Source organism: Paraburkholderia sp. A1RI_3L (assembly GCF_048957895.1).
GTDB classification, from domain to species: Bacteria; Pseudomonadota; Gammaproteobacteria; order Burkholderiales; family Burkholderiaceae; genus Paraburkholderia; species Paraburkholderia kururiensis.
Genome location: NZ_JARCHA010000006.1, coordinates 170,043 through 282,881, shown reverse-complemented (window position 1 = coordinate 282,881; position 112,839 = coordinate 170,043). Strand labels below are relative to the sequence as shown.

General features: G+C 66.6%; 96 protein-coding genes, 1 other RNA gene, 4 pseudogenes and 1 riboswitch (2 of these 102 running past the window's edge). Of the genes and pseudogenes, 48 read left to right on the top strand and 53 right to left on the bottom strand.

The genetic code is table 11. From position 1 onward, the window contains the following. The 9 genes from PXJ20_RS18635 to PXJ20_RS18595 all read right to left on the bottom strand — a co-directional run. Positions 1–402, bottom strand: the 5' end (the start) of a protein-coding gene (locus tag PXJ20_RS18635) for a transporter substrate-binding domain-containing protein (RefSeq protein WP_421030495.1). The gene continues 504 nt to the left of window position 1, outside the view; the window shows 402 of its 906 coding nt (coding positions 1–402); its start codon is at positions 400–402; the stop codon falls past the left edge of the window. A 440-nt stretch (positions 403–842) separates the two neighbouring features. Then, a complete protein-coding gene (locus PXJ20_RS18630) occupies positions 843–1,757 on the bottom strand; it encodes an urease accessory protein UreD (protein ID WP_421030496.1) in 915 nt (304 codons plus the stop codon). 303 nt (positions 1,758–2,060) lie between these two features. Then, the gene (urtE, locus tag PXJ20_RS18625) at positions 2,061–2,753 is read right to left on the bottom strand and encodes an urea ABC transporter ATP-binding subunit UrtE (RefSeq protein ID WP_017773126.1); all 693 of its coding nucleotides are present in this window, start codon (positions 2,751–2,753) and stop codon (positions 2,061–2,063) included. A gap of 99 nt (positions 2,754–2,852) precedes the next feature. After that, positions 2,853–3,716: an urea ABC transporter ATP-binding protein UrtD gene (gene urtD / locus PXJ20_RS18620; RefSeq protein WP_421030497.1), complete on the bottom strand. Its 864-nt coding sequence runs from the start codon at positions 3,714–3,716 to the stop codon at positions 2,853–2,855. Continuing rightward, on the bottom strand, positions 3,713–4,954 hold the full coding sequence (gene urtC, locus PXJ20_RS18615) for an urea ABC transporter permease subunit UrtC (RefSeq protein ID WP_421030498.1): 1,242 nt from the start codon (positions 4,952–4,954) through the stop codon (positions 3,713–3,715). Before urtC ends, urtD begins: the two co-directional genes overlap by 4 nt. Before the next feature lies 1 nt (position 4,955). Then, the gene (gene urtB / locus PXJ20_RS18610) at positions 4,956–6,701 is read right to left on the bottom strand and encodes an urea ABC transporter permease subunit UrtB (RefSeq protein WP_421030499.1); all 1,746 of its coding nucleotides are present in this window, start codon (positions 6,699–6,701) and stop codon (positions 4,956–4,958) included. Between the two features lie 7 nt (positions 6,702–6,708). Further along, positions 6,709–8,007, bottom strand: a complete 1,299-nt coding sequence (urtA, locus tag PXJ20_RS18605) for an urea ABC transporter substrate-binding protein (protein WP_026121114.1) — start codon at positions 8,005–8,007, stop codon at positions 6,709–6,711. A 681-nt stretch (positions 8,008–8,688) separates the two neighbouring features. After that, the gene (locus tag PXJ20_RS18600) at positions 8,689–9,012 is read right to left on the bottom strand and encodes a rhodanese-like domain-containing protein (protein ID WP_017773132.1); all 324 of its coding nucleotides are present in this window, start codon (positions 9,010–9,012) and stop codon (positions 8,689–8,691) included. A gap of 61 nt (positions 9,013–9,073) precedes the next feature. Next, positions 9,074–9,727 carry a protein-L-isoaspartate O-methyltransferase family protein gene (locus PXJ20_RS18595; protein WP_017773133.1) on the bottom strand — a complete coding sequence of 218 codons (654 nt, stop codon included), beginning with the start codon at positions 9,725–9,727 and terminating at the stop codon, positions 9,074–9,076. A 263-nt stretch (positions 9,728–9,990) separates the two neighbouring features. On the opposite strand from PXJ20_RS18595, the gene PXJ20_RS18590 reads away from it, so the two are divergent. From PXJ20_RS18590 to PXJ20_RS18580, 3 genes and pseudogenes are all read left to right on the top strand, one after another. Beyond that, positions 9,991–11,055, top strand: coding sequence for a LacI family DNA-binding transcriptional regulator (locus tag PXJ20_RS18590; protein WP_421030500.1), 1,065 nt, complete (start codon positions 9,991–9,993; stop codon positions 11,053–11,055). A 115-nt stretch (positions 11,056–11,170) separates the two neighbouring features. Then, a complete protein-coding gene (locus tag PXJ20_RS18585; protein ID WP_421030501.1) occupies positions 11,171–12,679 on the top strand; it encodes a sugar ABC transporter ATP-binding protein in 1,509 nt (502 codons plus the stop codon). Continuing rightward, positions 12,660–13,689 (top strand): annotated as a pseudogene (locus PXJ20_RS18580) (ABC transporter permease). The gene PXJ20_RS18585 and the pseudogene PXJ20_RS18580 overlap by 20 nt, the downstream one beginning before the upstream one ends. Positions 13,690–13,726: 37 nt before the next feature. Here the strand turns inward: PXJ20_RS18580 and PXJ20_RS18575 are convergent. Further along, complete coding sequence (locus PXJ20_RS18575; RefSeq protein ID WP_421030502.1) at positions 13,727–13,903, bottom strand: hypothetical protein; 177 nt, start codon at positions 13,901–13,903, stop codon at positions 13,727–13,729. Here PXJ20_RS18575 and PXJ20_RS18570 point away from each other — a divergent pair. The 3 genes from PXJ20_RS18570 to PXJ20_RS18560 all read left to right on the top strand — a co-directional run bounded on the left by PXJ20_RS18570 (position 13,902) and on the right by PXJ20_RS18560 (position 17,346). Next, the gene (locus PXJ20_RS18570; RefSeq protein ID WP_421030503.1) at positions 13,902–14,879 is read left to right on the top strand and encodes a substrate-binding domain-containing protein; all 978 of its coding nucleotides are present in this window, start codon (positions 13,902–13,904) and stop codon (positions 14,877–14,879) included. The genes PXJ20_RS18575 and PXJ20_RS18570 overlap by 2 nt on opposite strands. A gap of 152 nt (positions 14,880–15,031) precedes the next feature. Next, positions 15,032–16,081, top strand: coding sequence for a sugar phosphate isomerase/epimerase family protein (locus PXJ20_RS18565; RefSeq protein WP_126877794.1), 1,050 nt, complete (start codon positions 15,032–15,034; stop codon positions 16,079–16,081). A gap of 107 nt (positions 16,082–16,188) precedes the next feature. Continuing rightward, on the top strand, positions 16,189–17,346 hold the full coding sequence (locus PXJ20_RS18560; RefSeq protein WP_421030504.1) for a Gfo/Idh/MocA family protein: 1,158 nt from the start codon (positions 16,189–16,191) through the stop codon (positions 17,344–17,346). Here PXJ20_RS18560 and PXJ20_RS18555 read toward each other — a convergent pair. From PXJ20_RS18555 to PXJ20_RS18545, 3 genes are all read right to left on the bottom strand, one after another. Further along, positions 17,327–17,590 carry a hypothetical protein gene (locus PXJ20_RS18555; RefSeq protein WP_017773140.1) on the bottom strand — a complete coding sequence of 88 codons (264 nt, stop codon included), beginning with the start codon at positions 17,588–17,590 and terminating at the stop codon, positions 17,327–17,329. The two genes, PXJ20_RS18560 and PXJ20_RS18555, sit on opposite strands and share 20 nt — an antisense overlap. Before the next feature lie 60 nt (positions 17,591–17,650). Continuing rightward, a complete protein-coding gene (locus PXJ20_RS18550) occupies positions 17,651–18,829 on the bottom strand; it encodes an ABC transporter substrate-binding protein (RefSeq protein ID WP_017773141.1) in 1,179 nt (392 codons plus the stop codon). A 146-nt stretch (positions 18,830–18,975) separates the two neighbouring features. Continuing rightward, positions 18,976–19,917 (bottom strand): CysB family HTH-type transcriptional regulator, encoded by a 942-nt coding sequence (locus PXJ20_RS18545; RefSeq protein ID WP_017773142.1) that lies wholly within the window; start codon positions 19,915–19,917, stop codon positions 18,976–18,978. Between the two features lie 229 nt (positions 19,918–20,146). Here PXJ20_RS18545 and PXJ20_RS18540 point away from each other — a divergent pair, with 229 nt between their 5' ends. The 6 genes from PXJ20_RS18540 to cobA all read left to right on the top strand — a co-directional run bounded on the left by PXJ20_RS18540 (position 20,147) and on the right by cobA (position 26,437). Then, on the top strand, positions 20,147–21,826 hold the full coding sequence (locus PXJ20_RS18540) for a nitrite/sulfite reductase (protein ID WP_421030505.1): 1,680 nt from the start codon (positions 20,147–20,149) through the stop codon (positions 21,824–21,826). Positions 21,827–21,857: 31 nt separating this feature from the next. Then, positions 21,858–22,409, top strand: coding sequence for a DUF934 domain-containing protein (locus PXJ20_RS18535; RefSeq protein WP_421030506.1), 552 nt, complete (start codon positions 21,858–21,860; stop codon positions 22,407–22,409). Continuing rightward, positions 22,406–23,185 carry a phosphoadenylyl-sulfate reductase gene (locus PXJ20_RS18530; RefSeq protein ID WP_421030507.1) on the top strand — a complete coding sequence of 260 codons (780 nt, stop codon included), beginning with the start codon at positions 22,406–22,408 and terminating at the stop codon, positions 23,183–23,185. The genes PXJ20_RS18535 and PXJ20_RS18530 overlap by 4 nt, the downstream gene beginning before the upstream one ends. Positions 23,186–23,263: 78 nt before the next feature. Next, positions 23,264–24,226: a sulfate adenylyltransferase subunit CysD gene (cysD, locus tag PXJ20_RS18525; protein ID WP_026121116.1), complete on the top strand. Its 963-nt coding sequence runs from the start codon at positions 23,264–23,266 to the stop codon at positions 24,224–24,226. 19 nt (positions 24,227–24,245) lie between these two features. Further along, positions 24,246–25,565, top strand: a complete 1,320-nt coding sequence (locus PXJ20_RS18520) for a sulfate adenylyltransferase subunit 1 (protein WP_017773147.1) — start codon at positions 24,246–24,248, stop codon at positions 25,563–25,565. Between the two features lie 80 nt (positions 25,566–25,645). Further along, a complete protein-coding gene (gene cobA, locus PXJ20_RS18515) occupies positions 25,646–26,437 on the top strand; it encodes a uroporphyrinogen-III C-methyltransferase (RefSeq protein ID WP_421030508.1) in 792 nt (263 codons plus the stop codon). Between the two features lie 3 nt (positions 26,438–26,440). Here the strand turns inward: cobA and PXJ20_RS18510 are convergent, their stop codons facing one another. From PXJ20_RS18510 to lptF, 3 genes are all read right to left on the bottom strand, one after another. Beyond that, positions 26,441–26,836: a sirohydrochlorin chelatase gene (locus PXJ20_RS18510; protein ID WP_199543423.1), complete on the bottom strand. Its 396-nt coding sequence runs from the start codon at positions 26,834–26,836 to the stop codon at positions 26,441–26,443. 79 nt (positions 26,837–26,915) lie between these two features. Beyond that, positions 26,916–28,064: an LPS export ABC transporter permease LptG gene (lptG, locus tag PXJ20_RS18505; RefSeq protein WP_017773150.1), complete on the bottom strand. Its 1,149-nt coding sequence runs from the start codon at positions 28,062–28,064 to the stop codon at positions 26,916–26,918. Between the two features lie 3 nt (positions 28,065–28,067). After that, positions 28,068–29,174 (bottom strand): LPS export ABC transporter permease LptF, encoded by a 1,107-nt coding sequence (lptF, locus tag PXJ20_RS18500; protein WP_017773151.1) that lies wholly within the window; start codon positions 29,172–29,174, stop codon positions 28,068–28,070. Positions 29,175–29,308: 134 nt separating this feature from the next. Here lptF and PXJ20_RS18495 point away from each other — a divergent pair, with 134 nt between their 5' ends. The 3 genes from PXJ20_RS18495 (at position 29,309) to PXJ20_RS18485 (ending at position 31,940) form a co-directional block, all read left to right on the top strand. Further along, a complete protein-coding gene (locus PXJ20_RS18495; RefSeq protein ID WP_026121117.1) occupies positions 29,309–30,820 on the top strand; it encodes a leucyl aminopeptidase in 1,512 nt (503 codons plus the stop codon). Positions 30,821–30,890: 70 nt separating this feature from the next. Then, entirely contained in the window at positions 30,891–31,307 is a 417-nt protein-coding gene (locus tag PXJ20_RS18490; RefSeq protein ID WP_421030509.1) for a DNA polymerase III subunit chi, read from the top strand. A gap of 87 nt (positions 31,308–31,394) precedes the next feature. After that, a complete protein-coding gene (locus PXJ20_RS18485) occupies positions 31,395–31,940 on the top strand; it encodes a DUF2486 family protein (RefSeq protein WP_421030510.1) in 546 nt (181 codons plus the stop codon). A 120-nt stretch (positions 31,941–32,060) separates the two neighbouring features. On the opposite strand, the gene PXJ20_RS18480 is transcribed toward PXJ20_RS18485, so the two are convergent. Further along, positions 32,061–32,405, bottom strand: coding sequence for a c-type cytochrome (locus tag PXJ20_RS18480; protein ID WP_017773155.1), 345 nt, complete (start codon positions 32,403–32,405; stop codon positions 32,061–32,063). 186 nt (positions 32,406–32,591) lie between these two features. Further along, on the bottom strand, positions 32,592–34,265 hold the full coding sequence (gene ilvD, locus PXJ20_RS18475) for a dihydroxy-acid dehydratase (RefSeq protein ID WP_421030511.1): 1,674 nt from the start codon (positions 34,263–34,265) through the stop codon (positions 32,592–32,594). A 144-nt stretch (positions 34,266–34,409) separates the two neighbouring features. Between ilvD and PXJ20_RS18470 the strand changes: the two genes are divergently transcribed. Continuing rightward, complete coding sequence (locus PXJ20_RS18470; RefSeq protein WP_026121118.1) at positions 34,410–35,360, top strand: LysR family transcriptional regulator; 951 nt, start codon at positions 34,410–34,412, stop codon at positions 35,358–35,360. Positions 35,361–35,496: 136 nt separating this feature from the next. Next, a complete protein-coding gene (gene lgt, locus PXJ20_RS18465; protein ID WP_421030512.1) occupies positions 35,497–36,402 on the top strand; it encodes a prolipoprotein diacylglyceryl transferase in 906 nt (301 codons plus the stop codon). Between the two features lie 98 nt (positions 36,403–36,500). Here the strand turns inward: lgt and PXJ20_RS18460 are convergent, their stop codons facing one another. The 5 genes from PXJ20_RS18460 to PXJ20_RS18440 all read right to left on the bottom strand — a co-directional run bounded on the left by PXJ20_RS18460 (position 36,501) and on the right by PXJ20_RS18440 (position 39,054). Further along, a complete protein-coding gene (locus tag PXJ20_RS18460; RefSeq protein WP_017773159.1) occupies positions 36,501–37,229 on the bottom strand; it encodes an SIMPL domain-containing protein in 729 nt (242 codons plus the stop codon). Positions 37,230–37,466: 237 nt separating this feature from the next. Next, entirely contained in the window at positions 37,467–37,925 is a 459-nt protein-coding gene (locus tag PXJ20_RS18455; protein WP_017773160.1) for an EVE domain-containing protein, read from the bottom strand. Between the two features lie 117 nt (positions 37,926–38,042). Further along, a non-coding RNA gene (ssrS, locus tag PXJ20_RS18450) (6S RNA) lies at positions 38,043–38,224 on the bottom strand. 126 nt (positions 38,225–38,350) lie between these two features. Then, on the bottom strand, positions 38,351–38,665 hold the full coding sequence (locus tag PXJ20_RS18445) for a cell division protein ZapA (RefSeq protein WP_017773161.1): 315 nt from the start codon (positions 38,663–38,665) through the stop codon (positions 38,351–38,353). Then, positions 38,662–39,054 (bottom strand): ATPase, encoded by a 393-nt coding sequence (locus PXJ20_RS18440; protein WP_126877807.1) that lies wholly within the window; start codon positions 39,052–39,054, stop codon positions 38,662–38,664. The genes PXJ20_RS18445 and PXJ20_RS18440 overlap by 4 nt, the downstream gene beginning before the upstream one ends. 347 nt (positions 39,055–39,401) lie before the next feature. After that, positions 39,402–39,681: riboswitch (cobalamin riboswitch) on the top strand. A 123-nt stretch (positions 39,682–39,804) separates the two neighbouring features. On the opposite strand from PXJ20_RS18440, the gene PXJ20_RS18435 reads away from it, so the two are divergent. The 6 genes from PXJ20_RS18435 (at position 39,805) to PXJ20_RS18410 (ending at position 46,452) form a co-directional block, all read left to right on the top strand. Beyond that, a complete protein-coding gene (locus PXJ20_RS18435; RefSeq protein WP_421030513.1) occupies positions 39,805–41,793 on the top strand; it encodes a TonB-dependent receptor domain-containing protein in 1,989 nt (662 codons plus the stop codon). A 9-nt stretch (positions 41,794–41,802) separates the two neighbouring features. Then, the gene (locus PXJ20_RS18430) at positions 41,803–42,840 is read left to right on the top strand and encodes a FecCD family ABC transporter permease (protein WP_421030514.1); all 1,038 of its coding nucleotides are present in this window, start codon (positions 41,803–41,805) and stop codon (positions 42,838–42,840) included. Further along, the gene (locus PXJ20_RS18425; protein WP_421030515.1) at positions 42,837–43,649 is read left to right on the top strand and encodes an ABC transporter ATP-binding protein; all 813 of its coding nucleotides are present in this window, start codon (positions 42,837–42,839) and stop codon (positions 43,647–43,649) included. The genes PXJ20_RS18430 and PXJ20_RS18425 overlap by 4 nt, the downstream gene beginning before the upstream one ends. A 180-nt stretch (positions 43,650–43,829) precedes the next feature. After that, a complete protein-coding gene (cobT, locus tag PXJ20_RS18420; protein ID WP_421030516.1) occupies positions 43,830–44,885 on the top strand; it encodes a nicotinate-nucleotide--dimethylbenzimidazole phosphoribosyltransferase in 1,056 nt (351 codons plus the stop codon). 122 nt (positions 44,886–45,007) lie between these two features. Then, positions 45,008–45,823, top strand: a complete 816-nt coding sequence (locus PXJ20_RS18415) for an adenosylcobinamide-GDP ribazoletransferase (protein WP_421030517.1) — start codon at positions 45,008–45,010, stop codon at positions 45,821–45,823. After that, positions 45,808–46,452, top strand: a complete 645-nt coding sequence (locus PXJ20_RS18410) for a histidine phosphatase family protein (RefSeq protein ID WP_421030518.1) — start codon at positions 45,808–45,810, stop codon at positions 46,450–46,452. Before PXJ20_RS18415 ends, PXJ20_RS18410 begins: the two co-directional genes overlap by 16 nt. Before the next feature lie 86 nt (positions 46,453–46,538). Here PXJ20_RS18410 and PXJ20_RS18405 read toward each other — a convergent pair whose 3' ends face one another. From PXJ20_RS18405 to cobU, 4 genes are read right to left on the bottom strand one after another with little or no spacing between them, the layout of a single operon-like run. Continuing rightward, positions 46,539–47,513 carry a cobalamin-binding protein gene (locus tag PXJ20_RS18405; RefSeq protein WP_421030519.1) on the bottom strand — a complete coding sequence of 325 codons (975 nt, stop codon included), beginning with the start codon at positions 47,511–47,513 and terminating at the stop codon, positions 46,539–46,541. A gap of 32 nt (positions 47,514–47,545) precedes the next feature. Continuing rightward, positions 47,546–48,667 (bottom strand): threonine-phosphate decarboxylase, encoded by a 1,122-nt coding sequence (locus PXJ20_RS18400; protein WP_421030520.1) that lies wholly within the window; start codon positions 48,665–48,667, stop codon positions 47,546–47,548. Between the two features lie 7 nt (positions 48,668–48,674). After that, positions 48,675–49,628, bottom strand: a complete 954-nt coding sequence (gene cbiB, locus PXJ20_RS18395; RefSeq protein WP_421030521.1) for an adenosylcobinamide-phosphate synthase CbiB — start codon at positions 49,626–49,628, stop codon at positions 48,675–48,677. Further along, positions 49,625–50,167, bottom strand: coding sequence for a bifunctional adenosylcobinamide kinase/adenosylcobinamide-phosphate guanylyltransferase (gene cobU / locus PXJ20_RS18390; protein ID WP_421030522.1), 543 nt, complete (start codon positions 50,165–50,167; stop codon positions 49,625–49,627). Before cobU ends, cbiB begins: the two co-directional genes overlap by 4 nt. A 150-nt stretch (positions 50,168–50,317) precedes the next feature. Here cobU and PXJ20_RS18385 point away from each other — a divergent pair, with 150 nt between their 5' ends. Beyond that, the gene (locus PXJ20_RS18385; RefSeq protein WP_421030523.1) at positions 50,318–51,847 is read left to right on the top strand and encodes a cobyric acid synthase; all 1,530 of its coding nucleotides are present in this window, start codon (positions 50,318–50,320) and stop codon (positions 51,845–51,847) included. Positions 51,848–51,964: 117 nt separating this feature from the next. Further along, a complete protein-coding gene (locus PXJ20_RS18380) occupies positions 51,965–52,387 on the top strand; it encodes a DoxX family protein (protein WP_017773174.1) in 423 nt (140 codons plus the stop codon). Between the two features lie 163 nt (positions 52,388–52,550). Here the strand turns inward: PXJ20_RS18380 and PXJ20_RS18375 are convergent, their stop codons facing one another. Continuing rightward, the gene (locus PXJ20_RS18375) at positions 52,551–52,970 is read right to left on the bottom strand and encodes a PaaI family thioesterase (RefSeq protein WP_017773175.1); all 420 of its coding nucleotides are present in this window, start codon (positions 52,968–52,970) and stop codon (positions 52,551–52,553) included. Between the two features lie 249 nt (positions 52,971–53,219). Between PXJ20_RS18375 and PXJ20_RS18370 the strand changes: the two genes are divergently transcribed. Continuing rightward, positions 53,220–53,852 carry a ParA family protein gene (locus PXJ20_RS18370; protein ID WP_421030524.1) on the top strand — a complete coding sequence of 211 codons (633 nt, stop codon included), beginning with the start codon at positions 53,220–53,222 and terminating at the stop codon, positions 53,850–53,852. Between the two features lie 70 nt (positions 53,853–53,922). Here the strand turns inward: PXJ20_RS18370 and panD are convergent, their stop codons facing one another. The 4 genes from panD to PXJ20_RS18350 form a co-directional block, all read right to left on the bottom strand. After that, complete coding sequence (gene panD, locus PXJ20_RS18365; RefSeq protein WP_017773177.1) at positions 53,923–54,309, bottom strand: aspartate 1-decarboxylase; 387 nt, start codon at positions 54,307–54,309, stop codon at positions 53,923–53,925. Between the two features lie 28 nt (positions 54,310–54,337). Continuing rightward, positions 54,338–55,171 (bottom strand): pantoate--beta-alanine ligase, encoded by an 834-nt coding sequence (panC, locus tag PXJ20_RS18360; RefSeq protein WP_413213295.1) that lies wholly within the window; start codon positions 55,169–55,171, stop codon positions 54,338–54,340. Between the two features lie 270 nt (positions 55,172–55,441). Further along, positions 55,442–56,305 (bottom strand): segregation and condensation protein A, encoded by an 864-nt coding sequence (locus PXJ20_RS18355; protein ID WP_017773179.1) that lies wholly within the window; start codon positions 56,303–56,305, stop codon positions 55,442–55,444. Beyond that, positions 56,305–56,490 carry a DUF3460 family protein gene (locus PXJ20_RS18350; RefSeq protein ID WP_421030525.1) on the bottom strand — a complete coding sequence of 62 codons (186 nt, stop codon included), beginning with the start codon at positions 56,488–56,490 and terminating at the stop codon, positions 56,305–56,307. The genes PXJ20_RS18355 and PXJ20_RS18350 overlap by 1 nt, the downstream gene beginning before the upstream one ends. 336 nt (positions 56,491–56,826) lie before the next feature. On the opposite strand from PXJ20_RS18350, the gene PXJ20_RS18345 reads away from it, so the two are divergent. Together PXJ20_RS18345 and PXJ20_RS18340 are read left to right on the top strand one after the other, a co-directional pair. Continuing rightward, positions 56,827–58,611 carry an autotransporter assembly complex protein TamA gene (locus PXJ20_RS18345; protein ID WP_421030526.1) on the top strand — a complete coding sequence of 595 codons (1,785 nt, stop codon included), beginning with the start codon at positions 56,827–56,829 and terminating at the stop codon, positions 58,609–58,611. A 95-nt stretch (positions 58,612–58,706) separates the two neighbouring features. Further along, positions 58,707–63,032, top strand: coding sequence for a translocation/assembly module TamB domain-containing protein (locus PXJ20_RS18340; RefSeq protein ID WP_421030527.1), 4,326 nt, complete (start codon positions 58,707–58,709; stop codon positions 63,030–63,032). 15 nt (positions 63,033–63,047) lie between these two features. On the opposite strand, the gene metG is transcribed toward PXJ20_RS18340, so the two are convergent. Beyond that, the gene (metG, locus tag PXJ20_RS18335; protein ID WP_421030528.1) at positions 63,048–65,225 is read right to left on the bottom strand and encodes a methionine--tRNA ligase; all 2,178 of its coding nucleotides are present in this window, start codon (positions 65,223–65,225) and stop codon (positions 63,048–63,050) included. Positions 65,226–65,794: 569 nt separating this feature from the next. Further along, a complete protein-coding gene (locus PXJ20_RS18330; protein ID WP_020480654.1) occupies positions 65,795–66,445 on the bottom strand; it encodes an OmpA family protein in 651 nt (216 codons plus the stop codon). Positions 66,446–66,770: 325 nt separating this feature from the next. On the opposite strand from PXJ20_RS18330, the gene apbC reads away from it, so the two are divergent. From apbC to PXJ20_RS18305, 5 genes are all read left to right on the top strand, one after another. Continuing rightward, positions 66,771–67,859 (top strand): iron-sulfur cluster carrier protein ApbC, encoded by a 1,089-nt coding sequence (apbC, locus tag PXJ20_RS18325; protein ID WP_421030529.1) that lies wholly within the window; start codon positions 66,771–66,773, stop codon positions 67,857–67,859. Between the two features lie 189 nt (positions 67,860–68,048). Then, positions 68,049–68,585 (top strand): superoxide dismutase family protein, encoded by a 537-nt coding sequence (locus tag PXJ20_RS18320; protein ID WP_017773187.1) that lies wholly within the window; start codon positions 68,049–68,051, stop codon positions 68,583–68,585. Between the two features lie 320 nt (positions 68,586–68,905). After that, positions 68,906–69,475 carry a dCTP deaminase gene (dcd, locus tag PXJ20_RS18315; protein WP_017773188.1) on the top strand — a complete coding sequence of 190 codons (570 nt, stop codon included), beginning with the start codon at positions 68,906–68,908 and terminating at the stop codon, positions 69,473–69,475. Between the two features lie 81 nt (positions 69,476–69,556). After that, on the top strand, positions 69,557–71,836 hold the full coding sequence (locus PXJ20_RS18310) for an arginine/lysine/ornithine decarboxylase (protein ID WP_126877824.1): 2,280 nt from the start codon (positions 69,557–69,559) through the stop codon (positions 71,834–71,836). Then, complete coding sequence (locus PXJ20_RS18305; RefSeq protein ID WP_413213299.1) at positions 71,836–72,639, top strand: lysozyme inhibitor LprI family protein; 804 nt, start codon at positions 71,836–71,838, stop codon at positions 72,637–72,639. Before PXJ20_RS18310 ends, PXJ20_RS18305 begins: the two co-directional genes overlap by 1 nt. A gap of 156 nt (positions 72,640–72,795) precedes the next feature. Here PXJ20_RS18305 and argH read toward each other — a convergent pair whose 3' ends face one another. Both argH and PXJ20_RS18295 read right to left on the bottom strand, forming a co-directional pair. After that, on the bottom strand, positions 72,796–74,205 hold the full coding sequence (gene argH, locus PXJ20_RS18300; protein ID WP_421030530.1) for an argininosuccinate lyase: 1,410 nt from the start codon (positions 74,203–74,205) through the stop codon (positions 72,796–72,798). Positions 74,206–74,362: 157 nt separating this feature from the next. Continuing rightward, a complete protein-coding gene (locus PXJ20_RS18295) occupies positions 74,363–75,205 on the bottom strand; it encodes a helix-turn-helix transcriptional regulator (protein WP_421030531.1) in 843 nt (280 codons plus the stop codon). 219 nt (positions 75,206–75,424) lie between these two features. Here PXJ20_RS18295 and PXJ20_RS18290 point away from each other — a divergent pair, with 219 nt between their 5' ends. Further along, positions 75,425–76,186: a class I SAM-dependent methyltransferase gene (locus PXJ20_RS18290; RefSeq protein ID WP_199543496.1), complete on the top strand. Its 762-nt coding sequence runs from the start codon at positions 75,425–75,427 to the stop codon at positions 76,184–76,186. 111 nt (positions 76,187–76,297) lie between these two features. Here PXJ20_RS18290 and ppc read toward each other — a convergent pair whose 3' ends face one another. Beyond that, a complete protein-coding gene (gene ppc / locus PXJ20_RS18285) occupies positions 76,298–79,333 on the bottom strand; it encodes a phosphoenolpyruvate carboxylase (RefSeq protein WP_421030532.1) in 3,036 nt (1,011 codons plus the stop codon). Between the two features lie 378 nt (positions 79,334–79,711). Here ppc and hemC point away from each other — a divergent pair, with 378 nt between their 5' ends. From hemC to PXJ20_RS18270, 3 genes are all read left to right on the top strand, one after another. Next, entirely contained in the window at positions 79,712–80,758 is a 1,047-nt protein-coding gene (gene hemC, locus PXJ20_RS18280; protein WP_413213303.1) for a hydroxymethylbilane synthase, read from the top strand. 92 nt (positions 80,759–80,850) lie between these two features. After that, positions 80,851–82,932 carry a fused uroporphyrinogen-III synthase HemD/membrane protein HemX gene (gene hemDX, locus PXJ20_RS18275; protein ID WP_421030533.1) on the top strand — a complete coding sequence of 694 codons (2,082 nt, stop codon included), beginning with the start codon at positions 80,851–80,853 and terminating at the stop codon, positions 82,930–82,932. A 2-nt stretch (positions 82,933–82,934) separates the two neighbouring features. Beyond that, positions 82,935–84,125 (top strand): heme biosynthesis protein HemY, encoded by a 1,191-nt coding sequence (locus PXJ20_RS18270; protein ID WP_126877831.1) that lies wholly within the window; start codon positions 82,935–82,937, stop codon positions 84,123–84,125. A gap of 66 nt (positions 84,126–84,191) precedes the next feature. Here the strand turns inward: PXJ20_RS18270 and PXJ20_RS18265 are convergent, their stop codons facing one another. The 3 genes from PXJ20_RS18265 to PXJ20_RS18255 all read right to left on the bottom strand — a co-directional run bounded on the left by PXJ20_RS18265 (position 84,192) and on the right by PXJ20_RS18255 (position 87,935). After that, positions 84,192–85,511 (bottom strand): MFS transporter, encoded by a 1,320-nt coding sequence (locus PXJ20_RS18265; RefSeq protein ID WP_421030534.1) that lies wholly within the window; start codon positions 85,509–85,511, stop codon positions 84,192–84,194. Between the two features lie 109 nt (positions 85,512–85,620). Further along, positions 85,621–86,379 (bottom strand): SDR family oxidoreductase, encoded by a 759-nt coding sequence (locus PXJ20_RS18260; protein WP_017773200.1) that lies wholly within the window; start codon positions 86,377–86,379, stop codon positions 85,621–85,623. A 116-nt stretch (positions 86,380–86,495) separates the two neighbouring features. Continuing rightward, complete coding sequence (locus PXJ20_RS18255; RefSeq protein WP_421030535.1) at positions 86,496–87,935, bottom strand: aldehyde dehydrogenase family protein; 1,440 nt, start codon at positions 87,933–87,935, stop codon at positions 86,496–86,498. Between the two features lie 266 nt (positions 87,936–88,201). On the opposite strand from PXJ20_RS18255, the gene ppa reads away from it, so the two are divergent. Continuing rightward, the gene (ppa, locus tag PXJ20_RS18250; protein WP_421030536.1) at positions 88,202–88,729 is read left to right on the top strand and encodes an inorganic diphosphatase; all 528 of its coding nucleotides are present in this window, start codon (positions 88,202–88,204) and stop codon (positions 88,727–88,729) included. 88 nt (positions 88,730–88,817) lie between these two features. On the opposite strand, the pseudogene PXJ20_RS18245 reads toward ppa, so the two are convergent. Further along, positions 88,818–89,237: pseudogene (locus PXJ20_RS18245) on the bottom strand (GIY-YIG nuclease family protein); the annotation flags it as partial. Positions 89,238–89,311: 74 nt separating this feature from the next. After that, complete coding sequence (locus PXJ20_RS18240; RefSeq protein ID WP_421030537.1) at positions 89,312–90,502, bottom strand: GNAT family N-acetyltransferase; 1,191 nt, start codon at positions 90,500–90,502, stop codon at positions 89,312–89,314. 110 nt (positions 90,503–90,612) lie between these two features. Here PXJ20_RS18240 and PXJ20_RS18235 point away from each other — a divergent pair, with 110 nt between their 5' ends. Then, entirely contained in the window at positions 90,613–92,340 is a 1,728-nt protein-coding gene (locus PXJ20_RS18235) for an NAD+ synthase (protein WP_413213373.1), read from the top strand. 72 nt (positions 92,341–92,412) lie between these two features. Further along, positions 92,413–92,751, top strand: a complete 339-nt coding sequence (gene glnK, locus PXJ20_RS18230) for a P-II family nitrogen regulator (RefSeq protein ID WP_017773206.1) — start codon at positions 92,413–92,415, stop codon at positions 92,749–92,751. A gap of 158 nt (positions 92,752–92,909) precedes the next feature. Here the strand turns inward: glnK and PXJ20_RS18225 are convergent, their stop codons facing one another. The 6 genes from PXJ20_RS18225 to PXJ20_RS18200 all read right to left on the bottom strand — a co-directional run bounded on the left by PXJ20_RS18225 (position 92,910) and on the right by PXJ20_RS18200 (position 98,922). After that, entirely contained in the window at positions 92,910–94,022 is a 1,113-nt protein-coding gene (locus tag PXJ20_RS18225; RefSeq protein WP_126877838.1) for a porin, read from the bottom strand. A gap of 646 nt (positions 94,023–94,668) precedes the next feature. After that, positions 94,669–95,457, bottom strand: coding sequence for an ABC transporter ATP-binding protein (locus PXJ20_RS18220; protein ID WP_017773208.1), 789 nt, complete (start codon positions 95,455–95,457; stop codon positions 94,669–94,671). Between the two features lie 24 nt (positions 95,458–95,481). Further along, the gene (locus PXJ20_RS18215; RefSeq protein WP_017773209.1) at positions 95,482–96,195 is read right to left on the bottom strand and encodes an ABC transporter permease; all 714 of its coding nucleotides are present in this window, start codon (positions 96,193–96,195) and stop codon (positions 95,482–95,484) included. Between the two features lie 9 nt (positions 96,196–96,204). Next, positions 96,205–96,894, bottom strand: a complete 690-nt coding sequence (locus tag PXJ20_RS18210) for an ABC transporter permease (RefSeq protein WP_421030538.1) — start codon at positions 96,892–96,894, stop codon at positions 96,205–96,207. 167 nt (positions 96,895–97,061) lie between these two features. Continuing rightward, complete coding sequence (locus PXJ20_RS18205) at positions 97,062–97,841, bottom strand: ABC transporter substrate-binding protein (protein WP_421030539.1); 780 nt, start codon at positions 97,839–97,841, stop codon at positions 97,062–97,064. 541 nt (positions 97,842–98,382) lie between these two features. Then, the gene (locus PXJ20_RS18200) at positions 98,383–98,922 is read right to left on the bottom strand and encodes a periplasmic heavy metal sensor (protein WP_017773212.1); all 540 of its coding nucleotides are present in this window, start codon (positions 98,920–98,922) and stop codon (positions 98,383–98,385) included. Positions 98,923–99,145: 223 nt separating this feature from the next. Between PXJ20_RS18200 and PXJ20_RS18195 the strand changes: the two genes are divergently transcribed. Next, positions 99,146–99,877, top strand: a complete 732-nt coding sequence (locus PXJ20_RS18195) for a response regulator (protein ID WP_017773213.1) — start codon at positions 99,146–99,148, stop codon at positions 99,875–99,877. After that, a complete protein-coding gene (locus PXJ20_RS18190) occupies positions 99,861–101,186 on the top strand; it encodes an ATP-binding protein (protein WP_421030540.1) in 1,326 nt (441 codons plus the stop codon). The genes PXJ20_RS18195 and PXJ20_RS18190 overlap by 17 nt, the downstream gene beginning before the upstream one ends. A gap of 129 nt (positions 101,187–101,315) precedes the next feature. On the opposite strand, the gene PXJ20_RS18185 is transcribed toward PXJ20_RS18190, so the two are convergent. Continuing rightward, complete coding sequence (locus tag PXJ20_RS18185) at positions 101,316–101,582, bottom strand: hypothetical protein (protein ID WP_017773215.1); 267 nt, start codon at positions 101,580–101,582, stop codon at positions 101,316–101,318. 208 nt (positions 101,583–101,790) lie between these two features. Then, complete coding sequence (locus tag PXJ20_RS18180) at positions 101,791–103,479, bottom strand: diguanylate cyclase (RefSeq protein WP_421030541.1); 1,689 nt, start codon at positions 103,477–103,479, stop codon at positions 101,791–101,793. An 862-nt stretch (positions 103,480–104,341) separates the two neighbouring features. Here PXJ20_RS18180 and PXJ20_RS18175 point away from each other — a divergent pair. Then, positions 104,342–105,528 (top strand): annotated as a pseudogene (locus PXJ20_RS18175) (ABC transporter permease); the annotation flags it as partial. A 65-nt stretch (positions 105,529–105,593) separates the two neighbouring features. Further along, a pseudogene (locus PXJ20_RS18170) lies at positions 105,594–106,908 on the top strand (AAA-associated domain-containing protein). A 200-nt stretch (positions 106,909–107,108) separates the two neighbouring features. Here the strand turns inward: PXJ20_RS18170 and PXJ20_RS18165 are convergent. The 3 genes from PXJ20_RS18165 to PXJ20_RS18155 all read right to left on the bottom strand — a co-directional run bounded on the left by PXJ20_RS18165 (position 107,109) and on the right by PXJ20_RS18155 (position 109,553). Beyond that, on the bottom strand, positions 107,109–107,693 hold the full coding sequence (locus PXJ20_RS18165; RefSeq protein WP_421030544.1) for a hypothetical protein: 585 nt from the start codon (positions 107,691–107,693) through the stop codon (positions 107,109–107,111). Then, the gene (locus PXJ20_RS18160) at positions 107,690–108,256 is read right to left on the bottom strand and encodes a hypothetical protein (protein WP_421030545.1); all 567 of its coding nucleotides are present in this window, start codon (positions 108,254–108,256) and stop codon (positions 107,690–107,692) included. The genes PXJ20_RS18165 and PXJ20_RS18160 overlap by 4 nt, the downstream gene beginning before the upstream one ends. A 256-nt stretch (positions 108,257–108,512) precedes the next feature. Beyond that, entirely contained in the window at positions 108,513–109,553 is a 1,041-nt protein-coding gene (locus tag PXJ20_RS18155) for a sigma-54 interaction domain-containing protein (protein WP_126878441.1), read from the bottom strand. Positions 109,554–110,046: 493 nt separating this feature from the next. On the opposite strand from PXJ20_RS18155, the gene PXJ20_RS18150 reads away from it, so the two are divergent. The 4 genes from PXJ20_RS18150 to PXJ20_RS18135 all read left to right on the top strand — a co-directional run. Further along, entirely contained in the window at positions 110,047–110,364 is a 318-nt protein-coding gene (locus tag PXJ20_RS18150; RefSeq protein WP_126878442.1) for a DUF883 family protein, read from the top strand. An 84-nt stretch (positions 110,365–110,448) separates the two neighbouring features. Continuing rightward, positions 110,449–110,724 (top strand): hypothetical protein, encoded by a 276-nt coding sequence (locus tag PXJ20_RS18145; RefSeq protein WP_421030546.1) that lies wholly within the window; start codon positions 110,449–110,451, stop codon positions 110,722–110,724. Positions 110,725–111,068: 344 nt separating this feature from the next. Continuing rightward, the gene (locus PXJ20_RS18140) at positions 111,069–112,472 is read left to right on the top strand and encodes a sigma-54-dependent transcriptional regulator (RefSeq protein WP_413213381.1); all 1,404 of its coding nucleotides are present in this window, start codon (positions 111,069–111,071) and stop codon (positions 112,470–112,472) included. 22 nt (positions 112,473–112,494) lie between these two features. After that, positions 112,495–112,839 carry the 5' portion of a hypothetical protein gene (locus PXJ20_RS18135; protein ID WP_421030547.1) on the top strand. The gene runs 12 nt beyond the window's last position, so 345 of the gene's 357 nt are visible here — the first part of the coding sequence; it begins with the start codon at positions 112,495–112,497; its stop codon lies off the right edge, out of view.

The window sequence follows — 112,839 nt, the reverse complement described above, 5'->3', positions numbered from 1 at the left end:
GCCCGTCTGCAGATACGGAATGCGGTTCGCGCTGTTCACGGGCACGAGTTGCAGCTTCACGTTCATGGCTTTCGCGAGCAGGGCGGCCGTGTCGATGTCGTAGCCCTGCGGTTGCATGTCGGGCCCGACCGAGCCGAACGGCGGGTAGTCCTCCGGCACGGCGACTTTCAGCACGCCGGCCTTGGCGATGCTGTCGAGCGCATCGGCGTGAGCGGCTTGCGGCGCGAGCGCGATCAGCGCGGTGAGCGGCGCGGCCAGCGCGGCGGCGAGCGCGGCGCGGCGCAGGGGACGAAACGCGCGGGCTGCGTGACGAGTGGCAGGAGCGATGGAAAAAGACGTGGCAAGAGAGGTGGAAAGCGCGGCGGCAAAGCGGGTGGCAAGACGGGCGGCGAGGTGATTCATGAGCGGGAGGTCTCCAGCGGGGCAACGTGTGGTTTCTTTTCGCCGCGTGCCGTGGTGGGCGACCGGTTCAGCACAGGCACGCGAACGTGATGCGATGGCGCGGACCACCCAGGCAGCGGGCGCGGCGAGGCACGATCAAGAGCAAGGGGTATGCCAAACGTGTTGCGGCGGTGCCTGCGCAGATCGATACGCAGCTCTGTGCACCGCTATGGCGCGCGTTGGGCGAGGCGATGTTCGAACGTGGTGCGTAGGCGGTGCCATGAACGCGGGCCGCGCGGCGAACCCATGCGCCAGCGAGTGCTGCGCGGAATGCGGCGATATGTGCGACGTCGAGTGCTACGTCGAGTGCGGCCGACTGGTACTGACAACGAGTGTGCCCGTGAACGCGACCGTAAAACACGGCCATCGAACACGGCTATCGAGTGCGGCCCGAACGGACGCTACGTCGTCCAGAGCCGCAGCGGCCTGGCCTCTACGCCATGCACGAGAGGCCGCAGTTGCATCCAGCAGTCGATCAGCGCGTGCTGAAGCGTTTCCATCGATCGCGCCACCGCCCGCACCACCAGCACGCCAGGACAGATGCACGATGCGCCGGCGCGCAACGCGTCGTCGAAGGGAAGCCGGGCGGTCAGCGACTCCGCGAGCGTGTCGTCGCATGCGGGCCCCACGGCCCACAGCGTTCCGTAAGCCGGGTAGCCGGCAAGGCCCTGCGGCGCATCGCGCAGCGCGTCATCCGCAGTGAGCCGGGCGCGCTCGAACCACAGAAGCGGGTCTTGCGCCGGTTGAGCGGACGGTGCTGCCGCGGCACTGCGCGCCACGATGCGCGAAACGGCCTGCAACGAGCCCTGCGACCAGCGCTCGCCCGCAGCCTGGCGGCCCAACTGCGTGGCGTCCCAGCCGATGGCGGTGGCGCCGCTCGCGAGCGTCAGCGTGAAGTCGAGTTCCGCGTGCGCGTGGTCGAACACAAGGTTGTTCTGCGGCAGCCAGTCGAGCTTCGCATGCGCGCCCACGTCGATTGCGATGCGCTGGCGCGCGCGGCGTCCGTTCGACTTGTACCACTTGGTCGCGCCCGGCGTGGTCAGCACGGCGTGTGTGCCGGCGTCGAGCGTGATGCCGATGTCGAGCGTGTCGCCGCCCGCAATGCCCGCCGGCGGATGCACGATCACGGCGTGGCAGATCGCATCGCCTTCGGGATAAAGCGGACGCTGCACGCGCAGCGGGCCTTCATGCAACCGATGCGTGAGCGCCGTGCGCGCACCCTGCCGCGCGAAGCCGAGTTCGAGGCGCGCCTGCCATTCGCGGCGACTCGCGGCGGATGGCTGCGCAAGCGCGATGTGATCTTCGTGAAGCGACATGCGTGGAATGCGTGGATGCTTGGATGCGTGGAGGTGCGTAGGTTGCGTGCCCGATTGTGCGCCGGGATGCGATGTGCTGCGATGTGCTGCGATGTGCAGTTCGGTTCGATGCACCGCTCGTGGCTGGCGGCCGATCACGTCCCGTCGTGACACCGCGAGCCGTGGCTGGCGCAACGGTGGCCGAGCATAGCACGCAGCCGCTCCGGCTTTGCTCGCATCGGCGCGTGCCCGTCGCAGGCAAAGCGCGATGCGGATCCAGACCCGGACCCGGCTTCAGACTGGATTCAGCGTCCGCCCGCAGGCCTAAACCGCGATCATCGCCCGCACCCCGTCCGCATCCATGTTCGCGCCTTCGCCGCCCGCCACGATCTCGCCGCGGCTCATCACCCAGTAGTGGTCCGCAATGGCCTTCGCGAAGTCGTAGTACTGCTCGACGAGCAGCACCGTCATGCGCATCTCTTCCACGAGGTGGCGCAGCGTGCGTCCGATGTCCTGGATGATCGATGGCTGAATGCCTTCGGTGGGCTCGTCGAGAATCAGCAGTTGCGGCTCGCTCATCAGCGCGCGGCCAATCGCGAGTTGCTGCTGCTGGCCGCCCGACAGGTCGCCGCCGCGGCGCGCGCGCATGTCCTTCAGCACGGGAAAGAGTTCGTAGATGCTGTCCGGAATCTTTTTCGGCGCCTTCTTGCTGGCCGCGCCGATCAGCAGGTTTTCCTCGACGGTGAGCCGCGGAAAGATGTCGCGCCCTTGCGGCACGTAGGCGATGCCCTGCGCCACGCGCGCATGCGGCGGCAGCTTCGTGATGGCTTGCTCGCGCCATTCGATGGTGCCGCTGCGAGGCTGCACCACGCCCATCAGGCAGCGCAGCAGCGTGGTCTTGCCCACGCCGTTGCGGCCCAGCAGCACCGTGAGCTTGCCTTCGGGCACGGTGAGGTTCACGTCGCGCAGGATGTGGCTGCCGCCGTAATACTGGTTGAGGGTCTGGACTTTCAGCATGGGCTCGATGGTTGCTCGATGGTTGCTTGACGGTGGCTTGATCGTCTCTGTGCGGACCGTGCGGGTGGAGGTGAACGAGATTGGCGAAGGTCGGTGCCTCTAGCGCCCCAGGTACGACTCGATCACGGTTTCGTCGCGCTTCACTTCGTCGAGCGTGCCCTGCGCGAGCACGCGGCCTTCGGCCATCACCGTCACACGGCCTTTGTCGCCGGCCAGTGCGGCGACGAACTCCATGTCGTGCTCGACCACCATCATCGAGCAACTGCCGCGCAGGCGGTTCAGCAGCGCGGCGAGTTCCATGGTTTCGTCGTCGGTCATGCCTGCCGCGGGTTCGTCGAGCAGCAGCAGCGCGGGCTGTTGCATCAGCAGCATGCCGATTTCGAGCCGCTGTTTCTGGCCGTGCGAAAGCTCGCCCGCGAGCCGCATGGCCTCGTTTTCGAGCCGGATCACTTCCAGCGTTTCTTCGATGCGTGCCTGCGCCGCGCGGTTGAGCCGCGCGCGCAGCGACGCCCACCAGCGCTTGTCCGTCTTCATCGCCAGTTCGAGGTTTTCCCACACGGGGTGCTGCTCGAACACCGTGGGCTTCTGGAACTTGCGGCCAATGCCCGAACGCGCGATGGCGGGTTCGTTCAGGCGCGTGAGGTCGATGGTCTGGCCGAGGAACACCTTGCCCGCGTCGGGGCGCGTCTTGCCCGTGATGACGTCCATCATCGTGGTCTTGCCCGCGCCGTTCGGGCCAATCACGCAGCGCAGCTCGCCCGCGTCGATGGAAAGCGAGAGCGCGTTGAGCGCGCGAAAGCCGTCGAAGCTCACCGTCACGTCTTCGAGATAGAGGATCGTGCCGTGCGAGACGTCGATTTCGCCGGGCGTGACGGCGTGGCCCAAGCCAGCCTCGCCCGAGAGCGTGAGCACGTCGTGTTCGTCCGGGTGGGTGAGGTCGGGCGTCATGGCGTTCTCGTTCATTTGCGCACCCTCCGAGCGGCCATGTCGATGAGCCCCATGATGCCGTTGGGCAGCAAGAGCGGCACCAGCACGAAGATCGCGCCGAGGAAGAACAGCCAGTACTCCGCGAACCACGCCGTGAAGACCGTCTTCGCGCCGTTCACGGCGAAGGCGCCGATGATGGGCCCGATCAGCGTGCCGCGTCCGCCCACCGCGACCCAGATCGCCATTTCGATGGAATTGCCCGGCGACATCTCGCTCGGGTTGATGATGCCCACCTGCGGCACGTAAAGCGCACCGGCAATGCCGCACAGCACGGCCGAGAAGGTCCACACGAAGAGCTTGTAGCCGAGCGGGTTGTAGCCGAGAAACATGAGGCGCGTTTCGCCGTCGCGTACGGCGGTCACCACGCGCCCCAGCTTCGAGGTGACGATGGCGCGCGCCGCGATGAACGCGAGCACGAGCGCGGCGAACGTCATCAGGAAGAGCGCGGTGCGCGTGCCCGCATGCGTGATCGGGAAACCGGCGATGCGCTTGAAGTCCGTAAAGCCGTTGTTGCCGCCGAAGCCCGTTTCGTTGCGATAGAAGAGCAGCATCGCGGCGAAGGTCATGGCCTGCGTGATGATGGAGAGATACACGCCCTTCACGCGCGAGCGGAACGTGAAGAAGCCGAACACCCAGGCCACCACGGCGGGCACGAGCACCATGAGCAGCAGCGCATACGCGAGATGCTGCGTGCCCTGCCAATACCAGGGCAGCGCGTGCCAGTCGAGAAACACCATGAAGTCGGGCAGGTCGCTGCCGTACTTGCCGTCGCGGCCGATGGCGCGCATCAGGTACATGCCGATGGCGTAGCCGCCCAGCGCGAAGAAGAGCCCGTGGCCGAGGCTCAGAATGCCGCAGTAGCCCCAGACCAGATCGAGCGCGAGCGCCGCGATGGCATAGCACATGAGCTTGCCCACGAGCGTCATCGCGTAGGCGGAGAGGTGCAGGGCGCTGGTTTCGGGAATGACGAGCGCGCTCACAGGCACGCCGATGCCCACGGCGAGAATCAGCGCGATGAGCGCAAGCCACGCGCCGCGCGAAAGCAGCGCGGGGCGCGGCGGAAGACCGAGCGCGAAACCTTGCTGAAGGGCGCGCTGGGCGCCTGCGCCTGCGCCTGCGCCTGCCGTGGCCGTTGCGAGACCTGTGCCGGCGGTGCCGGAAGTGACCCCCGTAGTGGCCCCCGAAGTGGCATTCGAAGAAGAGGCGAGCGTCATGTCACGCCTCCGCGCTGCGGCCCTTGAGGGCAAAGAGCCCCTGCGGACGCTTCTGGATGAAGAGCACGATCAGCACGAGCACCGCGATCTTCGCGAGCACCGCGCCCCAGAACGGCTCGATCGTCTTGCTCACGAGGCCAAGGCCGAAGCCGCCGATCACCGTGCCCGCCAGCTGGCCCACGCCGCCCAGCACCACGGCCATGAACGAATCGATGATGTAGCTCTGCCCGAGGTCCGGCCCCACGTTGCCGATCTGCGAGAGCGCGCAGCCGCCCAGTCCCGCGATGCCCGCGCCGAACGCGAACGCATACGAGTCCACGCGCGCCGTCTTCACGCCCACGCACGCCGCCATGCGGCGGTTCTGCGTGACGGCACGCACGAAGAGGCCGAGGCGCGTCTTCGTGAGCACGGCCCACGCAATGGCCACCACGATCAGCGAGAACGCGAGAATCGCGAGGCGGTTGTACGGCAGGATCAGGTTCTGCATGACCGTGACGCCGCCGCTCATCCATGAAGGATTGGCGACCTGCACGTTCTGCGCGCCGAACAGCGTGCGCGTGGCCTGGATCAGGATCAGGCTGACGCCGAACGTGGTGAGCAGCGTTTCCAGCGGACGGCCGTACAGATGCCGCAGCACGAGCCGCTCGAGCACGAGCCCGACAACCGCCGCCGAGACGAACGAGGCCGGCACGGCCGCAAGCGGATACCAGTCGAACGCGGCGGCCGCGTGGCTCTGGAAGAAGCTCTGCACGACGTAAGTGGTGTACGCGCCGATCATCAGAAACTCGCCGTGCGCCATGTTGATGACGCCGATCAGCCCGTACGTGATCGCAAGGCCGAGCGCCGCGAGCAGCAGCACGCTGCCGAGCGAAAGCCCCGCGAACACGGTGCCCGCAATTTCGCTGCGGCGCTGGATGGCGTCGAGCGCATCGATGCCCTGTTGCGCGGCGGCGCGCACCTTCGCGTCGCTTTCCACGAAGCTGCCGTCGGGCTTTTTCGCGACGAGCGGGCGCAGCAGTTCGTACATGTCGAGATCGTGGCGTGCCGCGACGAGCTGCACGGCATCGAGGCGCTTTGCCGGGTCGCTGTCGTGCAGGGCGGTCATGGCCCAGAGCGTATCGAGGCGTTTCTTGAGCTGCGGGTCGGTTTCCTTCGCGCGGGCCGCGTCGATCATCGGCTTCATCGCGGGGTCGGGGTTTTGCAGCAGCGCGGCAATCGCGGCGCGGCGCGTTTCGAGGTCGGGCGCGGCCAGTTGCAGCCCCGATACGGCGCCCGCCACCTTCGAGCGCAGCAGGTTGTTCAGCGTGATGGGCTGGGCGTCGCTGGCTTCTACGGCTTTACCCGTCACCGCGTCGTGCAACGTGTCGCCTTCCTGGACCAGCACCTCACCTGAATCCGTGGCGAGCACGCTGTCTTCGGCAAGCGCTTTGAGCAGCGCGAGCGAGGGCGCGTCGTGCGCCGCGATCAGTTTGTCGATGGCGGCGGACTTCGCGTCGAAGTCGTCGGCTGCAAGCGGTGCGACGTCTTCGTTCGTCAGCGCAAACGCGCGCACGGGCACGAGCGCCGACGCCGCGGCGAACAGCAGGCACAGCGCGAGCGCCGTGCCGCTGCCCTTGCGCGCCACGCGCACGACGTGCGCCGCGCGGCCCACGTGCGGCACATGTGCGACACGTGCCACATGTGCCGCGCGCGCCACGTATTGCGCAAGCGAAGACGCCGCGCGCATCGCGATTGCAATGGCCGTCATTGCAGCGTCAGGCCACGCGCCGGCGGCGCAGGAACTCGGGAATCGAGCTCACCACGTCCGGCTTGCCCTGATTGCCCGCGATGTACGGGCTCCACGGCTGCGCGCGAATCGCGGTCTTCGTTTTCCAGACCACGTTGAACTGGCCGTCCGCGCGAACCTCGCCGATCATCACGGGCTTGTGCAGGTGATGGTTGCCGTCCATCTCCAGCACGAAGCCCGACGGTGCGTTGAACTTCTGGCCGATCATCGCCACGCGCACCTTGTCGACGTCGGTGCTCTTCGCTTTCTCCACGGCCTGCTTCCACATGTGGATGCCGACGAAGGTGGCTTCCATCGGGTCGTTCGTCACGCGTTTCGTGCCGCCGGGCAGGTTCTGCGACTTCACCCACTCGGCCCACTGCGCCTTGAACTTCGTGTTGACCGGGTTCTTCACCGACATGAAGTAGTTCCACGCCGCGAGGTTGCCCACGAGCGGTTTGGTGTCGATGCCGCGCAGTTCTTCTTCGCCCACCGAGAACGCGACCACGGGCACGTCCGTCGCCTTCAGCCCCTGGTTGCCGAGTTCCTTGTAGAACGGCACGTTCGAGTCGCCGTTCACCGTCGAGATCACGCAGGTCTTGCCGCCCTGCGCGAAGGTCTTGATGTTCGCGACGATGGTCTGATAGTCGCTGTGGCCGAACGGCGTGTAGACCTCCTGAATGTCGGCGTCCTGCACGCCCTTCGAGTGCAGGAACGCGCGCAGGATCTTGTTGGTGGTGCGCGGGTAGACGTAGTCGGTGCCGAGCAGGAAGAAGCGCTTCGCGCCGCCGCCTTCGGCGCTCATCAGGTACTCGGTGGCGGGAATGGCCTGCTGGTTCGGCGCCGCGCCCGTATAGAACACGTTGCGCGACATCTCTTCGCCCTCGTACTGCACGGGGTAGAAGAGCAGGCCGTTGAGTTCCTCGAACACGGGCAGCACGGATTTGCGCGACACCGAAGTCCAGCAGCCGAACACCACGGCCACCTTGTCCTGCGTGATCAGTTGACGGGCCTTTTCGGCGAAGAGCGGCCAGTTCGATGCCGGGTCCACCACGACGGGTTCGAGCTTGCGGCCCATCACGCCGCCGGACGCGTTGATCTCGGCGATCGTCATGAGCGCGGTGTCTTTGAGCGAGGTCTCCGAGATCGCCATCGTGCCGGACAGCGAATGCAGAATGCCTACCTTGATCGGGCCGCTGCCCGTGTCCGCCTTCGCGAACGGTACGCGTGCCGCCAGCGCGAGTGCGCTCGACATGGTGCCCAGCTTCAACAGACTGCGTCGCTTCATGTGGTTCCCCTTGCCAATGGATGGGTGTGAATTCGGAGGTCGGCCCTCGGAGGCGAAACGCAGGCCATGACGGCGCCGGCGGTTTCGCGCGTTGGTTATCTGCGTTATCTGCTTGTCTGGCGGGAGGTGTTACTGCAAGGCATATGCCAACGCGGTGCTGTCAGCACGAGATCCGCATGAACGCACGTAGCGGCGCGGTTGGATCGCAATGCGCGCAGCGCGCGGGCGAGCGATGCTGGTGCATGCGCGGGCATCGAGGAGCGCGATGCATCGTCGCGGTGCGCGATGTGACGAAAGGGCGGGAAGGCGTGGTGGTCGGCGCGTCGAAGCGGATCGCGAAGGGCGCTATGCGTGCCCGACGATGGAATGCCGAAGCGCAGCGTGCGTGCACTGCAAGCGCTTGCAGTGCACGCACGCTGCGCCGTTGTGCACCCGCTTCGGGCGAGGGCTATGACCGCGAGAGACCGCGCGTGCGTTCGAGGGATTCGTGCGCGGCTATGAGCGCGGCGTGCTTGCCACGTTCTCGCTGTCGCGCATCGTGAAGCGGCGTGGATCGGTGAGACCTGCGGCACGATGGCCGGGTCCATCAGGAAAACGAAGCAGGAAGGAAAGAAGCCGGAGAGGGTTGTCGCCGCCCGTGGCGGGCGGCGGCAGAGAGCAGTGCCAGAAGGGCGCCCAGTCTCAGTAAGTGGGCACCGAAGGGTCCACCTGGCGCGACCAGGCGTCGATGCCGCCTTGCAGGTTGAAGACTTTCGTGAAGCCGCGCGACTCGAGGAACATCGCGACCTGGGCGCTGCGTGCGCCGTGGTGGCACACGCAGACAATCTGCGCTTCGTCGTCCAGTTCCTCGCTGCGCGCGGGAATCTCGCGCATCGGGATCGACACGGCGCCGGCGATCTGCGCTGTCTGGATTTCCCACGGCTCGCGCACGTCGAGCAGCACGGGCGCGGGGCGGGCGGAGTCGGCCAGCCATTCGGCGAGCGCGGGGGCGGTCAGGTTTTGCATGATGGCGTGTCGTCCGTTGTCGGCAGTTCGTTGTCGTCGGTTTGCAGGTGGGCAAACCGGCTCAGAACTTGAATCGCGGCGGCTGGACGGCGTTGTGCAGCGGCTCGATGTACGTTTCGAACACGTCGGCAATGCGGTACTGCTTCTCGTCGACGCGCGTAATGATCTGTGCCTTCATCACCGGCGCCACGCCGACGAATGCCGCGAGCCGGCCGCCGATCTTCAGTTGCTCCAGCATTTCCTGCGGCAGCACGGGCAGGCCGCCCGACACGCAGATCACGTCGTAGGGCGCCGCCGCCGGCCAGCCGCGCGCGCCGTCGCCCGTCGCGACTTCCGCGTTCAGCACGCCGTTCGCGGCCAGGTTCGTACGCGCGAGTTCGGCCAGTTCCGGCTTGATGTCTACCGTCAGCACGTGCTGGGCGCGATGCGCGAGCAGCGCCGCCATGTAGCCCGAGCCCGCGCCGATTTCCAGCACGCTTTCGTGCTTCTTCACCGCCAGTTCCTGCAGCACGCGCGCTTCCACGCGCGGGGCCAGCATGTGCTCGCCGCCGGGCAGGGGAATTTCGAGGTCCGCGAAGGCGATGTTCACGTAAGCCGCGGGGACGAAGTTTTCACGCTTGACGACGGAGAGCAGGTTCAGCACGTCCTGGTCCAGCACATCCCAGGGGCGAATCTGCTGCTCGATCATGTTGAAACGCGCTTGTTCGATGTTCATGATGGTTCGGCGATGAGGTTCGGGTACAGCCAGGGGAAAAGTGTTGGACCACGCGCGCGTGGCCCATTTTTAAACTTGCGGAACGGCGGGATTGTACCAAACCGCGCTTTCTTCCCGGGCTGAAGCGGGCGCCGTGGGTCGGTGTTTGTCCCTATGCGAAAGGGCTTGCGCTCGGGCGCACGGGCGACCAAAAATGTAATCGATTACATTTTCCGCGACGTTTTCACGCAGCATCAGTCGCCCCCCGTGCCACGCCCTTGCCCATGTCAGGACGACTCCAACCAGACGCGGCCCCAGCCGCGACCGAGCCGAACGAACCGAAAGGCACGCCCGAGCCCGCGCTTTCGATTGCCGGGGTGGCCGAGCGCGCAGGGGTGTCGGTGGCCACGGTCTCGCGCGTGCTCAATGGTCACGCGAACGTGCGGGCCGCCACCCGCGAGCGCGTGATGGCCGCGGTGGAAAGCTGCGGCTATCGCGTCAACGAACTCGCGCGCAATCTGCGAACCGCCGAGAGCCGGCTGCTGCTCACCATGGTCCCCGACTTCGGCAATCCGTTTTACGCGGAGATCGTGCGCGGCATCGACAGCGTGGCGCGTCAGCATGGCTACTTCATGCTGCTGTGTGACACCGGCGCGGACCCGGGCCGCGAGCGAAGCTACTTCGACCTGTTGCGCCGCCGACGCGCCGACGGCGCCATCTGCCTCGATCCGGCCACGGTCCAGCAGGCGCTCGCGGACGAATCGGTCTCGCTGCCCTGGGTGGCGTGCTGCGAGTTCGATGCCCGCGTGGGCGTGCCCTACGTCGGCATCGACAACTACCGCGCCGCGGGCGATGCCGTGCGGCATCTGCTGGCGCGCGGCCACACGAAGATCGCGCTCATCAATTCCGACGAGCACTACCTGTATGCGCAGCAGCGCGAGCGCGGCTATCTGGATGCGCTCGCCGACGCCGGACTCACGCCGCGCGACGCCTGGCGCGTGAACCTGAACTGCCTCGATTACGAAGCGGGCGCCCGTGCCGCCGCGGCGCTCGCGCAACTGGACGATCCGCCTACGGCGATCTTCGCGGTCTCGGACACGCTCGCCATCGGCGTGCTCAACGGACTGCGCAGCGTGGGCCGGCGCGTGCCCGCCGACATCGCCGTGGTCGGCTTCGACGACATCACGCTGGCCGCGCAGGTGGACCCGCCGCTCACCACCATCGCGCAGCCTATGCGCGAGCTGGGCGAGACGGCGGCGCGGCTGCTGCTCAAACGGCTTGCCGAGCCGCAGACGAGCGTGCCCGGCGTGCTGCTGCCGCATCGGCTCGTGGTGCGGCAAAGCGCTTGAGGGCACGTAGCGGCATGTAGTAGCCCGTAGCGGGATGTAGCGGCACATAGAGGTGCCTGGGGGCACATAAGCGGCAGAGAGCGGCTGAAGCCGCGACTGACGGAGACCCGACGACATGAGCGTCGCAGTGCGATTCGACGATGTCCGCAAAGACTTCGGCCCTGTGCGTGTGCTGCACGGCGTGAGCTTCGAGCTTGCGCCCGCGCGCATTCACGGCCTGCTGGGCGAAAACGGCGCGGGCAAGTCGACGCTCATGAAGATTCTCGCGGGCTACGAGACGGCGACCTCGGGCGACATCCAGGTGGACGGCACACCGTGTCGCTTCGCCGGCTCGCGCGACGCCGAAGCCGCGGGCATCGTCTTGATCCACCAGGAGTTCAATCTCGCCGAGCATCTCTCGATTGCGCAGAACATGTATCTGGGGCACGAGAAGCGGCAGCGCGGCATGGGCGGCTGGCTGCTCGACGACGCAGCCATGCGCGCCGAGGCGCGTCACTACCTCGCGCAGGTGGGCCTCGAGCGCGACCCCGACACGAAAGTGCGCGACCTGATCGTCGCCGAAAAGCAGCTGGTGGAAATTGCCAAGGCGCTGTCGCGGCGGGCGCGCCTGCTCATCATGGACGAGCCCACGGCCACGCTCACGCCCGCCGAAACCGAGCGCCTCTTCGCGTTGATGGCGAAGCTCAAGGCGGAGGGCGTCACACTCGTCTACATCTCGCACAAGCTGGACGAAGTGCAGCGCGTGACCGACGACGTCACCGTGATGCGCGACGGCCGCTTCGTCGCACGCGCGGCCACGGCCGAACTATCGCGGCAACAGATGGCGAACCTCATGGTGGGCCGCGACGTATCGGACATGTTCCCGGCGCGCGCGCCCGTTGCCGACAACGCGCCCGTGGCGCTGAAGGTGGAGGGCCTCGTCGTGCCCGGCTGGGTGGGCGCCCAGGGCGGGCTTGCCTTCGAAGTGCGCGCGGGCGAAGTGCTCGGCTTTGCGGGGCTGGTGGGCGCAGGACGCACCGAGGCCTTCGAAGCGATCGTCGGTTTGCGGGCGCGCACGGCCGGCACGATCGAAATGACGGGCCGGCGCGTGACGCTGAAGAACCCGCGCGACGCCATGCGCCACGGCCTCACGTACCTGAGCGAGGACCGCAAGGGCAAGGGTCTGCACGTGGACCTGAACCTGCAGGACAACCTCACGCTGATGACGCTGGAGCGCTACGCGCATCCGCTGCTCGACCTGAAGGCTGGGCGCGATGCGCTCGAAAAGGCCGTGCGCGATTTCGGCATCCGCACCGGCGATCTGGCGAGCCGCGCCCGCATGCTCTCGGGCGGCAATCAGCAGAAGCTCGCGCTTGCCAAGTTCCTACAACCGGACCCGCGCGTAATCGTGCTCGACGAGCCCACGCGCGGCGTCGACGTGGGCGCAAAGCGCGACATCTATTTCCTGATTCACCGGCTCGCCGCCGAAGGCCGCGCCGTGATCGTGATCTCGTCCGAACTGATCGAGCTGATCGGGCTCTGCCATCGCGTGGCCGTGATGCGCGCGGGGCAGCTCGTCGCCACGCTCGGCATTGGACACCTGACCGAAGAGGAGCTGATCGCCCATGCAACCGGTACACACTGAAGCGCCGGATTCGCGCCGGGCGCGGCTTTCGTGGCGGCTCGCGCGGCGGGCCACGGGGCTTGGGCCCATCGTGGGGCTCGTCGCGCTCTGCGTGCTCGGCACGCTGCTCAACCGCGACTTCGCCACCGTCGACAACCTCATGAACGTGCTCACGCGCACGTCGTTCATCGGCATCATCGCGGTGGGCATGACGTTCGTGATCATCTCGGGCGGCATCGATCTTTCGGTGGGGTCGATGGCCGCGCTCATCGCGGGCGTCATGATCTGGGTAATGAACGCGCTTGCCACAGGCGCCGCGGGTGCCGTGGCGCACGGGCTGCCGCCGCTCGTCATCGTGCTGGCGGGCATCGTGCTCGCGCTCGTGCTGGGCGCCGCGTTCGGCTGCGCGCACGGCCTGCTCATTACGAAGGGGCGCATCGAACCGTTCATCGTGACGCTCGGCACGCTCGGCATCTTTCGCGCGGTGCTCACGTGGCTTGCGGACGGCGGTGCGCTCACGCTCGACAACACGCTCTCCGATCTGTACGGCCCCGTCTATTACGCGAGCCTCTTCGGCGTGCCGGTGCCGGTCTGGGTGTTTCTCGCCATGGCCGCGGGCGGCGCGTTGATTCTCAACCGCACCGCGTTCGGCAGACACGTGCAGGCCATCGGCTCCAACGAACAGGTGGCTCGCTATGCGGCCATTCGCGTGGATACCGTGAAGATCGTGACGTATGCGCTGCTCGGCGTATGCGTGGGCGTGGCGACGGTGCTCTACGTGCCGCGCCTCGGCTCCGCCACGCCCACCACGGGGCTGCTGTGGGAACTCGAAGCAATTGCCTCCGTGGTGGTGGGCGGCACCGCGCTCAAGGGCGGCGAAGGCCGCGTGCTGGGCACCGTGATCGGCGCGGTGCTGCTCTCGGTGATCGCGAACATTCTCTCTCACCAGCATCATCAGCGTGTATCTGAACGCGGCGGTGCAGGGCGTGGTGATCATCGTCGTTGCGTTCCTGCAGCGCGGGCGGCGGTGAACGTGTGTGCCCAGGCAGCACTCATTCGGTAGCACCTTCAGGGGCACCTTCCAGCGGCACGATTCGGCAGCATCTTCAGCAGCACCTTCAGCAGCACCTTCAGCAACACCTTCAGCAGCACGATTCGGCAGTCTGATTCAGGAGGCAGCACAGGCAACAGTCGATCGACAACAACGGGCATACGCAGGCCCGCACAATCAGGAGACACGACCATGAAGCAGGTTATTCGAGCAATGCGAGGCCTCACCGCCGCCGTGCTGGCAGTGACGGTGGCGGCGGCGCTGGGCACGAGCAGCGCGCACGCCGACGAGAAGGTGACGCTGGGCGTCGCCATTCCCACAGCGGACCACGGCTTTACCGGCGGCATCGTGTGGTGGGCGAACAAGGCAAAGGCGGACATCGAGAAGGCGCATCCCGATCTCAAGATCATCGTGAAGACGGCAGCCAACGCGCCCGAGCAGGCCAATCAGTTGCAGGATCTCGTCACGGTCAACCATATCAACGCGCTCGTGATCTTCCCGTATGAGTCGGCGTCGCTCACGCAGCCTGTGGCTCAGGTGAAGAAGAAGGGCGTCTACGTCACGGTGGTGGATCGCGGACTCACGGACACCAGCGCGCAAGACGCCTACGTGGCCGGCGACAACACCGCGTTCGGCCGCATTCCCGCCGAGTATCTGGCGAAGGCGCTTAACGGCAAGGGCGACATCGTCGCGCTGCGCGGCATTCCCACCACGCTCGACAACGAACGCTGGACCGCCTTCACGTCGGTGCTGAAGAACTATCCGGGCATTCGCATCCTGGATGCGAAGTACGCGAACTGGAACCGCGACGACGCGTTCAAGGTGACGCAGGACTACCTCACGCGCTTCAAGCACATCGACGCCATCTGGGCCGCGGACGACGACATGGCCGTGGGCGTGCTGAAGGCCATCGATCAGGCGAAGCGCACCGACGTCAAGATCGTGTTCGGCGGCGCGGGATCGAAGGGCATGGTGAAGAACGTGATGGACGGCGCACCGCTCATCAAGGCCGACGTCTCGTATTCGCCCAAGTTCATCTACGACGCGATCAAGCTCACGGCCGAGGCGCGCCTGAAGGGCGAGCGGCTGCAAGCCACCACGATCATTCCTTCGGTGCTCATCACGAAGGAGAACGCGCACGACTTTTACTTCCCCGACTCGCCGTTCTAAGGCACAGGGCCGCCGCGCGAAGCGGTTCGCGCGGCCCGCGCTTTGGTCTTTATCCCGTTTCAGGCGATATACAGCCGACATACAGGCGAAATACAGGCGAAATACAGGCGACGTACAGGCGAAATACGACGGAGCACCAAGGAGTTCGCACGATGAAAACCATCAAGGGTCCGGCGATCTTTCTCGCGCAGTTCACCGGCGACGAGGCGCCCTTCGACAGTCTCGCGAATCTGGCCGCGTGGGCCGCGGGGCTCGGCTTCAAGGGCATCCAGGTGCCGGCCGATCCGCGGCTTGTGGACCTTGCGCGCGCGGCGTCGAGCGATGCCTATTGCGACGAACTGCGGCAGACGGCCGACGATGCCGGCGTGGTCATCACGGAACTCACGACGCATCTGCAAGGCCAGCTCGTGGCCGTGCATCCTGCCTACGACGCGCTGTTCGACGGCTTCGCCGCGCCCGAAGTGCGCGGCAATCGCGAGGCGCGCACCGCGTGGGCCATCGACCAGCTCAAGCTCGCGGCGCGCGCCTCGCAGCGCCTGGGTCTTGCCACCCACGTCACGTTTTCGGGCGCGCTCGCGTGGCCCTACGTGTACCCGTGGCCGCAGCGCCCCGCGGGACTCGTGGAAGCAGCCTTCGACGAACTCGCACGCCGCTGGCGCCCCATTCTGGACGCGTTCGACGCGGCGGGCGTAGACGTCTGCTACGAACTGCATCCGGGCGAGGACCTGCACGACGGCGTGACCTTCGAGCGCTTTCTCGCCGCCGTGGACGGCCATGCGCGCGCGAACATCCTCTACGACCCGAGCCACTTCCTGCTGCAACAGCTCGACTACCTCGCGTTCATCGACCTCTATCACGAGCGCATCAAGGCCTTTCACGTGAAGGACGCGGAGTTTCGCCCAACCGGGCGCCAGGGCGTGTACGGCGGCTACAGCGGCTGGCTGGAGCGCGCGGGGCGCTTTCGCTCGCTCGGCGACGGCCAGATCGATTTCGGCGCGATCTTCTCGAAGATGGCGCAGTACGACTACGCGGGCTGGGCGGTGCTCGAATGGGAATGCGCGCTCAAGCACCCGCAGGACGGCGCACGCGAGGGCGCCGAGTTCATCCGGCGGCACATCATCCGCGTGGCCGAACACGCCTTCGACGACTTCGCGGGCAGCGGCGTGGACGCCGCACGCCTGCGGCACGTGCTCGGACTCTGAACGCTCTGAGTGCTTTGAACGCTCGGCGGACTCGGGCTCACGCTCAGGCAGCAGGCAGCAGGCAGCAGGCAGGCGCGACGCCGCAATCACTTACAGGGAACCAGGCGATGACACGAAAACTCAGGCTCGGCATGGTGGGCGGCGGGCAGGGCGCGTTCATCGGCGCGGTGCACCGTATCGCGGCGCGTCTCGACGGCCGCTTCGATCTCGTGGCGGGCGCGCTGTCGTCGGACCCGGCGCGTGCGCGGGCGAGCGCCGCCGAAGTGGGACTCGCGCGCTGCTACACCGACTGGCGCGAGATGGCACATCAGGAAGCCGTGCGCGAAGACGGCATCGACGCCGTCGCCATCGTTACGCCGAACCACCTGCACGCGCCCGTGGCCACGGCGTTTCTGGAGGCCGGCATTCACGTGGTCTGCGACAAGCCGCTCGCGGTGTCGCGCGCCGAGGGCGAGGCGCTTGCAACACTGGCGCGCGACACCGGACGGCTCTTTGCGCTCACGCACACGTATTCGGGCTATCCGCTCGTGCGGCACGCGCGGCACATGGTGGAGGCGGGCGAACTGGGCGAGATCCGCATCGTGCAGGCCGAGTATGCGCAGGACTGGCTCGCTGAACCCGTCGAGCAGGGCGGCGAGAATCGCCAGGCGGCGTGGCGCACCGACCCGGCGCTCGCCGGGCCGGCGGGATGCCTCGGCGACATCGGCACACACGCGTACCACCTTGCGGCGTTCGTGAGCGGGATGACGCCGGAGTCGGTCTCGGCGGAGGTGCATACGTTCGTGCCGGGGCGCCGCATCGACGATCACGTGCAGGCCATGCTGCGCTATGCGAGCGGCGCGCGCGGCATGCTGTGGGCGAGTCAGGTGGCAAGCGGCGCGGAAAACGCCTTGCGGCTGCGCGTGTACGGCACGAAGGCGAGCCTCGCGTTCGACCAGGAGCATCCGAACGAACTGTGGTTCACGCCGCACAACGGCGAGGCGCAGCGCCTCACGCGCGGCCGCGTGCACGGTGCGGCCGCAGCGCACGCCACGCGTGTGCCGCCGGGGCATCCCGAGGGGTATCTGGAAGCGTTCGCGCAGCTCTATCTGGATGCGGCCCTGCAGATCGAGGCGCTCGACGCAGGCCGCCCCGTGCCGCCCGAAAGCCGGCTGCTCGTCACCGTGGAGGACGGCGTGGCCGGGCTGCGTTTCATCGACGCCGTGCTGGCCAGCAGCGCGGCGAATAGCGCATGGGTGAAGTTGCCTACTTCCGGCTCTTCCTGATCTGCTCTTCGAACGCGAGGTCCAGCTTGCTGGCCTTGCGGACCTTTTGCTGCGGCCCGTAGGCGTCGACGAACGCCACGAAGGCGTCGAGCGCGAGCGGGTCGCAGAGCGGCTGCCCGGCGCCCGCGGTGCGATCCACGAGATAGAACAGCCCGCCCGGCATGCCCACGGCGGCGTACTGCGGATTCCCGCTGCGCGTCTTGAGACGCTCGACGGCGTTGACTGCGCGGGTGGTGCGTGCCATAGGAATCGACTCTCCTGAAAATTGAGCGGGCGGGCGGCGGATGCTTTCGAGGGTCCGCGCTTACTGGCTCAGGTACACGAACTTGCCGCCGCGGACGATGCCCATCACGCTTGCGCGCTGATCGAGCCCCACGTGGTCCTTCGCGCTCGTATTCACCACGCCGTTGGGCACCACGAGTTCGTGTGCGTGCTCCAGTTCGTTGCGCAGCGCCACGCGGAATTCGGTGGTGCCGGGTTGGGCCGTTTTCAGTGCGCGCGCCACGGCATCTTCGAGGCGCGGGTAGACGCCCGCCGCGTCGCCCGCGAACTGCGTTACGGTGCCCGGGCCGTACTTCGCCTCGTAGGCGTTCACGAACGCAAGCGCCGCCTTCTTCGCCGGATGATCCGCCGGCAGCGTGCGCGCCACCACCACGGGCTGAGTGGGGAACAGCGTGCCTTCCACGTCCTTGCCGCCCAGCTTGATGAACTCCGGCGTGGCGATGCCGTGCGTCTGATAGATCGGTCCCTTGAAGCCGCGCTCGACGAGCGTGCGCTGCGGCAGCACGGTCGGCGTACCCGCGCCGGCGATCAGCACGGCGTCCGGCTTCGCCGCCATCAGCTTGAGCACCTGGCCCGTCACGCTGGCGTCCGTGCGGTTGTAGCGCTCCGTTGCCACCACCTGGATGTGGCGCAGCTCCGCGAACTTCGTGAACTCGCTGAGCCAGCTGTCGCCGTAGCTGTCCGCGAAGCCGATGAAGCCCACCGTCTTCACGTTGTGGTTGGCCATGTAGCGCGTCATCACGTCAGCCATGGCGCGGTCGGTCTGCGCCATCTTGTAAGCCCACACGCGCTTGCCTTCCTGCGGCTCCACGACGGAGGCCGAGCCGATCAGCGTGATCATCGGCGTCTGGCTTTCGGCGACGGGGTCGAGCGCCGCAAGCGCGGCCGGCGTGATGTTGGGGCCCACGATCACGTCGACGTGGTCTTCATTGATGAGCTTGCGGATGTTGCGCACGGCTGCGCCGGGGTCGGAGCCGTCGTCGAGCACGATGTACTGCGCGTTCTGGCCGGCGATGGTCTTCGGCCACATCAGCATGGCGTTCTTGCTCGTGATGCCGATGGCGGCGGCCGGGCCGGTGCTCGAGAGGTCGATGCCGACCTTGATGTCGGCGCGTGCGGCCGGCGCGGCCAATGCGAACGACGCGACACAGGAAACGGCGGCCGCACGGGCCAGCGCGCGCAGGGGCTTGAACGACGTCATGAAGATCTCCAGGCGGGTTTTGGAAGTTATCGATGCGGCGGGTCCAGGCTTTTTAGTGCGATGGCGCCGCTTTTTTTTGCGTTGTCGTTGAATCTGTCTTGCGATGTCTGGGCGAGTTTACGGGAACGCGCTGCGCAGCCGGAAGCTCATAGTTCATACGTTTCGTGCTCGCCCTTGAGCGCCTGCTCCACGAGCCGGCGGTTCAGGCTGGGCGAGAGCAGTTCCACGAGCGTGTAGACGTAGCTGCGCAGGTACGCGCCCTGTTTGAGCGCCACGCGCGTTACGTTGCCGCCGAACAGGTGCCCCACGGGCATGGCGCGCAACTGGCGGTCGCGCTCGGGGTTGAAGGCGATGTCGGCCATGATGCCCACGCCGAGCCCCAGTTCGACGTAGGTCTTGATGACGTCGGCGTCGATGGCTTCGAGCACGATGTCCGGCGACAGCCCGCGCAGCTGGAACGCCTGGTCGATGCGCGAGCGGCCCGCGAAGGCATTGTCGTAGGTGATGAGCGGAAATTGGGCCAGATCGTCGAGCGAGAGCGACTTGCGGGCGAGCAGCGGGTGGTCGGGCGGCATGACGGCTACGTGATGCCACTGGAAGCATGGCAGCGACACCAGATCCTTGTAGCCGGCGATGGCTTCCGTCGCGATGGCGAGGTCGGCCTGGTCGCGCAATACCAGTTCGGCCACCTGGGTGGGGCTGCCTTGCAAAATCGAAAGGTGAACCTTGGGAAACCGGCGCTTGAATTCGGCGATGGCGGCCGGCAGCGAGTAGCGCGCCTGCGTGTGGGTGGCGGCGATGATCAGGTTGCCCTGGTCCTGGGCGGCGTAGTCTTTGCCGACGCGTTTCAGGGTCTCTACTTCCTGCAGGATCCGCTCGACCGAGGCGAGTATGATGCGGCCCGGCTCCGTGAGGGAGCGCACCCGCTTGCCGTGGCGCGTGAAGATTTCCACGCCAAGCTCGTCCTCCAGTTCGATGATCGCCTTGGAGACGCCCGGCTGGCTCGTATACAGCGCCTTGGCGGCTTCGGTGAGGTTGAAGTTCTGGCGGACCGCCTCGCGGACGAAGCGGAACTGGTGCAGGTTCATTTATAACCTCTCCGCATATCAAAAGAATTTTTAAGTCGTTTGGAATCTAAGGGCAGTTTATTACGATCTATCAAACTTTTCCAATATGGATATCTGTTTTTGTCATTTGCAAATGAGCCGGCGCCGTGGGCCGGCTTGCAGCGGTGGCAGGCACCATCATCCGGGCGCGGCGTAACCGGAACGTCGCGTTGAGTGCAACTGAGGCAACTGAGCAACCCTGGGGTCCCGAATGTACCAATACGATCAGTACGACCAGACCATCGTCGACGAGCGCGTCGCGCAGTACCGCGACCAGGTTCGCCGCCGGCTGTCGGGCGAATTGAGCGAAGAAGAGTTCCGCCCGCTGCGGCTGCAGAACGGCCTGTACATGCAGCGCCACGCGTACATGCACCGCATCGCCATTCCCTACGGCAACCTGCGCAGCGACCAGCTGCGCATGCTGGCGCGCATCGCGCGCGAGCACGACCGCGGTTACGGCCACTTTTCGACGCGCACCAACATCCAGTACAACTGGATCAAGCTCGAAGAGACGCCGGACCTGCTCGCGAAGCTCGCCTCGGTGCAGATGCACGGCATCCAGACCTCGGGCAACTGCATCCGCAACATCACGGCCGACCAGTTCGCCGGCGTGGCGCCCGACGAGATCGTCGACCCGCGTCCGTGGGCCGAAGTGCTGCGCCAGTGGTCCACGTTCCACCCCGAATTTGCCTGGCTGCCGCGCAAGTTCAAGATCGCCGTGTGCGGCTCGAAGGAAGACCGCATCGCCGTGCAGATCCACGACCTCGGCGTCTATCTGAAGAAGAACGACGCGGGCGAAGTGGTGGCCAGCATCCTGGCGGGCGGCGGTCTGGGCCGCACGCCGATCGTCGGCGCCATCATCAGGGAAGACCTGCCCTGGCAGCATCTGCTCACGTACTGCGAAGCCGTGCTGCGCGTCTATAACCGCTACGGCCGCCGCGACAACATGTACAAGGCGCGCATCAAGATTCTCGTGAAGGCGCTCTCGCCCGCGAAGTTCGCGCAGCAGGTGGAAGAGGAGTGGCAGCACCTGAAGGACGGCCCGTCCACGCTCACGCGCGAAGAAGTGGAGCGCGTCGCGCAGTACTTCACGCCGCCCGCCTACGAAAAGCTCGCGGATACGGACGCGTCCTACGAAAAGCATCTGCTCGAGAACCGCGCTTTCGCGCGCTGGGTGGAGCGCAACGTGCGCCCGCACCGCGTGCCGGGCTATGCGGCCGTCACGCTGTCGCTCAAGCGCACCGGCACGGCGCCGGGCGACGCCACGGACACGCAGATGGAAGCCGTGGCCGACTGGGCCGACCGTTACGCGTTCGGCCAGGTCCGCGTCTCGCACGAGCAGAACCTGATTCTCGCGGACGTGAAGAAGCACGACCTGTTCGAGCTGTGGACCCTCGCGAAAGAGCAGGGCTTCGCCACGCCGAACATCGGCCTGCTGACCGACATCATCGCGTGCCCGGGCGGCGACTTCTGCTCGCTCGCGAACGCGAAGTCGATTCCGATCGCGCAGGCCATCCAGGAGCGCTTCGACGACCTCGACTACGTGCACGACCTGGGCGACCTGTCGCTCAACATCTCGGGGTGCATGAATTCGTGCGGCCACCATCACGTCGGCAACATCGGCGTGCTGGGCGTCGACAAGGACGGCGCCGAGTGGTACCAGGTGTCGCTCGGCGGCGAACAGGGCATGGGCGCGCAAGGCTCGCGCCTTGGCCGCGTGATCGGCCCGTCGTTCTCGGCCGGCGAAATGCCGGACGTGGTGTCGAGCATCGTCGATACGTTCGTCGACAACCGCATCGACGGCGAGCGTTTCATCGACACCTACAACCGCATCGGCATCGCGCCGTTCAAGGAGCGCGTCTACGCGTCGCGCCAGCCGGCCCACGCGTAAAGCGCAGCACCGAAACGAGGATAGACAGTAAATGGCCTGGATCATCAGAAACCGCGCGGTAGCCGAAGACAACTGGACGGTGGTGCGCCCCGCCGAAGACGGCTCGCTGCCTGCCGTAGGCGCGTTGCCCGCCGGCAAGGTGCTCGTGCCGCTCGCGCTGTGGAAGAACGAGCGCGCCGCGCTGAGCGCCGCGCGTCCCGCAGCCGAACTCGGCGTGTGGCTCGCGCCCGATAGCGAACCGGCAGACATCGCGGGCGACTTCGAACACGTGTCGCTCATCGGCATCGACTTTCCGGTGTTTCGCGACGGCCGCGGCTATTCGATCGCGCGGCTCTTGCGCGAGCGCTACGGCTACAAGGGCGAATTGCGCGCCATCGGCGACGTGCTGCGCGACCAGCTCAACTACCTCTCGCGCTGCGGCTTCGATTCGTTCGCGGTGCGCGCCGACAAGGACATCCACGACGCACTGAACGCATTCAAGGAGTTCACGGTGCAGTACCAGTCCGCGGTCGACACCCCGCTGCCGCTGTTCCGTCGCCGCGAGGCCGGTGCCGCGGCCGTGGCGGCCAAGGTGGGCGCATGAGCACCACAACTAACGTCACTAATGTCACCAACGCCGCTGGCGCCGCGCCGCAAGCCGTGACACCCGAACTGGCCGCGAAGATCGCGCGACTCGACGCGCTGCTCGATTCCATCGCCGCGCGCCACGAGCGCGTCAAGTTCGCGAGCAGCCTCGCCGCCGAAGACATGCTGCTCACGCATGCCATCCTCTCGCGTGGCGTGTCGATCGGCATCTTCTCGCTCAACACGGGGCGCCTGCATGCGGAAACGCTGGGCATGATCGATCGCGTGCGCGAGCGCTACGGCTACGAGATCGAGCAGTTTCATCCGCAACAGGCCGCCGTCGACGAATACGCGGCCGCGCACGGACTCAACGCCTTCTACGAGAGCGTGGAACTGCGCAAGCGCTGCTGCGAGATTCGCAAGGTGGAGCCGCTCAACCGCGCGCTGGCGGACGTTTCCGCCTGGGTGACGGGCCAGCGCCGCGAACAGTCGGTGACGCGCGCGGAACTGCACGAGGAAGAGCACGACGGCGCGCGTAATATTGCGAAGTACAACCCGCTTGCGGACTGGACCGAAGCCGACGTCTGGGCTTATCTGCGTGCCTTCGACGTGCCGGTGAACCCGCTGCACGCACGCGGCTATCCGAGCATCGGCTGCGAGCCGTGCACGCGTGCTGTGCGTCCCGGCGAAGACAGCCGCGCGGGACGCTGGTGGTGGGAGTCGCGCGACACGAAGGAGTGCGGCCTGCACATCACCATTCCGATTGCGACGGCGAGCGAGAACGCTTCCGCCTGAAGCCGGACCGACGAAAAGATTGAAGACCCTGTGCTGCGGGCCAACCGCCCGCGGCGCGAACGAACGAAGGACCCGAACATGAGCACGACGCTCGATTCCGCTGTTGCCGCACCCATTCCGAATACGGCGAACCGCATGGACCATCTCGACTGGCTCGAAGCCGAGTCGATCCACATCCTGCGCGAGCTGGTTGCCGAGTGCAGCAAGCCGGCGCTGCTGTTCTCGGGCGGCAAGGACTCGGTCGTGGTGCTGCACCTCGCGTTGAAGGCGTTCGGCCTCGGCGCGAACCGCCAGACCTCGCTGCCGTTCCCGCTCGTGCACATCGACACGGGCCACAACTACGACGAAGTGATCGACTTCCGCGACCGCCGCGCGAAGGAAATCGGCGCGCAACTCGTGGTGGGCCACGTCGAAGATTCGATTCGCCGCGGCACGGTGCGTCTGCGCCGCGAAACGGATTCGCGCAACGCGGCGCAGGCCGTCACGCTGCTCGAGACCATTGAAGCGCACGGCTTCACCGCGATGATCGGCGGCGCGCGCCGCGACGAAGAGAAGGCCCGCGCGAAGGAGCGCATCTTCTCGTTTCGCGACGAATTCGGCCAGTGGGACCCGAAGGCGCAGCGCCCCGAGCTCTGGAGCCTCTACAACGCGCGCCTGCATGCCGGCGAACACCTGCGCGTGTTCCCCATCTCGAACTGGACCGAACTCGACGTGTGGCAATACATCGCGCGCGAAGGGCTCGAACTGCCGTCCATCTACTACGCGCACCAGCGCGAGATCGTGCGCCGCAACGGCCTGCTCGTGCCTGTCACGCCGCTCACGCCGATGCGCGAAGGCGAAACGAGCGAAACGGCGCTCGTGCGTTTTCGCACCGTGGGCGACATCAGCTGCACGTGCCCCGTGGAAAGCGATGCCGACAACGTCGAGAAGATCATTGCCGAGACGGCGGTGACCGAGATCACCGAACGGGGCGCGACGCGGATGGACGACCAGACCTCCGAAGCCGCGATGGAACAGCGCAAGAAGCAAGGTTATTTCTGAAGCACACGAGGACGAAGCAATGAGCACCGCAATTCATCAGCCTGAAGACCTCGGCGTGCTGCGTTTCATCACGGCAGGCAGCGTCGACGATGGCAAGAGCACGTTGATCGGCCGCCTGCTGTACGACAGCAAGGCCGTGCTGTCGGACCAGCTTTCCGCGCTTTCGCGCGCGAAGAACAAGCGCACCGTGGGCGACGAGATCGACCTCTCGCTGCTGACCGACGGCCTCGAAGCCGAGCGCGAGCAGGGCATCACGATCGACGTCGCGTACCGCTACTTCGCCACGGCCAAGCGCAAGTTCATCATCGCGGACACGCCGGGCCACGAGCAGTACACGCGCAACATGGTGACGGGTGCGTCCACGGCGCACGCGGCCATCATCCTGATCGACGCCACGCGCGTCACGTTCGAAAACGGCGACGCGCAACTGCTGCCGCAAACGAAGCGCCACAGCGCCATCGTGAAGCTGCTCGGTCTGCAGCACGTGATCGTCGCGATCAACAAGATGGACCTCGTGGACTTCAGCGAAGCGCGCTTCAACGAAATCCGCGACGCCTACGTGGCGCTCGCGCGCCAACTGGGTCTTGTCGACGTGCGCTTCGTGCCGGTCTCGGCGCTCAAGGGCGACAACATCGTGACCGCGAGCGAGCGCATGCCGTGGTACGCGGGCGAACCGCTGCTCGACGTGCTGGAAGCACTGCCGGTGGAACAGGCTACGGGCGATGCCCTGCGTTTCCCGGTGCAGTGGGTGGCGCGTCAGGACGGCAGCAGCGCCGATGACTTCCGTGGCTACATGGGCCGCGTGGAAGCCGGCGAGGTGAAGGTGGGCGATACGATCGTCGTGCTGCCGGCCGGCCGCGAGGCCACTGTGGCCGAGATCATCGCGCCGGTGCCCGGCGGCACGGCGGCCGTGGAGCGCGCGTTCGCGGGCCAGACCGTCACGATTCGGCTTGGCGAAGACGTGGACGTCTCGCGCGGCGACACCTTCGTGCTGCGCACCGATGCGCCCACGCCGGCGAAGAAGCTCGAAGCGGACCTCTGCTGGTTCGACGAAGAGCCGCTCTCGCCGCAGCGCAAGTACCTGCTCAAGCAGACGACGAGCACCGTGTTCGCGCGCATCGGCGCCGTGAAGCAGGTGCTCGACGTGCATACGCTCTCGCACGCAACCGACCGCGCCGATCTCGCAATGAACGACATCGGCCGCGTGGCGCTTACGCTGCAAAAGCCGATCGTCTGCGATACCTACGACGCGCATCCGGGCACGGGCGCCTTCGTGCTGATTGACGAAGCGACGCACCACACCGTGGCCGCTGGCATGATCCGTGCGTTTTCTGCCTGAGTGAAAATGACGGGGCGCGCGGCGGTCTGGACGATGCGCGGCGCGCCACCGAACACGGTCAGACGGAGCTGAAGGAAAACATGGGCAAGGTGTACTTGATTGGTGCAGGGCCGGGTGCGGCAGATCTCATTACGGTGCGCGGGGCGCGGCTTCTGGGCACGGCGGACGTGGTGCTGCACGACGCACTCGTCGAGCCGGCCATGCTGGACTACGCACCGCAGGCGCACAAGATCGCGGTGGGCAAGCGCTGCGGCCAGCGCTCCACGGCCCAGCACTTCATCAACAAGCAGATTGTCGACGCGGCACGCGAGCACGCCGTGGTGGTGCGTCTGAAGGGTGGCGACCCCATGCTGTTCGGCCGAGCGGACGAGGAAATGCGGGCGCTGGACGCGGCCGGCATCGAGTACGAGATCGTGCCGGGCATTACCGCGGCCCTGGCATCGGCGGCGGCGCTGCGTCGTCCGCTGACGCTGCGTGGCGTGGCGCGCAGCGTGGCGCTCGCCACGCACAGCCGCGCGCCGGATACGGAGGCGATCCGCGAGCAGGTCAACGCGGATTCGCTCGTCTTCTATATGGGCCGCGACAGCGGGCCGGACATCGCGCGTGAGCTGATCGATGCGGGCCGCGCAGCCGATACGCCCGTGGCCATCGTGGAAGCGTGCAGCACGGCACGCGAGCGCACCCTCACGCTCACGCTCGAGCGGCTTGCCGCCGGCGAAGCGCAGGCATGGCTCGATCCGCTGCAACCCAGTCTGCTGATGATCGGCGAAGCGTTCGCCGAGCGCGCGGCGTTGTTGCCATCGGTGGAAAAAGAAGGGGACGACGACGGCAGCGAAGGCGGCGGCAAGGGCCGCATGCGCTTTGCGGCGTGATGCTCAGCCGGCGCCGTCTGTGGGCGCGTTCGTGACCGCGAGGCAATAGCGCACGATCGCGTCCAGCACGGCGTCGTCTTCGCCCACCGCGCCCACGCTGCGAATCACCACGCCCGGGTGCGCCGCCCGGCACTGCTCGATGATGGCAGGCAGATCCCGCCTCACATGGCCGCCCTGGCCGAAAAACACCGGCACGACCGTCACTTCGCTGCATCCCGCGGCCACCTGTGCCGCCACGGCGGCGGGCAGGTCCGGCGACATCAATTCCAGAAACGCGAGACTCACCGGCCCCGCCGCGCTGTGTGCAGCGGCGAGCCGCGCCGCGAGCCGCTCGAACGGCTCGGCCCAGCGGGCATCGCGTGCCCCGTGGCCGAATAGAACGATGCCGTGTGCGCTCATGGCAGGGACTCCCGAGGAAAGCTAAGGCGTTCGTCGTACCGCCGCCGCGGTACAGCGGCGGCGGGATGACGAGGCGACGTCAGTGCCGATCCACCCACTTCAGCCCGAACAGACCGAGGGCGAGATAGATCAGCCCCGGCGTGGCCGCGGTAATCGGTGCGGGCCACGTGTTCAGCGTACCGATGTGCGAGAACAGCGTATTGAAGAGCTGGAAGCTCATGCCGAGCATGATGCCGCCGAACACCTTCATGCCCACCACGCCCGCGCGCGTGTGCAGATACGCGAACGGCATGGAAAGCACCAGCATCACGAATACCGCGAACGGGTAGAGCAGCTTTTTCCACAGCGCGATTTCGTAGCGCTGCGTGTCCTGATGGTTCTCGGTCAGATGCTGGATGTAGCGGAACAGGTTGAACATCGACATGCGGTCTGGCGCGACGAGCAGCACCGAGAGAATCTGCGGCGTGAGCTCCGAGCGCAGCGAGTATTCGGGCAGCGTGATCTGCTGCGCGCGATATACCGGGTTGAGCGCGTCCTTGCTCTGGCCGCTGGGCGACGCGACGTCCACGAGTTGCGTGTCGGTCACGTCTGTCAGTTTCCAGTGGCCGGGCGGCTGGTACACGCCGCTCTTCGCGATCCGCACGTTCGAGAGCCGGAACTTCGAGTCGAATTCGTAGATGCGTACGTTGCTGATGGTGGCGTCGGGCTTGAGTTCGCCCACGTTCACGAAGCGCGTGACCTGCTCGCCGTCGGCGCGCGCCGAAAGCGTGTCTTTGACCCACACGCCCGACTCGAAGTTGGTCGACACCGCGGAGCCCAGCGCTTCGAGCCGCACGCGTTCGGACAGCTGGTCGGTGTAAGGGCCCACCACTTCGCCGATCAGATACGTGATGAGCACGATCGGAATGCCGATCTTCAACAGCGAGCGCAGCGCCTGACCGGTTGCGAGACCCGAGACGCGGAAGATCGTGTATTCCGAATTCGCGGCCATCTGCGCGAACACGTAGATCGAGCTGATCAGTGCCGCGACCGGAATGATCTCGTAGAAGCGCGACGGCGTTTGCAGCGCGACGCGCAGCACCGCGTAGCCGAACTTGTAGTTGCCGTGTCCGACCGAGTTCAGTTCGTTGATGAGGTCGAAAAAGAAGAACAGACCCGAAAACGCGAACAGGATGAAGACAAACGTCAGGTAGACCTGGCGCGCGAAATATCGCTCGTAGATGCGCATGGATCAGGCTCCCTGCGCGCGGCTCGCGCGGCTGAACATGGCACGCGAGATCAACGGGCGATTGCGCACCCGCAGCCAGAAGATGAACACCACGAGCGCGGCGACCACGACGTGCAGCGCGACAAGGCCGACGCCGAACGAGACCTTGCCCTGTTCGATCCACGATTGCACGACGTTGAGCAGATTCGAGTAGGTCAGGTAAATGAGAACGGCCATCACCAGATTGATGGTGCGGCCGCGGCGCGGATTCTGGTAGGCGAGCGGAATGGCGAGCAGCATCAGGTTGATGGCGATGAGCGGCAGGCCCGCGCGCCACGCGATTTCCGCGAGGTTGTCGCGCGTGGGCTTGCGCAGCAGATCGAGCGTCGAGGTACCCGTGGTGGTGGGCGTCGAGACCACGGGCTGGCTCTGGATCTTCACGCCGTAGCGCTCGAATTCCATGATGCGAAAGTCCGGGTGCCCCGGTTCGCCGTCGTAGCGGCGGCCGTTGTCGAGCACGACGAAGCGGTCGCCGTTCTTCTGCGTTTCCGTGTGGCCGTACTTCGACACGATCACGTTCACCTTGCCGTTCTCCGTGCTCGTCACGAACACGTTTTCCACCTTGCTCTGGTCCGGCGTCATCTTCTCGATGAAGAACACGCGGTGCGTGGTGGCCGATTCGCGGAACTGGCCCGGCGCGAGCAGCGAAACTTCGTCGCGCTGCTGGAAGCGCTGGCGGATCAGCTTGCTCTGCTGGTTCGACCACGGCCAGCCCACGAACGCGAAGAACACGATGAGGATGATGATGGGCGTGGCGAAGACGCCCACCGGTTTGATGAGGCGCGTGAGACTCACGCCCGAGGCGAGCCACACCACCATCTCGGAGTCTTTGTACCAGCGCGTGAGCACGAACAGGATCGACACGAACAGCGTCACGACGAGCATGACCGCGAGATAGCCGATCACGGTGAGCCCGATCAGCACCAGCACGTCGCGCGGGTCGATTTCGCCCGATGCCGCGAAGCCGACGATGCGGATCATCATCGTCGTGAGCATGATCGTGAGCAGCACCATGAACACGGCGCCAGCCGTGTACGCAAGTTCGCGCTGGAGGGAGCGTTCGAAGATCATTCTTGATGAGAAGAGCGGGAGGTTCTGGCACGAGGCCGCGCGTCGTGCGCTAGACCTTGGCAGCCGCCGCGGGAAAAATAGCGGATAATTGCGGCTTTCATCCTAAGCCCAGATTTTATCCGAGGACAAGCGCGATGGACTTTAGCATAAAAGCCTGTGATTGGAGCAAAGGGGCCCAGAGCGGGTTCCTGACCGGAAAATCGGACTGCGTCGTGATCGGCGTGTTCGAGTCGCAAAGTCTTTCGGGCGCCGCGCTCGCCATCGACGAAGCGACCAAGGGGCTCATCACGCGCATCGTCAAGGCCGGCGACATGGAAGGCAAGGCGGGCAGCACGCTGTTCCTGCACGAAGTGCAGGGCATCGGCGCCTCGCGCGTGTTGCTGGTCGGCCTTGGCAAACAGGATGCGTTCACGCAGAAGGCTTACGGCGAAGCGGTCAAGGCAGCCTGGCGCGCCATCCTCGGTACGAAGATCGTGCAGGTCACGTTCACGCTGCCGCAACTGCCCGTCAAGGAGCGTTCGTCGGACTGGGCCGTGCGTGCCGCGCTCCTCGCGCTGCGCAGCGAAACGTACCGCTTCACGCAGATGAAGAGCAAGCCGGACACGACGCCGCGCGCACTCAAGCGCATCGTGTTCTCGGTGGACGCCGCCGACGAGAAAGCGGCGAAGGTGGCTGCGAAGCAAGGCGTTGCGCTCGCCAACGGCATGGACCTCACGCGCGACCTCGGCAACCTGCCGGGCAACGTCTGTACGCCGACCTATCTCGGCAACGTCGCGAAGAAGCTCGCGAAGGACTGGAAGCTCAAGGTCGAGGTGCTCGGCCAGAAGCAGATCGAAGCGCTCAAGATGGGCTCGTTCCTCTCGGTTACGCGGGGCTCGGTCGAGCCGCCGCAGTTCATCGTGCTCCAGTATCAGGGCGCGGGCGCGAAAGAGGCGCCGGTGGTGCTGGTGGGCAAGGGCATCACGTTCGACACGGGCGGCATCTCGCTCAAGCCGGGCGAGGCCATGGACGAGATGAAGTACGACATGTGCGGCGCGGGCTCGGTGCTTGGCACGATGCGCGCGGTCGCCGAAATGGGCCTGAAGCTGAACGTGGTCGCGCTCGTTCCGACCTGCGAGAACATGCCTGCCGGCAACGCGACGAAGCCGGGCGACATCGTGACGAGCATGTCGGGCACGACGATCGAAGTGCTCAATACCGACGCCGAAGGCCGTCTCATTCTGTGCGACGCGCTTACCTACGCGGAGCGCTTCAAGCCCGCCGCCGTGGTGGACGTCGCCACGCTCACGGGCGCCTGCATCATCGCGCTCGGCCATCACAACGCGGGCCTCTTCTCGAAGGACGATGCGCTCGCGGGCGAACTGCTCGACGCGTCGCGCGAAGCCGACGATCCGGCCTGGCGCATGCCGCTCGACGACGAATACCAGGACCAGCTGAAGTCGAACTTCGCGGACGTCGCCAACATCGGCGGTCGTCCCGCGGGCAGCGTGACGGCGGCGTGTTTCCTGTCACGCTTTACGCAGGCGTACTCGTGGGCGCACCTCGACATCGCCGGCGTGGCCTGGAAGAGTGGCGCCGCCAAGGGCGCGACGGGTCGCCCCGTGCCGCTGCTCACGCAGTTCCTGATCGACCGCGCGGCGCAGTGATCGGCGTGGTATTGCACGCGGCGTGCGGCGCGCTCTGCCGTCCAGCCGCCGCGTGCGCGCGAGGAATGCGATGACGCGAATCGACTTTCATACGAACGTGGGCGATGCGCTGCTGTATGCGTGCCGGCTGCTGCGCAAGGTGTATCAGGCCGGCCACTCGACGGTGGTGCTGGCCGACCCGGCGCGGCTGCGTGCTCTCGACGGCCAGCTCTGGACCTTCGCGCCGCTCGAGTTCGTACCGCATTGCATGGCGCAGAGCGCGCTGGCCGCCGAGACGCCGGTCGTGCTCGCCTCGGATCTGGAAGGCGCGCCGCACCATCAGGTGCTGGTGAACCTGGGGGGCGACGTGCCGCCGCAGTTCGCACGCTTCGAGCGGCTGCTCGAAGTGGTGGGCAACGCGCCCGAGGACCTGACCGCGGGGCGCGAGCGATATCGCTTCTACCGCGATCGCGGCTATGCGCTGAACAACTACCGGCAGGAAGGCTGAGCGCGGCACGTGCATGCCGGGCTCTGCGCGCCGGCATGCATCGTGCGCGGCTTTGTTTGCCGCCAGCTACAGCGAAGGAGGGTGATCGTGTCCAACCATGACGACACTTCGATTCCGATGCTCGACGACGTTGTCGTGCCGGGCAAGCCGGACCACGCACGGGCCACGCCGCCGTCGCATCACCTGCCCGAAGGGCTCACACCTCCCGCAGTCGTGGACGAACCGCTAGAGCCATCGGCAATGAGCGGCTTCACCACGCATCCCAACGACGCCGTCGAGCCGCGCTTCATGGAACCGTCGCTCGGCGACGTTCCGGTCCTGAGTGAGCGGTTAGACGAACCCGTAGCCGGACCCGCAAGCGCGCAGCCCGACGAAAGCACGGAACATGCGCTGGTCGAGCGGCTGCGGGGGCGCTGCATGGACTATCTCACGGGCGAGGGGCGCGGCCTCATCGAGGCGCGCTGCCGCGAGGCGATGCAGGAGCACGCGAACTGGCTCGTGGGCACGGTGGTGCGTGAAGTCGCGCTGGCGCTCGAAACCGAGATCACAGGCTGGGTGAAAGAAGCGGTGGAGGCGGTGCGCGAGGAGCGCGCGAAGCAGCAGGCCCCGGCCGATCCGCCCGTTCGGCACTGAGGCGGATTGATCGGCCAGCTTATGGGCCGACTCAGCGGCTTTGACTCAGCAGCTCTGACTCATCGGCTGACTCAACGGCTGACTCAACGGCTGCAGGGCCCGCTCACGGGCACCCCGCGCTCACTTCAAGGAAAGGATCCAGTTGGCGAGCGTCACGGCCTGGTCCGGCGTGAGCTGCGTGTTTGCCGGCATCGGCACGCGGCCCCATACGCCGCTGCTGCCGTCGGTGATCTTGTGGGCGAGGTAGGTGGCCGCGTCGCTGCGCGACGCGTATTTCAAGGCGATATCGTGGAGCGCGGGCCCCATGAAAGGCCGCGTCATGGCGTGGCAACTCGTGCAGTTCTGCTGCTGCGCAAGCGCAAGACCCTGCGACGCGACCTGTTCCCCGAACACCGCGCCCGGCGCCACGAACAGGCCCGCCAGCGCAGCGGCCAGTGCGGCTACTGCATGCGACTCTCGTTTCATTATGGTCTCCGCCGGGACGATCGCCCGACTGTGGTGGTCGCATTATAAGAGCAAAGGGGCGCCCGGTTTCCCCGGGCGCCCCTTCGTGTATGCCTGTGCTGCGCCTGCCGCAGCCGTGGCGGCGGGCCGGCGTTCCGGGACCGCTCGCTGGTGCTGTGCAAGCGAGACCCCGGTGCGCGACCTGCGTTAGCCCGTCACCGCGCCCTTGTTGGCCGGACGCGCGAGCGCTGCGTACTTCGCGAGCACGCCACGCGTATAGCGCGGCGCCGGCTGCTTCCAGGCCGCGCGGCGGCGCGCCAGTTCGGCGTCGTCGATGTTCAGTTGCAGCAGCAGCTGGTGCGCGTCGATGGTGATCGAATCGCCTTCCTGGACGAGCGCGATCGTGCCGCCCACGAAGGCTTCCGGCGCGACGTGACCCACCACCATGCCCCAGGTGCCGCCCGAGAAACGGCCGTCCGTGATGAGACCCACGGATTCGCCCAGCCCCTTGCCGATGATGGCGGAGGTCGGCGCGAGCATTTCGGGCATGCCCGGACCGCCTTGCGGGCCGAGGTAGCGCAGCACGACCACGTCGCCCGCCTTGATCTTGTCGTCGAGAATCGCCTGCAGCGCGCTTTGCTCGTCGTCGAACACGCGCGCCGGGCCCGTGATGACCGGGTTCTTCAGGCCTGTGATCTTGGCCACGGCGCCGTCTTCCGCGAGGTTGCCCTTCAGGATGGCGAGGTGGCCTTGCTTGTAGAGCGCCTTGTCGATCGGGTGGATCACCTTCTGGTCCGCGCGCGGCACGGAGGGCACGTCCTTCAGTTCTTCGGCGAGCGTCTTGCCCGTGATGGTGATGCAGTCGCCATGCAGGAGACCCGCGTCGAGCAGGATCTTCATGACCTGCGGAATGCCGCCGGCCTGGTGCAGGTCGGTGGCCACGTACTGGCCCGACGGCTTCAGGTCGCAGATCACGGGCACGCGGCGGCGGATGCGCTCGAAGTCGTCGATGGTCCATTCCACTTCGGCCGCATGCGAGATCGCGAGGTAGTGCAGCACGGCGTTGGTCGAGCCGCCCGTGGCCATGATCACCGAGACCGCGTTTTCGATCGATTGCTTCGTGATGATGTCGCGCGGCTTCAGATCGCGCTTCACGGCTTCAACGAGCACGCGCGCCGATTCGGCGGCGGAGTCCACCTTCTCCTGGTCCGGGTTCGCCATCGTCGACGAATAGAGCAGCGACATGCCGAGTGCTTCGAACGACGAACTCATCGTGTTGGCCGTGTACATGCCGCCGCACGAGCCGGTGGTGGGGCACGCGTTGCGCTCCACGCCTTCGAAGTCCTCTTCGGACATGCGGCCCGCCGTGAATTCGCCGACGGCCTCGAAGGCCGACACGATGGTCAGGTCCTTGCCCTTCCAGTGGCCGGGGCGAATCGTGCCGCCGTACACGTAGATGCCCGGCACGTTCATGCGCGCGAGCGCCATCATGCCGCCCGGCATGTTCTTGTCGCAGCCGCCGATCACGACTACGCCGTCCATCCACTGGCCCTGCACGCAGGTCTCGATGCAGTCCGAGATCACTTCGCGTGACACGAGCGAGTACTTCATGCCTTCGGTGCCCATCGACATGCCGTCCGAAATGGTGGGCGTGCCGAAGGTCTGCGGATTGGCGTCTGCGCCCTTCACGGCGGCCACGGCCGCGTCGGTGAGCTTTTGCAGACCCGCGTTGCACGGCGTGATGGTGGAGTGGCCGTTGGCGATGCCGATCATCGGCTTGTCGAAGTCGGCCTTCTCGTAGCCGATGGCGTAGTACATCGAGCGGTTCGGCGAGCGCGCGACGCCCTGGGTGATGTTCTTCGAACGGCGGTTGTACGACATGGGGAGCTCCGTAGGATGCTGTTATGCGACGCCGGGCGGGCTTGGGCGCCCTGTCACCGGCATGTGGCGAGAAGCATGCAGTTTCGCGAATCGAATGTCCAATATATTATTGATGGCATATTAGGTCGCAAAACATATCAATCGATGCTCTCGACAACACCCGATCTTCGTCAGTTGCGCTACTTCGTGGCCGTGGCCGAGGAAAAGCACTTCGGCCGCGCCGCAGCGCGGCTTTCCATGACGCAGCCGCCGCTTTCCCAGGCTATTCGCGCGCTGGAGGAGACGCTCGGCGTGGAGCTTTTTGCCCGCACGCGCCGCACCGTGGAACTCACCCCGGTGGGCGCGGACCTTTTGCCTGAGGTCCGGCGGCTGCTCGCCGCCGCGGACGGTCTGCGGCCGCTTGCCCAGAGCCTTGCGCGCGGCGAGGCCGGGGTGCTCTCGCTGGCGTTCGTTTCTACCGCGGACTACGGGCTGCTGCCGCTTCTGCTGCGCGACTTCGGCACACGCTATCCGCGCGTGCGGCTGCAGCTCGCCGAGGCGACGAGCGACGTGCAGGTCGAGGAACTGGTAGCGGGACGCATCGACGCCGGTCTCGTGATTGCGCCGCTGCCGCCGCGCCATGTCGCGCAGCTTTCGTATCTGCCGATCGCGCGCGAGCCGCTCGTGATCGCGATGCCAACGGAGGTTTCGGTACGCGCGGGCGGTCCTGCTGCCGACGACTGGTGCGACACGCCCGTGAGCCTCGCCGATCTTGCCGACGCGCCGCTCGTGGTCTTCCCAAGGCGTTTGGCGCCAGGCTTTTATGACATCATTATGGATTGCTACGGCGCGGCCGGTCTGACGCCTCGCATCGGCCAGGAGGCCATTCAGATGCAGACCATCGTCAGCCTCGTGTCGGCCGGCATGGGCGTCGCACTGGTGCCGCAATCGCTGCGTAACCTGCGGCGCACGGGCGTGGTCTACCGGCCCTTGCGCGAGGCGGTGCCGGCCATCGAAACGGGGCTGGTGTGGCGCACGGCGCAGGTGAGCCCGGTGCTGGCCGGTTTCATCGATATCGTGCGCGCCCATGCGGCCACGGCGGGGCCGCTGGGCTGAGCGAAGCGCGTTGCGCGACGGCGAACAATGTCGTGCGATGCGGGTCGAACCGCACGCTGCCGCCCACGCTTTCGTCTGCTGTTGCCCTTTACCCTTTACCTGACACTCACACCGATCGCGGGAAACCGACTCCACGATGCTGATCCACCCGAATTTCGACCCTGTAGCCATTCACCTCGGCCCGCTGGCGGTGCGCTGGTATGGCCTCATGTATCTCGTCGCGTTCATTGCGGCAATCGTCGTGGGCCGCCTGCGGCTGCGGCTGCCGTACGTGGCGGCGCAAGGCTGGACCGCGAAGGACATCGACGACATGCTGTTCTACGGCGTGCTCGGCACGATCCTGGGCGGCCGCCTCGGCTACGTGCTGTTCTATAAGGCGAGCTGGTACTTCGCGCATCCGCTCGACATCTTCAAGGTGTGGGAAGGCGGCATGTCGTTTCACGGCGGCTTTCTCGGCGTGACCTTCGCCATGGTGCTGTTCGCGTGGCAGCGCAAGCGCCACTGGCTCCAGGTGACCGACTTCATCGCGCCGATGGTGCCCACGGGGCTCGCGGCAGGCCGGCTCGGCAACTTCATCAACGGGGAGCTGTGGGGCCGCGTGACGGACCCGTCCGCGCCGTGGGCCATGATGTTCCCGGGCGCTTCCAACGACGACGCGCAGTGGCTCGCCACGCATCCGCAGCAGGCGGCCCAGTGGCACCTGGCCGACGTGTTCGCGCAATACCACATGCTGCCGCGGCATCCGTCGGAGCTCTACGAGATTGCGCTCGAAGGCATCACGCTCTTCTTCGTGATCATCCTGTTTTCGCGCAAGCCGCGGCCGCTCGGCGCCGTGTCGGCGCTGTTCCTGATCGGTTATGGCCTTGCGCGCTTCACGGTGGAGTTCGCGCGCGAACCTGACGACTTCCTTGGCCTGCTTGCCTTGGGCTTTTCGATGGGCCAATGGCTTTCGCTGCCCATGATCCTCGTGGGCAGCGCGATGATGGTGTGGGCTTATCGCCGGCATGGCCGCGAAACGGCGCGGCCGGCCGAGGCGAGTTGAGCCGGGTTGGATTCAGGTGGGCCGAAGCGGCTTCAGGTTAAGCCCCTTCGGCCCACCGGCTTTCGCGCCGTCACGTCGATGCGGTGAACGGCGCAACGTTACTTCATCTGCACTGAACCCGAGACATTGACTGTCACAGTGGACGTGCCGCCTTCCAGCGGCATCGGCGCGGCCTTCGCATCCGCTGCCATGGAGCGTGCGGCCATCATCATGACGGGCCGCGGCTGAATGCCACCGTACCCGACGTTGACCTCGCGAATCGAGTAGCTGCCATAGCCGAACGCGCGCGCGGCCGACGACGCCTGGTCGCGGAACGACGCAATGGCTTCGCCCGAGAGTTTCTGTTCGGCGGCGCGGCGCGCTTCCGGCGAAAGCGAAAACTGCACATTGCCCACCTGCATGCCGGACGCGAGTTGGCCGGCGAGACGCGAGGCTGCCGCGAAGTCGCGCGACTCCAGCACGATTTCCGTGCGACCGCGCCAGGCCGAGATGCGGCCGTCGCGGTCCGTGGACGGATAGATCGAGAACTGACCCGAGCGCGCGGTTACGCCGGCTGTGCCCTTGGCCTGCTGGAGTGCGCGGTCCGCATGCTGGTTCAGTGTGGTCGTGAGCGAGGCGGGGTCGCTCGCTTCCTGCTCGTAGAACATCGTGATTTCGACGACGTCCTGCGGTACTTCGGCACTCGCCTGCGCAGAAAGCGAGAGCACGCCCGCAGGCTGATAACGCGCGTCGCTTTGCGCCCAGGCGGCCGAAGGGACGAGCGAGAGGCCAAGCGGGGCGGCCGTGGCGAGTGTGATCGCGAAGGCAAGCGCAGTCTTTCTGGTCATTTTTTGACTCCTTCTGAACGGGTTCTTCGCACCTTCGAATGCGTGCGCGGCGCAAGCGCGCAACGGTGCGGCGAGGTCGGCGGCTGATACACGTTCGCCGCGCCCCACGCGTGGCATGGCGCTTGCGTGGCCGTTAGGCTTGCATCATATGCGCGTGGTTCCCCGTCTCGACGATTGCGGCGAACAGTCGTGAACCTGAGCGGCACGACGCTTCGCCGCACGGCCCGCGGGTTCGCGTTACATGAGGTGCTTCGTGATGAAGCGCCACTCGGCTTCGGTGACGGGCGTGATGGAGAGCCGGTTGCCTTTCGCGAGCACGCGCATGTCGGCAAGCTCTGGGTGCTCGCGCAGTGCGGCGAGGGGAATCAGCGGCACCTTCTTCTTGAACACTACGTCGACGAGCAGCCAGCGCGGTTCTTCCTGGCTCGACTTCGGGTCGAAGTAGGGGCTCTTCGCGTCGAACTGGGTTGGGTCCGGGTAGGCCGTGGACGACACCTCGGCGAGTCCCGCGATGCCGGGCTCCGGGCAGCTCGAGTGATAGAACAGCACGCCGTCGCCGATGCGCATCGTGTCGCGCATGAAGTTGCGTGCCTGATAGTTGCGAACGCCGGTCCAGGGCAGCGTGTGCCTGGGTGCTTTGGCGAGGTCGTCGATGCTTGCTTCGTCCGGTTCGGACTTCATCAGCCAGTAGCGCATGAGTCGAAGTGAACGTCGAAAGTGAGCGTTGGGGAGAGAGGCTGCACAGCAAAGGAACGGCAAGACAGCAGCCCCCAAAGTAAAACGGCACCGGACGAGAGTCCGGTGCCGTTCGAATAGGTCCCCGCCTTAGCCGCTAGGCCGGCATCCTGAACCTGAGGTTCAGAATTGGTCGCAGTTAGCAGCACTTCGGGTACATCAGACAGAGTGACGCGCACGCCCGTGCTACAAATTTCCGCAACCGTGCACATGGCATTGGTTCAAGGAATATATGACCTTGGCGAACCAGGCAGGGAAGCTGACTAAACCTGTTGAAACCGTTCCTGCTGAAACCGTTTTTTCGCGCCACTGCTGCGCGGCCGGTTTGTTGAAGAGCGCAGTATATATGGATTAAACGCGCTGTGTTCAATCCCGCCGTTCAATCTTTACTGCACGCCGTACTGCTGAATCACAGTACCCAGCTGCTCGTTCATCTGGCGCATTGTACGCCGGATTTCTTCGGCCGGGAAAGCCTCGCCGTGCCGTACGCTCGTCTGCAGGCGCAGCAGTTCGGATGCGAGCGAAAGTGCTGCCATGACCGCGATGCGGTCGGTGCCGCGCACGTTGCTGTGTTCGCGCACCTTCGACATTTCCGCATCCACGCGAGCCGCCGCTTCGATCAGCGCGGGCTCCGTTTCGGGCGAGCAGGCGAGACGGTAGTTCTGCCCGAGAATCGAGACTTCGATCAGTTTCGTGCTCATGCGTTTTCTCCGTGGCGCACTTCGTGAGTTCCCGAAGCCGTTTCGCCGTGCGCGTCATGTCCTTCTTCGCGCTCTTCTTCCTGTTGCGACGAAGCGAGCAGGTCGAGCTGGTTGTCTGGTTCGCCCTGGCCTTTGGCGCGCGGCAGCTTTTCGAGGATGGCGTTGAGCCGGACCTGCGCGTCGTCGATCTTTGCCGACAGCGTGTCGCGTTCCGCCTGCAGCGCGTTGCGTTCCTCGCGCAGCTGTTCGATTTCGGCGCGCGAGCCATCCAGTTGCGCGTGCAATTGCGCGACCTGCTCTTCGAGCGCGTGACGCGCCTCGTGGTGCTGCTGATTGATTTCTATCAGCCGCCCGATGTTCTGGGAGAGTGTTTCGAGTTCGTTGAGCATGTGCTGCGTCCTCTAAAGGAGGGCATTTTAGCGCGGAATGCGGACGCTTCTGTCATCTGTGTCGTTTCGAGACGTAACAGCCGGCTTCCTGCTGCGAAGCCCCCTGCAACGCGCGTCCGCGAACGCGGATTGCGTGCGCGCCCTTGCCGCGAGGCACTTTCGTGCATGGCTGCCCGCTGTCGTGCTCTTTCGTGCTCCCCTATAAACGAGGCAGGCCGCTGCGGATTTGACACTTGCCGCTACCACGTTCTTGACCATCTTTGACAGTTTTCGCGGCGTTTCTTGATGTCTCGCCGCCATGTCCCGGTCGCGTCCAGGGCTTCCTTGACGCTCGCGAGCGGGTCTCCTTACACTTGCCGCACTCTGGTGCCCGCGCCTGCGCCCAACGCAAGCGTGGTTAAACGGGAAACAGGGAGCGCAGTCCGTCCCCGGACGCGTCAACCTGTGCTGCCCCCGCAACGGTAAGCGACCGCACGCGCATGACACCGCGTGCCTATCGATTCGACGTGCGCTGCCGACGGTTCCATCCGTCGCGCGGCGCGCCTGCAAGCCACTGCGCACACGTGCGTGGGAAGGCGAATCGATGCGTCGTCAGCCCGGATACCGGCCAGAGGGCGAGGCGCGCCGCTTCGCCAGCATTGCCGGCAGCGGCTGCGGCCCTGGTGGATTGTCTGGCGTGTGTGCGTGCCTCATGACGCGTTGGCTTCGCGGGGAGCGAAGCCGGGCACGCTACCACAGGAAAATCGCTCCATGCTTACCCCTATCGCCCGCGCGACGCTGCTCGCCCTGACGGGCTTGCCGCTGGCCGCCTTTGCGCAGTCCGCTGCGCCCTCGGCCGGGCAGTCGAGTTCGGACATCGGCTCAACCCCTGCCACCCAGTCCACGGACAGCACCACTGACGCGCCACGCGCCGCGCCAGCCGCCGCTGCAAGCGCGGCCACAAAGACACCATCCGCGCAGATCCCCACCGCCGGCGACCGGACCCTCGCTCCCGTCGTCGTCACCGCGGATCGCGCGCCGCAGCGCCTTGCCGACGCAATTCCGCAGACCACGCTGTTCGACGCCCAGGACATCGCCGACACCACCCAACGCGACCTGCCCGGCCTGCTGCAGTTCGCGCCCGGCGCGCAGATCGTGCGCAACGGCGGCCCCGGCTCCACGGCGACGCTCTTCATGCGCGGCGCGGATGCAAGCGAATCGCTCGTGCTGATCGACGGCGTGCGTGTGGATTCAACGAGCCTCGGCAGCGCGCAGATCGCGCAGATTCCACTCGACCAGATCGATCACGTCGAAGTGGTGAACGGCAACGTGTCGGCGCTCTATGGCTCCGGCGCGATTGGCGGTGTCGTGCAGATCTTTACGAAGAACGGCGGCAGCTACCCGCCGCGCTTCAACTTCGAGGCCGAATACGGCAGCTATCACACGCAGCGCCAGCAGGTGGGCGTCTCAGGCGCGCTCGATGCCGAGGGCAAGACGACCTTCAGCGTGTCGCTCGCGCGCGCGAAGGACGACGGCTTTTCGTCGATCAATCCGGCGCTCGTGCCGGCCGTGAATCCGAACGCGAACGGTTACCTGAACGAAAGCGTATCGGCGTCGCTGCGTCATACATTCAACGAGCGCTGGGACGCCGGCGTGCGCTTCTTCCAGTCGAACGGCAACAGCAGCTACGACAACGCATACGGCGTGCCGACCGATCTCAACAATCTCTACACGAAGGTGCAGCAGGCCTCGGTATTCGCGAACGGCAAGGTGACGGACTGGTGGACCACGCACCTCGTTGCCGCAACGGGCAACGACCGCAGCCAGACGGAACTCAACGGTGTCTATACGGACCATTTCAACTCGGACAACCGTCAGTACACCTGGCAGAACGACTTCATGCTCGCGCCGCAGCAGAAGATCCAGGTGGGCTACGAGCATCTGGACCAGATGCTTGACTCGAACCAGTACAGCGCGCCGAACCGCCACGTCGATTCGGGCTTTGCGGGCTATACGGGGCGCTTCGGACGCAGCCAGTTCCAGGCGAACGTGCGGCGCGACCAGTACTCGGATTTCGGCGGCGCGAACAGCTACTACCTCGGTTACGGCTTCGACATCACGGAGCACTGGAAGGCTACGGCGAGCTGGTCCGACGCGTTTCGCGCGCCCACGTTCAACGACCTGTACTACCCGTACTACGGCAATCCGACCATTCGTCCCGAGCGCAGCCATTCGGTCGAAGCGGCGCTGCAATATGCCTCCGACGCGTTCGGCCTCATGCGGCTCACGGCATTTCAGACGCGCTACTCGAACCTGATCCAGTCCACGCAGGTCACGCCCGGCGTCTACATGGCCGAGAACGTGGGGCACGCCAAAGTGCAGGGGCTCGAGGCATCGTGGAGCGGCCATGTCGGCAAAACCGACGTGCGCGCGGCGCTGACGCTGCAAAATCCCGTGGACGAAGACAAGGACACCGATCTCAACCGGCGTGCGCGCCGTTTCGCCTCGTTCACGGCGAATCGCAGCATCGGCAGCTGGCGGGTGGGCGGCGAATGGCTCGTGAGCGGCGCGCGCAACGACAGCGGTTCGAACCTCGGCGGCTATGGCATCGTGAACCTCTCGGCGCGCTATAACATCACCCGGTCGTGGTACGTTGCCGCGCAGATCCAGAATCTCTTCGACAAGGACTATGAGCTCGCCTACACGTACAACACGCCGCGGCGCAGCGCCTACCTCACGCTGGGTTGGCAGCAGCAGTGAAGGGCGGCCATGAACCGTCTCTTCCTGCCCGCCGCGCCCGGCATGACGGCGAAACGCGCGGTCGTGATCTGGGCCGTGCTGGCAGCGCTCGCCGTCGCGGTGTTCGCGGCGTCGCTGCTGCTGGGCAGCGTGCCCGTCACCGTGCATGACGCGCTGGCGGCGCTGCTGCCCACGCGTTCGCACGGCGCCGACATCGCGACGGAGATCGTTCGCACGCTGCGGCTGCCGCGCGCGCTGGCGGGCTTCGCGTGTGGCGCGCTGCTTTCGATGGCCGGCGCGCTGCTCCAGGTGCTGTTGCGCAATCCGCTCGCGGAGCCGTATGTGCTCGGCGTTTCCGGTGGCGCGGCGGTGTTCGCGCTGCTCGCGCTGCTCGCGGGCTCGGCGTGGTGGATGGTCAACGCGAGCGCATTCGCGGGCGCGCTGCTGTCGATCCTGCTCGTGCTCGGTCTTGCCCGGCGCGAACTGTGGCGTGGCGAGCCGCAGGACACCTCGCCGCGGCTGCTGCTCACGGGCGCCGTGATTGCGGCGGGATGGGGCGCCGCCATCACGCTGCTGCTCACGCTGGCACCGGACTCGCATCTGCGCGGCATGCTGTTCTGGCTGACCGGCGAGTTGAACGGCGTCGGCATGCCGTGGTTCACGTTGATCGCGCTCGCTGTCGTGCTGGTGGTCGTCGTGCCCGTTGCGCCGCAGCTCAACGTGCTGCTGCGCGGGGACGCCGCTGCCCAGGCGCTGGGCGTGCCCGTCGTGCCGCTGCGCTTACGTGTGTATCTCACGGCGTCGCTGGCGGCGGCCGCGGCGGTGACGACGGGCGGCACCATTGGCTTCGTCGGCCTCGTGGTGCCGCACGTGCTGCGGCTCGCATTCGGCAACGACCAGCGCATGCTGCTGCCCGCGGCGGCGCTCGCGGGCGGTGTCGCCGTGATGGCCGCCGACCTCGCCGCGCGCACCGTCGTGGCACCGACGCAGTTGCCCGTGGGCGTGGTGACCGCGCTGGCCGGCGTGCCGGTATTTCTGTGGATGCTGTTGAAAAGGCGGCACCGATGAACGCCGCTTTGTCCACTCGCGTCGCGCTCACCGCGCACGATCTGACCTTGCGCGCGGGAACGCGCACGCTGCTCGATGGCTTCACGCAGACTTTCGCTGCCCACGAGATCTGGTGCATTGCCGGGCCGAACGGCGCGGGCAAGACGACACTGATCTCGGCGCTCGCGGGCCTCGTGCAGCCTGCGGCGGGGCACGTCGCGCTGGACGGCGTGCGCCTTGCGGACTGGCAGCCCGCCCAACTGGCGCAACGTCGCGCGTTGATGCCGCAGGACATTCACGACGCGTTCAGCACGAGCGTGCTCGACGTCGTGCTGTTGAACCGGTATCCGCATCTGGCCGGATGGGGCTGGGAGCGTGAGGCCGACCGCGCCGCGGCGCACGCGGCGCTCGATCTGCTGGGCCTCGGCCACTTCGCCGCGCGCGACGTGCTCTCGCTCTCGGGCGGCGAGCGCCAGCGCGTGGCGCTTGCCGCCGCGCTGTGCCAGGATGCGCCGCTGCTGCTGCTCGACGAACCGCTCTCGCATCTCGACCTGCATCATCAGATCAGCTGTCTCGATGCGCTCCTCGCCTGGGGGCGGCAGTCCGCGCGAACGGTCGTCTTTTCGTCCCACGATCTGAACCTGGCGCGCCGCTTCGCGACCCACGCGCTGCTGCTAAATGGCGACGGCACGTGGCATGCGGGGCCGGCACGCGAGGTGCTGACGCCAGAGCGGGCGAGCCACGCGTTCGGCTACCCGCTCGTGCTGATTCGCGACGGCCCGCACGAAGCATTGATTCCGGCGCTGCCGGCCGGGAACGTGTCCCGCTGATCGGGACTGGCGTTTAGCGCCTCGCTTGGCGCCTCATTTGATGCCTCGTGTAGCACCTCGTTGCCCAATACGGGCCACGCCCGATTGCCCTGCGCATATCGGCATGGCTTCATTTCGCTCATCCTGTTCGTCTCGACTTGCTCTTTTCGAATGACGCATCACGATTTCTGTTGACCTACCATGACTTCGCCATCTACCGGATTACCGTTCGTCGAGCCGCTTGACCAGTCGCTGCGCGACCGGCTTCAGCATCTCATCGATACCCGCACCAAGCCGCCCGGCAGCCTCGGGCGCCTCGAAACGCTGGCGCGCCAGATCGGCATGATCCAGCGCACCACGCAGCCTTCGGTCACGCGGCCCGCGCTCATCATCTTCGCGGGCGACCACGGCATTGCGCACGAAGGCGTGAGCCCTTATCCACAGGCCGTTACGGCGCAGATGGTCGCCAATTTTCTCGCGGGCGGTGCGGCGGTCAACGCGTTCAGCGGCGTGGCCGATCTCGCGCTCGAGGTCGTCAACGCCGGGGTGGCGGAGCCGCTCGATACGAGCCCGAACCTCGTCGATATTCCCGTGGCACGCGGCACGCGCAACTTCGCGCACGAGCCCGCCATGACGCGCGACGAAGCGCTGGAAGCAATGCGCGCCGGTGCCTCGCGCGTGCGCCATCACGCGGCGCTCGGCACGAACGTGATCGGCTTCGGTGAGATGGGCATTGCGAATACGTCGTCGGCTGCGTGCTTGATGAGCCGGCTGTGCGGCGTGTCCATCGACGAATGCGTGGGCCGCGGTACCGGCCTCGACAACGCCGGCCTCGCGAAGAAGCGCAACGTGCTGGCGGCGGCGCTCGAACGCCACCCCGTATCGGGTGACCCGCTCGACGTGCTCGCCACCTTCGGCGGCTTCGAGATCGCGATGATGGCCGGCGCGTTTCTCGCCGCGGCCGAAGCGCACATGGTGATTCTCGTCGATGGCTTCATTGCGACGGCGGCGCTCGTCGTGGCCGACGCGATCGCGCCCGACGTGCGCGAGTACTGCGTGTTCGCGCATGCCTCGAACGAGGCGGGCCACCGGCGCATGCTCGACCACTTCGGTGCGCGTCCGTTGCTCGCGCTCGACATGCGGCTCGGCGAGGGCACGGGCGCAGCGCTCGCGGTGCCGCTGTTGCGCGCGGCCGTCGCGTTTCTCAACGAGATGGCGAGCTTCGAATCGGCCGGCGTGTCGGACCGCGATGCGTAGGCCCGCAAGCGCAACGGGCATTTGCGGCTTGGGGCGGCGTGCATCGGGTGCGTGCATCGAAGTCCGCATCGACGTACACCGCGAATTGAGCACGAGCTGAGCATGAACGGAGCCTCCCGCCGATGAATCCGCTTGCCGAACTGCGCTACTTCTTCACGGCGCTCGGCTACTTCACGCGTGTGCCGGTGCCGCGCTGGGTGGGCTACGAGCCGCAGTGGCTCACCGCTGCGGCGCGCTATTTTCCGCTCGTGGGCGCTTGCGTCGGCGCGCTTGGCGCACTCGTTTATCTGGCTGCGTTGCGCGTGTTCGGGCCTGGCGTGGCCGTGCTGCTTTCGATGACCGCCACCCTCGCCGTGACCGGAGCCTTCCACGAAGACGGCCTCGCCGACTGTTGCGACGCATTCGGCGGCGCGTACCGTCGCGAGGACGTGCTGCGCATCATGCACGACTCGCGCATCGGCGCGTTCGGTGCCATCGCGTTGTTCGTGGCGCTCGCGCTCAAGTGGCAGACGCTCGTGACGCTGACCACGTCGCATGAGGCATCGGCTTCGTCCATGACTTCAGCAGCGTTGAGCCCAGGGCGTTTCGCGATACTGATGATCGCGGCGCACGCGGTGAGCCGCGCCTGCGCCGTGAGCTATCTCGTCACGCTCGACTACGTACGCGACGAAGGCAAGGCGAAGCCCGTGGCGCAACGCATGAGCGTGATCGCGTGGTTCGGTGCGTGCGCGTTTGCGTTGCCGTGGCTTGCCTGGTTCGTCTGGCCCGACTGGCGCGAAGGTGTTGCGATGATCGCGCTGCTCGCCGTGCTGCGTTACGCGCTGGGGCGATACTTCGTGCGCCGCATTGGCGGCTATACCGGCGACTGTCTCGGCTTCGCGCAGCAGGTTTTCGAGATAGCGTTCTACCTGGCGGCGCTCGCGTGGATCTCGTTCTGATCCGTCATCCGGCCGTCGCTGTGGCGACGGGCGTTTGCTATGGCAACAGCGACGTGCCGCTCGCCGCCGACGCGGCAGCCAGCGCCGCCATGCTGGCGTCGCGCCTCGCTGCGTTGAACGTGCCGCAGCCACACGTGCTGTTCACGAGTCCCCTGTCGCGTTGCGCGCGGGTCGCGCAAGCGCTTGCAGTTGAAGCGCGCTGCGATTTGCATACGGACGCGAGGCTCGCCGAAATGCACTTCGGCACATGGGAGCTGCAACGCTGGGACGCAATCGATCGCGCCGCGCTCGACGCCTGGGCCGCTGATTTCGAGCACGCGCGCCAGCATGGCGGCGAGAGCGTGGCGCAGTTCGTCGCGAGGGTGAATGCGTGGCTCGATGTGTCGATCGATTCAGGTGCGCAAGTGGACACTGTGGCGGCGACTCACGAGCACGCCATGCCCCCGGTGGCGCAAAGCACGGCGCTGTGGGCCGTCACGCATGCGGGTGTGATCCGCGCGATTGCGGCGCGTGTGCTCGGGTTGCCGCTCGCGCACTGCATGAAATGGCCGCTCGCGTTGCCGGCCGTGGTGTGGCTCAGGCGTGACGCGTTGGATTCGCCGTGGGCGCTCGTGCGGTGGAATGTTTGAAGCGGGAACGTTTGAAAGCCTGAAAGCCTGAAAGCGTGGAGCCATGAGCGCCCACGCTCCGTCTCAAATCACCCGTCTTCTCCCGTTCACTTCCCGCCGCCGGGCCGTCTCGATCGCGCCCGGTCCAGGTCTTCGCAAAGCAGGGCCGCGCCTTGCGCGAGACGCGGCCCTGGCCGGTCGATCAGATCGCCGTCGATGGCAAAGAGGTTGTCGCGCGCCACCGCCATGAGGGTGGGCCACGCGCGCCATCGGTCGAGTCCGGGAAGCCGGCCTTGCGGCGTCGTGGCGCCTGGCGCGGCCGTGACGATGGCTTCCGGGTTCGCCGCGAGCACCGCTTCCGTCGAGACCGTCGGCACCACGGGCGCGAGGTTCGCGAAGACGTTGCGTCCGCCGCAAAGGGCGATGACGTCGCTTACCGTGTCGGTGCCGTTGAGGGTCATCAGCGGCTGGTCCCACACTTGATAGAACACGCTCACGGCGGGCTTCGCGGCATAACGTGCGCGCAGGCCGTCGATCTTCTGCCGGTACGCGTCGGCCGCAGCCTGCGCCGTTGCGCTCGTGCCGAGCAGCGTGCCCAGCTTCACGAGCGTGGCGGGCACGTCGTCCACGTGATGCGGCGCGTTGAAGTAGAGCGGCACATGCAGTTCGCGCAGTCGTTCGATCTGTTGCTGTGCGTTGCCGTGCCGCCAGACCACGATGAGGTCGGGCTTCAATGCCGCGATGCGTTCGAGGTCGAGCGCCTTGTTGTCGCCCACGCGCGGCACGGTCTTCGCCTCGGGCGGGTAGTCGCTGTACGACACCGCGCCCACCAGCTTTGCGCCGCCGCCCGCTGCGTAGATCAACTCGGTGACGTGCGGCGCGAGACTCACCACGCGTTGCGCGGGGGTGTCGAGCGTGACGGGCGCGCCGGTGTCGTCTGTGACGGTGATGGTCGCTTGCGCCGTCTGGGCCGCGGCGAGCGCCAGGGTGGTCAGCAGCAAGCCTGCCGCCGTTCGCCGTGAGCTTGTTCTGTGCGACGCGAAGGCGCGGATGGAAACGGAAGCGGTGGCCGCGCAACGCATGCGAGCGACCGCGTGAAGCCCGCGGAAAAAATTCATCGGTTGAGGGCGAGCGCTTCGACGCTCGCGGCGAATTGTTGTTCGAGGCGTTGCCATTCGGCGGCATTGGCAGGCAGGCCGATGCGAATGCTCGACACGTCATGCGGACTCGCAGGATGCCTGAATAATCGCGTCCAGATGCCGCGTTGTGCGAGCGCGTGGTGCAGGGCTTCGGCGCGTGGGTCTGCGGCCCAGGCGAAGAGCGGCGTGCCACGCGCTGCGAAACCGTGGGTGTGCAGCAAGGCCGCAAGCTTCGCGCTTTCGTCGGCCAGCTGGGCGCGCATGCGCGTCTGCCAGGCCGTATCGGCGAATGCGTGCATGACGGCGTGACGCGCGGGGCCGCTCACGGTCCATGCGCCGAGCTTTGCCGCAAGCTCGCGCAACAGCGCCGGTTGCGCGAGCACGAAGCCGCAGCGTGCGCCCGCGAGTCCGAAGAACTTACCCGGGGAGCGCAGTACGACGAGCCCCCGTTGCGCGACGTGCCCGGCAAGCGAAGCGCGGCTTCGGTTGGCGCAGGAGGCATTGCCGCAAGCATCGGCACCCGGGTCGGCAGATGAGTTGGCGACGGAATCACCAAACGCATCGGCAAACGCTTCGTCGACGATCAGCGTGCCGCCCCGCGCGGCGAGTTGCGCGTGCCAGTGAAGCAGCACGGCTGCGTCGAGGCGCGCGGCAGTCGGATTGTTCGGATTGGCGACGATCACGTGACGGATGCCCGCGGGCAGCGTGTCCCACGTTGTGTCGAGCGCGGTCAACTCGTGGCCCGCGCCGGCGAAGGCGGGCGCGTACTCGCCGTAGGTGAGCGTGGCGATCGCCACGCTCGCGCGCGGCAACAGCGCGGGCAGCGCGCGGATGGCGGCCTGGCTGCCGGCCGTGGGCTGCACGTGGGCGGCGTCGGGCGCGCCGTAGTAGCGCGCGGCGCACGCGGCAAAGGCATGGTCGTCGTCGTCGGGCAGGCGGCGCCAGGCGTCGGCAGGAACGGGCGGCACCGGATAGCCGTGCGGATTGATGCCCGTCGAGAGATCGAGCCACGCGTCGTACGGTACGCCGTAGCGGCGCGCCGCCTCGTGCAGATTGCCGCCGTGGACGATGCGCAGCGCGCCCGCGGCGTCTGTCATCTGCGCCTCAGCCATGCGTGCCCACGCTCAGAAAAGCCAGCACGATCAGCACCGCGAGCCATAGCAGCGTGGTGCGTTCAACCAGCGTCAACGCTGCACTCACGTGCGCGGCGCGCGCTGTTTCGCCATCGCCGAGCGCGGGCCGTTCCTCCATCACCCCGTGATAGACGGCGGGGCCGCCCAGCCTGACGTTAAGGCTGCCTGCGCCCGCCGCCATCACCGGGCCGGCGTTCGGACTGTCCCAACGCGGTGCCTGCTCGCGCCAGCAGCGAATCGCCGTGCGCGTGTCGCCGAGCAGCGCGTAGCTTGCGGCGGTGAGACGTGCGGGAATCCAGTTCAGCACGTCGTCGATGCGTGCCGCCGCCCAGCCGAAGCGCAGATAACGCGGTGTGCGGTAGCCCCACATCGCGTCGAGCGTATTGGCCAGCCGGAACGCGAGCGCGCCGGGGCCGCCCGCCACCGCGAACCAGAACAGCGCGCCGAAGATCGCGTCGTTGCCGTTTTCGAGCGCGGATTCCACCGCCGCGCGCGAGACCGCCGCTTCGTCGGCCTGCGTGAGATCGCGCGAGACGACGTGCGAGGTGTACACGCGTGCTGTTTCGAGATCGCGTCGTTCGAGGGCGGACGCGATGGGCGCGATGTGGTCGCGCAGGCTGCGCGCGCCGAGCGAGAACCACAGCAGCGCCACATGCAACGCACAGGCGAGCGGCCACGGCAACACGACCGTCAACCACGCTGCGATGGCCACCGGCGGCACGACCGCCAGCGCCCACGCGAGGATGCCGGCGAGCCGCCCGCGCCAACCCGTGTTGAAGCGGGCTTCGATGCGCATGGCAAGTTTGCCGAATGCGACGAGGGGATGCGCGCGACGCGGCTCGCCGAGCCGCCGGTCGATCACGACGGCGAGCGCGGCCAGCGCGGCGGCGAGAGGTAACGGCAGGGGCAAGGGCAGCATCGTCATTGCCCGCCTTTGAGAACGAGCGGCAGGCCGGCCACCATCAGGGTGGCGTGCGTGGCGAGTGCGGCAATGCGCTGGTTGAGGCGGCCCAGCTCATCGACATAGTGGCGCGTTACCGCGCCGAGCGGCACGACGCCGAGCCCGATCTCGTTGCTGACCACGATCACTTTGCCCGCGGCCTCACCGCACGTCGCGACGAACGCATCGAGGCGCGCTTGGGCGTCGGCGCGCGGCGCGCAGCCATCGGGCGGGCAGAGCAGATTGGCCAGCCAGAGCGTGAGGCAGTCGATCAGCACGCAGCGCTCGGGCTGCGCCGCGGCGGCGAGCGCGCCGGCAAGATCGAGCGGCGCTTCCACCACCTCCCACTGCGCGGGCCGCCGCGCGCGATGATGTTCGACGCGTGCGGCGAATTCGTCGTCGGCGATCTGCGCTGTGGCGATGTAGGTGACGGCGAGGCCGCTCGCCGCGGCAAGCCGCTCGGCGTGCGCGCTCTTGCCCGAGCGCGCGCCGCCAACGATGAAGGAAAGGTCGCGCGAAATCATCGCGTGATTGTACCGGCTGTGCCGCGCACGCCGGCGCTGCGGAATTCGCATGTGGCGATGGGATAATGCACGGCGCCGCGGCGCCTTGCGCACCGAATGCGCTATCGCTTCCGCTTCCTTATCCGTCCGCTTCCCTTTCTTTCCATGCCGATGACCGTTTCTCTGCCGCAAGGGCTGCGCGTGCCGCGTGGCACGCTGATGATCCAGGGCACCACGTCCGACGCCGGCAAGAGCACGCTCGTCGCCGCCCTGTGCCGGCTCGCGCGCCACGCGGGCGCACGCGTCGCACCGTTCAAGCCGCAGAACATGGCGCTCAACAGTGCCGTGACTGTGGATGGCGGCGAGATCGGCCGCGCCCAGGCGCTGCAGGCGGTGGCCGCGGGCATCGACGCGCACACGGACCTCAACCCCGTGCTCCTCAAACCCACGAGCGATTGTGGCGCGCAAGTGATCGTGCATGGCCGTGTGCGCATGAATCTCGATGCGCGCGCCTATCACGACTACAAGCCGGTGGCGCGCGAGGCGGTGCTCGCGTCGTATGCACGGCTGCGCGAGCGCTACGACACGATCTTCGTGGAAGGCGCGGGCAGCCCGGCGGAGATCAATCTGCGGCAAGGCGACATCGCCAACATGGGGTTCGCCGAAGCGGTGGATTGCCCGGTGGTGCTCGTGGCCGACATCGATCGCGGCGGCGTATTCGCGCATCTGATCGGCACGCTCGCCTGCTTGTCGGAGAGCGAGCGCGAGCGCGTGCAGGGCTTCGTCATCAACCGCTTTCGCGGCGACGTGAGCCTGCTGCAACCCGGGCTCGACTGGCTGGAGGCGCAGACGGGCAAGCCCGTGCTCGGCGTGCTGCCGTATCTGCACGGGCTCACGCTGGACGCCGAAGACATGCTGCCGCGCGACCTGCATCGCCGCGCGCAGACGGGCGACGGCGCCGTGCTGCGTGTCGTGGTGCCGGTGCTGCCGCACATCAGCAACCACACCGACTTCGACGCGCTGCGCGCGCATCCGCAGGTCGAGTTCAGCTACGTGCGCGCCGGCAGCCCGCTGCCGGCGGCCGACCTCGTGATTTTGCCGGGCTCGAAGAACGTGCGAAGCGACCTTGCGTGGCTGCGTGAGCAAGGCTGGGACGAGGCGCTGCGGCGGCATCTGCGCTATGGCGGACGCGTGATCGGCATTTGCGGTGGCATGCAGATGCTGGGTCGCGAGATTGCCGACCCGCACGGCGTGGAAGGCGTGCCGGGCGCGGACGAAGGTTTGGGCTGGCTCGATTTCGCGACCACGCTCACGCGCGAGAAGACGCTCGCGAACGTCCGCGGCGCGCTCGCGCTGCCCGGCGCGCCGGCCGTGGCGGGCTACGAAATCCACATGGGCGTGACCGAAGGCGCGGCGGTCGGAAAGCCGGCGCTGCTGCTCGACACGGGGGAAGGCGGCCAACGTCCCGATGGCGCGCGGTCGGCCGACGGACAGATCTTCGCGACCTACGTGCACGGCCTCTTCGATACGCCGGCCGCCTGCCAGGCGCTGCTCGGCTGGGCCGGACTCGCGACGGCCGAAACGGTGGACTATGCCGCGCTGCGGGAGGCCTCGCTGGACCGGCTGGCGGATACGTTGGCCGGCCATCTCGATCTCGAACGGCTGATGGCGGTCATCCGCCAGGCGGCTGGTGGGCGCTGATTCGTTCCTGTTGGGAAACAATCTGCGCCGGGGCAGCGGTTTTTTGTCGCATACGGTTCGAATATAGTGCGGGCATCGACGCCGCCTTTTGGCGTCCACCCGTTCAAAGGAACCGCTATGAATTCGACCCGTACTGCCGACGCCGCCGCGCTGATCCTGCGCCTCGCGCTCGGCGTTCTGTATCTCGCTCACTCGCTGCAAAAGATCTTCGTCTTCACGCTGCCCGGCACGGCCGCATTCTTCGTGTCGCTGGGGCTGCCTGGCTGGCTCGGCTATGTCACGGCGTTCATCGAACTGGCGGGCGGTATCGCGCTGCTCGCCGGCTTCCAGGTGCGCTGGGTCGCGCTCGTGCTGCTGCCTTTCATGCTGGGCGCGATGTCCGCGCACCTGCACAACGGCTGGGGCTTCGCGTCGCCGCACGGCGGCTGGGAATATCCGGCGTTCTGGGCCGTGACCCTGGTCGTGCAATCGCTGCTGGGCGGCGGGTTGGCGGCGGTGTCTAGCGCGCGGGCCAAGGCTGGGCGGCCCGTCGCTGCCTGAGGTTGCCTGAGGCAGCCTGAGGGTTTCGATACGCCGAAGTGGCGCCGCCGCGCCGCCTCAAAACGCAAAACGCGAAGGCCGTGTCTCCCGGGAGGGAGCACGGTCTTTCTGTTCCTGGATCACCCATCCACGCGCGTTGCTCGATGCGCGCCGCGCCGCGGCATCAGTACAGCACCATCTGCGTACACCGGAAGAGGGCGATGGTCCGGCCGTCCGCGCCCGTCACCTTCGCGTCCCATACCTGCGTGCTGCGGCCCAGATGCGCCGCCGTGGCTTCGGCGCGGATCGTCCCTTCGGTCGCGGTGCCGAGGAAATTGCTCTTGAGTTCGACCGTGGTGAAGTTGCGCGCCGCTTCCGGCAGATGCGCAAGGCAGGCGTAGCCGCAGGCCGTGTCGGCCAGCCCGATCACCGTGGCCGCGTGCAGAAAGCCGTTGGGCGCGAGCAGCTCGCCGCGCACGTCGAGTTCCGCAACGAGCCGGTCCTGCTCCACCGTCACGGTGCGCACGCCGAGCAGTTCGGGCAGCCGGCCGCGCTGCCGCTCGCGCAGAAAATCGGTGGTCATGTTCGCGCGCAGCGTACTCATCGTGTTGTCTCCGTGTTCGTTGCGGATGGCCGGATGGCCGAATGATCGCCGCAGGGCTTCGGCGCGGCCGATTTTGCCGATATTATCGACGGCTATACGGCAATCCGCTGCAGAATCGGGCTGGCGCAGGCAGGGCGTGTGCGGCCACGCGGTCCTGGCGGGGCCACGCAGCACGCGACGCAGCGGCGTGCCGGCGCAGGCGACGGCAAACCGGCTGGCGGCACGCCGGCCTTCTTGACGGGAGTTTTCATGACGGTGATTGTGGTGGCGAATCCCAAGGGCGGCGTGGGCAAGAGCACGCTGTCCACCAATCTGGCGGGCTATTTTGCGGCGCAGGGCGAGTGGGTGGCGCTCGCCGACCTCGACCGGCAGCAGTCGTCGCACGCGTGGCTCGACCTGCGGCCAGCGGGGCTGCCGCCCATCGAAAGCTGGGACGTCGATCTGGACGCACCCGCCAAGCCGCCGAAGGGGCTCGAGCGCGCCGTCGTGGATACGCCGGCGGGGCTGCACGGCAACCGTCTCGGCGTGGCGCTGGATCTTGCTGACAAGGTCATCGTGCCGCTGCAGCCGTCGCTCTTCGACATTCTCGCGACCCAGGACTTCCTCGAGAAGCTCGCGAAGGAAAAGGCCGTGCGCAAGGGCTCGATCCAGGTGGGCGTGGTGGGCATGCGCGTGGATGCGCGCACGCGCTCCGCGGACCAGCTGCACCGTTTCGTGGAAGGGCTCGACCTGCCGGTGCTCGGCTATCTGCGCGATACGCAGAACTACGTGCAGCTTGCGGCGCACGGCCTCACGCTGTGGGATGTCGCCAAAAGCCGTGTGGAGAAAGATCTGGAGCAGTGGCAGCCGATTCTCGAATGGGTGACCGGCGCCGGCCGCTAATTGAAGGGGCTAACTGAAGGTGCTAACTGAAGGGGCTAACTGAAGGTATTAAGCGAGGCCGTTATTCGACTCAGCTCCAGCTCTGCGTGGGCACGTGGTCGCGGCTGCCCTTGATGCGGTTGTGCTCGTCGACGAACACGAGATTCGGCTTCCAGCCGGCCTTGAGTTCGGCTTCGTCCACGGCCGCGAACGCCGCGATGATGACGAGGTCGCCCAACTGCGCGCGCCGCGCCGCCGACCCGTTCAGCGAAATCATGCCGCTGCCGCGCTCGCCCTTGATCGCGTAGGTCGAAAAGCGCTCGCCGTTGTTGATGTTCCAGATGTCGATGCGCTCGTTTTCCACGATGTTCGCCGCTTCGAGCAGGTTTTCGTCGATCGCGCACGAACCCTCGTAGTGCAGTTCGCAGTGCGTGACCACGGCGCGGTGGATCTTCGATTTGAGCATGTGGCGTTGCATGTTCGTCTCCCGGCTGCGCGCTGTCGCGTCAGATTTCGAGGTTGTCGATGAGGCGCGTGGCGCCGAGTTTCGCCGCCGAGAGCACGACGAGCGGCGCTTCGGTATCCGCAGCGCCCGGCGGCAACAGGTCCACGCGCTTGCGCACGGCGATGTAGTCGGGCTGCCAGCCGCGGCTTGCCAGCAGCGCCATCGCTTCGCGCTCGATCTGCGCGAAATCGCGCCGGCCGCCCAGGATAGCTTCGCGCACCTGCTGGAGCGTGGCCGCGAGCTGCGGCGCTTCGGCGCGCTCGGAAGGCGTGAGATAGCGGTTGCGCGAGCTGAGCGCGAGGCCATCGGCGTCGCGCACCGTTTCTGCCGCGACGATGTCGATGGGCAGCGCGAACTGCTGGCACATGGCCCGCACGATCATGAGCTGCTGATAGTCCTTCTTGCCGAACACGGCCACGCGCGGCTGCACGCACGACATCAGCTTCATCACCACCGTACAGACGCCCTCGAAGAAACCGGGCCGGAACTCGCCTTCCAGAATGTCGCCGAGGTCGTGCGGCGGACGCACGCGGTATTCCTGCGGCTGCGGGTACATGTCGCGCTCCGTGGGCGCGAACAGCACATACACGTTTTCCTTCTGAAGCTTCTCGATGTCGTCTTGCAGCGTGCGCGGGTACTTGTCGAAGTCCTCGTTCGGGCCGAACTGCAGACGGTTCACGAAGATGCTGGCCACCACCGGATCGCCGTGCTGGCGCGCGAGGCGCATGAGCGAGAGGTGCCCTTCATGCAGGTTGCCCATGGTGGGCACGAAAGCCGTGCGGTTCTGGCCGCGCAGCTGGTCGCGCAATTCCTGGATTGAACTGATGACTTTCATGATCGGACTGAATGGATTCGCGCGATGCGGGTCGGAACGGTGGCTGCCACGGGCGCGCCCCTTAGCGGCCCCGTGTCTGCCGGTATCGGGTCCGTGCGGCGCGCGAGGGCGGCGGGACGGCGTCCGAAGGGCCGGATTGTAGTCGATTTGCCTCTCTGCCGCACCGATTCGAGGCATGCCCCGGTTCAGTGCGACGGTGGTGTAGCGGCGTGGGCAGATCAGGCCGGGGCAACTTCCCTCAGTCGCCCGGAAACTCACCCGGCGCGAGCGTCAAGCCGGCAAATACGCGAGCCGCACGTAGATGGGCGCGAAAGGCTCCGCCTGGGTGATCTCGATCAGCGACTCGCGCGAAAGCTCCAGCATCGCGATGAAGTTCACCACCACGACCGGCACGCCGCGCGTCACGTCGAAGAGTTCCGAGAACTCCATGAACCGCGCGTTTTGCAGCCTGCGCAGAATCACGCTCATGTGCTCGCGCACCGAGAGTTCCTCGCGCGTGATCTTGTGGTGCTGCACGAGCTTCGCGCGCTTGATGACGTCGGCCCACGCGGCGCGCAGGTCGTCGCTGTTCACGTCCGGAAAGCGCGGCGTGATGCTCTGCTCGATGTAGACCTCGGCGCGCAGGAAGTCGCGGCCCAGTTGCGGCAGCTGGTCGAGCCGCTGCGCCGCGAGCTTCATCTGCTCGTATTCGAGCAGACGCCGCACGAGTTCGGCGCGCGGGTCTTCGGCTTCCTCGCCCGTGTCGGCCTTCTTCACCGGCAGCAGCATGCGCGACTTGATCTCGATGAGCATGGCCGCCATCAGCAGATACTCGGCGGCCAGCTCGAGATTGGTGTGGCGCAGCTGATCGACGTAACCGAGGTACTGTGCCGTGACTTCCGCCATCGGAATGTCCAGCACGTTGAAGTTCTGCTTGCGGATCAGGTACAGCAGCAGGTCGAGCGGGCCTTCGAAGGTTTCGAGAAAGACTTCGAGCGCGTCCGGCGGAATGTACAGATCCTGCGGCACCTTGAAGAGCGGCTCGCCGTACAGACGCGCGAACGCCACGCCGTCGACCGTGTCGGGCGTGGAGTCCGTAGCGGGTGTGGCGAGCGCGGTGCCTTCGTCCGGCGTGCCGCTGTCCGCGGCCGACATCAGAAGTTCTGGTAGTAGACGTACGGCGTTTGCTTCACGCGCGAGGCCTGCTGGTCGGCGCGCTCTTCGAGGTCGATGGGCTGCTTGTCCCACAAGAGCGCGCGGCCGCTGCGCTGCTCTTCTTCGAGGCTGGGTTTTTGCTGCTTGAGCTGATTCAGGAACTGGGTGATATCCGACTGATACATGGCACGTCGTCCGTCAAGTCCGTCAAAAAGGCTACCGGCGGCCGGTCGGCTCCGGCGTGGCCGGCCGCCGGTGATCCGTCGATTCTCGTGTGGCGCGTAATTTTACCGCAAGCGCCGGGCCGAGGAACAACCGGCGGGCAGGCGCGTCCAATCGCCCGCGTGGGGCGGCGCGAGGCGCACGCGCAGGGGCCTCGATGCGGGCTACAGGCGTGCGGCGATGTGGTCAAATACAGCACTCGTGTCCGGCGTGCCCGTGGCGCGAGCGCGGCGAGTGTGGCGAGCGCTGCCAGTGCCTCAACCGAAACGAATTCAACAACGGCCGCAGGGAGGTCCCGTTTGGCGGGATGTGCAATCGAACCGTCACGCATGCGAAGGGCATGGGCCATGGCCGCGCGGGTCGCGGCGTGTTGTGTGCTTCTCTTCTGGGGCGCGGCGCACGCGGCCTCGCGCGTGTACGACGTCGATGTGGAGGCCTCGCCGCGCTCGGTGCGCAAGCTGCTCGAAGCGCATCTCGACATCGTGCGCTTCGCCACGCGCAAGGACATCTCGGACGACCAGTTCGACTTTCTCGTCACCGCCACGCCGCAGCAGGCGCGCGACCTCGTTGCGACGGACGGCTACTTCTCGCCCGTGGTGCGCACCGACGTGCGCACGGTTGGCGGCAGAAAGCGGGTCACGGTGTTCGTCGATCCGGGCGAGCAGACCACGATCTCGTCGGTCTCACTGTCGTTCAAGGGACCTATCCTCACCGAAGACCCGGCCCAGGAGAACACCGCGCGTTTCGCGTTCTCGCTGCACGAGGGCGACGCGTTCTCGCAGTCGGGCTGGGACGACGCCAAGAAGGCCGCGCTCAAGGCGTTGCAGGCGCGCCGCTATCTTGGCGCGAAGATCGCGCAGTCCGAGGCGCGCATCAATCCGCAGAAGCACGACGCGAAACTCTCGGTCACGTTCGAGAGCGGCCCCACCTTCACGATGGGCCCGCTCGACGTGTCGGGCACGCGCCGCTATCCCGAGCAGATCGTGCGGGACGTGAACCCCGTGTCGCAGGGCGACATTTACGACGCCCAGCGCATTCGTGAACTCCAGCGCCAGTTGCAGAACACGCCGTACTACGCGAGCGTGGCCATCGATGTCGATGACGACACCAGCAAGCCGCTCGACACGCCCATCCACGTGAAGGTGAGCGAGTACCCCTACAATAACTTTCGCGGCAGCGTCGGCTACTCCACCGATACCGGGCCGCACGTGCAGGGCTCCTACTCGTACCTCGACACGTTCGGCCGCGCGTGGCCGTTTTCCGTGGACGGCCGCATCGACCAGATCCAGCAGTACGGCCAGATCGAGCTCGCCATGCCGCCGGGCCCGCGCGCCTGGACCAACAGCGCGCTGGCGTCCTACACCAGCACCGACGTGTCGGACACGCACATCTACAGCGCGCGTGCCGGTTTGCAGCGCACGCGCACGTCGCAGCGCATCGACTACGGCTACTCGATTCTCTACTACCAGGACCGGCTCACGCAGAACACGGGTGCGCCCACTACGAGCCGCGCGCTCGTGCCGGCATGGTCGTGGACGCGCCGCAATGTCGACGACCCGCTCTTTCCGCGCTCGGGCAACCTGATTCGCGCCGAGGCGGGCTTTGCCGTGAAGCACGTGCTCACGGACCAGTCGTTCATTCGCGGTTACGTGCGCGGCCAGCAGTACGTGCCCATCGGCAAGTACGACCTCGTGCTGTTTCGCGCGGAGCTGGGCGGCGTCTTCACGAGCGGCAGTTCGGCGGGCATACCGGCTTCGCTGCTGTTTCGCGCGGGCGGCTCGAATTCGGTGCGCGGCTACAGCTACCAAAGCCTCGGCCGCAATGTGAACGGCTCCATCCTGCCGACCAAGTACCTGATGACGGCGTCCACGGAGTACCAGCACTGGTTCAATCACGACTGGGGCGCCGCGGCGTTCTTCGACATCGGTACCGCCGCGGACTCGTGGCACGAGAAAGCGTTCTATCCGGGCGTGGGAGTAGGCGCCAGGTGGCGCAGCCCGGTGGGGCCGGTGAACGTCGATCTGGCGTACGGCATCCGCAACCACAGCGTGCGGCCGTATCTCACGCTGGGCATCGCGTTCTGATGTTGTTACCGCAGCCTTTGGCGTAATCGACCTCGGCATTTCGAGCCCTTCCATCCACCGCAATTGACTGACTGACTTTTGATATCGCAGCGAGCATGACCACGGACCCCTCCACCCAGCCGCCCGCGCCTGAACCCGACGGCCCCGCATCCGCGGGTTCCGGGGGCAACGGCGAGCCGCCGCGCCCGGGCCGCCTTGCGCGCGCCGGCAAGCTGCTGGCGTGGCTGATCGGCGTGCCCGTGGTACTGGCTGCGCTCGTCGTGGGACTGCTGTATGGCGCGCTCACCACCGAGCGGGGCACCGCCTGGACGTGGCAGGCCGCGGTGAAGCTGCTGGGCGGCAAGCTGACCGGTCAGCTGGACGGCGGCGCATTGGCCACCGGCGTGCGGCTGCGCCGCGTGGAGTGGCGCGGCAGCGACGGCACGGACATCAAGATCGACCGCATCGCGGGCCAATGGGCGCTGTCGCGGCAGCCGTGGCGTTTCACCGTCGATTACCTGCATGTCGGCACGATCGAGGCGCGGCTCGTGCCGTCGCCATCGTCCGGGCCCACGACGTTGCCGCAGGACCTGCAACTGCCGCTCGCACTCGACCTGCGCGACGTGCAGGTGGATCAACTCGTGCTGCACGAGGGCGCCTCGACCACCACCTTCTCGCGCTTCGTCTTTCATGGCCGCAGCGACGGCCGGCATCACGAGGCGTCCGTCGAGCGGCTCGACACGCCGTATGGCGCGGTCACGGCGCATGCGACGCTCGACGGCGTGCGGCCGTTCGCGCTGGCGGGCGACGCCGGTTATTCGGGCAAGGTCAACGACGAAGACGTGCAGGTGCGCGCTCATCTGACCGGCACGCTGGAGGCGCTTGCGGCAGAGGTGGATGCGAGCGGGCTCAAGCTGACCGGCCACGCGCACGTGGAGGCGACGCCCTTTGCCGATGTGCCGCTCAAGCGCGCAACGGTGGCCTTCGATCACGTGAATCCGCAGGCGTTTTCGCCTTCGGCGCCATTCGCGGATCTCGCCGTGCGTGCCGAGTTGCAGCCGGCGACGGCGACAGGAGCGGAGCGGGGGCAGGGCGGCATGCCTGCGGGCGGGGCATCGGGCGCTGGTGCAAGCGGTGTTTTTGCGCCGGCGGCGAGCGGCGCTTCGGCGGTGTCCGCGCGTACCGCTTCGCCCGTGGTTGGCGCGACTGTCGCATCGAGTGCCGCGTCGAATGGCGCGTCGAATAGCGCATCGACGGGTAGCGCAGCCCAAGCCGTGACTGCCGCCAAGCCCGCCACTGCCGCAAAAACCCAAACCTTCGCGGTCACCGGTTCGGTTTCTATCGCCAATGCCAAGCCGGGCGCGCTCGATGCGAAGCTGCTGCCGCTCATCGACGCCCGCGCGGACGTCTGGCTCGACGCGAAGACGCAGCGCCTCTCGAATCTCAACGTGCGGCTCGTGAAGAACGCCACGGTGACAGGTGGCGGTACGCTCGCCGGCAAGCGCGGGCAGCTCGATCTGCGCGTGGCCGGGCTGGACCTGAACGCGCTCGAAGCGAGCGTGCGGCCCACCAACCTGTCCGGCCCCATCGGCATTCGTCTCAACGACGACATCCAGACCATCACGCTCGACCTCGCCGACCCCAAGGCGGCGCTGCGCGCCCAGGGCAAGGTGACGTTCGACCCGGCGCGCACCAGCTTCAACGACGTGCGCGTGAGCGCGGGCCGCGGCCGCGTCGATCTGTCCGGCGCGATCAAGCACGACGCCAGTTCCACCTGGAACCTCAAGGCGACGCTCACGGATTTCGACCCGCTCGCGCTCACCTCGCAGGGGCCGTCGGCTTCGGTGGCGGCCAGCCAGTCGGCAACCAGTAAGGCTGGCGCGGCGAAGCAGACGGCCAGCGCGGGCAAGGGCGCGGTGAAGCCGGTCGCCCGAAAAACGGCCAAACCGGCCGCCGCGACACGTCGCATCGAGGCGCGCGTGAACGGCACGCTCGCTGCCACGGGCGTGCTCGCGCCCACCTTCACGACGCGCGCCGAGTTTCGCCTCGGCCCGAGCGTCTACGACAACCTCCCGATGACCGGCTCGGGCACCGTGCAACTGGCCGGCTCGCGCATCCTGCCGAGCAAGGTGAACCTCTCGGTGGCGGGCAACGACGTCGATCTGCAAGGCAGTTTCGGTGCACGCGGCGACCGGCTGCGTTTCAGGGTCAACGCGCCGCAACTGGCGCGCCTCGGCTTCGGCCTTGCAGGTTTCGTCTCCGCCGACGGCGACGTCACGGGCACGTTCACGCATCCCAATGTCGCGCTCGACTACCGGGCCGACGGCGTCGTGGTGGGCTCGAACCGCGTTGGCCACGCGCAGGGCCATGCCGAGATGCGCGACGGCCCGAACGGCACACTCGCCTTTACGACCGACGCACGCGAGCTCACCACCGCGGGCGTGAACCTCTCGACGCTGACCGCGCGCCTCTCCGGCACGCGGGCGAAGCACACGCTGGAAGCCGCCGCGGTGGGCAAGATCCAGGACCAGTCGGTCGATCTGACGCTCGCCGCCAACGGCCGTCTCACCGACGCGAGCGACGGCACGCATTGGGACGGCACTATCACGCGGCTCGCGAATCGCGGCACACCGCAGGCGAGTCTCGACGTGCCGCTTGCGCTGGCGGTGGCGCCGGGCAAGGTGACGCTGGGCGCGACGCGGCTCACGCTGGAAGGCGCGTCGCTCGATCTCAAGTCGTTCGCTTACGATCACGGCCGCATCCGCTCGGCGGGAACGCTGACGGGCGTCTCGCTTGCACGCGTGCTCGAGCTGCGCCACGAGATCACGGGCGCGCCGTCGCCCACGCTGCGCACCGATCTCGTATTCGACAGCGACTGGGACTTCGCGCTCGGCGAGACCGCGACCGGGCACATCGCCGTGAAGCGCCGCTCGGGCGACATCACGCTCGAAGTGTCGCGCGGGCTCGCGCCGCTCGGCATCACCGACATCGCGGCGCGCGCGGACTTCAGCAACGGCAACCGCGTGAATACCACCCTGCACGCGCAGGCAAGCCGCATCGGCGTGATCGACGCCAATGCCGCCACGACGCTCGCGATGCGCGACGGGGTCCTGACCGCGGACGACGCCTCGCCGCTCACCGGGGCCATCAACGCGAACGTGCCGCAACTCAAGACCACGGGCGGACTGTTCGGTCCCGGCTACCTGCTCGACGGACACCTCGCGTTGAAGCTCGTGCTCGCGGGCACGCTCGGCAAGCCGAACGTCTCGGGCTCGCTGCTGGGCGACGGGCTCTCGGCCACGATGGTGGATCAGGGCGTGCAGTTGAAGGACGGCGTGATCCACATTGCGCTCACGGAAAACCTGGTCGATTTCCAGCAGGTCGAGTTCCACGGCGCGAGCGGTACGTTACGGGCCACGGGGCGCGTGCGGCTGGACAGCGACGAGCCCGATCTCACGGCGAGCATCGTTGCCGACAAGCTCGAACTCTTTGCATCACCGGACCGGCGGCTGTCGCTCTCCGGCAGCGCGAGCGTGGCGAACGCCGGGCTCGTCGGCGGCCTCGCGATCAACGGCAAGTTCCGCGTGGATCACGCGCTCTTCGACATGCCCGAACAGTCGGCGCCGGAACTGGGCGACGACGTCGTGATCGTGCGGCCGGACGGCACCACGCGCGGCGGCAAGCCGCCGCCGGTGGCAGGCAGCAACAAGCCGGTGGGGCGCTTTGCGCCGCGCGCCAACATCGACATCGATCTGGGCAACGACTTCCGCTTCCGCGGCGTGGGCGCGGACCTGGGTCTGCGCGGCACCATCACGGCGATGAGCGCGCCGAATCTGCCGCTGCGCGCGGTGGGCAACGTCCGCGTGACCGAAGGCTCCACCTATACGGCGTTCGGCCGCAAGCTCGCTATCGAAAACGGGTTCTTCACGTTCAATGGGCCGGTGGCGAATCCGGGCATCAACATCCTCGCAATGCGGCGCAATCAGCAGGTGGAAGCGGGCGTTCAGGTGACGGGCACGGTGCAGTCGCCCGACGTGAGGCTCGTCTCCGAGCCGAACGTGTCGGACAACGAAAAGCTCTCGTGGCTGCTGTTCGGCCACGGTACGGACCAAGGCAACAACCTCGGGCAGCAAAGCTCGATGACCACAGCGCTCGCGCTGCTGGGCAGCGCGGGCGGCAAGCGCATTGCGCAGACGGTGGGGCTCGACGAAGTCTCGGTGGGACGCAGCGACGTGGGTCTGACCGACCCGCAGGTGGTGCTGGTTTCGAAGGCGATCAGCGAGTGGCTCGTGCTGGGCTACGAGCAGGGCTTGCAGTCCGCCGCCAACGCTATCAAGGCGACCGTGAACCTGACGCGCTACTGGTCGGTGGCCGCCTATGGCGGCACGTTCAAGGGCGTGGATCTGTTCTATACGCGGCGCTTCGACCGGATCCGGTGGTAGCGCCGCGTTCGGGGTTTAGCGAACCCGCATGCCCGGCTTCGCCCCGCTGTGCGGTTCGAGCACGTAGAGGCCCGGTTCGGCTTTCTCGTCCGCAGCGGAGGCGGCGAGCACCATGCCTTCGGAGAGCCCGAACTTCATCTTGCGCGGCGCGAGGTTGGCCACCATCACCGTGAGCTTGCCCACCAGGTCCTCGGGCTTGTAGGCCGAGCGGATGCCGGAGAACACGTTGCGCGGCTTGTCTTCGCCCACGTCGAGCGTGAGTTGCAGCAGCTTGTCCGAGCCTTCCACCGTGCGGCAATCGACGATGAGCGCCACGCGCAGATCGATCTTCGCGAAGTCGTCGATGGAGATGACTTCGGGCGTTTCGTCTGCCTGCGCGCTCTTGCCGGCCTTCGCGGGCTTGACGGCGGCCGACGCGGCTGCCTTGCCGCCGTTCGCCGCGGCGCCGGTGTTTGCGCTCGCGGCCGAACCTTCGGTCGGCGCAAGCGAGGAACGGTTCGCCGCGAGCAGCGCATCGATCTGCTTCGGCTCGACGCGCGTCATCAGGTGCTTGTAGGCGTTGATCGGCTGCTGCGAGGAGAGCGGCGCGCCAGCATCGGTCCACGTGAGCGGCTTGATCGACAGGAACGCCTCGACTCCTGCAACCAGACCGGGCAGCACCGGCTTGAGCGTAAGCGACAGCAGCCGGAAGGCCTCGAGGCTCACGCTACAGGTCTCGTGCAGCGCCACCGCATTGGCGGGATCCTTGGCCTGCTCCCAGGGTTTCGCGCCGTCCACGTAGGCGTTCACCGCGTCGGCGAGTTCCATCGTGTGGCGCAGCGCGCGGCTGTACTCGCGTGCCTCGTAGTTCGCCGCGATCTGCGGGATGGCTGCGCGCAGTGTGCCGAGGAGCGGATGCTGCATGGCGCTGTCCTGCACGCGACCTTCGAAGCGCTTGATCAGAAAACCCGCCGCGCGGCTCGCGATGTTGATGTACTTGCCCACCAGATCGCTGTTCACGCGCGCCTGGAAGTCTTCGAGGCTCAGGTCGATGTCTTCCATCGTGCTGTTGAGCTTGGCCGCGTAGTAGTAGCGCAGCCATTCGGGATTCAACCCCGTGTCGATGTAGCTCTTCGCGGTGATGAACGTGCCGCGCGACTTCGACATCTTCGCACCGTCCACCGTGAGAAAGCCGTGTGCGAACACGTTGGTGGGCGTGCGGTGGCCCGAGAATTCCAGCATGGCGGGCCAGAACAGCGTGTGGAAGTACAGGATGTCTTTGCCGATGAAGTGGTACTGCTCGGCGGCGGAGCCGGCCTTTACCCACGCGTTGAAGTCGAGCCCGAGGCGCTGCGCGAGATTGCTGAAGCTCGCGTAGTAGCCCACGGGGGCGTCGAGCCAGACGTAGAAGTACTTGCCGGGCGCGCCCGGAATCTCGAAGCCGAAATAGGGTGCGTCGCGGGAAATGTCCCAGTCGGCGAGCTTCGCTTCGCCCGGCGCGCCCAGCCATTCGCGCATCTTGTTGGTGGCTTCCGGCTGCGCGAGCCCTTCCACCCAGCCGCGCAGGAAGTTTTCGCAGCGCGGGTCCGACAGCCGGAAGAAGTAGTGTGTCGAGGTCTTGCGCACGGGCGTGGCGCCAGAGACCACCGAGTACGGATTCACGAGGTCCGTGGGCTGGTAGGTCGAGCCGCAGACTTCGCAGCTGTCGCCGTACTGGTCCTTCGCGCCGCACTTCGGGCACTCGCCTTTGATGAAGCGGTCCGGCAGGAACATGTTCTTGACCGGGTCGTACGCCTGTTCGATCTCGCGCGCGTCGATCAGCCCGGCATCTTTGAGCGACAGATACACGGATTCGGAGAGCACGCGGTTCTCTTCCGAATCGGTCGTGTAGTAGTTGTCGAACGAGATGCCGAATGCGTCCATGTCGGCCTTGTGCTCTTGCCAGACGCGGTCGATCAGCGCTTTCGGCGTCAAGCCTTCCTGCTCGGCACGCAGCATGACGGGCGTGCCGTGCGTGTCATCAGCCCCGACGTAGTAGACCTCGTGCCCGTGCATTCGCAGCGCGCGCACCCAGATGTCCGTCTGGATATATTCGACCAGATGGCCGATATGGATCTGCCCGTTGGCATAGGGCAGGGCAGACGTGACGAGGATCTGGCGGCGGCCCGACGGCGCGCCGGCTGCTGCGGAGAGGTCGGTGACGGGTTCTGACATAGGGATAGGGGATTTCCGGTATTGCCGGTGTTGCGAAGGGGACGAAGGTTCGATTCTAGCAGGGCGCAAGCGCCCGGCGTGCCGGCCTGGAAGGGCGAAAGGCGCCCCGCGAGGCGCGGGAGGGGCAGCGGGATGCGGCGGGTTCGAATGGCCCGCAAGACGGCCGCAAGACAGCCGCGAGCGCGGCGGCGCAAAGGGCGCGCGCAAAAATCGCGGGCAAAAAAAACCGGGGCACTGGCCCCGGAGCAACAACGACAAGAGGAGAATGGTGACGCGGCAGCATCGCAGCCACGTACCGTACAAAGAGACAGCAAACGTTGCAGAGAGTTCGCCGGGTTCCAAAAATTTTTTCGGCTAGCTGTCCGGGTGGCTGACGCTCCTCTTACGTGGGTTACGTGTGTTGCCTTCGCACGCGCTGATCCGTCGCCCAATGCGCTCCACCGCCTTGCGATTTCCTGACGGTGATCGTTGCGGCCAGGTTGGGCGCCCGCACAAAGCAGGGCCGGCCTCCGCCGCCCGCGGCGCGGCCGGCGGAGGATCCCGCGATCAACTCTGGCTTTGGACCAGGTTTAGCCTTGGTGCTGCGCCGTCGCGCGCAGGTAGATTTCCACGCGACGGTTCTGTGCACGGCCCGCTTCCGTGTTGTTGTCCGCGACCGGCTGGCTTGCGCCCATGCCCGTTGCCGACAGGCGCTGGCCTGCCACGCCGTGCTGCGCGAGGTAGTTCGCGACGCTTTGTGCGCGATTCACCGAGAGCGTCTGGTTGTATGCCGCCTGGCCAGTGCTGTCCGTGTGACCCACCACCTGGGCGATCACTTCCGGATTCTGGTTCAGCGTCTGCGCCACCTGGTCGAGCACCGGCGCGAACGACGGCTTGATCGCGTAGCTGTTCGTATCGAACGTGACCGAGCTCGGGATGTTGAGCTTGAGCGAGCCATCCGGCTGTTCCGTGATCTGGGTGCCGGTGCCCTTGGTCGCGCCCGAGAGCTTGTTGCGGATGGCTTGCCAGTTGTAGCCGGTGACACCGCCCGCAACCGCGCCCACACCCGCACCGATGGCGGCACCCTTGCCGCCGCCGATCAGCGCGCCGAGCCCGGCGCCCACGCCGGCGCCCACACCCGTGCCGACAGCCGTGTTAGTGCCTTGCTGGGTCGCACAGCCGGCGACGAGCGCGCCAGCAATCGCGAAAACCGACAGCCGGGTCATGATTTTTGTCTTCATTTTCTGGGTCCTTTCTTTGAATGAAACAGATCTCAGCAACGACGAACCTGCTGGCAAGCGCCGACAGCGTAGCAGGGTCTTCGGGGCAGCACGCCGCCCGAGCCACTACAATGACGGCGAGAGGCGTGCACCGGGCCGGAAGGGCCTGGGTGCGAAGACTCAGGACCTCGGGCCATGCCGCGATGCGGACTTCGAGCTAGCAGCCGCCGAAGCGTGCCTCCGGGGTGCGATTCGCGCAATGCCGTCTAACAATCTTTTTCAAATTCCGGCTGTCGGCCAGATGATTCGATCGGGCCGCGCCACCAGTGTTCCCCACGGAGTATCGATGAGCATTGATCGGGCTTTGGTCGACGCCGCGCTCGCGGCCGTCACGGATCCCAACACGGGCCGTCCGTTTGCGGCAGCGAAGGGTTTCAGGAATGTGACCGTGGAGGGCGCAACGGTTGCGCTCGACGTGGTGCTCGGCTATCCGGCAAGAAGCCAGTACGAAGCGATCCGCGCGCTGGTCGCCGGCGCGCTGGCCCAGGTGCCGGGCGTCTCGGAGGTGCGCGTCGCGGTGTCGCAGCAAATCGAGACGCATACCGTTCAGCGCGGCGTCAAGCTGCTGCCCAACGTGAAGAACATCGTGGCCGTTGCCTCGGGCAAGGGCGGCGTCGGCAAGAGCACGACGGCTGTGAACCTCGCGCTTGCGCTGGCCGCGGAAGGCGCCTCGGTGGGCATTCTCGATGCCGACATCTACGGCCCCTCGCTGCCCACGATGCTCGGCATCGAAGGTCGTCCGGAGTCGCCGGATGGGCAGTCGATGAACCCGCTCACGGGCCACGGCGTGCAAGCCAATTCGATCGGCTTCCTGATCGAGCAGGACAACCCGATGGTGTGGCGCGGCCCGATGGCCACCTCGGCGCTCGAGCAGTTGCTGCGGCAGACGAACTGGCGCGATCTCGACTATCTCGTGGTGGACATGCCGCCGGGTACGGGCGACATCCAGCTCACGCTCGCGCAGCGCGTTCCGGTGACGGGCGCCGTGATCGTGACGACGCCGCAGGACATCGCGCTGCTCGACGCGAAGAAGGGCCTCAAGATGTTCGAGAAGGTGGGCATTCCGATCCTCGGCATCGTCGAGAACATGAGCACGCATATCTGCTCGAACTGCGGCCACGAAGAGCACATCTTCGGCGCGGGCGGCGGCGAGCGGATGGCGAAGGAGTACGGCGTCGAGGTGCTCGGCAGCCTGCCGCTCGATATCTCGATCCGCGAGCAGGCCGACTCGGGCCACCCTACCGTGGCGGCCGATCCGCAGGGCCGCATTGCCGGCATCTATCGCGAGATTGCCCGCAAGGTCGCCATCCACATTGCGGAGCGCGCCCGCGACATGACGTCGAAATTTCCGAACATCGTCGTGCAGAACACCTGAGCATCCAGAGGCCGGCGCGGGTGCTCGCGTCGCGCGTTTTCTGGTGCACGGCGCCCACGTCGGCGTTCAGGTGTGTACGCGTGCGCACCTGCCGATGCGTCAATCAGCGTGGGTGTCGCGGTATCATGTGGGCTTCGTCAGGTCCGGTCCGGCGCCGCAGGGGCGGTGTCGCGCCGACAAGAGGATCGCATGAAGAAACGACTCGACGGGCAGGCGGTGCGCGCATTCATCGTGCTGGCTGCGGGCAGCCTGCTTCTCGCGGGCTGCAGCGTATTCCTGAGACCACAGGAAAAGCGTGCCGACGCGCAACTGCTGTCCACCGTGGCCAACCAGGTCCGCGGTACCGTCACATTCCTCGAACACTCGGACGGCGTCCAGGTCACCTACAACCTGGCCGGCCTGCCACCCAACAGCGACCACGCGCTTCAGGTGCACGAGCGCGGCGACTGCAATGCCGCCGACGGATCGAGCGCCGGTCCGGTGTTCGCGCCCGCCGCCGAGCGGTTGAAGAGCGGTGCGCGCGTGGAAGGCGACCTCGGCAACATCCACGCCGATGCCAACGGCGTGGCCACCGGCTTCATCGTGGCGCCGGACGTTTCGCTCGACGGCATCCGCTCCGTGTTGCAGCGCTCCGTGCTCGTCCATCGCGACGCAGGCGACCCCTACGCGTTTCCGCAGCATGGCGCCGGCCCGGCACTCGCCTGCGGGGTGATCCGCCAGCAATGACGCCGCCGCAAGGCGCGCAATACGGTGCGTACGGTGCGTATGGTGCAGCGCGTCAGTTTCCGTGTCGCGTGCCGTTCGCCCCTTCCGTTTGCCTGTGGTTTGCCTGTGCCGCCGGCTCCGCGGTTCGCGGCGATCGCCGCGCAGGGCCACGCATCCGGGCGTTCCCGGCAGCGTCACCCATATCGCGTAAAATAAGCGGCTTTCGTCGGCGGGCACTGAACGGCACGGGGCACAGCACCCGTCAGCGCCTGCGATGCGCCTGTGCGCACCGCCATATGCCGATCCGCCTTCCATCCTAATTAGTGGCGTAGCGTCCCAACATGACCATCAAATCCGACAAGTGGATTCGGCGCATGGCCGAACAGCACAAGATGATCGAGCCGTTCGTGCCGGACCAGGTCCGCACGTCGCAGGACGGCCGCAAGATCGTGAGCTACGGCACGTCGAGCTACGGCTACGACATCCGCTGCGCGGACGAATTCAAGATCTTCACGAACATCAACTCGACCATCGTCGACCCGAAGAATTTCGACGAAAAGTCGTTCGTCGACTTCAAGGGCGACGTCTGCATCATCCCGCCCAATTCGTTCGCGCTGGCCCGCACCGTGGAGTATTTCCGCATTCCGCGCAACGTGCTGACCGTGTGCCTCGGCAAATCCACCTACGCGCGCTGCGGGATCATCGTGAACGTGACGCCGTTCGAGCCGGAGTGGGAAGGCTACGTCACGCTCGAGTTCTCGAATACGACACCTTTGCCTGCCAAAATCTACGCGAACGAGGGCGTCGCGCAGGTGCTCTTTTTCGAAAGCGACGAGGTTTGCGAGGTGTCGTACGCGGACCGCGGCGGCAAATATCAAGGCCAGCACGGCGTGACGTTGCCCAAGACGTAACGGTTGCGCGCTGACTCACCGGCTTGACGGGTGGCCGCTGCGCAGCACGAGCAGCGGTCGTTCTTTTTGGAGAATCGCCCCATGAAGTTTCGTTTTCCTGTCGTCATCATCGACGAAGATTTCCGCTCCGAGAACATCTCGGGCTCCGGCATACGGGCGCTCGCCGAAGCCATCGAGAAAGAAGGCGTGGAGGTGCTCGGACTCACGAGCTACGGCGATCTCACCTCGTTCGCCCAGCAGTCGAGCCGCGCGTCGTGCTTCATCCTCTCGATCGACGACGACGAACTGATGCTCGGCGAAACGGGCCCGGACGGCGAGCTGCCCGAACTCGCCACGGCCATCATCGAGCTGCGCGCGTTCGTGACCGAAGTGCGCCGCCGCAACGCCGACATTCCGATCTTCCTGTATGGCGAGACGCGCACCTCGCGGCACCTGCCGAACGACATCCTGCGCGAGCTGCACGGCTTCATCCACATGTTCGAGGACACGCCGGAGTTCGTCGCGCGCCACATCATCCGCGAGGCGAAGGTCTATCTCGATTCGCTCGCACCGCCGTTCTTCAAGGAACTGGTGAAGTACGCGGACGAAGGCTCGTACTCGTGGCACTGCCCCGGCCACTCGGGTGGCGTGGCGTTCCTCAAGAGCCCGCTTGGCCAGATGTTCCACCAGTTCTTCGGCGAGAACATGCTGCGCGCCGACGTCTGCAACGCCGTGGACGAACTGGGCCAGCTGCTCGATCACATCGGCCCTGTTGCGGCCTCCGAGCGCAACGCCGCGCGCATCTTCAGCGCCGACCACCTGTTCTTCGTGACCAATGGCACCTCGACCTCGAACAAGATCGTCTGGCACGCCACGGTCGCGCCGGGCGACATCGTGCTGGTGGACCGCAACTGCCACAAGTCGATCCTGCACGCCATCATGATGACGGGCTCGATTCCGGTGTTCCTCACGCCCACGCGCAACAACTTCGGCATCATCGGCCCGATTCCGCGCGACGAGTTCAAGCCGGAGAACATCCGCCGCAAGATCGAGGCGAACCCGTTCGCGCGCGAGGCGCTCGCGAAGAATCCGAACCTCAAGCCACGCATCCTGACCATCACGCAGAGCACCTACGACGGCGTGATCTACAACGTCGAGATGATCAAGGACCTGCTCGGCGACATGCTCGACACGCTGCACTTCGACGAAGCCTGGCTGCCGCACGCCGAGTTCCACCCGTTCTACCAGGACATGCACGCCATCGGCGCGGGCCGGCCGCGCACGGGCGCGCTCGTGTTCGCCACGCACTCCACGCACAAGCTGCTCGCGGGCATCTCGCAGGCGTCGCAGATCGTCGTGCAGGACTCCGAGAACAGTACGTTCGACCGCCATCGTTTCAACGAGGCGTATCTGATGCACACGTCCACGAGCCCGCAGTACGCGATCATCGCGTCGTGCGACGTGGCCGCCGCGATGATGGAGCCGCCGGGCGGCACGGCGCTCGTCGAGGAATCGATTGCCGAAGCGCTCGATTTCCGCCGCGCCATGCGCAAAGTGGACGCCGAGTACGGCGACGACTGGTTCTTCAAGGTCTGGGGTCCTGAAGAACTGGCCGAGGAAGGCATCGGCTCGCGCGAAGACTGGATGCTGCGCCCGAACGACCGCTGGCACGGCTTCGGCGCGCTGGCCGAAGGCTTCAACATGCTCGACCCCATCAAGGCGACCATCATCACGCCGGGGCTCGACGTGGACGGCGAGTTCGGCGAGAACGGCATTCCCGCGGCCATCGTCACGCGCTACCTGGCGGAGCACGGCATCATCGTCGAGAAGACGGGGCTCTACTCGTTCTTCATCATGTTCACCATCGGCATCACGAAGGGCCGCTGGAACTCGATGGTGACGGAGCTTCAGCAGTTCAAGGACGACTACGACAACAACCAGCCGCTGTGGCGCGTGTTGCCCGAGTTCGTGGCGCAGCATCCCGCGTATGAGCGCATCGGCCTGCGCGACCTGTGCGAGCAGATTCACAGCGTGTACCGCGCCAACGACATCGCCCGCCTCACGACGGAGATGTACCTCTCGAACATGGAGCCCGCGATGAAGCCCTCGGACGCGTTCGCGAAGCTCGCGCACCGCGAGGTGGACCGCGTGCCCATCGACCAGCTCGAAGGCCGCGTCACGACCGTGCTGCTCACGCCGTACCCGCCGGGCATTCCGCTGCTCATTCCGGGCGAGCGCTTCAATCGCACGATCGTCGAGTACCTGCGCTTTGCGCGCGAGTTCAACGAGCGCTTCCCGGGCTTCCATACGGACATTCACGGGTTGGTCGGCGAGATGATCAACGGCCGCATCGAGTACTTCGTGGATTGCGTGCGCGACTGATGGGCGAGCGGAAACACATCGGCGGTGCAACGACAGGCCGCCTGCTCGACGCGGGCCGGCAGCTTGCCCGCGACGCGCGCCGGCGCGCGAGGCCGGTTGCCGTTGCGGTTGCCGCTACCGGCGGTATCGCGCTCGCCGCCGTGCTGGCTTTGCCGCTGCCCGGTTGGGTCAGTGCCGCCCATGCCGAAGTCGCCGCGGCCGACCCCATCGACGCCGCGATGCGCGCGTGTTCGGCGCGCGCCGACATGTCGTCCACCTCAGGGCAGGTGCAGTGCATGGATACGGCTCGCGCCGCATGGAAGGGCGCGACCGACATCGCGTACCGGCAACTGATGACCAAAGGACCGGACGCGCGGCGCAAGGGCTGGGAGGACAGCCAGAAGCGCTGGAGCGCCTGGCGCGACGCGGAAAGGCCGCTGTTGCAGGCGGTGTTCGCGACGACGCACGGCACGGCCTACGTGCTTTCGCAAGCCGACATGGAACTGCAGCCGGTGCGCGACCGTGCATTGATGCTGCGTGCGGAAGCTGCGAGAACCGATTCGGTCAACACGCCGCCCGGCTCACCCGGCTGCGGCGGCGACGCGCAGTGCGAACACGCGGAGTTCGATCTGAACCGCTACTATCGCCGGCTCTACGTGCGCATGCCGGCGCGTTCGCGCGCTGTGCTCGTGCGGGCCGAACGCGCGTGGCTTGCGTATCGCGACGCCACGACACCGCTCGTCAATGCGCGCAGCCGGCTCGACCTCATCGGCGCGCGGGTGGCTACGCTCAAGCGTTTGTCGGAAACGGTGGGCAACGATTGATTTCGGGTAGCGGGGCGTGACGCCCACAATGCGTCCGTCCATGTGAAAAGGGCGAAGGTGCTGCGTTCGCAGTCCTTCGCCCTTTTCGTTGGCGCGTTTCAGCTTGAGCGCCGCTCGTTCAGCTTCGTGCACGGCGCGTGACGGGTCTTCTCAACCTCACTTCCCAAGCGCGGCCCGTGCGGCCTTCACTGCCGCCAGCACCTGCGCCGGCGCCGTGCCGCCCGGATGATTGCGGCTCGCCACCGACCCTTCCAGCGTCAACACGTCGAACACGTCTTCGCCCAGCAGATGCGCGACCGCCGGCAGTTCGCGGCGCATGTCGTCGAGCGACAGGTCCGCCAGATCGCAGTTGCGGTCCACGCAGATGCGTACCGCGTGCGCCACGGCCTCGTGCGCGTCGCGGAACGGCAGGCCGCGCTTGACGAGGTAGTCCGCCAGATCGGTCGCCGTGGAAAAGCCTTGCAGGGCGGCGGCACGCATCGCTTCCGGACGTACGCGAATGCCCGCGGCCATTTCCGAGAAGATGCGCAGCGTGTCGGCTACCGTGTCCACGGTGTCGAAGAGCGGTTCCTTGTCTTCCTGGTTGTCCTTGTTGTAGGCAAGCGGCTGGCCTTTCATGAGCGTGAGCAGCGCCATCAGGTGGCCGTTCACGCGGCCGGTCTTGCCGCGCGCCAGTTCGGGCACGTCCGGGTTCTTTTTCTGCGGCATGATCGACGAGCCCGTGCAGAAGCGGTCCGCCAGATCGATGAAGCCCACGCGCGGGCTCATCCACAGCACGAGTTCTTCTGAGAAGCGCGAGACGTGCGTCATGACGAGCGCGGCGGCGGCGGTGAATTCGATGGCGAAGTCGCGGTCCGAGACCGCATCCAGCGAGTTCGCGCAGATGCCGTCGAAGCCGAGCGTCTTCGCTACCGCGTGACGGTCGATCGGATAGCTCGTGCCGGCGAGTGCTGCTGCGCCGAGCGGCAGGCGGTTCACGCGCGTGCGGCAGTCGCGCATGCGCTCGGCGTCGCGCGAAAACATCTCGACGTAGGCGAGCAGGTGGTGGCCGAACGTGACGGGCTGCGCCACCTGCAGGTGCGTGAAGCCCGGCATGATGGTGGCCGCGTGCTGCTCCGCGAGGTCGATGAGCGCGGTGCGCAGATCGGTGAGCAGCCCGCCGATGCGATCGATCTCGCCGCGCAGCCACAGCCGGATGTCGGTTGCGACCTGGTCGTTGCGCGAGCGGCCCGTGTGCAGCCGCTTGCCCGCGTCGCCGATCAGCGCCGTGAGGCGCGCCTCGATGTTCAGGTGCACGTCTTCGAGATCCAGCTGCCATTCGAACTCGCCGCGTTCGATTTCGCCCTTGATCTGCGCCATGCCGCGCTGGATGGCGGCGAGGTCGTCGGCGCCGATGATGCCTTGCGCGGCGAGCATCGACGCATGCGCGAGCGACCCTTCGATGTCGACGAGCCCCAGCCGCTTGTCGAAGAAGACCGACGACGTGTAGCGCTTGACGAGCTCCGACATCGGCTCCGAGAAGCGAGCCGACCAGGCTTCGCCTTTTTTGTGCAGTTGGGACGTCATGATGTTGGCAGTGAACGTGCGGTGCGAGGCCGCGTACAGGGAAAAGCTCGCCGCGGTGGCGCGGTGCGGACTGCGGCGCGAGGAAGTCGCAGATTTTAACATCGCGCGACGCAGCGGCCGGCGGCGGGCCGCCACGCGCGCACGGTTGCGCCCACCGTCAACGCGGGGCGCGTGCCACGAGCACCACGAGCTTCAGGTCTTCGCGCTGGGCGGGCTTGAGGGTGATCTGGTCGTAGGCGAGGCGGCCCGCGCGCGGATGGTTGAATTCGCGCAGACCGCCTTCGCGCTCGCCCACGTCCTGCGACGCCCAGAAGCGCGCGAAGTCGTCGCTTGCCGCGGCGAGGGCGTCGATCAGCGCGCGCGTGGGCGCGTCGTTGAGGTGGCGGATGGAATCGGCGCGAAACTCCGCTACGAGGCGCCGCGCGCGCGTTTCCCAGTCGACGATCAACTCGCGCGCGGGCGGCGCCGTGAACGTGAAGCGCAGCAGGTTGCGCGCTTGAGCGTCGTGAGCGTTGCTCGTGCCTTCGTCGAGCCAGCCCACGAACAGGTCTGCGGCCTGCCTGTTCCACGCCAGCGCATTCCATTGCCGGTCCAGCACATAGGCCGGCGAATCCACGAGCTTCACCGTTTCGAGCAGCGCGGCGGGCGCGTCCGTCGCGGCCGGGTCCGGCTCGGCAGGGTCGCGCTGCGCGGCCAGTTCGAACAGATAGGCGCGCTCGGCGCGCGAGAGTTGCAGCGCGACGGCGATGCGTGCGAGCGCGTCCGCAGAGGCCGATACCGGCCGACCCTGTTCGATCCAGGTGTACCAGGTGGGGCTCACCCCGCACAGCTGCGCCACTTCCTCGCGACGCAGCCCGGGCGTGCGCCGGCGCGGACCGGGCGGCAGTCCCACCGCATTCGGCGAGAGCCGTTCGCGGTGGGCGCGGATGAATTCGCCAAGCGCGCGCGCGGGCGTGGGATCGAGCGTTTTGGCCGTGGAGGACGAATGGGAGGAACTCATCGCAGGCAGCGGGCGGTGCATGAAACGGTGAACGAACGTATGACAGGTGCTGGAGATACCAGAATAACTGCTTAACTTGTACTGGTACCAGCCGGCGCCTATTGTAGCGGCAGATGAGGCGTGTGGCGGCCACCGAGTGCACGCCGCGCGCGTTCATCCACAAAAAGCCGTTCTCACACCAACCCTCCGGGAGAGCCAACCCGGGCGAAGGAGCATTCGATGAAGCATCACGACCAGGTGGCCGATGCATTCGGCTCGACCGCCGCCGCCTATCTCACGAGCCACGTGCATGCGACGGGCGCCGATCTCGAGACGCTTGCCGCCACCTTCAAGGCCACCTGCGGCGGGGCCACCGTGCTGGACATGGGGTGCGGCGCGGGGCATGCGAGCTTCGCGGTGGCGCCCCACGTGCGCGAAGTGGTGGCCTACGACATTGCGCCGCCCATGCTGGCCACCGTCGCGGCGGCGGCCAAAGAGCGTGGCCTGTCGACCGTTCGCGTGCAGCAGGGCGCGGCGGAGAGCCTGCCGTTTGCGGACGCGTCGTTCGACTGGGCCATCAGCCGGTTGAGTGCGCACCACTGGCGCGATGTGCGAAAGGCGCTCGCCGAGGTGCATCGCGTGCTGAAGCCGGGCGGCCGCGTGCTGTTCATCGATGTGGCGGGCGTGGACGATCCGCTCTTCGACACGCATTTCCAGGCCGCCGAAGTGCTGCGCGACGGCTCGCATATCCGCAACTACCGCGCCGACGAATGGCTCGCGTTTTTCCGCGACGCGGGCTTCGAGGCGAAGGTGCGCGAGCGCTGGCGCATTCCCATCGAATTCGCGACGTGGATTGCGCGCATGCGCACGCCCGAGGTGCGCGCCGCCGCCATCCGGTCGCTGTGGGCCAGCGCACCCGACGAGGTGCGGCAGTACTTCGAGGTACAGGAGGACGGCTCGTTCAAGCTCGATGCGCTGATGATCGAGGCGCGTAGGCAGTAAACGCGAAGAGAAGGCGGGGCCGTCGTCCGGGCCGCGCGCAAAAAAAAGCCCGGCGCGCAAACCGTTGCGCACCGGGCTTCGCTGACTGCGCCCCTCCTGCCTTGGGCCGCCTCAACCCGTATTACGCAGCCCTGCCGCAATCCCGTTGATGGTGAGATGGATGCCGCGCCGCACGCGCTCGTTCGTGTCGCCGGCGCGGTGCCGCTTGATCAGCTCCACTTGCAGGTGGTTGAGCGGGTCGAGGTAAGGGAAGCGGTTCTTGATGGAGCGCGCGAGCAGCGGGTTGTCCGCCAGCCGCTCGCCGTGGCCCGTGATCTCCGAGAGCACGCGCGAGGTGCGCTCCCATTCGGCCACGATGCGGTCGAACACGCGCTTGCGCAGCTTCTTGTCGGCGACGAGTTGCGTGTAGCGTGACGCCACGGCGAGGTCGGTTTTCGCGAGCACCATGTCCATGTTCGAGAGCAGGTTCGCAAAAAACGGCCACGTGCGGCTCATCTTCTTGATGAGCGCGAGGCGCCGGGCGCGCTCGGCGTCGCTGCCCGCTTCGTCGAGGTAGGTGCCCACCGCGGCGCCGAAGCCGTACCAGCCCGTAATCAGCAGCCGGCACTGGCCCCACGAGAAGCCCCACGGAATGGCGCGCAGGTCTTCGATTTTGCGGTGCTTCGGGTCTTGCAGCTTGCGCGACGCGGGCCGGCTGCCGATGTTCAGTTCCGCGATTTCTGCGATCGGCGTGGCCGAGAAGAAGTAGTCGGTGAAGCCCGGCGTTTCGTAGACGAGCGCGCGGTACGCGGCCATCGCCGTGTCCGAGAGCTGCTGCATCGTGGCTTCGAACTCGGGCAGCTGCGCGGGCGCATTGCCGTGCGGCAGCAGCGACGCTTCGAGCGTGGCCGCGACCACCGTTTCGAGATTGCGTCGGCCGATGTCGGGGTTGCCGAACTTGCTCGCAATCACCTCGCCCTGTTCGGTGAGGCGGATCTGCCCTTCGACCGTGCCCGGCGGTTGCGAGAGGATGGCCTGGTAGGTCGGGCCGCCGCCGCGCCCTACAGTGCCCCCGCGGCCGTGGAAGAGCCGCAGTTTCACGCCGCGTTCCTTGAAGAGCGACACGAGCGCGAGTTCGGCGCGGTAAAGCTCCCAGTTCGAGGTGAGGAAGCCGCCGTCCTTGTTGCTGTCCGAGTAACCGAGCATCACTTCCTGCTCGCCGCCCTGGTGTTCGATGAGCGAATCGATGCCGGGCAGCGCGAGCAGGTCGCGCATGATGTGCGGGGCGTTGCGCAGGTCGGCGATGGTTTCGAAGAGCGGAATCACCATCACGCCGCCGCGCGCCGGCTCGTTCACGTGGCCGAGGCGCCCTTGCAGCAGACCGGTTTCCTTCTGCAGCAGCATCACTTCGAGCAGGTCGCTCACCGTTTCCGTGTGCGAAATGATGTAGTTGCGCACGGCACGCGCGCCGAACTTTTCGCGTGTCACGCGGGCCATTTCAAGCACGCCCAGTTCGCTCTTCGCGAGGTCCGAGTCAAGGTAGGGCGAGCGCAGCGGCCGCACCTGGGCCAGTTCGGCGAGCAGCACGATCAGCTTGTCGTCTTCGGAAAGCGACGCGTAGTCCGCTTCCACGCCCGCGCGCGCGAGCAGCTCGGCGACCACGGCCTCGTGGATGTCGGAGCTTTGGCGCAGGTCGATGCTCGCGAGGTGAAAGCCGAACACTTCCGAGGCGCGCGCGAGCGGCGCGAGCCGCGGCGTGGCGAGCGAGGCGCCGTAGTGCGCGGCGAGCGAGTCCATCAGCACGTGCAGGTCGCGCGTGAACTCGGAGGCGTCCGCGTACGGCGTGGCGCGAATCTGCGGCGCACCGGGGCCCGCGCTGCGCAAATGCACGACCCCTTCGCCGAGGCGCACGCGCGCGCTCGCGGCAAGCCGCGTGTACATGCCGATGAGCGCGCGGCGATACGGCTCGTCCACGCGATGCGGCGACTGGTCGGGCGAGGCGGCCGCGAGCTTCTTCAGATCGTCGCTGGCACCTGCGAGGAGATTGGACACGGAAAGCTCCGCGCCCAGCTTGTGAACCTGCTCCAGGTAGTGCTCGAAGATCACCGCCGCCTGGCGCGCGATGGCGTGCTCCAGCGTGGGCGCGGTGACGTTCGGATTGCCGTCGCGGTCGCCGCCGATCCAGCTGCCCATCTGGAAGAACGGCGGCAGCCGCGCGGGCAGGCCGTGCTCCTTGAGCGCCATTTCGATGTCGGCATACAGCGCCGGGATCTCTTCGAGGAACGTGGCGTGGTAGAACGAGAGCGCGTTTTCGATCTCGTCGGCCACGGTCAGGCGCGCGTCGCGCAGCATGCGCGTCTGCCACAGCGAGGTCACGCGCGCGCGCAGCAGCGCCTCGTTCTGCGCGAACTCGCGATGCGTGAGCGGCTGGTCGCGCTCGGCGAGCAGCCGCGCGATGTCGTGCTGCGCATCGAGAATGCTCTTGCGCTGCACCTCGGTGGGGTGGGCCGTGAGCACGGGCACGATGAGCGCCTCGTTGAAGAACTGCTGGAGCATCGGCGTGGCCGCCGCGCCCGCGGCCACGAGCCGCTCCAGCGAATGCGCCATCGTGCCCGGCTGCGGCACCGAGCCGGCCAGATCGTGGATGCGGTGGCGCCGGTTGCGATGGCGGTCTTCGGCGATGTTCGCGAGGTGCGAGAAGTAGCTGAAGGCGCGCACCACGCTCACCGTCTGTTCCGGCGAGAGCGCGCGCAGCTTCTTTTCCAGGGCCTGGGCGGCGCTGCTGTCGTCTTCGCGGCGAAAGCGCACGGCCGTCTGCCGGATCGTCTCGACCACCTCGAACACCGCATCGCCTTCCTGTTCCCGCACCACGTCGCCGAGCAGACGGCCCAGAAAGCGGATGTCCTCGAAGAGCGGCTTGTCCTTGTCCTCGCGGGTGCGGCCGTTGCGCTTCGTGGGGGCCGCGTCGCCGCCAGCGGGGGCCTTGCCGTTCGTCACGTCGTTGAGCGTGGCGGCGTCCGGTTTGGCCTTCTTGCCCGGCTTGGCCGCCTGGGGCGTCTTTGCCGTGCGGACGGCTTTTTGGGGCGCGGGGGCCGCGGCGGTGTTCGGTGAAGCGTTCAGCGATGCAGTGTTGCGGCGCGCGGCGCGCGCCGATCCGGAAGACGTCACGATGGGTTTCCTCGGGAAAGCCAGGGTCTGTTGATGAAAGACTGCCAACTACAGGACAACGACATGCCAACGACGGGACAAACTGCGCAACCAACTCAGGACCAACTACGGGAACTACGGGCGGACTGCCATTGCGCTGCGGGAGAGGAGGCCGGGAGCGGCCAGCGGGAGCTTCGCGCGCGTCACGCCGCGACGCATCATCGCAGAGCCCTGGGCACGTTGCGCGAACGGTCGTGCGTGGTGGTCTGCGATGTGCGGCGGAGGTATGCCGCAGGCGGCAAGGAAGGTCAAGGCGGCGGCAAAGGTACGCAAAGGCGCGTGCTAACATTGCCCGTTATCCGATCTCCCAAGCCACCCCGCCTTGCGATGTCTCCTGCAATGAACTCCGAGCCGTTATCCGTGCAACCGCCCCGCACGCTTGTCATCGCTTCGCGCGAGAGCCGGCTCGCCATGTGGCAGGCCGAACACGTGCGCGGTGCGCTGCACAAATTATATCCATCTTGCGACGTCCGAATCCTCGGAATGACCACGCGCGGCGACCAGATACTCGACCGCACGCTCTCGAAGGTGGGCGGCAAGGGGCTGTTCGTGAAGGAGCTGGAAAATGCGCTCGCGGACGGCCGCGCCGATCTCGCGGTGCACTCGCTCAAGGACGTGCCCATGGAACTGCCGGCCGGCTTCGCGCTGCCCGTCGTCATGGAGCGCGAGGACCCGCGCGACGCCTTTGTTTCGAACGACTACGCATCGCTTGCCGATTTGCCCCCCGGCAGCGTGGTGGGCACCTCCAGCCTGCGGCGCGAATCGATGCTGCGCGCCGCCTGGCCGCATCTCACGGTGAAACCGCTGCGCGGCAATCTCGACACGCGGCTTGCCAAGCTGGACCGCGGCGACTACGCCGCGATCATTCTCGCTGCGGCCGGCCTCGTGCGGCTGGGGCTGGCCGACCGTATCCGGGCGCGGCTCGATCCCGAAGACAGCTTGCCCGCGGCGGGGCAAGGCGCGCTCGGCATCGAGATCCGCGCGGATCGCGCCGAACTCGCGGCCTGGCTCGCGCCGCTGCATCACACGCATACGGCGCTCGCGGTGGAGGCGGAACGCATGGTGTCGCGCGCACTGGGCGGCAGCTGCCAGGTGCCGCTGGCCGCCTACGGGTACTGGCACGACGGCGCGCTGCACCTGCGCGGCAAGGTGGCGACGCCGGATGCGACCCGCGTGGTCGAGGCGCGCGCGTCGGCTTCCGCTGCAACCGTGGATCGTGCCCTCGAACTCGGCCGCGAAGTGGCCGATGCGCTGATCGGACAAGGCGCGCTCGACATCGTGCGTGCGCTGGAAAGCGCGGCGGCGCCGGAAGGCAGCACCGACACCGATGACAAGCGCGGCGATAGCCGTGGCGCTACTGACGGTAAGTCCGGCGGCACGCCCTGAACGCCGCGACGGCCCGAGCCATGACCGCGACCCGTCTGCACCCACGAGGCGCCCACCCATAAGCCGCCAATAAGCCGCAAACAACCAACCCCATGACCGGACCCACCAGCGAACCATCCGAAGGAACCCCGGGCGCGCGGCACGGTGCGCGCTTCACGGCGGTCATCACGCGGCCCGCGGGCCAGTCGGCGAGTCTCCTCGTGCGGCTTGCCGAGGAAGGCATCGACGCCCTCGAGTTCCCGCTCATCGCAATCGGCCCGGCCGCAGACGAAGCGCCGCTGCGCGAAGCGTTCGCTTCGCTCGACCGTTACGCGCTCGTCGTGTTCGTGTCGCCCAACGCCGTCGACCACGCGTTCGCCCGCTACGGCGCGATCTGGCCGCATGCGCTGCCCATCGGCGTGGTGGGGCCGGGCAGCGTGGCGGCGCTGGCCCGGCACGGCGTGGCAGCGCCCGCTTATCGCGTGATCAGCCCGGCGCAAGCGTCGTCCGACGACGACGCGGCCCGCTTCGATTCCGAAGCGCTCTTCGCCGCGATCGAAACGACCTTGGGCGAGCGCGCGCTCGAAGGCAAACGCGTGCTGATCGTGCGCGGCGACGGTGGCCGCGAGTGGCTCGCGGAGCGGCTGCGCGAGGCAGGCGCCGAGGTTCAGCCGGTCGCGGCCTATCGGCGCATCGTGCCCGAGCCGTCCATCGCCGCGTGGGACCGCGTGCACGCGCTCCTCGCCGGCAAGCCGCACGTGTGGCTCGTCACCAGTTCCGAAGGCGTGCGCAATCTCGACGAACTCGCGCGCGAGCATCTCACCGCAGGCGAGCTTGCCGCGCTCAGGCGCGCGCCGCTCGTCACGCCGCACCCGCGCATCGCCGAGACGGCGCGGGGATTGGGTTTTGATAGCATTACGGTGTCCGGCGCGGGCGACGAGCGCATCGTCCGCGCCCTGCGCGCAGCGGTTCCTGCCGCGGCTCATCCTGCAGCGGAGCCTGCAGTTCATCCCGACGTTAAACCGGTCACGACCAACCCGGCTCACTCACGCATGACTGATTCGAACGACTCGAACAACACTTCGTCCCAGCGAGGCGCAACGGCACCGGTGCAGCCGGGTTCGCCCTCCGCCCCGCCCGTCAACGCACCGTTCACGCCCTATGAAGCCCAGAAGCCGCGGCGCGGCGCAAGCGGGCCGCTGCTGTGGTTCGTCGTCGTCGTGATCGCGTGTGCGGCGGGCGTGGGCGGCTTTGCGCTCAACCGCAAGGTCACGCGCATGGACGAGCGTCTCGTGCAACGCCAGCAGGCCAACGACGCACAAACGGCCGAACTGCGCGTGAAGACGGATCAGGCCGTCGCCACGGTGCATCAGATGGATTCGCAGGTTGCCCAGCTCGAAGGCAAGCTCGCGGATGCGCAGAACGCCCAGCAGGCGCTCGCGCAGCAGTACGCGGACCTCGCGCGCAATCGCGACGACTGGACGCTCGCCGAAGTGGGCCAGATGCTCTCGAGCGCGAGCGAGCAGCTGCAACTGACGGGCAACACGCAGCTCGCGCTTTTCGCGCTGCAAAGCGCCGACCAGCGGCTCGCCGCGTCGGACGGCGCGCAGGCGCTGGCTGTGCGCAAGGCCATTGCGCAGGACATCGACAAGCTGAAGGCCGCGCCGTCCACCGACCTCACTGGCCTCGGCATCAAGCTCGACAACGCCATCGACGCCGTGGATACGCTGCCGCTCGCGGGCGAAGCGCCCGTCGCGCACGCGAAGCCGCAGGCGCCCAAGCCTGCCGATACGGCGAAGCTGGCCGCCGCCACCGGCGAGCCGCGCTGGAAGGTGTGGCTCCAGTCGTTCGCGACCGGCATCGGCCATCAGCTGACGAGCCTCGTGCAGGTGCGCCGCATCGATAACGCCGACGCCATGCTCGTCGCGCCCGACCAGGGCTATTTCGTTCGCCAGAACGTGAAGCTGCGCCTGCTCTCGGCGCGCATCTCGCTCCTCTCGCGCAACCAGGCCGCGCTGAAGTCCGACCTGCATGCCGCGGATGCCGCGCTCGCCCGCTACTTCGACAACGCCTCGAAACAGACCCAGACCGTGCGTGATCTCGTGAAACAGGTGGACGCGGGCTCGCCCGCCGTCGAGTTGCCGAACCTGAACACGAGCCTGCAGGCCGTCCGTCAATACCGGAGCCGGGGGTAATCATGGCGATCCGTGGACTCGTCTGGCTCGCGCTGCTGTTCGCGATCGCCGTGGTGCTCGCGATCGTCGGCCGCTTCGACACGGGGCAAGTGCTGTTCGTCTATCCGCCTTATCGCGTGGACGTTTCGCTCAACCTGTTCGTGGTGGGCGTGGTGGTGCTCTTCATCCTGATCTACACGCTGCTGCGCTTCGTGCGCAGCGTGCTGCACATGCCGCAGCGCGTGGCTGCGTACCGTGCGCGCTCGCGCGCCGCGAAGGCGGCCGCGGCGCTGCGTGAGGCGATCGGCAACCTGTACGCGGGCCGCTTCACGCGCGCCGAAAAGGCCGCGCGCGACTCGCTCACGGATTCGGCGAACAAGGGCGCGGCCGGCTTGATCGCCGCCAACGCCGCGCATCGCATGCACGAGTACGCGCGCCGCGACGAATGGCTCGCGCAGATCGACCATGCGGACTGGCAGGACGCCCGCCTCATGGCGACGGCCGACATGCGCGCCGACGGCCGCGACCCGGATGGCGCGCTCGCCGCGCTCACCGAGATGCAGTCGCAGGGCGGCCGTCGCATTCACGCCCAGCAGATCGCCCTGCGCGCGCAGCAGCAGCTCAAGAACTGGGGCGAAGTGCTCAAGCTCGTGAAGACGCTGGAAAAGCGCGAGGCGCTGCACCCGGCCGTGGCCGTGCGCCTGCGCCAGCTCGCGGCGGAGAACCTGCTGCGCGAGCGCCGGCACAACGCCGACGCGCTGCTCGAACTGTGGCAGTCGCTGTCGCCCGTGGAACGCCATTCGCCGCGCCTCGCGGACCTCGCCGCGGAACTGCTGATCGCGCTGAACCGGCAACAGGACGCACGGCGCATCGTCGAAGAGGCGCTCGCGCAGAATTGGGATGCGCGGCTGTTGCGCCGCTATCCGGATACGGCGGGCGACGACGCGCTGCCGCTCATCCAGAAGGCCGAGGCCTGGCGCAAGGAACGTCCCGACGACGCGGACCTGCAGTTCGCGCTGGGCCGGCTGTGCTTGCAGCAGCAGCTTTGGGGCAAGGCGCAGTCGTTCCTCGAGGCCGCGCTCAAGCTGGCCGACAACGAACCGCTGAAGATCCGCTCGCACCGCGCGCTCGCGCGTCTGCACGAGCAACTGGGCGACACGCAGAAGGCCGCCGAGCACTACCGGCAAAGCGCGCTGGCGATGAACGTGGTTTGACGCCTGCGCGTGGCTCCGTGCGGCTGCTACGCCGCGCGGAGCACGAGATACATCGCTTCTCTTCCCTTACTTGCTGACGAGCCGTGCCGGCACGGAAAGCGCCAGCAATCCCCCCAGCACCATGAACGCGGCCAGCATGAACATGCCGGAGTCGTTCGCGCCCGTCGCCTGCTTGAGCCAGCCCACGGCATAGGGGCTCAGAAAGCCCGCCAGGTTGCCGATCGAGTTGATCATCGCGATGCCGGCCGCGGCGCCCGTGCCGGCCAGAAACGCCGTCGGCAGGCTCCAGAAGAGCGGCAGCGTGGTCAGAATGCCCATGGTCGCCAGCGTGAGCGAAGCCATGGCGAGCACGGTGCTGTGCGCCCAGATCACCGAAAACACGAGCCCGATGGCGCCCGCCGCCGCGGGCAGCGCCACGTGCCAGCGGCGTTCGCGCCGATGGTCCGCGCTGCGTGCGACTAGCACCATTGCCACGACCGCAGCCGCGAACGGCACGGCGGAAAGCAGGCCGATCGCGAAGGCGTCGGTGACGCCTGTGGACTTGATGATGGTGGGCAGCCAGAAGCTCACGCCGTAGAGGCCCATCACGAACGAGAAATAGATGAGGCTCATGAGCAGCACCCGAGGGCTCGCCAGCACGCGGCCGATGGGCATGTCTTCCTTGGCCGCGTCTTCATGGGCGATGCGGCTTTCGAGCAGTTGCCGCTCTTCGGCCGTGAGCCACTTCGCCCTGCTGATGCCATCGTCCAGCACGAGGAACACCAGCACGCCCACCACGATGGACGGCAGCCCTTCCAGCAGGAACAGCCACTGCCAGCCGTGCCAGCCGTTCACGCCGTCGAAGGACTTCAGGATGAAGCCCGACACCGGCCCGCCGATCACCCCCGAGAGCGCGATGGCGGTCATGAACCAGGTGGTCATGCGGCCGCGCCGGTGCGCCGGGTACCAGTAGGTGAGGTAAAGAATGATGCCGGGGAAGAAGCCGGCTTCCGCGAGGCCGAGCAGAAAGCGCATCACGTAGAACATCGTCGGCGTGGTAACGAACATCGTGAGCATCGAGATGATGCCCCACGTCACCATGATCCGCGCGATCCAGACCCGCGCGCCCACGCGGTGCAGGATCACGTTGCTCGGCACCTCGAAGATGAAGTAGCCGAGAAAGAAGATGCCGGCGCCGAAGCCGTAGACCGCGTCGGACAGATGCAGGTCGGTGCTCATCTGGAGCTTGGCGAAGCCGACGTTCACGCGGTCCAGATACGCCACCACGTAGCAGAGCATCAGGAGCGGCGTGAGCCGCCAGGCGACTTTCCGGTACGTGGCCTCCTCGAAGCTGGAGGGCGGCGCGCCGGCGCCGGAATGAGGCAGGGGATTCGCAGGACTGGCCATCTTGTCTCCTCGTTTGTGTTTTGAGTGCGTGGAAAGACTGCGATCTGCGCGCACTATACGCGCGTGATTTCGCCCGCGCTATCGGGGCGCGGCCTCACGCGCGGGTTCACTACACGCAGCGCCCGCCGTCCACTTCGAGGCACACGCCGGTGATGAACGAGGCTTCGTCCGAAGCCAGATAGAGGCACGCGTTGGCCACGTCCTGCGGCGTGGAAAAGCGCCCGAGCGGAATGCCCGCGAGAAAGCGCTGGCGATTTTCGGGTGTGTCTTCCACGCCCATGAATTGCGCGGTGAGCCCGGTGTCGCCGATTACGGGGTTCACGCAGTTCACGCGAATGCGCTCGCCGCCCAGCTCCACGGCGAGCGACTTGCTCGCGACGATCATGGCGCCCTTGCTGCCGTTGTACCAGACGAGCCCCGGGCGCGGCCGCACGCCCGCGGTGGACGCGATGTTGACGAACACGCCGCCGCCCTGCGAGCGGAAGTACGGCACGAACGCCTGCACGCTCCAGAAGAGGCTCTTCACGTTGACGGCGTAGACGCGGTCGAACTCGGCTTCGGTCACGTCGAGCACGGGCTTGTTGCGGTGCGTGGTGCCCGCGTTGTTGACGACGATCTGCACGCTGCCGAAGTCCTCCAGGGCGGCCTCGCGCAGCGCGTGCCAGTCGGCTTCCCGCGTGACGTCGCCCGTCACGGCGATCGCCTTGCCGCCCGCAAGCGCGATCTCGCTCGCCACCCGCTCGGCCGCGGCGCCGTTCAGGTCGTTGACCACGACGTTGGCGCCCTCGCGCGCATACGTCTTCGCAATGCCTTCGCCAAAGCCCGAGCCCGCGCCGGTGACAATGGCCGTCTTGCCTGTGAGTCGCATGTCGTCTCCTTTTGTTGTCTGCATGGTGGTCAGGATGGTCGTCTGCACGAAAGGGCTCGGGGTGGCCCTCGATGCTCGCGCTGCTGTGCGATGCCTTCGCGTGCTCGCCGGGCCGCTCAGCCGTGGCGAATCGCGATGGTTTTCAGCACCGTGAAGCCGTAGAGCGCCTCGAAGCCCTTTTCACGGCCGTGCCCCGAATGGCCCACGCCGCCGAACGGCAACTCGACGCCGCCGCCCGCGCCGTAGTTGTTGATGAACATCTGACCCGAGCGCACGCGCCGCGCCATGCGCAGCTGACGTGCGCCGTCGCGAGTCCAGATTGCGGCCACGAGTCCATAGGCCGTGCCGTTCGCAAGCGCTACGGCTTCGTCTTCGCTCTCGAAGGGCATCGCCGCCAGCACGGGGCCGAACACTTCCTCGCGCGCGAGACGGTGCGTCGCAGGCACGTCGCGCAGCAGCGTCGGCGCCTGATAGAAGCCGCTTTCGGGCGCATCGGCCACCACTTCGCCGTGGGCAGCCATCGCGATGCCGTCGTGCTGCGCGTCGGAGAGGAAATCCCATACGCGCTGCTGTTGCTTCGCGTTGATGAGCGGGCCGCAGTCGAGGTCGGCGTGCCACGGCCCCACGCGCAATGTGTTGAAAGCGGTGGCGAGGCGGTCGAGAAGCGGCTCGTACACGGCGCGTTCGATCAACACCCGGCTGCCCGCGGAGCACGTCTGCCCCGCGTTCTGCACGATGGCCGAAACGAGCACGGGCAGCGCGGCGTCGAGGTCGGCATCGGCGAAGACGATCTGCGGCGACTTGCCGCCCAGCTCCAGCGTGACCGGCACGTGGTTTTCGGCGGCCATCTGGGCGACCAGCTTGCCCGTTTGCGGCGAGCCCGTGAACGAGATGTGATGGATGCCCGCATGGCTCGCAAGCGCCGCCCCGGCCTCGTGGCCGTAGCCCGTCACGACGTTGAGCGCGCCCGCGGGCAGCCCGGCTTCGGCGGCGAGTTCGGCGACGCGCAGCACGGAGAGGCACGCGTCTTCAGCCGGCTTCACGACGCAGGCGTTGCCCGCCGCAAGCGCCGCGCCCACGCTGCGTCCGAAAATCTGCATCGGATAGTTCCAGGGCACGATGTGGGCCGTCACGCCATGCGGCTCGCGCACCGTGAGCACGGTGTAGCCGGCCTGGTAAGGCAGCGTCTCGCCGTGGAGCTTGTCGGCGGCGCCGGCGTAGAACTCGAAGTAGCGCGCGAGGGCGGCGGCATCCGCGCGGGCTTGCTTCAGCGGCTTGCCGGTGTCGCGCGCCTCGATCTGCGCGAGTTCTTCACCGCAGGCGGCTACGAGCATGGAAAGCCGGTACAGCACGCGCCCGCGTTCGGCGGCGCTCGCCGCGCCCCACGCGCCGCCGAACGCGGTCTGGGCCGCCTGTACGGCGCGTTCGACGTCGGCCGCGGTGCCGCGCGCGATGCGCGAGTAGGGCTTGCCATCGGACGGGTCGAGTACGGCGATGGTCTCGCCGTTCGACGGCGGACACCATTCGCCGCCAATGAAGTGCTTCGCTTCGATCATCGTGCGCCTCGCGTTGTTGATCTCGGGTGGATCGTGCGGGTTGGATGCCGGCAGAACCCGACGTGCGGTGGGCCCGGCCGGTCGCTGCATTATCGCCCCGGACCGGCCATGCTTCCTGCTGGGCGCGGCGTCCCGGCCGGCGGCGGGCGCCGCGATCCGATTGGCTATAATGGCGCATTCCCCGACGGTCCGGCTCTCTCGCGGCGTTTGTGCTGCGCAGGAGCCGCGCGCCGCGTTCCGGATTTCATCCTCACCAGAGAGCGCTCATGAGCTTCAACACCGTACCCCCCGGCAAGGATCTGCCGCACGATTTCAATGTGATCGTCGAAATTCCGGCGCAAAGCGATCCGGTGAAGTACGAGGCCGACAAGGAACTGGGCCTGCTCGTCGTCGACCGCTTCATCGGCACGGGCATGCGTTACCCGGCGAACTACGGCTTCATTCCGCAGACGCTCTCCGGCGACGGCGACCCTGTCGACGTGCTGGTGATCACGCCGTTCCCGCTGCTGGCCGGCGCCGTGGTGCGCGCCCGCGCGCTCGGCATGCTGCAGATGACCGACGAGTCGGGCGTCGATGCCAAGCTGATCGCTGTGCCGCACGACAAGATCTGTCCGATGACGGCGCACATGAAGTCCGTGGACGACGTGCCGCAATATCTGAAGGACCAGATCAAGCACTTCTTCGAGCAATACAAGGCGCTCGAAAAGGGCAAGTGGGTGAAGGTGGAAGGGTGGGCCGGCGTGGATGCCGCTCACAAGGAAATCAACGACGGCGTGGCGAACTACAAGAAGTAAGCGTAAGCGCTGCCGGACCGGGTGGAGGAAACCTGGCCGCAAGAACCGCGCGAGCCCGCAAGGGCCGCGCGGTTTTTTATTGGGTGCGCCGTTTGCCGCGCGACTGCAGCGGGGTGTTGTCGGGTACTGAAAAGTCGGGCACTGAAGCGTCGGGCACGGCGGCTTCCATGGCCATGGCCTCATGCGACGCTGATCCGGTTACGGCGACTTCCGTGAGCGCCGCATCGTCCACCGAGACCTGCGGCAGTACCGATTCGAGCGTACGCGCGCCTGCCGCCAGCGCCCGCTTTTCGCGGGCCGGCAGTTGCTTGACCCAATACTCGGCGCGCGAGGCGGCCGCCCGATCGGCCACCTCGAACGATGCCAGCACGCGCAGCGGCTTGCGCGAGCGCGTGTAGCGCGCGCCCGTGCCGCTTGCGTGCTTGTCGAAGCGGGCGGCGACGTCGGTGGCGATGCCGGTGTAGACGCTACCGTCGGCACATTCGATCAGATAGAGGAACCACGGCATGGGGCGCTGACTTTTGTTGTTGTGTGAGCAGGGCGATAAGAGAGGGGCGAGGGCGGCGACCGACGGGCGGCGCATCAGCTCCTGAACGGATTGTGCTCGCGCAGTTCGTCGACGTAGGCGTGAATGGTTTCGGTCTCGCTCGACAGAAAGCGCGCGACGGCGTCAGCGAAAGCGGGATGCGCGAGCCAGTGGGCCGAATGCGTGGCCGTGGGCAGGAAGCCGCGCGCCATCTTGTGCTCGCCTTGCGCGCCGCCTTCGAAGGTGGCGAGTTTTTCCTCGATGCAGAACTCCAGCGGCTGGTAGTACGCGGTCTCGAAGTGCAGGCATGGCACGTGTTCGAGCGCGCCCCAGTAGCGTCCGTACAGCGTGCCGCTCGGGCCTGCGGCGCCGCGTTGGTCCGTTTCGCCGCGCTGGTAGACGACGAGCGAACTTGCGATGGGCTTGCCTTCGCGTTCGGCGATCACGAGCAGCAGGTTCTCGGGCATCGTTTCGCCGATGCGCCGGAAGAAGTCGAGGTTCAGATACGGCGTGGAGAAATGCTCGCGGTAGGTCTGCCGGTAGCAGCGGTTGAAGAAGCGCCATTCGGCGTCTGTCGCGTCCTCGCCGCGCACGCGGCGGAACGTGACGCCGGCCTCGTGCACCTTGCGCCGCTCGGCGCGAATGTTCTTGCGTTTCTTCTGTTCCAGCGTGGAGAGGAAGTCGTCGAAGTCGCGGTAGCCCGCGTTGATCCAGTGGAACTGCACGCCCTCGCGCAGCATCGTGCCGAGGTCGGCGAGCGCCTGTGCTTCCTCTGCGGTGGGAAACAGCACGTGCAGCGACGACACGTCGGCCTGTTCCGCAAACGCCACCAGCGTGGCGGCGAGATGGCGGCGGGCGGATTCGTCGGTCGCCAGCAGTCGCGTGCCCTGGACCGGCGTGAACGGAACGGCGCAGAGCAGCTTCGGGTAGTACTCGAGTCCGTTGCGCTTGTACGCGTCGGCCCAGGCCCAGTCGAACACGTACTCGCCGTACGAGTGGCCCTTCAGATAGACCGGCGCCGCAGCGGCGAGGCGGTTCGTGCTGGCGTCGGTGAGCGTCACGAAGCGCGGCGCCCAGCCGGTGTCCGCGACTGCGCAGTGCGTCTCGTGGAGTGCCGCGAGAAACTCGTGACGCAGGAACGGTGTGGGCTGAGCCTGCCGGGCGAGGAGGGCGTTCCATTCGTCGCGTCCCACCTCGAGCGGTGAGTCCAGAATGCCCGTGCGATAATCGAAGCGTTCCTGATTCAATCTTTCTGACCGTCGTTTCACCGTTCGACCCGTTGCGCCTGTGAAGTCCAGGGCGTCCCCGTCGAGCCACCGTGGCGGCGCGCTCTCACTGCGTTGCCCTTGTCCCTGCCATGAAGACCCGAATCGCTCTTGCCCAACTCAATGTCACCGTCGGCGACTTCGCCGGCAACACCGCGAAGATCGTTGCTGCCGCGCGCGCAGCGCACGAGGATGGTGCGCGGCTCGTCGTTGCCCCGGAGCTTGCCCTGTCCGGCTACCCGCCCGAAGACCTGCTGCTGCGCCCCGCGTTCTATGCCGCAAGCGCGGCCGCGCTCGCCCAGCTTGCCCGCGAGCTGAAGCCCTTCAAGGGACTGCACGTCGTGGTGGGTCATCCGTGGCGCGATAGCGGCGCTGCCGACGATGGCGCCGGCAGCGCGAAGGGCCATGGTAATGCAAACGCGCCGATCGAGCGCGGCCTTCCGCCTGTCGATACGTTCAACGCAGCATCGCTGCTCGTGGACGGCGAAGTGGTGGGCACCTACCTCAAGCAGGATCTGCCGAACACCGAGGTCTTCGACGAGAAGCGCTACTTCGCGTCTCGTGCGAAGCCGTTCGTGTTCGAACTCGACGGCGTGAAGTACGGCGTGGTGATCTGCGAGGACGCGTGGCACGCCTCGGCCGCGCAAATGGCGAAGGCCGCGGGCGCGCAGGTCGTGCTGATTCCTAACGGCTCACCGTATCACCTGAACAAGGAGGCCACGCGCGTTGACATTCTGCGTGCGCGGATTCGCGAGACCGGCTTGCCCATGGTCTACGTGAACATGGTGGGCGGCCAGGACGAACTCGTGTTCGACGGCGGGTCCTTCGTGCTCGACGCGAAGGGCGAGGTGGTGGCGAGCATGCCGCAGTTCCAGGAAGGGCACGCCATCGTCGAGATCGAAACGCAAGGCGGCGCGCCGCGGCCCTTGCCGGCTGCCGTCGCGCCCGAGACATCGCTCGAAGCGAAGGTCTACGGTGCGCTCGTGATGGGCGTGCGCGACTACATCGGCAAGAACGGGTTTCCGGGCGCGATCATCGGCTTGTCGGGCGGTGTGGATTCGGCGCTCGTGCTCGCGGTGGCATGCGACGCGCTGGGCGCGGACCGCGTGCGCGCCGTGATGATGCCGTCGCGCTACACCGCGGACATCTCCACCACGGACGCCGCCGACATGGCCCGCCGCGTCGGCGTGCGCTACGACGAGATTGCGATTGCGCCCATGTTCGACGCCTTTCGCGGCGCGCTCTCAACGGAATTCGCCGGCCGCCCCGAAGACGCAACGGAAGAGAACATCCAGGCCCGCATTCGCGGCACGCTGCTGATGGCGCTCTCCAACAAGTTCGGCTCCATCGTGCTCACCACGGGCAACAAGAGCGAGATGGCCGTGGGGTACTGCACGCTCTACGGCGACATGGCGGGCGGCTTCGCCGTGATCAAGGACATCGCCAAGACGCTGGTTTATCGGCTTTGCCATTACCGCAATGCCGCGTCTGGATTTGCCACGCAGAACATCATCCCGGAGCGCATCCTTACGCGCGCGCCCTCGGCGGAACTGCGCGAGAACCAGACCGACCAGGACAGCCTGCCGCCCTACGACGTGCTCGACGCCATCATGCGCATGTACATGGAAGAGGACCGGTCGCTCGCCGAGATCGTGGCGGCCGGCTACGCGCCCGAAGACGTGCAGCGCGTGACGCGGCTCATCAAGATCAACGAGTACAAGCGGCGCCAGGCGCCGATCGGCATTCGCGTGACGCACCGGGCGTTCGGCCGCGACTGGCGCTATCCGATCACGTCGCGCTACACGGAACCGCTGCAATGAACGGGGCGTAGAATCGACGCATCCTTTCTTTTTTTTCGAACGTTCGAACACTGATACGAGACGAGGTAAGCCATGAAACGCATCACCGCCATCATTAAACCGTTCAAGCTCGATGAAGTGCGCGAAGCGCTGGCCGAAGTGGGGCTCACGGGCCTGACCGTGACCGAGGTGAAAGGCTTCGGTCGCCAGAAAGGGCACACGGAGCTGTACCGCGGCGCCGAATACGTGGTGGACTTCCTGCCGAAGGTGAAGATCGAGGTCGTGGTGGCGAACGAGCAGACCGACCAGGTGATCGACGCGATCATCGGCGCGGCGCGCACCGGCAAGATCGGCGACGGCAAGATTTTCGTGGCGGAAGTGGAGCGCGTGATCCGCATCCGCACCGGCGAGGAGAACGAAGCGGCGGTTTAAGGGCCGCGCACCGGCCGGACGGCGCCCGCAAATAGAACACTCAAAAGCGGCGCCGCAAAATAAAAAACGGTGCGACACCCTTTCGGGTACCGCACCGATACGCGCCTCTCGCAGCAGCGTGAAAGTGTTTCTACAGCTGTTCTGTTCTCACCCGTCGATTAGAACGAGTGCTGGATGCCGGCGTACACGCCCGTCTGGCTGTGGCCAGGCAGCGGGTTCTCGTTGTAGGTCGTCGAGGAAACCGTACCGCCCGCACCTGCCGGGTTGGCATCCAGACCGAAGTTCGCGGTCTTGCTGTTACGCACCGTAGCGATCTGGATGTCGAGCAGCGTGCGCTTCGAGATGTTGTACGAGCCGCCGATCGTGTAGATCGTCGCGTTGCCTTGACCCTTGTTCGCGTTCACGTGATAGACCGCCGCGATCAGGGCTGCAGCCGGCGTGGCTTGCCACGTTACACCGCCCCATTCGTGATCGAGCGAGGTCGGCGCAGCGCCGGCCAGCGTGGCGTCATGCGACGTGCGGATCGCCTGGTACGCGCCCTGGATCTTGAACGGACCGAGGAACACGTTGACCGCAGCCGTGTATTCACGCGAGAAGTTGAACGCGTCGGTGAAGAGGCCGTTGGCGTTGTTGCGGATTTCGTCGTAGATGCCGCGAACCTGGAAGAGCGACGACGTGTAGGTCAGTTGCAGACCGCCTTCACGGCCTTGCGACGTCGTGCCGTTACCGTTCCAGTTCGTCGCGTTCGACAGCGCGTACTGGCCGTACGCGTCAAAGCCGTAGAACTTCGGCGACTGGTACGAAATGTTGTTGCTCGACTGCGGCCAGTTGCGGCCACGCACCAGCGACGCCGACGACCAGTTCGACTGACCGAACGGATCGAAGTCCCACACGCCGTTCGAGATGAAGAGTTCGCGGCCCAAGAGCAGGGTACCGTAGTTGTCGTTCGACATACCGACGGTCGCCCAGCGATTGAAGAGGCCGCCGCCGCCAGGGCCCGTGCCGTTCATCGTGTTGAAGCTGCCTTCCAACTGGAACAGCACCTTGTTGCCGCCACCGATGTCTTCGACGCCCTTCATGCCCCACAGGCTCGTGCCCCAGTCACCGCTCTCCGCGCGCCAGCGCGAGGTCGAACCGGTGTAGCTGTTGTTCGGCAGCCCACTGATGTACTCGAGACCTGCGTCCAGGCGCCCATACAGCGTGACGCTACTCTGTGCGTGCGCAACCACGCCAGCCGACATCAGAGCTGCTGCGAGCAAAGCTTTCTTCATCTTCTCCTCCATACCCTGTCAAGAAGTCAACCCAGTACTGCGAATGGTGTTCGCACGCATCACGCGGCGAACAGGAACCGGAATTTTGGGAGACGGTGCACTGAGGATCGCTGTGGTATGACGCGGCCAGACAACTGGCTCTTATCCCGTCATGCCGATCCTGCGTTGACCGGTGTCTCCTCCGTTTTTGAAGTGAAACTACTTTTAATCAACTTTGTTTTGCTACTTTGGTTACTAATTTAGCAAAAAAGACTCGCCCGGGCGAACAAATTCGCGTGACTTCGGTCAGGTGTCGTCAAATTGCAATAGATCGATGCTGCGGGACGCCTGACAACAGCAGTGAAAATTCCGCCAGGCCTTGTCTGATAAAGGACTCACGGCTTTTGACAGGGGGCGTTCAGGATTCTCTGTATTGACGCCAGAAAACTCCCGGAGTAGTGCGAAAGAACGGCTGTTTGAGCCGGTTTTGGCGGGTTTGCAGCGGCTTTTGGGGTCTTCCTGCGCGGGGAGCGGAACGGCGGCGGAGCAAAAGAAAAGGCGCCGTAAGCGCCTTGTAAAACTACATTGACTACATTCGCCTCCCCGTATCAAGACAACAAGGACGACGTACGGTCTTCAGACCGGCGACATACCGTCGCGCGGCCCGCTATTTGAGACTGCCCGACAGGAACTGCTTGAGGCGCTCGCTCTTCGTATTGCCGAACACCTCCGTGGGGTGGCCTTCCTCCTCCACGCGACCCTGGTGCAGGAACATCACGTGGTTGGATACGTTGCGCGCGAAGGCCATTTCGTGGGTCACGACGATCATCGTGCGGCCTTCTTCGGCGAGCGTCTGCATCACCTTCAGCACTTCGCCAACCAGCTCCGGGTCGAGCGCCGACGTCGGTTCGTCGAAGAGCATGACGTCGGGCTGCATGGCGAGTGCCCGCGCAATCGCGACGCGCTGCTGCTGGCCGCCCGACAGATGCGACGGGTACTGTTTCTCGACGCGCGGCGCGAGGCCCACCTTCTCCAGATACGTGCGGGCGCGCTCCTCCGCCTCGCGGCGCGACACGCCCAGCACGTGCACGGGCGCCTCCACGATGTTTTCGAGCACGTTCATGTGCGCCCACAGATTGAAGTGCTGGAACACCATCGAAAGCTTGGTGCGCACGCGCTGCAACTGCTTCTGGTCCGACACGCGCAGCGCGCCGGAACGGTTGTCCTGTAGCGTGCGCACTTCTTCGCCGTCCACGAAGATGCGGCCCGCGTTGGGCTGTTCGAGAAAGTTGATGCAGCGAAGCATCGTGCTCTTGCCCGAACCGGACGAGCCGATGATGCTGATCACGTCGCCGGCGTTCGCCTTGAGCGACACGCCTTTCAATACCTCGTTGTCGCCGTACTGTTTGTGCAGCGTATCGACGAAGAGCTTCTGCTTGTGCGTCTGGGAATCCATCGAAGTCCTTGGGCGGGCGTCTGATTACTTGCCTTGCGGTCGCAGGTAAGCGAGCCAGCGGTGCTCGGCGCGGCGGAACAGCCACACGAGCGTGAAAGAGATGGTGAGGTAGAGCAGCGCGGCAATGCCGAACGCGCCGAACGATTGATAGGTCGCCGAATTGACGTCACGCGCGATCTTGAGGATGTCGGGCACCGTGGCCGTGAACGCCACCGTAGTAGCGTGCAGCATCAGGATCACCTCGTTGCTGTAGTAGGGCAACGCGCGGCGCAGCGCCGACGGCAGGATCACGCGCCGGTACAGCGTGAAGGTGGACATGCCGTAGGCGCGGGCCGCCTCGATCTCGCCGTAGGGCGTGGCCTTGATGGCGCCGGCGAAGATTTCCGTCGTGTAGGCGCAGGTGTTGAGCGTGAAAGCGAGCAGCGTGCAATTCATGCCCTCGCGGAAGAACGCGTTGGTGAGCTCGTGCGAGCGGACGATCTCGAGACTGTAGAGGCCCGTATAGCAGAGCAGCAACTGCACGTAGAGGGGCGTGCCGCGAAAGATGTAGGTGTAGAGCCACACGAGGCCCGCGAGCCATTTCTTCTTCGACACACGCGCCACCGCGAGCGGCACCGAAAGGCAGAAGCCGAGTCCGATGGAAACGACGAGCAGCCACAGCGTGATCGCGACGCCGGTGAAGCGGTAGCCGTCGGTGTAGAGATAGTTGCGCCAGTATTGCTGGATCAGCTCGAGCATAGGTTCGCCTTAGAGTTCCGCTTTGCGCACGCCGGTCGAGTAGCGCTTTTCGAGGTAGATGAGCACGAAGTTCGAAACCGTCGTGATGCCGAGGTAGATTGCCCCTGCAAGCAGCGTGAAGAAGAAGAACCGCAGCGTGCCCTTGCCGGCATCCTGCGAGGCCTTCACGACGTCGGCGAGGCCGATGATCGAGACGAGCGCCGTCGATTTCACCAGCACCTGCCAGTTGTTGCCGATGCCGGGCAGCGCGAAGCGCATCATCTGCGGGAACATGATGCGGTGGAATACCTGCCAGCCCGTCATGCCATAGGCGTGGCCGGCTTCCAGCTGGCCGGGCGGCACGGCGAGGAACGCGCCGCGGAACGTCTCGGTGAAGTACGCACCGTAGATGAAGCCGAGCACGATGACACCGGCCGCGAAGGGGTCGATGTCGATCTGGTCCCAGCCGAGCATGTCCGTCAGGTTATTGAGCCAGATCTGGATGCCGTAGAAGAGCAGCAACATCAGCACGAGGTCGGGCACGCCGCGAATGAGGGTGGTGTAGAGCGTGCCCACGCCGTGCGAGAGCCGGTTCTTGGAGAGCTTCGCTGCCGCGCCGAGGAGGCCCAGCAAAAACGAAAGCGCCAGCGAAAGAACTGCGAGCTTGACGGTCTGCCATGTGCCGGCGAGGATCAGCGGGCCGTAGCCTTGAAAGAGCATATCGAGGTCCTTGACGGCACGTCAGGCGCGCCGCGAAAGACGCGGCACTTCACGTGCCGCTGTGCAAATGAAACCAGGGGTGCTCCGCCGTTGCCGGCGAAACGGTGTCGTGGACTTTATTACCGCCCCCGCACGAAACACCATCGGTGCTCGCCCGGGCGCGGGTGCTACTGGATTCCCGGGTAGATGTCGAAGTCGAAGTACTGCTTCGCGAGCTTGCGGAACGTGCCGTCCTGATGGATTTCGGCCAGCGCCGTGTTGAGCATCGCCTTCAATTCGATATCTTCGGGACGCAGACCGATCGCCGTACCTTCGCCGATCGTCTTCGGGTCCTTCACTTCGGGACCGGCGAAGGCGAAGCCTTTGCCGCGCGGCGTCTTGAGGAAGCCGGCGTCGGCCTGCACTTCGTCCTGCAGCGTCGCGTCGAGCCGTCCCGAGAGCAGGTCCGCATAGACCTGATCCTGATTCGGATAGGTGACGACCGTCACGCCCTTCGGCTCCCACCAGGCTTTGGCGTACGCCTCCTGAGTCGAGCCTTGCTCGACGCCCACGCGCTTGCCCTTGAGCGATGCGGCCGTGGGCAAAAGCGGCGAGCCGGCTTTGGCGACCATCCGGGCGGGCGCGTCGTACATCTTGTCGGAGAAGGCGATCTGCTGGCGGCGCTGCCCGGTAACGGTGTAGGACGACACGATTGCGTCGAATTTCCTCGCTTTCAGGGCGGGGATCATCCCGTCGAAGTCCTGCTCCACCCAGACGCATTTCACGTTCATCCGCGCACACAGTGCACGTGTGAGCTCGACCTCGAAGCCGACCATCTGGCCGTTGGGCGCTTTCGATTCGAACGGCGGGTAGCTGGCATCGACGCCGATGCGCACGGTTTTCCATTCCTTCGCCATGGCCCCCGTGGCCATGACAGCAAGCGCCACGCAAACTGCGAGCTTCTTCATGATTCTCCTGATACTGAGCGGTTGTCGCTGTGGCTGTGCGACACCCCCCGGCCGGCTCGTGACCGGCCGCCGCTATTCTAGGCGGTCAAAAATTGGCGACACCGCTTTTTTGCCCTGCTGGATGGCCGGCATGCGCGGTCCGGTCATGGGCTGCGGCCTTGCCTCGTGGCGCGGCTTGCGCCCGGTTTTGCGCCCGGCTTCACGCCCGGTTCTGCGGCGCGTCGAAGCGGGCGCTAAACCGGCGTCTCCCGGCTCTGTCCGTCTTGCACCGGCGCCTGCATGAGGCGACGCGAGGCCGGCGCAGGCCGAAAAGCGCGGTATTTTACCTGAACAGGATGGGCGTGCCAGTGCGGCGGCATGGGGCCGGAAGAGGGCGGGCGATGGTGGGGCGGGGACGTGCGCCGATGGATGCCGGCGCAACCGTTGGAGCGCCGAAGCGGCTGGGAAGGAGAAGAACGGAAAGGCGGCCCCCGTCACGAAACCGGGATGCCGCGTCCGTCAGCGGCCGGGCATGCCTTGCGTGCCCGGCCGCGGGACAGCGTTACTGCTGGACCGGCGCCGGCGCGCTAGCCGGGCCGCGGCGATGCTCCCAACGGTCACGCATTTTCTCGCGGTGCGCTTCCATTCGCTCGAAGCGCGTCTTGAGCTCCGTGCTCACCGTCGTCTTCTGCTGGTCGTTCAAGCCGTTGTAGAACGCAAGCCAGGCCTGCGCCGTTTCCTCGCGCAGTTGCACGTTCTGCTGTTCGGCCTGCTGACGCGCCGCATGCAGGGCGTTCAGATCGAGAATGGGCTGCTGCTTCATGGCGTCGAACTGCTGGCGCATCTTTTCGTGAATTGCGCGCTGGGCTTCGTGGTCGCGCTTCATCGTGTCGAGGGCGGCCTGCCACTGCTTTTCCTGGTCGGCATTCAGCTTGAGGCGGTCGTGTACCTGCGTGAGCTCTTTCATGAAATGCTCGTGCATGCCCGGACCGCCAGGGCCGCCAGGACCACCGGGCGGCGGCATCTGGGCGTAAGCGGCGCCGAGCGAAAGCGTCAGCGCGGCGGCGGCAACGGCGAGAATGCGAGAGGGCTTCTTGTACATCGTGATGCTCCTTGTGTGATCGTCGGTCGGAGCGGGTGCGCAATAATGGACGCGCATTTCCGCAACCGGTGATGCACAGCGTAGAGAGGCGCACGATGCGTCGTGTTACGGCCCCGTTCGGAGTCGTTACGCGACATTACGCCAGCCTTTCGTAGTAACGCCCCGTAACCCTTTGGGGAAAGTCGGGGGGCAAACGTAACGGGCCGCACGATAAACTTCCGCCATGGCTACTCAAATCCTTGTCGTCGACGACGACGTAGAACTGCGCGACCTGCTGCGCGACTATCTGGTCAAACAGGGCATCGAAGTGTCGGTGCTGCACGACGCCGGCTCGCTGGAGCGCCGGCTCGAACGCGAACGCCCCGACCTCATCGTGCTCGACCTGATGATGCCCGGCGTGGACGGACTCACGGCGCTGCGCAAGCTGCGCGCCTCGGGCGACGACATCCCGGTGATCATGCTGACCGCGCGCGCCGACGACGTGGACCGCATCGTCGGTCTCGAACTCGGCGCCGACGACTACCTCGGCAAGCCGTTCAATCCGCGCGAACTGCTCGCGCGCGTGCAGGCGGTGCTGCGTCGCCGGCGCACGCTGCCGTCTGCCGCCGCGCCCGAGCAGCGCGAGCCGTTCTCGTTCGGCCGTTTCATGCTGGATTTCCAGTCGCGCGCGCTGCATCAGGAGGGCCGTCCCCTCACGCTGTCGGGCAGTGAATTCGCGCTCCTGAAGATTTTCGTCAATCACCCCATGCGCACGCTCACGCGCGAGCGCCTGCTCGAACTGCTGCACGGTCCCGAATACGACGGCACCGACCGCGGCATCGACGTGCAGGTGTGGCGCCTGCGCCGCATCCTCGAAACGGATCCTTCCACGCCGCGTTTCATCCAGACGGTGCGCGGCCGTGGCTATGTCTTTGTGCCGGACGGAGAGCCAAACGCTCATGCGTCGACCGGTTGATTCACTGTTCGGGCGGCTGGCCCTGCTGTTCATCGGGGTGCTGCTGCTGTCTCACGTGGCCTGGTTTGCGCTCATGCGGCTCGAACGCAACCAGCTGCAGACGCGCTATGCCGTCGAAGAGGCCACCTTTCTCGTCGAGGCGGTGCGGCAGCACGTCGCGCGCTCGCCGGATCAGCCGTTGCCTTCGCGCGTGCGGCTCGTCGACCCCACCAGCCGCGACGTCCCCATCAATCCCGATGACCTCCCGCCGTCGCTGCGCCGCTTCCTCGAAGACGTGCGCGACCGCATGCCGCCCGGCACCGACGTGCGCGTCGGTACGCCGGGACATCCGCCCACGCTGTGGGTGCGCTCGCCGGCCGATCGCAGCTGGATCGTGGTGCCGGTGCAGCCGTTGCGCCTGCTGAGGCCCATCGAAAAGATGGTGCCGTGGTTCATCATCATCTTCTCGGCCGCACTGATCGCCGCGCTCGTGGCAGCGTGGCAGCTTCAGCAGCCGTTGCGCTCGCTTGCGCAGGCGGTGTCGCGCTTCGGCCGCGGGCTGCCCGTGCCGCCCGTGCCGGAGCGGGGGCCGCGCGAACTGCGTCAGCTCACGCACGGCTTCAACCAGATGGTCCAGGAGGTGGCGCGCACGGACAACGATCGCGCCGTCATGCTGGCCGGCGTCGCGCACGATCTGAAGACGCCGCTTGCGCGGCTGCGGTTGCGCGCCGAAATGATGGAGGAAGCCCGCATGCGCGACGGCGTGGTGCGCGACGTCGATTCCATGGCGCACATCGTCGACCAGTTCCTCGTTTTTGCGCACGACGGCGCGGACCGCAGCGAACCGGTGGAAGTGGACGAGCAGTGCCGGCGCATGGTGCGCTCGTACCGCGCCGTTGCCCCCGGCGCTGCCGCGATCGAAATGCGGCTGGAAGCAGGCGGCGGCTTCAAGCTTCCGGCGGCCACGCTGGAGCGCATCCTGTCGAACCTGCTCGACAACGCGCATGCCTACGGCGCACCGCCCGTCGTGGTCGCCACGGCGCGCACGACGGGCGGCTACACGCTTTCGGTCAGCGACAGCGGCAAGGGTATCGCTCCGCAAGATCTCATCAACGCAAGCCGCCCGTTCGTGCGGCTCGACCCCGCGCGCGGCGGCAACGGGCATAGCGGGTTGGGGCTCGCCATCGTGGAGCGGCTGGTGCGGCGTGCTGGCGGTGAGTGGGAAATTGGCAACCACGAAGGCGGCGGCCTGCGTGCACTGATGACGTTTTCGCAGGACGCCATGCCGCGTGGCGAGAAAAAAGAGGAGGCGCAGCAGGGCGCCTGGTGAGGCCGCGGGCCGCGGCTTGCATCCTCTGGTTGTGTGGTACGGCGAGTTGGACGAGTTGGATTGGAAGGTGTCCGATGCAGGCGCCTGAAGTGGGCGCCGCGTGAGAGACCTAAGGTGCGCGCGGCGCGACTACTCCGAGAACAGCGAATCGAGCGCAGAGGCGGCGTCGCTGTCCACGGTGTTGTAGGTGACCGTGTCGGCTTCGAAGATGTAGTTCGTCGTGTACTTGCCGAGACGCGCCAGAATTTCCTCCTGAACCACTTCGGGCGCCACGTCGAGCTTCAGATACCACGCTGTCGACGACAGGCGCGTCTGGAACGCTCCGTATTCGGCCATCAACTGGTCGAACGCGTGAGCATCCTGGTCGCGGCAGACGATGACCAGATTCCCCTTCATGCACACCTCCGATAGAACGTATCAACGAGAATCGCGCGAGGGCGCGGCGCGCTCCGCGGCGTCCTCATGTCTGACCGATGATAACCGCTAAAGGCGGCGTGCCGGGTATCGGCTGCGGCGCAGCGGGAGGGTGGCGGTCATGTAGTCGTCGTGCCGCGCTGCCGCTCATTGCCGTTGAACTGCACGTGCACCGCCTCGCACGCTCCCGCTACGCTTGCCACGACGCGTTGGCAGCCGTGCGCGGAGACAGCGAGCTGTCGTCGGGCGCGCGTGCCTCGGTCCGGTCGCGTCCGGCCGACTTCGCGGCATAGAGCGCGATGTCCGCGCGGCTGATGAGGCGCTCCGGCGGATCGTCGGGCGCGTACTCCGTAATGCCGATGCTTACCGCGAGCTCGACGTCCTCGGGCAGCTTCGCAGGCTGGGATCCCTTGAACCGTTTGCGCAGCCGCTCCATGACTTCGATGCCTTCGGCAAGCCGCGTCGAGGGCAGGACGATGCCGAACTCCTCGCCGCCCAGGCGCCCCACCGCATCCGTGCCGCGCAGCTCGGCGCGGCACGTGTCGACGAAATGCTCGAGCGCGTGGTCGCCGGCTGCGTGGCCGTAGCAGTCGTTGATCTGCTTGAAGTGGTCGAGATCCGCGATGGCCATGCAAAGCGGTGTGCCGCTCGCACGGGCCCGGTCGATCTCGTGCCGCAGCAAATCGAGAAAGTAGCGACGCGAGAGCGCGCCCGTCAACGCGTCGTGCCGCGCCTCGGCCGCGAGCAGCGCGTTGGCCGCCTGCAACTGCTCGGCGAGATCGCGTGTGGCGCGATGGTGTCGCAGCTCGCGCGTCCACGACACCGTGATGACCCACGTGAGCGTCACCGTGCCCACGAGCGTGAGGAACACCAGCAGCCGGTCGCGCCCGTGCGAGCGATGCAGCTCGGGCCAGGTGGCGATGGGATCGACGAGATGAGCGGACAGACCGGAGTTGAGTCCGCCGCGCGATTCGTAGAGCGCCGGTGTGCGGTGCCGCGGCATGTCGAACAACTGCGCGGCGGCCGCGGTCGGCACCCAGGGTTCCTCTTCGCGCATGTCCGCACTGAGCGAGCGGATTTCGAGCGGCGGGAACCGGTCGCGCAGATACATGTTGACGCGCTCGCCGGGGTTCATCGTGAGCGCCGCGGCATTCGGCAGCGTGCGACCTTCGAGCCGGTTGTCGTTGGCCATGATGATGACGCCGTTCTGATCCGTCACGAACGACCCGGGATGCGCTACCCAGTGCCGCAGCCGCGAGAGCGACATGCGCGCGACCACCGCGCCGACGAGCATGCCTTCGTCGTAGACCGGCGCGGCGATGAAGATGCCGGGGTCGCCGCTCTGGCGTCCCACGCCGTAGCCTTCCGTGAAGGCGCCAAGACGCGTGCTGACGAAGTAGGGACGGGTGCGCATGTCCTTGCCGATATACGGGTGAGCGCCGGTCGCATTGCTCGATGCCACGCACAAGCCGTTGCCGTTGATGAGCCAGATGGCGTCGAGCCCGGAGAAACCCTGTGCGTCGTGAAGGAAGCGATTGATCGCTGCGAGCGCCGGCACGCCCGCAAGCTGCGCCAGCCGTCCGGCATCGGACTTCCCGTCGTCCGGCGTGTACTGCCGGACCGCGGTGAGCACGTCCTGCACGGCGTCGAGCTCGGCCATCGTCGATGGAATGGCGCGCGAAAGCGCAAGGTCGCTCGCAATGACCTCGGCCATGTTATCGACGATCGAAGAGGTCACCTGCCGCTGCGCGCGCAGTGCGGCCGCGAGCTCCTGCTGGACCATGCGGTCGGCGATCGCACCGGCGGCGAACCAGCAGAGGATCGCCGCAAGCACGAGGCCAAGCGGTGCGGCCAGCTGGCGCAAGGATGTCCTGTTCATCGGCCTTTCGATCTGTCTGGTATCCGTATGAAGGCGGCTGGGGGAGATCGTCCGCCGCGCGCCGGCCTGCCGGGCCCCGGAAGCGATGACGCCGGAGTGTTCGTATTGGCGGGCCGCGCTCGCGTGGGTGTCTCCGTCGCCCGGCGGGGCCCGCAGCCCGCTCGGCGATTTTACCTCTGCGATGGCGTACGGGATGGGCGGGGCGCCTCAGCGCGGTTCGGATCGCGCGTCACGCTACGCCACGCCGTTTCGACGAGCGCCCTTTCCATTTGCTTTCGCGTGGCGGTCGAGAGCGACAGTCGAGAACCACGTCGGAGCGCGATGTCGCGGCCATGCGATGTGCCCGCAGTCTGCGTGTGGTTGGTTCCGGGAGCAAGGTTGTGCCTTGAGGTTGTGCCTCGAGGTTGTGCCTGTCACACAGGTTGTAGTAGTGTCATGCGGTCCTAAAGAACTGCCGCCGAAGTGCAGCCCCGCAGGCGCTATCTGGCTCGCGCGAGGGGCCTCGCCGGCAAGGCGCAAGCCGCCGATCGCTGCGAAGGGCGCATGCGTCTCGCGTGCCGTGCGGGCGTGCAACGCCGGCCGGAACGACGTGTTTCTCGAACTGCAACGGATGACGCGCCTATGCGTTTTGCCATGTCTCATTGCTGTTTTCCCGACCGCTTCCCGACGCTTCCTGTCGCAGCATCCCGCTCGATGAACGAGCCGTGGAATTGCGCGACCGTGGGCGACCATCACGGTGGTGCATCTGTGGAGGCACGCTGAGATGGACTTCAGCTTCAACCTGAACCGCACGGCGAACGCGTCGGCGTGGCGGCTGCTGCCGAACGGCTGGGACTTTGTGGCGTTCCCGCTGATCCTGTGCCTGATCTGGAACATGATGATGTCGATGTCGGGCGGCTGGTTCTTCGTGGTGGCCTCCGAGGCGATCACGGTGGGCAACAACACGATCACGCTGCCGGGCATCGGCGCGTACCTGGCGCAGGCGATCACGGAGAAGAACCTGCACGCGGTGGGCTGGGTGATTCTCACGATGACCGTGGTGATCCCGGCCTACGACCAGTTCCTGTTCCGCCCGCTGGTGGCGTGGGCTGACAAGTTCCGCATGGAGAACACCTCTTCGGGCGACGCGCCCGAGTCGTGGCTGCTCGACCTGATTCGCCGCACGCATCTGATTCATCAGTCGCTCGTGCCGATGGGCTTTTGCTGGCCACGCTCGCGCGCGTGCCGTTCCGGCTGCCCGCCGCGCTGACCTCGTCACTGACGTCCATCGCGGCGCCCGCTCCGGCGCGCGGCGAAGGTCTGCGCGCGAAGATCGGCGATGTTATCTGGGCCGTGTTCGTGATCGCGCTCACGGTCTACGTGGTCTGGCGCGTGATCGCGTTCGTGCGCACCGGCGTCACGCTCGACGAAGTCGGCCATGTGTTCGTGCTCGGCCTCATCACGCTGTTGCGCGTGGTGCTGCTGATCGCGATTGCCTCGGTGATCTGGGTGCCGCTCGGCGTGCTGATCGGCCTGCGTCCGGCGCTTGCCGAAGGTGCAGCCGCTCGCGCAGTTCCTCGCGGCGTTCCCGGCGAACCTGCTGTTCCCGGTGTTCGTGATCGTGATCGTGCGCTTCCATCTGAACCCGGACATCTGGCTCTCGCCGCTGATCGTGCTCGGCACGCAGTGGTATATCCTGTTCAACGGATTGCGGGCGCCACGGCGTATCCGAACGACTACAAGGAAGCGGCCAGAACTTCCGCATCCGCGGCTGGCAGTGGTGGCGCCAGGCGATGCTGCCGGGCATTTTTCCGTACTACGTCACGGGGGCGATCACGGCCTCGGGCGGCGCGTGGAACGCGAGCATCGTGTCCGAGTTCGTGCAGTGGGGCGACACCAGGGTCGCTGCGCACGGCCTCGGGCGCGTATATCGCGCAGATGACGGCAGCCGGCGACTACCCGAAGATCATTCTCGGCATTGCCGTGATGTCGCTGTTCGTCACGCTGTTCAACCGCGTGCTCTGGCGTCCCCTCTACACTTACGCGGAGTCCCGGCTGCGGCTCGACTGATCGAATAATCGAAGGCTCGAAGGTAAAGCGATGCAAACCCCAAGACCCCAAGCACTACGACTACGCTGGGCGACGCGCAGGGCGTCCCGATTCCGCCGCGCGTCGGCGAGGAAATCCTGCGCGTGCAGAACGTGTGCCGGGGCTTCAACAAGACCCAGGGCGAGTTGCTCGTGCTAGACGACGCCAATCTCTCGCTGCGCGAAGGCGAGATCGTCGGGCTGCTCGGCCGCTCGGGCTCGGGCAAGTCCACGCTGCTGCGCATCATCGCGGGGCTGATTTCTCCGACCTCCGGCGAGGTCGCGTGGCGCGGCAAGCCGCTCGAAGGGCCGGCCGAAGGCGTGGCGATGGTGTTCCAGACCTTCGCGCTGTTTCCGTGGCTCACGGTGCTGCAGAACGTGGAAGCGGGCCTCGAAGCGCAGGGAGTGGGCGCGCGCGAGCGCGCGAGCGGGCGCTGGCCGCCATCGACCTGATCGGTCTGGACGGCTTCGAAAACGCCTACCCGCGCGAGCTTTCGGGCGGCATGCGCCAGCGCGTAGGCTTCGCGCGCGCGCTTGTGGTGGACCCGATGCTCATGCTGATGGACGAGCCGTTCTCGGCGCTCGACGTGCTGACCGCCGAAACGCTGCGTACCGACTTGCTCGATCTCTGGACGCAGGGCGCTTGCCGATCAAGTCGGTGCTGATCGTCACGCACAACATCGAGGAAGCGGTGTTCATGTGCGACCGCATTCTGGTGTTGTCGTCGAATCCGGGGCGCGTAGTGGCCGAGATCAAGGTGCCGTTCAAGCACCCGCGCAACCGTCTGGACCCGGCGTTCCGCAAGCTCGTGGACGACATCTACGCGAAGATGACCGCCCGCCAGACCGGTGAGGCCACCCGCAGGGCTCGAGCTCGGCAGCTGGCTGCCGCGTGTGTCGACCAACCTGATGGCCGGTCTGATCGAAACGCTGGCGGCGGCGCCTTGTCACGGCCGCGCCGACATGCCGGAAATCGCGCGCTCGCTGCACCTGGAAGTGGACGACCTGTTCCCGATCGCCGAAGTGCTCCAGCACCTCGGTTTCGCCGACGTGCGCGAAGGCGATGTGCTGCTTACGCCGCCCGCGCGCGTGTTCGCGGAATTCGGGACGCAGGAGCGCAAGATGATGTTCGCCGAGCATCTGCTGCGCCGTGCCGCTCGCGGCGCGCATCAAGAAGGTGCTCAACGAGCGACCCGGGCACCGCGCGACCGCGCGTGCGCTTCGAGCAGGAACTGGAAGACTTTCTCTCCGACCAGGCGGCGGAGGAGACGCTCGATACGGTGATCGACTGGAGCCGTTATGCGGAGATCTTCTCGTATAACGACCAGACCGAGATCTTCAGTCTGGAGGATGTGGAGGCTTGATGGGGAGGCTAAGGCCGGACCCGCGCGGCGATGCGCTCACCCGTAGCGAACGCGAACCGCGCGTGCTTCGTGTGGCACGGCACCAACCAGGGAAGGGCTGCACGCCGTAACGTCGTACACGAGCAGCCCCTTTGCTCTATCCGGCTCTTCGCGGAGTGGTCACCATCGGCAGGACCGCGGACCCATCGAAGTGGGCCTCGTTATTGCAACGCGCCCCAGCGTTCCACAGCCGGTTCCGCCGATGCCCATTTCCAACCCTTGTCTTGCAAGCACGCGCTGCCGGTGAACCAGTACGTCGGCGCGTTCGCGTCGTCGCCGTCCACCACCGAGAACACGAACTCCTTGCAGATAGCGAGCGCCGACGTGAACGCCCGCGTGACGCGTACTTCGCCGTGACCATTCTCGATGGGCAGCGTGTGCTTCACGCGCCATGGCTTCGCATTGCCGACCGGCATCGAACCCGCGAGCGACGCAATCATGTTCTGCTGGTCGCCGTGCATTTCGCGCAGGTAGCGGTTCACGGCTTCGTCGGTGGCCGCCTGAACGGCAATGCCCACACCGATACCCACTGCCGGGTTGGCCGTGACGAGGCCCGACGCGGCACCCGCCGCCGCACCGCTCGCGGCGCCAATCGATCCGCAGCCGCTTACGACCAGCGTCGCGCCTGCGCATAACGCGGCGGTGGCCGCGATGCGAGCGAGGCGTATCGCGCGCGCCGTGCTTCGTCTTTCTTCGTGTCCGGCCGGAGGTGCCTGACGATGCCATCGGGGCAGGCCGCGCGTCATTGCAGCGCGCCCCAGCGTTCGGTGGCGGGCTCGGCAGAGGCCCACTTCCACGTGTTGCCGTCGCGGCAGATAGAGGCCACGTAGAACGCGCTCGACGCAGGCGCATTCTGTTTCGCGGCCGTATCGACCGAGAACACGATCTCCTTGCAATCCAGTGTGCCGCTGCTGATGGCGCGGCTCACCGTGACGCGGCCATGCTCGTCGTCTTCGATGGGCACCGAATGCGTGGCTGACCACGGCGCGACAGCGCCCACGTCGAGGCCGCCTGCTGCACGTGCAATGGTGTCCTGCGTGTCGCGATGGACGATGCGTTCGGAGTACTGGACGCCTGCCTTCGCGGCTGCCACGGTGCCGAGGCCGATGCCCGTCGCGACGGCCGCGTTGCGCGTCACCTTGCTGGCGAGCGCGGCACCTGCGATACCGGCGCCCGCTGTGGCGCCTTCGGAATACATCGAGCTGCAGCCGCTGAGTAGCGTAGTGCCGAGGGTGGTGCAGAGCGCGCTCATGACGAGGGCGCGGCGTAGGGCGTGCGGTGTGTTGCGACAGCGCGTGATGCGCTGCATCGGAAGGTTTCTTTTTAACATTTCCCGTGGCCGTATCGTGCGCGCGGGCCTTGTTTTACAGGCTCAAATGCATGAGCCGGTATGCCGCGCACTTCTCACGGTGCAGCATTGTGCAATACGCGAAGTGTGAGCGACATAGAAAAAATGCAAGCAATTGCAAAAGGGCGTGCATTGCACACGCGCGTGTGACCGCGGACCGCTGCGTTTCACAAAAGTGCGGCGCGGTGGGCAGCCGCGCCGCATCTTTTAAACACCTTTACGCTTCTTCTTCGCCTTCGCGTTCCTCGCTGCCGTACGCGCCGAGCCGGTTGTAGAGCGTCTTCAGACTGACACCGAGCGCGCGCGCCGCGCGGCGCTTGTCGCCGCCGCAATACTTGAGCGTGCCGAGAATGATCTGCTTTTGCGCGTCGGCGAGCGGCGTGCCGATCCACACGCTCATCGCGTCGCCCTGCGTGACGGGCTTCTTGACCCGCGATACGAGGTGCGGGTGCGGAATCTCCACGACCTTCTCGGCGAGGATGAATGCGCGATACACCGCGTTCTTGAGTTCGCGCACGTTGCCAGGCCACGACCAGCTGCGCACCGTCTCGAGCGCCCGCTTGCTGAACACCTTCTGCGTGTTTTCGCGCTCGTTGAGTTCGTTGAGGAAGTGCTGGGCGAGCAGTTCGCGATCGCCGTCGCGTTCGCGCAGCGGCGGCGCGCGCAGCGGGAACACGGCGAGCCGGTACATCAGGTCCTCGCGCAGGCCGTTCTCTTTCACCGCCGTTACGGGGTCGCGGTTGGTGGCCGCGATCACGCGCACGTCGCTGTAACTCGCCTCGCTGCTGCCCACGCGATAGAACGTGCCGGTTTCCAGCGCGCGCAGCAGCTTGACCTGGCGCACCGGCGTCATTTCCGTCACCTCGTCCAGAAACAGCGTGCCGCCGTTCGCATGTTCGAAGTAGCCCACGCGGCCCTGAATCGCACCCGTGAAGCTGCCCTTCTCGTGGCCGAACAGTTCGGCCTCGATGAGCTCGTCCGGAATCGCGCCGCAGTTCACGGCGATGAAGGGCGCGTCCTTGCGCGTGCTCTGCTCGTGGATCGTGCGCGCAATCAGTTCCTTGCCCGTGCCCGATTCGCCGATGATGAGCGCCGTCGCATCGGTGCTCGCCACGCGTTCGATCTGCTCGTACAACTCCTGCATTGCCGGCGACGAGCCGTACAGCAAGCCGTACGACTGCAGCGCTGCGGCGCGCGGGTTCGCCGACCCGGCCGCTGCGCGGTCGGTGATGGGCGTTTCCAGCTCGATTGACGGCATGGTGAAGGTATTCCGCATAAAAGGGTTCTTGCCGCGACGCATCGTCACTGTCGTTTCTTCGTGGCGTCTGCGCGGCATTCGCGGGCACGGCGGCGGGCCGGGATCGTTCCTTGCCTCTTCGGCATGGGCGGCTTGCCGCGCGAATCTCGTAAACATTTAACCACTGGCCAGACGCGCGCCGCAACGTACCGTCTCCGCGGCGCGAACGAAAGGCGACGCGCGAACGCGAAAGGCCGAATCGTTGCAGCGCGGTGCGGCAACATTGACTGCGCGGCGTTCTGCGCTCAGGCAAGGTTTGCCGTTTTGGCGTGCCGCACAGGGGTGAGGGTGCCCTCGTGCGGAACTCGTCACGCGCAAAACGATCGACAGAAAAGTACCGGACACGTTCGCCGGCACATGCGGCAGGCGCAGGTTCTGCTGCAACCCTGCTACTGAAACAACGACTGAAACCGAACGAAGGAGGAGCCCGATGTCCGCCACGATGTCATCCCCGATGTCCCCAACCACCGAGCAACTCGCGCTGGGCAGGCAGAAGGTCGTCGACGATCTTCGCGTTTTGCTGACCGACTCCGAAGAGATGCTGCGGCTCACCGCGTCGCTCACGGGCGAAGGCGTGGAGGCGCTGCGCGAACGTCTGCGCATGCACGTCGAGTCGCTGCAGGACACGCTTGCCACCACGCAGTCCGCGGCGCAGCGCCAGTATCGGGCGGCCACGGTGCGTACCGAGCGCTATGTGCGCGGCAACCCGTGGCAGTCGCTGGCCATGGCGGCCGGCGCCGGCTTTTTGCTGGGCGTGCTCGTGGCGAGTTGAGGGCGCGTCGGCAAGGCCGGTTGCTTCCGGCTCAACGCTACATGCACGCGGGCTCATCCGATATCGCACACGAAGGAGCAGGAGATGACCAGACCCATGGCTCGACAGAAAATCGGCATATTCGGCGCCCTGGTTGCCGTGGGCGGCGTGCTGGCGTGGCGGTGGGCGCAGAAGCATCGCGCCTCGCAGGCGTGGCTCAATCGCGACCTGAGCCGCTGGGAGGAAGAGGGCGGCGCGCTCGTCAATACGACGGACGCAACCCAGCAGGCACCGGCCCATTCGATGGCAGCGCAGCACGCGATGGCAAACGGCGAAGATCACTCGGCGCGCAGGGACGCATGGCCGTTCCCGCGCGGCTGAACGAGCGCTGCGACAACATCGCGAGAACGCAGCGCCGTTCGGTATGCAGGGTCGTTACGGCCCCGTCGATATCGTCTTACAATGTTTAAGTTCGTGGCGCTGCATGCTGTGGTGCATGCCGTTTTCGCGAATTCATTGCTGAAGTGATGCGCCGAACGGGGCGAATTTTCGCAAATCGCGACGTCCCGAAACCGCCGCGCGGCCACCGCTGCCGCGCGTTTCAAGAGCCGAAGGCGGCAACGCTTCAGTTGGGCGTGGAAGCATCCGGAGCCTGTCCGGATGGCAGGTTTCCGCGCTGCCGCCGCATCCCGGTTCGCTCATGTTCACAACACTGACGAGAAGCGATGTCACACGTACTGATTGTCGACGACGATTCCGATACCCGCGAGGCGCTGGCCGCCATCATCGCGCAAGACGGTCTGACGACCGCGCTTGCCGGCGACCTGCGCGAGGCCCGCATCCAGCTCGTGCGCCAGACCCCGGACGTGGTGTTCACCGACCTCAAGCTGCCCGACGGCAGCGGCGTCGATCTGTTCGAAGACCTCGATCCCACCTCGGGTGTCGAGGTCATCGTCATCACCGGCCATGCCACGGTGGAGTCCGCCGTGAGCGCGCTGAAAATGGGCGCGACCGACTACCTGGTCAAGCCCATCAACATGCAGCGCGTGAAGGCGATTCTGAGCCGCCTGCCGCGGCCCGGCGACCTCAAGGCCGAAATCGGCACGCTGCGCGGCGAACTGCGCCGCATGGGCCGCTTCGGGCTGATGCTCGGCAGCTCGCCCGCCATGCAGGAGGTCTACGACCAGATCAGCCGGGTGGCGCCCACCGCCGCGTCGGTGATGCTCGTGGGCGAGTCGGGCACCGGCAAGGAAGTGGCCGCGCAGACCGTGCACCAGTTGAGCTTGCGCCGTAAGCATGCGTTTCTCGCCGTGAATTGCGGCGCCATTTCGCCGAACCTCATCGAGTCCGAGATGTTCGGCCACGAGCGCGGCTCGTTCACGGGCGCGGACCGCCAGCACAAGGGCTACTTCGAGCGTGCCAACGGTGGCACGCTGTTTCTCGACGAGATCACCGAGATGCCCGTGGAGCTTCAGGTGAAGCTCTTGCGCGTGCTCGAAACGGGCATGTTCATGCGCGTGGGCACGACGAAGGAAATCGAGACGGACGTGCGGCTGATCGCCGCCACCAACCGCGACCCCGAGCAGGCCGTGGTGGAGGGCAAGCTGCGGCTCGACCTTTATCACCGGCTCAACGTGTTTCCCATCAGCCTGCCGCCGCTGCGCGAACGCGGCAAAGACGTCGAGCTGCTCGCCCAGGCGTTTCTCGACGAGCTCAACGAGCGGTACGGTACGCGCAAGCACTTTCCGCCCGCGGTGAAGGAAATGCTGCTTTCGTACCCGTGGCCCGGCAACGTGCGCGAACTCAAGAACTACGTGCAGCGCGCCCACATCATGTCGAGCGCGGATTCGGACGCCACCGCCGTCGTGCCGTTGCAGATCTCCATTGCGAAGCCTTCGGCGGGTACCGCGATCACGATTCCGTTCGGCACGTCGCTCGCCGAAGCCGACCGGCAACTGATTCTTGCCACGCTCGAGCAGTGCGGCGGCGTGAAGACGCGCGCGGCAGAGATTCTCGGCATCAGCCTGAAGACGCTTTACAACCGGCTCGTTGAGTACGGCAACGACACGAAGCCCGCGGAAGGCGAAGCAGGCGACGAATCGCAGACGATGGGGCGCGCCAACGTGTGAGCGTTGCGCGCGGCACGTTCGCATGAGCAGCGTGCCGCGCGTCGTCTGGGGCACGCGTCGTGCATCGCTCAGTTCACTGACGACGGATACGACGAAGGAGCCCGACATGCTGCGTCACCTTCCATCGCCTCGCACGCCGCAACCGGCGTGGTGGCTGGCACCCGCATTGGCCACCACGCCCCTGCGTACGCATACCCCGCAGCCCGAAGACCCGCCCGAGCCCGGCGAGCCCTCGCCCATGCCGCCTGAACCTGCCCACGAGCCCGACGAACCTGAGGCGCCGCCCATCGGCGACCCGCCCGCCCAGCCGGGAGAGGTGCCGCACGCCGCGCCGAAAATCGGCGGAGTCGATAGGGGCGCCGAACTT

What these genes read in the sequence shown, in the direction of transcription:
- PXJ20_RS18430 (WP_421030514.1), top strand. Translation starts at nt 41,803, where the DNA reads ATGAACCGTCTCTTCCTGCCCGCCGCGCCCGGCATGACGGCGAAACGC.
- panC (WP_413213295.1), bottom strand. Translation starts at nt 55,171, where the DNA reads ATGAAAGTCATCAGTTCAATCCAGGAATTGCGCGACCAGCTGCGCGGC.
- PXJ20_RS18565 (WP_126877794.1), top strand. Translation starts at nt 15,032, where the DNA reads ATGAAAACCATCAAGGGTCCGGCGATCTTTCTCGCGCAGTTCACCGGC.
- PXJ20_RS18185 (WP_017773215.1), bottom strand. Translation starts at nt 101,582, where the DNA reads ATGAAGGGGAATCTGGTCATCGTCTGCCGCGACCAGGATGCTCACGCG.
- PXJ20_RS18455 (WP_017773160.1), bottom strand. Translation starts at nt 37,925, where the DNA reads ATGCGCTACTGGCTGATGAAGTCCGAACCGGACGAAGCAAGCATCGAC.
- PXJ20_RS18160 (WP_421030545.1), bottom strand. Translation starts at nt 108,256, where the DNA reads ATGCAGCGCATCACGCGCTGTCGCAACACACCGCACGCCCTACGCCGC.
- PXJ20_RS18210 (WP_421030538.1), bottom strand. Translation starts at nt 96,894, where the DNA reads ATGCTCTTTCAAGGCTACGGCCCGCTGATCCTCGCCGGCACATGGCAG.
- PXJ20_RS18220 (WP_017773208.1), bottom strand. Translation starts at nt 95,457, where the DNA reads ATGGATTCCCAGACGCACAAGCAGAAGCTCTTCGTCGATACGCTGCAC.
- PXJ20_RS18330 (WP_020480654.1), bottom strand. Translation starts at nt 66,445, where the DNA reads ATGAAGACAAAAATCATGACCCGGCTGTCGGTTTTCGCGATTGCTGGC.
- PXJ20_RS18190 (WP_421030540.1), top strand. Translation starts at nt 99,861, where the DNA reads ATGCGTCGACCGGTTGATTCACTGTTCGGGCGGCTGGCCCTGCTGTTC.
- lptG (WP_017773150.1), bottom strand. Translation starts at nt 28,064, where the DNA reads ATGCGCATCTACGAGCGATATTTCGCGCGCCAGGTCTACCTGACGTTT.
- PXJ20_RS18405 (WP_421030519.1), bottom strand. Translation starts at nt 47,513, where the DNA reads ATGCGTTGCGCGGCCACCGCTTCCGTTTCCATCCGCGCCTTCGCGTCG.
- PXJ20_RS18375 (WP_017773175.1), bottom strand. Translation starts at nt 52,970, where the DNA reads ATGAGTACGCTGCGCGCGAACATGACCACCGATTTTCTGCGCGAGCGG.
- urtB (WP_421030499.1), bottom strand. Translation starts at nt 6,701, where the DNA reads ATGACGGCCATTGCAATCGCGATGCGCGCGGCGTCTTCGCTTGCGCAA.
- PXJ20_RS18595 (WP_017773133.1), bottom strand. Translation starts at nt 9,727, where the DNA reads ATGAACATCGAACAAGCGCGTTTCAACATGATCGAGCAGCAGATTCGC.
- PXJ20_RS18435 (WP_421030513.1), top strand. Translation starts at nt 39,805, where the DNA reads ATGCTTACCCCTATCGCCCGCGCGACGCTGCTCGCCCTGACGGGCTTG.
- urtC (WP_421030498.1), bottom strand. Translation starts at nt 4,954, where the DNA reads ATGACGCTCGCCTCTTCTTCGAATGCCACTTCGGGGGCCACTACGGGG.
- PXJ20_RS18355 (WP_017773179.1), bottom strand. Translation starts at nt 56,305, where the DNA reads ATGTCGGCCGCGGACAGCGGCACGCCGGACGAAGGCACCGCGCTCGCC.
- PXJ20_RS18205 (WP_421030539.1), bottom strand. Translation starts at nt 97,841, where the DNA reads ATGAAGAAGCTCGCAGTTTGCGTGGCGCTTGCTGTCATGGCCACGGGG.
- PXJ20_RS18490 (WP_421030509.1), top strand. Translation starts at nt 30,891, where the DNA reads ATGACGCGAATCGACTTTCATACGAACGTGGGCGATGCGCTGCTGTAT.
- argH (WP_421030530.1), bottom strand. Translation starts at nt 74,205, where the DNA reads ATGACGTCCCAACTGCACAAAAAAGGCGAAGCCTGGTCGGCTCGCTTC.
- PXJ20_RS18460 (WP_017773159.1), bottom strand. Translation starts at nt 37,229, where the DNA reads ATGACCAGAAAGACTGCGCTTGCCTTCGCGATCACACTCGCCACGGCC.
- glnK (WP_017773206.1), top strand. Translation starts at nt 92,413, where the DNA reads ATGAAACGCATCACCGCCATCATTAAACCGTTCAAGCTCGATGAAGTG.
- ilvD (WP_421030511.1), bottom strand. Translation starts at nt 34,265, where the DNA reads ATGTCGTACAACCGCCGTTCGAAGAACATCACCCAGGGCGTCGCGCGC.
- PXJ20_RS18310 (WP_126877824.1), top strand. Translation starts at nt 69,557, where the DNA reads ATGAAGTTTCGTTTTCCTGTCGTCATCATCGACGAAGATTTCCGCTCC.
- PXJ20_RS18260 (WP_017773200.1), bottom strand. Translation starts at nt 86,379, where the DNA reads ATGCGACTCACAGGCAAGACGGCCATTGTCACCGGCGCGGGCTCGGGC.
- urtD (WP_421030497.1), bottom strand. Translation starts at nt 3,716, where the DNA reads ATGAACGAGAACGCCATGACGCCCGACCTCACCCACCCGGACGAACAC.
- PXJ20_RS18350 (WP_421030525.1), bottom strand. Translation starts at nt 56,490, where the DNA reads ATGTATCAGTCGGATATCACCCAGTTCCTGAATCAGCTCAAGCAGCAA.
- PXJ20_RS18145 (WP_421030546.1), top strand. Translation starts at nt 110,449, where the DNA reads ATGACCAGACCCATGGCTCGACAGAAAATCGGCATATTCGGCGCCCTG.
- PXJ20_RS18470 (WP_026121118.1), top strand. Translation starts at nt 34,410, where the DNA reads ATGCTCTCGACAACACCCGATCTTCGTCAGTTGCGCTACTTCGTGGCC.
- urtE (WP_017773126.1), bottom strand. Translation starts at nt 2,753, where the DNA reads ATGCTGAAAGTCCAGACCCTCAACCAGTATTACGGCGGCAGCCACATC.
- PXJ20_RS18370 (WP_421030524.1), top strand. Translation starts at nt 53,220, where the DNA reads ATGACGGTGATTGTGGTGGCGAATCCCAAGGGCGGCGTGGGCAAGAGC.
- cbiB (WP_421030521.1), bottom strand. Translation starts at nt 49,628, where the DNA reads ATGACGATGCTGCCCTTGCCCCTGCCGTTACCTCTCGCCGCCGCGCTG.
- PXJ20_RS18400 (WP_421030520.1), bottom strand. Translation starts at nt 48,667, where the DNA reads ATGACAGACGCCGCGGGCGCGCTGCGCATCGTCCACGGCGGCAATCTG.
- PXJ20_RS18385 (WP_421030523.1), top strand. Translation starts at nt 50,318, where the DNA reads ATGACCGTTTCTCTGCCGCAAGGGCTGCGCGTGCCGCGTGGCACGCTG.
- PXJ20_RS18265 (WP_421030534.1), bottom strand. Translation starts at nt 85,511, where the DNA reads ATGGCCAGTCCTGCGAATCCCCTGCCTCATTCCGGCGCCGGCGCGCCG.
- PXJ20_RS18415 (WP_421030517.1), top strand. Translation starts at nt 45,008, where the DNA reads ATGAATCCGCTTGCCGAACTGCGCTACTTCTTCACGGCGCTCGGCTAC.
- PXJ20_RS18540 (WP_421030505.1), top strand. Translation starts at nt 20,147, where the DNA reads ATGTACCAATACGATCAGTACGACCAGACCATCGTCGACGAGCGCGTC.
- cysD (WP_026121116.1), top strand. Translation starts at nt 23,264, where the DNA reads ATGAGCACGACGCTCGATTCCGCTGTTGCCGCACCCATTCCGAATACG.
- PXJ20_RS18255 (WP_421030535.1), bottom strand. Translation starts at nt 87,935, where the DNA reads ATGATCGAAGCGAAGCACTTCATTGGCGGCGAATGGTGTCCGCCGTCG.
- PXJ20_RS18590 (WP_421030500.1), top strand. Translation starts at nt 9,991, where the DNA reads ATGTCAGGACGACTCCAACCAGACGCGGCCCCAGCCGCGACCGAGCCG.
- hemDX (WP_421030533.1), top strand. Translation starts at nt 80,851, where the DNA reads ATGACCGGACCCACCAGCGAACCATCCGAAGGAACCCCGGGCGCGCGG.
- PXJ20_RS18530 (WP_421030507.1), top strand. Translation starts at nt 22,406, where the DNA reads ATGAGCACCACAACTAACGTCACTAATGTCACCAACGCCGCTGGCGCC.
- urtA (WP_026121114.1), bottom strand. Translation starts at nt 8,007, where the DNA reads ATGAAGCGACGCAGTCTGTTGAAGCTGGGCACCATGTCGAGCGCACTC.
- PXJ20_RS18545 (WP_017773142.1), bottom strand. Translation starts at nt 19,917, where the DNA reads ATGAACCTGCACCAGTTCCGCTTCGTCCGCGAGGCGGTCCGCCAGAAC.
- PXJ20_RS18630 (WP_421030496.1), bottom strand. Translation starts at nt 1,757, where the DNA reads ATGTCGCTTCACGAAGATCACATCGCGCTTGCGCAGCCATCCGCCGCG.
- lgt (WP_421030512.1), top strand. Translation starts at nt 35,497, where the DNA reads ATGCTGATCCACCCGAATTTCGACCCTGTAGCCATTCACCTCGGCCCG.
- PXJ20_RS18305 (WP_413213299.1), top strand. Translation starts at nt 71,836, where the DNA reads ATGGGCGAGCGGAAACACATCGGCGGTGCAACGACAGGCCGCCTGCTC.
- PXJ20_RS18200 (WP_017773212.1), bottom strand. Translation starts at nt 98,922, where the DNA reads ATGTACAAGAAGCCCTCTCGCATTCTCGCCGTTGCCGCCGCCGCGCTG.
- PXJ20_RS18155 (WP_126878441.1), bottom strand. Translation starts at nt 109,553, where the DNA reads ATGCCGTCAATCGAGCTGGAAACGCCCATCACCGACCGCGCAGCGGCC.
- PXJ20_RS18600 (WP_017773132.1), bottom strand. Translation starts at nt 9,012, where the DNA reads ATGCAAAACCTGACCGCCCCCGCGCTCGCCGAATGGCTGGCCGACTCC.
- PXJ20_RS18195 (WP_017773213.1), top strand. Translation starts at nt 99,146, where the DNA reads ATGGCTACTCAAATCCTTGTCGTCGACGACGACGTAGAACTGCGCGAC.
- PXJ20_RS18235 (WP_413213373.1), top strand. Translation starts at nt 90,613, where the DNA reads ATGAAGACCCGAATCGCTCTTGCCCAACTCAATGTCACCGTCGGCGAC.
- cobU (WP_421030522.1), bottom strand. Translation starts at nt 50,167, where the DNA reads ATGATTTCGCGCGACCTTTCCTTCATCGTTGGCGGCGCGCGCTCGGGC.
- panD (WP_017773177.1), bottom strand. Translation starts at nt 54,309, where the DNA reads ATGCAACGCCACATGCTCAAATCGAAGATCCACCGCGCCGTGGTCACG.
- PXJ20_RS18570 (WP_421030503.1), top strand. Translation starts at nt 13,902, where the DNA reads ATGAAGCAGGTTATTCGAGCAATGCGAGGCCTCACCGCCGCCGTGCTG.
- metG (WP_421030528.1), bottom strand. Translation starts at nt 65,225, where the DNA reads ATGTCAGAACCCGTCACCGACCTCTCCGCAGCAGCCGGCGCGCCGTCG.
- PXJ20_RS18495 (WP_026121117.1), top strand. Translation starts at nt 29,309, where the DNA reads ATGGACTTTAGCATAAAAGCCTGTGATTGGAGCAAAGGGGCCCAGAGC.
- PXJ20_RS18520 (WP_017773147.1), top strand. Translation starts at nt 24,246, where the DNA reads ATGAGCACCGCAATTCATCAGCCTGAAGACCTCGGCGTGCTGCGTTTC.
- apbC (WP_421030529.1), top strand. Translation starts at nt 66,771, where the DNA reads ATGAGCATTGATCGGGCTTTGGTCGACGCCGCGCTCGCGGCCGTCACG.
- PXJ20_RS18510 (WP_199543423.1), bottom strand. Translation starts at nt 26,836, where the DNA reads ATGAGCGCACACGGCATCGTTCTATTCGGCCACGGGGCACGCGATGCC.
- PXJ20_RS18150 (WP_126878442.1), top strand. Translation starts at nt 110,047, where the DNA reads ATGTCCCCAACCACCGAGCAACTCGCGCTGGGCAGGCAGAAGGTCGTC.
- PXJ20_RS18340 (WP_421030527.1), top strand. Translation starts at nt 58,707, where the DNA reads ATGACCACGGACCCCTCCACCCAGCCGCCCGCGCCTGAACCCGACGGC.
- PXJ20_RS18295 (WP_421030531.1), bottom strand. Translation starts at nt 75,205, where the DNA reads ATGAGTTCCTCCCATTCGTCCTCCACGGCCAAAACGCTCGATCCCACG.
- PXJ20_RS18290 (WP_199543496.1), top strand. Translation starts at nt 75,425, where the DNA reads ATGAAGCATCACGACCAGGTGGCCGATGCATTCGGCTCGACCGCCGCC.
- PXJ20_RS18535 (WP_421030506.1), top strand. Translation starts at nt 21,858, where the DNA reads ATGGCCTGGATCATCAGAAACCGCGCGGTAGCCGAAGACAACTGGACG.
- PXJ20_RS18425 (WP_421030515.1), top strand. Translation starts at nt 42,837, where the DNA reads ATGAACGCCGCTTTGTCCACTCGCGTCGCGCTCACCGCGCACGATCTG.
- PXJ20_RS18575 (WP_421030502.1), bottom strand. Translation starts at nt 13,903, where the DNA reads ATGGTCGTGTCTCCTGATTGTGCGGGCCTGCGTATGCCCGTTGTTGTC.
- PXJ20_RS18555 (WP_017773140.1), bottom strand. Translation starts at nt 17,590, where the DNA reads ATGGCACGCACCACCCGCGCAGTCAACGCCGTCGAGCGTCTCAAGACG.
- PXJ20_RS18445 (WP_017773161.1), bottom strand. Translation starts at nt 38,665, where the DNA reads ATGAGCACGAAACTGATCGAAGTCTCGATTCTCGGGCAGAACTACCGT.
- dcd (WP_017773188.1), top strand. Translation starts at nt 68,906, where the DNA reads ATGACCATCAAATCCGACAAGTGGATTCGGCGCATGGCCGAACAGCAC.
- cobA (WP_421030508.1), top strand. Translation starts at nt 25,646, where the DNA reads ATGGGCAAGGTGTACTTGATTGGTGCAGGGCCGGGTGCGGCAGATCTC.
- PXJ20_RS18225 (WP_126877838.1), bottom strand. Translation starts at nt 94,022, where the DNA reads ATGAAGAAAGCTTTGCTCGCAGCAGCTCTGATGTCGGCTGGCGTGGTT.
- PXJ20_RS18215 (WP_017773209.1), bottom strand. Translation starts at nt 96,195, where the DNA reads ATGCTCGAGCTGATCCAGCAATACTGGCGCAACTATCTCTACACCGAC.
- ppa (WP_421030536.1), top strand. Translation starts at nt 88,202, where the DNA reads ATGAGCTTCAACACCGTACCCCCCGGCAAGGATCTGCCGCACGATTTC.
- PXJ20_RS18270 (WP_126877831.1), top strand. Translation starts at nt 82,935, where the DNA reads ATGGCGATCCGTGGACTCGTCTGGCTCGCGCTGCTGTTCGCGATCGCC.
- PXJ20_RS18380 (WP_017773174.1), top strand. Translation starts at nt 51,965, where the DNA reads ATGAATTCGACCCGTACTGCCGACGCCGCCGCGCTGATCCTGCGCCTC.
- PXJ20_RS18165 (WP_421030544.1), bottom strand. Translation starts at nt 107,693, where the DNA reads ATGACGCGCGGCCTGCCCCGATGGCATCGTCAGGCACCTCCGGCCGGA.
- lptF (WP_017773151.1), bottom strand. Translation starts at nt 29,174, where the DNA reads ATGATCTTCGAACGCTCCCTCCAGCGCGAACTTGCGTACACGGCTGGC.
- PXJ20_RS18180 (WP_421030541.1), bottom strand. Translation starts at nt 103,479, where the DNA reads ATGAACAGGACATCCTTGCGCCAGCTGGCCGCACCGCTTGGCCTCGTG.
- PXJ20_RS18480 (WP_017773155.1), bottom strand. Translation starts at nt 32,405, where the DNA reads ATGAAACGAGAGTCGCATGCAGTAGCCGCACTGGCCGCTGCGCTGGCG.
- hemC (WP_413213303.1), top strand. Translation starts at nt 79,712, where the DNA reads ATGAACTCCGAGCCGTTATCCGTGCAACCGCCCCGCACGCTTGTCATC.
- PXJ20_RS18550 (WP_017773141.1), bottom strand. Translation starts at nt 18,829, where the DNA reads ATGACGTCGTTCAAGCCCCTGCGCGCGCTGGCCCGTGCGGCCGCCGTT.
- PXJ20_RS18140 (WP_413213381.1), top strand. Translation starts at nt 111,069, where the DNA reads ATGTCACACGTACTGATTGTCGACGACGATTCCGATACCCGCGAGGCG.
- PXJ20_RS18440 (WP_126877807.1), bottom strand. Translation starts at nt 39,054, where the DNA reads ATGCTCAACGAACTCGAAACACTCTCCCAGAACATCGGGCGGCTGATA.
- PXJ20_RS18585 (WP_421030501.1), top strand. Translation starts at nt 11,171, where the DNA reads ATGAGCGTCGCAGTGCGATTCGACGATGTCCGCAAAGACTTCGGCCCT.
- PXJ20_RS18320 (WP_017773187.1), top strand. Translation starts at nt 68,049, where the DNA reads ATGAAGAAACGACTCGACGGGCAGGCGGTGCGCGCATTCATCGTGCTG.
- cobT (WP_421030516.1), top strand. Translation starts at nt 43,830, where the DNA reads ATGACTTCGCCATCTACCGGATTACCGTTCGTCGAGCCGCTTGACCAG.
- PXJ20_RS18560 (WP_421030504.1), top strand. Translation starts at nt 16,189, where the DNA reads ATGACACGAAAACTCAGGCTCGGCATGGTGGGCGGCGGGCAGGGCGCG.